This is a genomic window from Streptomyces sp. NPDC006385 (assembly GCF_040612485.1).
Classification (GTDB): domain Bacteria; phylum Actinomycetota; class Actinomycetes; order Streptomycetales; family Streptomycetaceae; genus Streptomyces.
This window is the reverse complement of the sequence record NZ_JBEXQG010000008.1, coordinates 1-113146: the sequence shown is the minus strand read 5'-3', so window position 1 is coordinate 113146 and position 113146 is coordinate 1. Positions and strand designations below refer to the sequence as shown.

Annotated in this window: 104 protein-coding genes, 1 tRNA gene and 1 pseudogene (1 of these 106 cut by a window edge); 44 read left to right on the top strand and 62 right to left on the bottom strand. The window is 71.1% G+C overall.

What is annotated here, in order from left to right:
* Positions 1-891 carry the 5' portion of an ROK family protein gene (locus ABZ078_RS08765; protein WP_356573048.1) on the bottom strand. Its footprint begins 312 nt before the window's first position, so only the first 891 of its 1203 coding nucleotides appear in the window; its start codon is at positions 889-891; the stop codon falls past the left edge of the window.
* Positions 892-1011: 120 nt separating this feature from the next.
* Here ABZ078_RS08765 and ABZ078_RS08760 point away from each other — a divergent pair, with 120 nt between their 5' ends.
* The 3 genes from ABZ078_RS08760 to ABZ078_RS08750 all read left to right on the top strand — a co-directional run bounded on the left by ABZ078_RS08760 (position 1012) and on the right by ABZ078_RS08750 (position 6348).
* Positions 1012-2487 carry a hypothetical protein gene (locus tag ABZ078_RS08760; protein ID WP_356573046.1) on the top strand — a complete coding sequence of 492 codons (1476 nt, stop codon included), beginning with the start codon at positions 1012-1014 and terminating at the stop codon, positions 2485-2487.
* On the top strand, positions 2484-4421 hold the full coding sequence (locus ABZ078_RS08755) for a glycogen debranching N-terminal domain-containing protein (protein WP_356573044.1): 1938 nt from the start codon (positions 2484-2486) through the stop codon (positions 4419-4421). The genes ABZ078_RS08760 and ABZ078_RS08755 overlap by 4 nt, the downstream gene beginning before the upstream one ends.
* 364 nt (positions 4422-4785) lie before the next feature.
* A complete protein-coding gene (locus tag ABZ078_RS08750) occupies positions 4786-6348 on the top strand; it encodes a CDP-alcohol phosphatidyltransferase (RefSeq protein ID WP_356573232.1) in 1563 nt (520 codons plus the stop codon).
* A 39-nt stretch (positions 6349-6387) separates the two neighbouring features.
* Here ABZ078_RS08750 and dusB read toward each other — a convergent pair whose 3' ends face one another.
* Positions 6388-7530, bottom strand: coding sequence for a tRNA dihydrouridine synthase DusB (gene dusB, locus ABZ078_RS08745; RefSeq protein WP_356573042.1), 1143 nt, complete (start codon positions 7528-7530; stop codon positions 6388-6390).
* A 79-nt stretch (positions 7531-7609) separates the two neighbouring features.
* Between dusB and ABZ078_RS08740 the strand changes: the two genes are divergently transcribed.
* The 3 genes from ABZ078_RS08740 to ABZ078_RS08730 all read left to right on the top strand — a co-directional run bounded on the left by ABZ078_RS08740 (position 7610) and on the right by ABZ078_RS08730 (position 9892).
* On the top strand, positions 7610-9055 hold the full coding sequence (locus tag ABZ078_RS08740; RefSeq protein ID WP_356573040.1) for an MFS transporter: 1446 nt from the start codon (positions 7610-7612) through the stop codon (positions 9053-9055).
* 157 nt (positions 9056-9212) lie between these two features.
* On the top strand, positions 9213-9431 hold the full coding sequence (locus ABZ078_RS08735) for a hypothetical protein (protein ID WP_356573038.1): 219 nt from the start codon (positions 9213-9215) through the stop codon (positions 9429-9431).
* Between the two features lie 32 nt (positions 9432-9463).
* On the top strand, positions 9464-9892 hold the full coding sequence (locus tag ABZ078_RS08730) for a hypothetical protein (protein ID WP_356573036.1): 429 nt from the start codon (positions 9464-9466) through the stop codon (positions 9890-9892).
* 9 nt (positions 9893-9901) lie between these two features.
* On the opposite strand, the gene ABZ078_RS08725 is transcribed toward ABZ078_RS08730, so the two are convergent.
* From ABZ078_RS08725 to ABZ078_RS08715, 3 genes are all read right to left on the bottom strand, one after another.
* Positions 9902-10501 carry a TetR family transcriptional regulator gene (locus ABZ078_RS08725; protein WP_356573034.1) on the bottom strand — a complete coding sequence of 200 codons (600 nt, stop codon included), beginning with the start codon at positions 10499-10501 and terminating at the stop codon, positions 9902-9904.
* Between the two features lie 41 nt (positions 10502-10542).
* Complete coding sequence (locus ABZ078_RS08720) at positions 10543-11550, bottom strand: aldo/keto reductase (protein WP_356573032.1); 1008 nt, start codon at positions 11548-11550, stop codon at positions 10543-10545.
* Between the two features lie 82 nt (positions 11551-11632).
* Complete coding sequence (locus ABZ078_RS08715) at positions 11633-12247, bottom strand: LysE family translocator (RefSeq protein WP_356573030.1); 615 nt, start codon at positions 12245-12247, stop codon at positions 11633-11635.
* 190 nt (positions 12248-12437) lie between these two features.
* Here ABZ078_RS08715 and ABZ078_RS08710 point away from each other — a divergent pair, with 190 nt between their 5' ends.
* Entirely contained in the window at positions 12438-13550 is a 1113-nt protein-coding gene (locus tag ABZ078_RS08710; protein WP_356573028.1) for an endonuclease/exonuclease/phosphatase family protein, read from the top strand.
* A gap of 69 nt (positions 13551-13619) precedes the next feature.
* On the opposite strand, the gene ABZ078_RS08705 is transcribed toward ABZ078_RS08710, so the two are convergent.
* Positions 13620-15002, bottom strand: coding sequence for a glycine--tRNA ligase (locus tag ABZ078_RS08705; protein WP_356573026.1), 1383 nt, complete (start codon positions 15000-15002; stop codon positions 13620-13622).
* Between the two features lie 162 nt (positions 15003-15164).
* On the opposite strand from ABZ078_RS08705, the gene ABZ078_RS08700 reads away from it, so the two are divergent.
* From ABZ078_RS08700 to ABZ078_RS08685, 4 genes are all read left to right on the top strand, one after another.
* Positions 15165-16124, top strand: coding sequence for a zinc ABC transporter substrate-binding protein (locus tag ABZ078_RS08700; protein ID WP_356573025.1), 960 nt, complete (start codon positions 15165-15167; stop codon positions 16122-16124).
* A gap of 20 nt (positions 16125-16144) precedes the next feature.
* Positions 16145-16912 (top strand): metal ABC transporter ATP-binding protein, encoded by a 768-nt coding sequence (locus ABZ078_RS08695; RefSeq protein ID WP_356573023.1) that lies wholly within the window; start codon positions 16145-16147, stop codon positions 16910-16912.
* Entirely contained in the window at positions 16912-17814 is a 903-nt protein-coding gene (locus tag ABZ078_RS08690; RefSeq protein WP_356573021.1) for a metal ABC transporter permease, read from the top strand. The genes ABZ078_RS08695 and ABZ078_RS08690 overlap by 1 nt, the downstream gene beginning before the upstream one ends.
* 61 nt (positions 17815-17875) lie before the next feature.
* Complete coding sequence (locus ABZ078_RS08685; protein WP_356573019.1) at positions 17876-18295, top strand: transcriptional repressor; 420 nt, start codon at positions 17876-17878, stop codon at positions 18293-18295.
* 39 nt (positions 18296-18334) lie between these two features.
* On the opposite strand, the gene ABZ078_RS08680 is transcribed toward ABZ078_RS08685, so the two are convergent.
* From ABZ078_RS08680 to ABZ078_RS08655, 6 genes are all read right to left on the bottom strand, one after another.
* Positions 18335-18697: a hypothetical protein gene (locus ABZ078_RS08680; RefSeq protein WP_356573017.1), complete on the bottom strand. Its 363-nt coding sequence runs from the start codon at positions 18695-18697 to the stop codon at positions 18335-18337.
* The gene (locus tag ABZ078_RS08675; protein WP_356573015.1) at positions 18694-19230 is read right to left on the bottom strand and encodes a YcxB family protein; all 537 of its coding nucleotides are present in this window, start codon (positions 19228-19230) and stop codon (positions 18694-18696) included. Before ABZ078_RS08675 ends, ABZ078_RS08680 begins: the two co-directional genes overlap by 4 nt.
* Positions 19231-19254: 24 nt before the next feature.
* Positions 19255-20091, bottom strand: coding sequence for an isoprenyl transferase (locus ABZ078_RS08670; RefSeq protein WP_356573013.1), 837 nt, complete (start codon positions 20089-20091; stop codon positions 19255-19257).
* Positions 20092-20107: 16 nt separating this feature from the next.
* Entirely contained in the window at positions 20108-20854 is a 747-nt protein-coding gene (gene recO, locus ABZ078_RS08665; RefSeq protein ID WP_356573011.1) for a DNA repair protein RecO, read from the bottom strand.
* Between the two features lie 115 nt (positions 20855-20969).
* Positions 20970-21185, bottom strand: coding sequence for a hypothetical protein (locus tag ABZ078_RS08660; protein WP_356573009.1), 216 nt, complete (start codon positions 21183-21185; stop codon positions 20970-20972).
* Positions 21182-21388: a hypothetical protein gene (locus tag ABZ078_RS08655; protein WP_356573007.1), complete on the bottom strand. Its 207-nt coding sequence runs from the start codon at positions 21386-21388 to the stop codon at positions 21182-21184. The genes ABZ078_RS08660 and ABZ078_RS08655 overlap by 4 nt, the downstream gene beginning before the upstream one ends.
* Positions 21389-21513: 125 nt before the next feature.
* Here ABZ078_RS08655 and ABZ078_RS08650 point away from each other — a divergent pair, with 125 nt between their 5' ends.
* Both ABZ078_RS08650 and ABZ078_RS08645 read left to right on the top strand, forming a co-directional pair.
* On the top strand, positions 21514-22347 hold the full coding sequence (locus tag ABZ078_RS08650) for a helix-turn-helix transcriptional regulator (RefSeq protein WP_356573005.1): 834 nt from the start codon (positions 21514-21516) through the stop codon (positions 22345-22347).
* Positions 22329-22610, top strand: coding sequence for a DUF397 domain-containing protein (locus tag ABZ078_RS08645; protein WP_356573003.1), 282 nt, complete (start codon positions 22329-22331; stop codon positions 22608-22610). Before ABZ078_RS08650 ends, ABZ078_RS08645 begins: the two co-directional genes overlap by 19 nt.
* Here ABZ078_RS08645 and ABZ078_RS08640 read toward each other — a convergent pair.
* From ABZ078_RS08640 to ABZ078_RS08615, 6 genes are all read right to left on the bottom strand, one after another.
* A complete protein-coding gene (locus ABZ078_RS08640) occupies positions 22591-23454 on the bottom strand; it encodes a DUF6879 family protein (protein ID WP_356573001.1) in 864 nt (287 codons plus the stop codon). The two genes, ABZ078_RS08645 and ABZ078_RS08640, sit on opposite strands and share 20 nt — an antisense overlap.
* Positions 23455-23561: 107 nt before the next feature.
* On the bottom strand, positions 23562-24533 hold the full coding sequence (locus ABZ078_RS08635; RefSeq protein ID WP_356572999.1) for an SCO2521 family protein: 972 nt from the start codon (positions 24531-24533) through the stop codon (positions 23562-23564).
* 1 nt (position 24534) lies between these two features.
* Positions 24535-25515, bottom strand: a complete 981-nt coding sequence (locus ABZ078_RS08630) for an SCO2522 family protein (RefSeq protein ID WP_356572997.1) — start codon at positions 25513-25515, stop codon at positions 24535-24537.
* Positions 25512-26429 carry an SCO2523 family variant P-loop protein gene (locus tag ABZ078_RS08625; RefSeq protein WP_356572995.1) on the bottom strand — a complete coding sequence of 306 codons (918 nt, stop codon included), beginning with the start codon at positions 26427-26429 and terminating at the stop codon, positions 25512-25514. Before ABZ078_RS08625 ends, ABZ078_RS08630 begins: the two co-directional genes overlap by 4 nt.
* A gap of 3 nt (positions 26430-26432) precedes the next feature.
* Positions 26433-28283 carry an SCO2524 family protein gene (locus tag ABZ078_RS08620; protein WP_356572993.1) on the bottom strand — a complete coding sequence of 617 codons (1851 nt, stop codon included), beginning with the start codon at positions 28281-28283 and terminating at the stop codon, positions 26433-26435.
* A 113-nt stretch (positions 28284-28396) separates the two neighbouring features.
* Complete coding sequence (locus ABZ078_RS08615; RefSeq protein WP_356572991.1) at positions 28397-29194, bottom strand: SCO2525 family SAM-dependent methyltransferase; 798 nt, start codon at positions 29192-29194, stop codon at positions 28397-28399.
* A 181-nt stretch (positions 29195-29375) separates the two neighbouring features.
* Between ABZ078_RS08615 and ABZ078_RS08610 the strand changes: the two genes are divergently transcribed.
* Complete coding sequence (locus ABZ078_RS08610; RefSeq protein WP_356572989.1) at positions 29376-29909, top strand: GNAT family N-acetyltransferase; 534 nt, start codon at positions 29376-29378, stop codon at positions 29907-29909.
* 80 nt (positions 29910-29989) lie between these two features.
* Positions 29990-31471 carry an alpha/beta hydrolase gene (locus tag ABZ078_RS08605; protein ID WP_356572987.1) on the top strand — a complete coding sequence of 494 codons (1482 nt, stop codon included), beginning with the start codon at positions 29990-29992 and terminating at the stop codon, positions 31469-31471.
* Between the two features lie 86 nt (positions 31472-31557).
* On the opposite strand, the gene ABZ078_RS08600 is transcribed toward ABZ078_RS08605, so the two are convergent.
* A complete protein-coding gene (locus tag ABZ078_RS08600; protein ID WP_356572985.1) occupies positions 31558-32718 on the bottom strand; it encodes an abortive phage infection protein in 1161 nt (386 codons plus the stop codon).
* A gap of 153 nt (positions 32719-32871) precedes the next feature.
* On the opposite strand from ABZ078_RS08600, the gene bla reads away from it, so the two are divergent.
* A complete protein-coding gene (bla, locus tag ABZ078_RS08595; protein WP_356573231.1) occupies positions 32872-33756 on the top strand; it encodes a class A beta-lactamase in 885 nt (294 codons plus the stop codon).
* Here the strand turns inward: bla and ABZ078_RS08590 are convergent.
* The 5 genes from ABZ078_RS08590 to ABZ078_RS08570 form a co-directional block, all read right to left on the bottom strand.
* Positions 33749-34186: a protein-tyrosine phosphatase family protein gene (locus ABZ078_RS08590; protein ID WP_356572983.1), complete on the bottom strand. Its 438-nt coding sequence runs from the start codon at positions 34184-34186 to the stop codon at positions 33749-33751. The two genes, bla and ABZ078_RS08590, sit on opposite strands and share 8 nt — an antisense overlap.
* A gap of 73 nt (positions 34187-34259) precedes the next feature.
* Complete coding sequence (locus ABZ078_RS08585) at positions 34260-34637, bottom strand: helix-turn-helix transcriptional regulator (RefSeq protein ID WP_356573230.1); 378 nt, start codon at positions 34635-34637, stop codon at positions 34260-34262.
* Between the two features lie 179 nt (positions 34638-34816).
* Positions 34817-37210: an excinuclease ABC subunit UvrA gene (locus tag ABZ078_RS08580; RefSeq protein WP_356572981.1), complete on the bottom strand. Its 2394-nt coding sequence runs from the start codon at positions 37208-37210 to the stop codon at positions 34817-34819.
* Positions 37211-37360: 150 nt separating this feature from the next.
* A complete protein-coding gene (locus ABZ078_RS08575) occupies positions 37361-37771 on the bottom strand; it encodes a VOC family protein (protein ID WP_356572979.1) in 411 nt (136 codons plus the stop codon).
* Positions 37772-37781: 10 nt separating this feature from the next.
* Positions 37782-38573, bottom strand: a complete 792-nt coding sequence (locus ABZ078_RS08570; protein ID WP_356572977.1) for a FadR/GntR family transcriptional regulator — start codon at positions 38571-38573, stop codon at positions 37782-37784.
* 246 nt (positions 38574-38819) lie between these two features.
* Between ABZ078_RS08570 and ABZ078_RS08565 the strand changes: the two genes are divergently transcribed.
* Genes ABZ078_RS08565 through ABZ078_RS08545 form a run of 5 tightly spaced genes read left to right on the top strand, consistent with a single transcriptional unit; the run spans position 38820 to position 45366 of the window.
* Entirely contained in the window at positions 38820-40448 is a 1629-nt protein-coding gene (locus ABZ078_RS08565) for an ABC transporter substrate-binding protein (protein ID WP_356572975.1), read from the top strand.
* A gap of 19 nt (positions 40449-40467) precedes the next feature.
* A complete protein-coding gene (locus tag ABZ078_RS08560) occupies positions 40468-41427 on the top strand; it encodes an ABC transporter permease (protein ID WP_356572973.1) in 960 nt (319 codons plus the stop codon).
* Entirely contained in the window at positions 41424-43415 is a 1992-nt protein-coding gene (locus ABZ078_RS08555; protein ID WP_356572971.1) for a dipeptide/oligopeptide/nickel ABC transporter permease/ATP-binding protein, read from the top strand. Before ABZ078_RS08560 ends, ABZ078_RS08555 begins: the two co-directional genes overlap by 4 nt.
* Complete coding sequence (locus ABZ078_RS08550) at positions 43412-44431, top strand: ABC transporter ATP-binding protein (RefSeq protein WP_356572969.1); 1020 nt, start codon at positions 43412-43414, stop codon at positions 44429-44431. Before ABZ078_RS08555 ends, ABZ078_RS08550 begins: the two co-directional genes overlap by 4 nt.
* Positions 44431-45366 (top strand): dihydrodipicolinate synthase family protein, encoded by a 936-nt coding sequence (locus ABZ078_RS08545; RefSeq protein ID WP_356572967.1) that lies wholly within the window; start codon positions 44431-44433, stop codon positions 45364-45366. Before ABZ078_RS08550 ends, ABZ078_RS08545 begins: the two co-directional genes overlap by 1 nt.
* 45 nt (positions 45367-45411) lie before the next feature.
* Here the strand turns inward: ABZ078_RS08545 and ABZ078_RS08540 are convergent, their stop codons facing one another.
* The 3 genes from ABZ078_RS08540 to ABZ078_RS08530 all read right to left on the bottom strand — a co-directional run bounded on the left by ABZ078_RS08540 (position 45412) and on the right by ABZ078_RS08530 (position 49450).
* Entirely contained in the window at positions 45412-46071 is a 660-nt protein-coding gene (locus ABZ078_RS08540; protein ID WP_356572965.1) for a response regulator transcription factor, read from the bottom strand.
* Positions 46068-47306, bottom strand: coding sequence for a histidine kinase (locus tag ABZ078_RS08535; protein ID WP_356572963.1), 1239 nt, complete (start codon positions 47304-47306; stop codon positions 46068-46070). The genes ABZ078_RS08540 and ABZ078_RS08535 overlap by 4 nt, the downstream gene beginning before the upstream one ends.
* 68 nt (positions 47307-47374) lie before the next feature.
* The gene (locus ABZ078_RS08530; RefSeq protein WP_356572961.1) at positions 47375-49450 is read right to left on the bottom strand and encodes an MMPL family transporter; all 2076 of its coding nucleotides are present in this window, start codon (positions 49448-49450) and stop codon (positions 47375-47377) included.
* A 316-nt stretch (positions 49451-49766) separates the two neighbouring features.
* On the opposite strand from ABZ078_RS08530, the gene ABZ078_RS08525 reads away from it, so the two are divergent.
* Positions 49767-50096, top strand: a complete 330-nt coding sequence (locus ABZ078_RS08525) for a hypothetical protein (RefSeq protein ID WP_356572959.1) — start codon at positions 49767-49769, stop codon at positions 50094-50096.
* A 16-nt stretch (positions 50097-50112) separates the two neighbouring features.
* Here ABZ078_RS08525 and ABZ078_RS08520 read toward each other — a convergent pair whose 3' ends face one another.
* Positions 50113-50811 (bottom strand): TerB family tellurite resistance protein, encoded by a 699-nt coding sequence (locus ABZ078_RS08520; RefSeq protein ID WP_356572957.1) that lies wholly within the window; start codon positions 50809-50811, stop codon positions 50113-50115.
* 184 nt (positions 50812-50995) lie between these two features.
* Positions 50996-52717, bottom strand: coding sequence for a 2-isopropylmalate synthase (gene leuA / locus ABZ078_RS08515; RefSeq protein ID WP_356572955.1), 1722 nt, complete (start codon positions 52715-52717; stop codon positions 50996-50998).
* 332 nt (positions 52718-53049) lie between these two features.
* Here leuA and ABZ078_RS08510 point away from each other — a divergent pair, with 332 nt between their 5' ends.
* From ABZ078_RS08510 to ABZ078_RS08495, 4 genes are all read left to right on the top strand, one after another.
* Positions 53050-54120: a M4 family metallopeptidase gene (locus tag ABZ078_RS08510; protein ID WP_356572953.1), complete on the top strand. Its 1071-nt coding sequence runs from the start codon at positions 53050-53052 to the stop codon at positions 54118-54120.
* Between the two features lie 20 nt (positions 54121-54140).
* Positions 54141-54407, top strand: a complete 267-nt coding sequence (locus ABZ078_RS08505; RefSeq protein ID WP_356572951.1) for a protealysin inhibitor emfourin — start codon at positions 54141-54143, stop codon at positions 54405-54407.
* 46 nt (positions 54408-54453) lie between these two features.
* Complete coding sequence (locus tag ABZ078_RS08500) at positions 54454-55779, top strand: GH1 family beta-glucosidase (RefSeq protein ID WP_356572949.1); 1326 nt, start codon at positions 54454-54456, stop codon at positions 55777-55779.
* Positions 55780-56143: 364 nt separating this feature from the next.
* Complete coding sequence (locus ABZ078_RS08495) at positions 56144-56620, top strand: hypothetical protein (RefSeq protein WP_356572948.1); 477 nt, start codon at positions 56144-56146, stop codon at positions 56618-56620.
* Positions 56621-56673: 53 nt separating this feature from the next.
* On the opposite strand, the gene ABZ078_RS08490 is transcribed toward ABZ078_RS08495, so the two are convergent.
* Complete coding sequence (locus ABZ078_RS08490; protein ID WP_356572947.1) at positions 56674-57012, bottom strand: P-II family nitrogen regulator; 339 nt, start codon at positions 57010-57012, stop codon at positions 56674-56676.
* Positions 57009-58328 (bottom strand): ammonium transporter, encoded by a 1320-nt coding sequence (locus ABZ078_RS08485; protein WP_356573228.1) that lies wholly within the window; start codon positions 58326-58328, stop codon positions 57009-57011. The genes ABZ078_RS08490 and ABZ078_RS08485 overlap by 4 nt, the downstream gene beginning before the upstream one ends.
* Before the next feature lie 174 nt (positions 58329-58502).
* On the opposite strand from ABZ078_RS08485, the gene era reads away from it, so the two are divergent.
* From era to ABZ078_RS08460, 5 genes are all read left to right on the top strand, one after another.
* Positions 58503-59462 (top strand): GTPase Era, encoded by a 960-nt coding sequence (gene era / locus ABZ078_RS08480; RefSeq protein WP_356572946.1) that lies wholly within the window; start codon positions 58503-58505, stop codon positions 59460-59462.
* Between the two features lie 143 nt (positions 59463-59605).
* Positions 59606-60673, top strand: coding sequence for a PhoH family protein (locus ABZ078_RS08475; protein ID WP_356572942.1), 1068 nt, complete (start codon positions 59606-59608; stop codon positions 60671-60673).
* 15 nt (positions 60674-60688) lie between these two features.
* Entirely contained in the window at positions 60689-61186 is a 498-nt protein-coding gene (gene ybeY / locus ABZ078_RS08470) for an rRNA maturation RNase YbeY (protein ID WP_356572940.1), read from the top strand.
* Positions 61183-62493 carry a hemolysin family protein gene (locus ABZ078_RS08465; protein ID WP_356572938.1) on the top strand — a complete coding sequence of 437 codons (1311 nt, stop codon included), beginning with the start codon at positions 61183-61185 and terminating at the stop codon, positions 62491-62493. The genes ybeY and ABZ078_RS08465 overlap by 4 nt, the downstream gene beginning before the upstream one ends.
* Positions 62490-62849, top strand: coding sequence for an MmcQ/YjbR family DNA-binding protein (locus ABZ078_RS08460; protein WP_356572936.1), 360 nt, complete (start codon positions 62490-62492; stop codon positions 62847-62849). Before ABZ078_RS08465 ends, ABZ078_RS08460 begins: the two co-directional genes overlap by 4 nt.
* 112 nt (positions 62850-62961) lie before the next feature.
* On the opposite strand, the gene ABZ078_RS08455 is transcribed toward ABZ078_RS08460, so the two are convergent.
* Positions 62962-64413, bottom strand: coding sequence for an MFS transporter (locus ABZ078_RS08455; protein WP_356572934.1), 1452 nt, complete (start codon positions 64411-64413; stop codon positions 62962-62964).
* A gap of 148 nt (positions 64414-64561) precedes the next feature.
* Here ABZ078_RS08455 and ABZ078_RS08450 point away from each other — a divergent pair, with 148 nt between their 5' ends.
* Together ABZ078_RS08450 and ABZ078_RS08445 are read left to right on the top strand one after the other, a co-directional pair.
* Positions 64562-65383 carry a helix-turn-helix transcriptional regulator gene (locus ABZ078_RS08450; RefSeq protein ID WP_356573226.1) on the top strand — a complete coding sequence of 274 codons (822 nt, stop codon included), beginning with the start codon at positions 64562-64564 and terminating at the stop codon, positions 65381-65383.
* Positions 65384-65412: 29 nt separating this feature from the next.
* Positions 65413-65766 carry a cytidine deaminase gene (locus tag ABZ078_RS08445; protein WP_356572932.1) on the top strand — a complete coding sequence of 118 codons (354 nt, stop codon included), beginning with the start codon at positions 65413-65415 and terminating at the stop codon, positions 65764-65766.
* Positions 65767-65820: 54 nt separating this feature from the next.
* Here the strand turns inward: ABZ078_RS08445 and ABZ078_RS08440 are convergent, their stop codons facing one another.
* Positions 65821-66204, bottom strand: a complete 384-nt coding sequence (locus ABZ078_RS08440) for a nuclear transport factor 2 family protein (protein ID WP_356572930.1) — start codon at positions 66202-66204, stop codon at positions 65821-65823.
* 112 nt (positions 66205-66316) lie between these two features.
* On the opposite strand from ABZ078_RS08440, the gene ABZ078_RS08435 reads away from it, so the two are divergent.
* On the top strand, positions 66317-67117 hold the full coding sequence (locus tag ABZ078_RS08435) for a VOC family protein (protein WP_356572928.1): 801 nt from the start codon (positions 66317-66319) through the stop codon (positions 67115-67117).
* A 61-nt stretch (positions 67118-67178) separates the two neighbouring features.
* On the opposite strand, the gene ABZ078_RS08430 is transcribed toward ABZ078_RS08435, so the two are convergent.
* The 3 genes from ABZ078_RS08430 to ABZ078_RS08420 form a co-directional block, all read right to left on the bottom strand.
* The gene (locus ABZ078_RS08430; protein WP_356573224.1) at positions 67179-68237 is read right to left on the bottom strand and encodes a PfkB family carbohydrate kinase; all 1059 of its coding nucleotides are present in this window, start codon (positions 68235-68237) and stop codon (positions 67179-67181) included.
* 208 nt (positions 68238-68445) lie between these two features.
* Complete coding sequence (locus tag ABZ078_RS08425; protein WP_356572926.1) at positions 68446-69735, bottom strand: glucarate dehydratase family protein; 1290 nt, start codon at positions 69733-69735, stop codon at positions 68446-68448.
* The gene (locus ABZ078_RS08420) at positions 69732-70670 is read right to left on the bottom strand and encodes a 5-dehydro-4-deoxyglucarate dehydratase (protein WP_356572924.1); all 939 of its coding nucleotides are present in this window, start codon (positions 70668-70670) and stop codon (positions 69732-69734) included. The genes ABZ078_RS08425 and ABZ078_RS08420 overlap by 4 nt, the downstream gene beginning before the upstream one ends.
* Before the next feature lie 103 nt (positions 70671-70773).
* Between ABZ078_RS08420 and ABZ078_RS08415 the strand changes: the two genes are divergently transcribed.
* Together ABZ078_RS08415 and ABZ078_RS08410 are read left to right on the top strand one after the other, a co-directional pair.
* Positions 70774-71559, top strand: a complete 786-nt coding sequence (locus ABZ078_RS08415) for an IclR family transcriptional regulator (RefSeq protein ID WP_356572922.1) — start codon at positions 70774-70776, stop codon at positions 71557-71559.
* Between the two features lie 175 nt (positions 71560-71734).
* Complete coding sequence (locus ABZ078_RS08410) at positions 71735-72988, top strand: MFS transporter (RefSeq protein WP_356572920.1); 1254 nt, start codon at positions 71735-71737, stop codon at positions 72986-72988.
* A gap of 28 nt (positions 72989-73016) precedes the next feature.
* Here ABZ078_RS08410 and ABZ078_RS08405 read toward each other — a convergent pair whose 3' ends face one another.
* From ABZ078_RS08405 to ABZ078_RS08385, 5 genes are all read right to left on the bottom strand, one after another.
* Positions 73017-74009, bottom strand: a complete 993-nt coding sequence (locus ABZ078_RS08405) for an adenosine deaminase (RefSeq protein WP_356572918.1) — start codon at positions 74007-74009, stop codon at positions 73017-73019.
* A 20-nt stretch (positions 74010-74029) separates the two neighbouring features.
* On the bottom strand, positions 74030-74935 hold the full coding sequence (locus ABZ078_RS08400) for a ribonuclease Z (protein WP_356572916.1): 906 nt from the start codon (positions 74933-74935) through the stop codon (positions 74030-74032).
* 12 nt (positions 74936-74947) lie between these two features.
* Positions 74948-75301 carry an HIT domain-containing protein gene (locus ABZ078_RS08395; RefSeq protein ID WP_356572914.1) on the bottom strand — a complete coding sequence of 118 codons (354 nt, stop codon included), beginning with the start codon at positions 75299-75301 and terminating at the stop codon, positions 74948-74950.
* Between the two features lie 96 nt (positions 75302-75397).
* Complete coding sequence (locus ABZ078_RS08390; protein WP_356572912.1) at positions 75398-78622, bottom strand: PDZ domain-containing protein; 3225 nt, start codon at positions 78620-78622, stop codon at positions 75398-75400.
* A gap of 74 nt (positions 78623-78696) precedes the next feature.
* A complete protein-coding gene (locus ABZ078_RS08385; RefSeq protein WP_356573222.1) occupies positions 78697-79197 on the bottom strand; it encodes a hypothetical protein in 501 nt (166 codons plus the stop codon).
* Positions 79198-79410: 213 nt separating this feature from the next.
* On the opposite strand from ABZ078_RS08385, the gene ABZ078_RS08380 reads away from it, so the two are divergent.
* Entirely contained in the window at positions 79411-79803 is a 393-nt protein-coding gene (locus ABZ078_RS08380; RefSeq protein WP_356572910.1) for a hypothetical protein, read from the top strand.
* Here the strand turns inward: ABZ078_RS08380 and ABZ078_RS08375 are convergent.
* The 5 genes from ABZ078_RS08375 to hrcA all read right to left on the bottom strand — a co-directional run bounded on the left by ABZ078_RS08375 (position 79745) and on the right by hrcA (position 84355).
* Complete coding sequence (locus ABZ078_RS08375; protein ID WP_356572908.1) at positions 79745-80137, bottom strand: VOC family protein; 393 nt, start codon at positions 80135-80137, stop codon at positions 79745-79747. The genes ABZ078_RS08380 and ABZ078_RS08375 overlap by 59 nt on opposite strands.
* Before the next feature lie 20 nt (positions 80138-80157).
* Complete coding sequence (locus tag ABZ078_RS08370) at positions 80158-80907, bottom strand: 16S rRNA (uracil(1498)-N(3))-methyltransferase (RefSeq protein WP_356572906.1); 750 nt, start codon at positions 80905-80907, stop codon at positions 80158-80160.
* On the bottom strand, positions 80904-81989 hold the full coding sequence (locus tag ABZ078_RS08365) for a nitronate monooxygenase (protein ID WP_356572904.1): 1086 nt from the start codon (positions 81987-81989) through the stop codon (positions 80904-80906). Before ABZ078_RS08365 ends, ABZ078_RS08370 begins: the two co-directional genes overlap by 4 nt.
* Positions 81990-82201: 212 nt before the next feature.
* Positions 82202-83338: a molecular chaperone DnaJ gene (gene dnaJ / locus ABZ078_RS08360; RefSeq protein WP_356572902.1), complete on the bottom strand. Its 1137-nt coding sequence runs from the start codon at positions 83336-83338 to the stop codon at positions 82202-82204.
* Positions 83339-84355 (bottom strand): heat-inducible transcriptional repressor HrcA, encoded by a 1017-nt coding sequence (gene hrcA / locus ABZ078_RS08355; protein WP_356572900.1) that lies wholly within the window; start codon positions 84353-84355, stop codon positions 83339-83341.
* Between the two features lie 165 nt (positions 84356-84520).
* Between hrcA and ABZ078_RS08350 the strand changes: the two genes are divergently transcribed.
* Positions 84521-85264, top strand: coding sequence for an MBL fold metallo-hydrolase (locus tag ABZ078_RS08350; RefSeq protein WP_356572898.1), 744 nt, complete (start codon positions 84521-84523; stop codon positions 85262-85264).
* 42 nt (positions 85265-85306) lie between these two features.
* The gene (locus ABZ078_RS08345; protein WP_356572896.1) at positions 85307-86122 is read left to right on the top strand and encodes a DUF3097 domain-containing protein; all 816 of its coding nucleotides are present in this window, start codon (positions 85307-85309) and stop codon (positions 86120-86122) included.
* Here ABZ078_RS08345 and ABZ078_RS08340 read toward each other — a convergent pair.
* From ABZ078_RS08340 to ABZ078_RS08330, 3 genes are all read right to left on the bottom strand, one after another.
* Positions 86100-86690, bottom strand: coding sequence for a Uma2 family endonuclease (locus ABZ078_RS08340; protein WP_356572894.1), 591 nt, complete (start codon positions 86688-86690; stop codon positions 86100-86102). The two genes, ABZ078_RS08345 and ABZ078_RS08340, sit on opposite strands and share 23 nt — an antisense overlap.
* A 104-nt stretch (positions 86691-86794) precedes the next feature.
* Positions 86795-88027, bottom strand: a complete 1233-nt coding sequence (gene hemW, locus ABZ078_RS08335; RefSeq protein ID WP_356572892.1) for a radical SAM family heme chaperone HemW — start codon at positions 88025-88027, stop codon at positions 86795-86797.
* A 43-nt stretch (positions 88028-88070) separates the two neighbouring features.
* Positions 88071-90242, bottom strand: a complete 2172-nt coding sequence (locus ABZ078_RS08330; RefSeq protein ID WP_356572890.1) for an ATP-binding SpoIIE family protein phosphatase — start codon at positions 90240-90242, stop codon at positions 88071-88073.
* Positions 90243-90344: 102 nt separating this feature from the next.
* Here ABZ078_RS08330 and ABZ078_RS08325 point away from each other — a divergent pair.
* Both ABZ078_RS08325 and ABZ078_RS08320 read left to right on the top strand, forming a co-directional pair.
* Positions 90345-90797: pseudogene (locus tag ABZ078_RS08325) on the top strand (hybrid sensor histidine kinase/response regulator); the annotation flags it as partial.
* Positions 90798-91190: 393 nt separating this feature from the next.
* Entirely contained in the window at positions 91191-91757 is a 567-nt protein-coding gene (locus ABZ078_RS08320) for a response regulator (protein WP_356572888.1), read from the top strand.
* Between the two features lie 99 nt (positions 91758-91856).
* Here the strand turns inward: ABZ078_RS08320 and ABZ078_RS08315 are convergent, their stop codons facing one another.
* Complete coding sequence (locus tag ABZ078_RS08315; protein WP_356572886.1) at positions 91857-93731, bottom strand: AMP-dependent synthetase/ligase; 1875 nt, start codon at positions 93729-93731, stop codon at positions 91857-91859.
* Between the two features lie 229 nt (positions 93732-93960).
* Positions 93961-95829 (bottom strand): translation elongation factor 4, encoded by a 1869-nt coding sequence (lepA, locus tag ABZ078_RS08310; protein WP_356572884.1) that lies wholly within the window; start codon positions 95827-95829, stop codon positions 93961-93963.
* 240 nt (positions 95830-96069) lie between these two features.
* Between lepA and rpsT the strand changes: the two genes are divergently transcribed.
* On the top strand, positions 96070-96336 hold the full coding sequence (gene rpsT / locus ABZ078_RS08305) for a 30S ribosomal protein S20 (protein ID WP_356572882.1): 267 nt from the start codon (positions 96070-96072) through the stop codon (positions 96334-96336).
* A 194-nt stretch (positions 96337-96530) separates the two neighbouring features.
* Here the strand turns inward: rpsT and ABZ078_RS08300 are convergent, their stop codons facing one another.
* From ABZ078_RS08300 to leuS, 9 genes are all read right to left on the bottom strand, one after another.
* On the bottom strand, positions 96531-96926 hold the full coding sequence (locus ABZ078_RS08300) for a nuclear transport factor 2 family protein (RefSeq protein WP_356572880.1): 396 nt from the start codon (positions 96924-96926) through the stop codon (positions 96531-96533).
* Positions 96927-97032: 106 nt separating this feature from the next.
* Positions 97033-98022, bottom strand: coding sequence for a DNA polymerase III subunit delta (holA, locus tag ABZ078_RS08295; RefSeq protein WP_356572878.1), 990 nt, complete (start codon positions 98020-98022; stop codon positions 97033-97035).
* Between the two features lie 196 nt (positions 98023-98218).
* Entirely contained in the window at positions 98219-98464 is a 246-nt protein-coding gene (locus tag ABZ078_RS08290; protein ID WP_356572877.1) for a hypothetical protein, read from the bottom strand.
* 154 nt (positions 98465-98618) lie between these two features.
* Positions 98619-99437, bottom strand: a complete 819-nt coding sequence (locus ABZ078_RS08285) for an arylamine N-acetyltransferase (RefSeq protein ID WP_356572875.1) — start codon at positions 99435-99437, stop codon at positions 98619-98621.
* A gap of 4 nt (positions 99438-99441) precedes the next feature.
* Positions 99442-102111, bottom strand: a complete 2670-nt coding sequence (locus ABZ078_RS08280) for a ComEC/Rec2 family competence protein (protein WP_356572873.1) — start codon at positions 102109-102111, stop codon at positions 99442-99444.
* A complete protein-coding gene (locus ABZ078_RS08275; protein ID WP_356572871.1) occupies positions 102108-103028 on the bottom strand; it encodes a ComEA family DNA-binding protein in 921 nt (306 codons plus the stop codon). The genes ABZ078_RS08280 and ABZ078_RS08275 overlap by 4 nt, the downstream gene beginning before the upstream one ends.
* 598 nt (positions 103029-103626) lie before the next feature.
* Positions 103627-104472, bottom strand: a complete 846-nt coding sequence (locus ABZ078_RS08270; protein WP_356572869.1) for a DegV family protein — start codon at positions 104470-104472, stop codon at positions 103627-103629.
* 93 nt (positions 104473-104565) lie between these two features.
* Positions 104566-105345 carry a hypothetical protein gene (locus tag ABZ078_RS08265; protein ID WP_356572867.1) on the bottom strand — a complete coding sequence of 260 codons (780 nt, stop codon included), beginning with the start codon at positions 105343-105345 and terminating at the stop codon, positions 104566-104568.
* Between the two features lie 229 nt (positions 105346-105574).
* Positions 105575-108469 (bottom strand): leucine--tRNA ligase, encoded by a 2895-nt coding sequence (gene leuS, locus ABZ078_RS08260; protein WP_356572866.1) that lies wholly within the window; start codon positions 108467-108469, stop codon positions 105575-105577.
* Between the two features lie 599 nt (positions 108470-109068).
* Between leuS and ABZ078_RS08255 the strand changes: the two genes are divergently transcribed.
* Together ABZ078_RS08255 and ABZ078_RS08250 are read left to right on the top strand one after the other, a co-directional pair.
* The gene (locus tag ABZ078_RS08255) at positions 109069-110301 is read left to right on the top strand and encodes a ferric reductase-like transmembrane domain-containing protein (protein ID WP_356573220.1); all 1233 of its coding nucleotides are present in this window, start codon (positions 109069-109071) and stop codon (positions 110299-110301) included.
* Positions 110298-111914, top strand: coding sequence for an NADH-ubiquinone oxidoreductase-F iron-sulfur binding region domain-containing protein (locus tag ABZ078_RS08250; protein ID WP_356572864.1), 1617 nt, complete (start codon positions 110298-110300; stop codon positions 111912-111914). Before ABZ078_RS08255 ends, ABZ078_RS08250 begins: the two co-directional genes overlap by 4 nt.
* Before the next feature lie 140 nt (positions 111915-112054).
* Here the strand turns inward: ABZ078_RS08250 and ABZ078_RS08245 are convergent.
* A tRNA-Ala gene (locus ABZ078_RS08245) sits at positions 112055-112127 on the bottom strand.
* A 190-nt stretch (positions 112128-112317) separates the two neighbouring features.
* On the bottom strand, positions 112318-112551 hold the full coding sequence (locus ABZ078_RS08240; RefSeq protein WP_356572862.1) for a hypothetical protein: 234 nt from the start codon (positions 112549-112551) through the stop codon (positions 112318-112320).
* Positions 112552-113146 lie beyond the last annotated feature (595 nt).

The following is a 113146-nucleotide window of genomic DNA, read 5'->3' as shown; positions in this document are numbered from 1 at the left end:
CGCCAGCAGGTCCCGCACATCCGAGCCCGAGGCCGCCGGCACCCCGCTCCCGGCCAGCCGCCCGGCCACGGCGCGGCCACTGGCGACGGCGGCCAGACAGCCGTACGAACCGCACCGGCACCGTGCCTCGGCGCCCGCCGGCACCCGGATGTGGCCGATGTCGCCGGCGCCGCCGTCGATGCCCCGGTAGATCGAGCCGTCGACCACGACCCCGGCGCCGATGCCGGTCGAGACCTTGACGAGGACGAACGCCGAGCAGTCGGGGAAACCCGTGCGCTGTTCGCCGTACGCCATGAGGTTGGCGTCGTTGTCGACCAGGACCGGGACCGGCGCGGTGCCGGTGGCCTCGGTGAAGGCCCGGGCGAGGCGGCCCCTTATGTCGTAGCCGTCCCAGCCGGGCATGATCGGCGGCTGGACCACCCGGCCGGTCCCGGTGTCGACCGGGCCGGGGACCGCGAGGCCGATGCCGCAGACCTCCCGCGCGCCGCGGCCCGCCTTCTCCAGCAGCTCGGCGAACCAGCGGCCCAGTTCGCCCAGCACCGCGTCCGGCCCGTCCTCCACGATCAGCGTGCCGGAGTGCTCGGCGAGGATCTCGCCGGTCAGCGACAGGACGGCGGCGCGCGCGTGCCGGGTCTCCAGGTCGGCGGCCAGGACGACGGCGTGGGCGTCGTCGAACTCCAGGGTGATGGAGGGACGGCCGCCCAGCGGGGAGTCCACGGGACCGACGGCGCCCTCGCGCAGCCAACCCGCGCGGAAGAGGCGGTCGAGGCGCTGGCCGACGGTGGCACGGGACAGGCCGGTCGCCTGCTGGAGGGCGCCGCGTGTGACGGCCCGTCCGCTCCGCACCAGTTCGAGCAGCTCCCCGGCGCTCGCCGGACCCCGTGCGCTCATGCACACCCCCTTGTGTTCCTCAACCCTGCATTACATATTGGGTTTTGCGTGTTAAATAGACGTAACCCTACGGTAGCCATGACCGAACCGGTCGGCCGGACGTCTTTCGGGGAGCCCCGAGTGGATCGCAGTGCCCAACTCACCGTTCCTGCCACGACGCGTGACATCGCATACGATCCGCCACCGCCTGCCGCCGCCTCGCTGCGCGTCAGGGCGGCCCGGGTGCTGGAGGCCAACTGGACCGGCACCTCGACGGTGCCCTCGCGCGGGCTGTATCCGCACCAGTGGTCGTGGGACTCGGCGTTCATCGCGATCGGGCTGAGGCACCTGTCGCCGTTACGGGCGCAGACGGAGCTGGAGACGCTGCTGGGCGCCCAGTGGGGTGACGGGCGGATCCCGCACATCGTCTTCAACCCCTCCGTACCGCTGGACGCCTACTTCCCGAGCCCCGACTTCTGGCGCTCCTCCACCGCGGGGCGCTCGGCGGGTGCCCCGCGCACCGTACAGACCTCCGGCATCGTGCAGCCACCGGTGCACGCGCTGGCGGCCTGGCTGGTGCACCGCGCCGACCCTGGGCTCTCCCGGGCGCGCGGCTTCCTCTCCCGGGTGCATCCCCGCCTGGCCGCCTGGCACCGCTATCTGCTGCACCGCCGGGACCTGGGCGGGAGCGGCCTCGCGTCCGTCGTGCACCCCTGGGAGCAGGGGATGGACAACAGCCCCTGCTGGGACGCGCCCCTGCGCAGGGTCCCGCCCGCCCCGGCCCGCTCCTTCCGCCGCGCCGACCTCGACCACGGCGCCCCCGAGGACCGGCCGACGGATCTGGACTACGGGCGGTATGTGCGGCTGGCGGCGGACTACCGGGACGGCGGCTATGCCGACGGCGCCGGAGACTTCGCGGTCGAGGACCCGGCGTTCAACGCCCTGCTCATCGCCTCCGAGCACGCGCTGGCCCGGATCGCGCGGGAACTGGGGGCGACGGGCACGGCCCGGCACGCGCGCGCCGAGCGGCTGACGGCGGCGCTGATCGAGCGGCTGTGGGACCCGGCGCGGGGGATGTTCCTCTGCCGTGACGTCAGAGCCGACGGGCCGGCCGGGGAGCCGATCCCGGAACGCAGCGTCTGCGGCCTCGTCCCCCTCCTGCTCCCCACGCTGCCGCGCGACATCACCGCCGCCCTGGTGCGGACGGCGCACGGCCCCCACTTCGGCCTCGGCGAGTCGACCCGCCTCGCCCCGTCGTACGACCTCCTCGGCGAGGCCTTCGACCCGCACCGCTACTGGCGGGGCCCGGCGTGGTTCAACACGAGCTGGCTGCTGGAGCGCGGACTGCGCACGCACGGCGAGCGGGAGCGGGCCGACGCCCTGCGCCGGGCGGTGCTGGAGCTCGCCGACGCCTCCGACTTCGCCGAGTACGTCGACCCGTACACCGGCGGGGCCTGCGGTGCCACCGGCTTCGGCTGGACCGCCGCGCTCGCGCTCGACCTGCTGCACGACGAGCACGACGAGCACGACGAGCCCGTGCGGGACACGGGCGGCGTTCCGGAATTCGCTGTCGAGGATCTCGCGGTCAAGGAGTACAAGGGAGGTAACCGGGGATGACGGACCGGCATCATCTGCTCGTGTTCGCAGGGACGTTCGCCGCCGTGGGCGACGGCGGGGACATCAGCGGCGTACGGGGCTCCGGCTCCCCGGATGGGCTGTTCGTCCGCGACGCCCGGCACCTGAGCCGCTGGCAGCTCACCGTGGACGGGGCGGTGCCCGAGACCCTCTCCCCCGTCGCCGACGGGGACACCGCGCGCTGCGTCCTCGTCCCGCGCGGCGGCCGCAACGAACCGCCCGCGTACACGCTGTTCCGCGAACAGGCGGTGGGGGACGGCTCGTTCATCGAGTCCCTGCGCGTGACCAGCAACCGTCCGGTGCCGACGACGGTCCGCCTCGCGATCACCGCCGACGCCGACTTCACCGACCAGTTCGAGCTGCGCTCCGACCACCGCACCTACGCCAAGGCCGGCGCCGTCCGCTCCCGCCAAGTCCTGGACCACGGCGTGGAGTTCACCTACCGGCGCGGCGAATGGCGCTCGATCACGACCGTGACGGCCGACCCCGGCCCGGACGGCGTCGAGGAGACGGGCACCGGCGCCCGCCGTCTGGTATGGACCCTGGACCTCGAACCGCACGGCACGGCCGCACTCACCCTCCGGGTGATGGCCCGCCCGCACGGCGACCACCGCCCCCTGCGCGTACCCCGCTCCCCGGCCGCCCTGAACGAGCGACTGCGCGCGCTGGAGGGCGAGTCCGTGGAGGGCGTCGCCTTCCCCACCGGCTGGCCGGAGCTGGCCGCGGCGTGCGCCCGCGGCCTCGCCGACCTGGCCTCGCTCCAGGTCCGCGCGAGCGGCCCCGACGGCGAGGAGCTGCGCGTCCCGGCCGGCGGCGCCCCCTGGTTCCTGACCCTGCTGGGCCGCGACGCCCTGCTGACGTCCCTGTTCGCCCTCCCCTACCGCCCTCGGCTGGCCGCCGCCACCCTCCCGGCGCTCGCCGCGACGCAGGCGACTCGGACCGGCACGGACGCCGTCGCCCAGCCCGGCAAGATCGTGCACGAGGTACGGCACGGCGAGCTGGCGCACTTCGGGCAGGTGCCGTACGGCCGCTACTACGGCTCGGTCGACGCCACGCCCCTCTTCCTGGTCCTGCTGGGCGCGTTCGTCGAGCAGACCGGTGACACGGCCACGGCACGCCGCCTGGAGCCGCACGCCCGCGCCGCGATCGGCTGGATGCTGGACCACGGCGGCCTGACCTCCCGCGGCTACCTGGTCTACCGCGCCGACCAGGGCGGCCTGGCCAACCAGAACTGGAAGGACTCCCCCGGCGCCATCTGCTCGGCCGACGGCACCCGCCCCGCCGGGCCGGTGATGGCGGCGGGCGCCCAGGGCTACGCGTACGACGCCCTGCGCCGCACGGCGTGGCTCGCCCGCACGGTGTGGCGGGACGAGACCTACGCGGCCCTCCTGGAGCAGGCGGCCGGCGACCTGCGGGACCGTTTCCAGCGGGACTTCTGGATGGAGGCGCACTCCTTCCCCGCGCTGGCGCTGGACGGCGCGGGCAACCAGGTGGACGCCCTGGCCTCGGACGCCGGGCATCTGCTCTGGTCCGGGCTGCTGGACAAGGAGTACGGCGAGCTGGTGGGCCGCCGCCTCCTCGAAGGCGACTTCTTCTCCGGCTGGGGCGTGCGCACCCTGGCCTCCGGCCAGCCGGCGTACCACCCCCTCTCCTACCACCGGGGTTCGGTCTGGCCGCACGACAACGCGCTGATCGCCCTGGGCCTGGCCCGCTACGGCCTGCACGACGAGGCCCGCACGGTCGCGCACGCCCTGGTCGACGCGGCGACCGCGACCGGCCACCGTCTGCCGGAGGTCCTGGCGGGCTACGGCCGCGACACCCACGCGGAACCGGTGCCCTACCCGCACGCCTGCGTCCGCGAATCCCGCTCGGCGGCGGCCCCGTTGGCGCTGCTGACGGCGGTGGGCGGGGCGTAGGAAAGGCACGGCGAGGCTGTTGGCCAGGTGTTTGCCCAGCGTTTGCCGAGCGCTGGGGCGGGCGGGCTGAACACGGCCCGGGGCCCGACCGTACGGGATGACGGCGGGCCTCCAGCCTCCCCAGCGTGGCCCGCCGCACCACTCCACCAGGGGCCTCGCACGGAAGGACCTTCGGGTGCCGGTCTTCACGCGCCTACGTCAACTGCCGGGTAAGAACGACGACTTGACCGACGAGGCGCCTGTCAGCGAGGACGTCGCGGCACCCCCCACCGACGAGCCCGCGGCCGCCGACGGCACAGGCAGGCGCTACCTCCGCTGGACCGTCACCGTCCTCGCCGCCGCCCTCATCCACGTCTGCCTGCAGATGCCGAACACCCTCGACAACCTCAGGCCCCGCGAGTTCGTACGCCTCCCCGCGGAGGCCATCGTCGGAGCCGCCGTACTCCTCAGCCTCCCCCGCCGCCCCCGCCTGGTCCTCGCCGCCGCCTCCGGTGCCGCCCTCGGCGCGCTGACCGTCCTGAACGTCCTCGACATCGGCTACAACGAATACCTCGGCCGGGGCTTCAACGTCGTCCTGGACTGGGAACTCCTCGACGACGCCCAGTCGTACCTGAAGGACTCCCTCGGCGGCACGACCACGACCTTCCTCACGATCGGCGTCATCCTCCTCGTCGTCCTCCTGCTGGCCGCCGTCGCCCTGTCCGCCGTCCGCGTCGCCGAGGTCCTCGCCCGCCACAAGGCGAACGCGTCGAAGGGCGCCCTGATCGCCGGCACCGTCTGGATCACCTGCACGGCCTTCGGTCTCCAGGTCGCCGGCGTCCCGGTCGCCGCGGAGCACACCGCCGCCGTCCTCAAGATCCAGGCACGCCGGGCGACGGACACCCTCCGCGACGAGGCGGCGTTCGAGAGGGACACGAGGGCCGACACCTTCGGCAACACACCCCCCGACCAGCTGCTGCCGGATCTGCGCGGCAAGGACGTCCTGTTCACCTTCATCGAGAGCTACGGCCGCATCGCGCTGGAGGACCCGCTGATCGCCCCCGGCGTGACCAGCACACTCGACACGGGCACCAAGGCCCTCGCCGAGGCCGGCTTCCACGCCAGGAGCGGCTGGCTGACCTCGGCGACGTTCGGCGGCAACAGCTGGCTGGGCCACTCCACCACCCTGTCCGGCCTGTGGATCGACAACCAGCAGCGCTACCGCACCGTCATGGCCAGCGACCACCTCAGTCTCACCAAGGCTTTCCAGAAGACCGGCGACTGGGACACGGTCGGCGTCATGCCCGGCGTGCAGAAGGGCTGGCCGGAACAGCGGTACTTCGGCCTCGACAAGGTCTACGACGCCTACCGACTCGGCTACCGGGGGCCGAAGTTCAGCTGGTCGACCATGCCCGACCAGTACGCCCTCGAAGCCTTCCAGCGCCAGGTCCACGGCAAGAAGCGCGACAAGCCCCTGATGGCGGAGATCATCCTGACCTCCAGCCACCAGCCCTGGGCACCGCTCCCCAAGATGGTCGACTGGCAGGACCTCGGCGACGGCTCGGTCTTCGAGCCCATCCAGAAGTCCGGCACGAGACCCTCGGACATCATCTCCGACTCCACCCGCTCCAAGCAGGAGTACGGCAAGTCGATCGAGTACTCCGTCACCAGCCTCACCCAGTGGCTGGAGCGCTACGGCACCGACGACACCGTCCTCGTCTTCCTCGGCGACCACCAGCCCATGTCCCGGGTCAGCGGCAGCAACGCCGGCCGTGACGTCCCGGTCTCGATCGTCGCCAAGGACCCCGAGGTGCTGGACAGGATCGCCGACTGGAACTGGAGCGAGGGCCTCAAGCCCGCCCCCAAGGCTCCCGTCTGGAAGATGAGTTCCTTCCGGGACCGCTTCCTGACGGCGTACGGCTCGACACCGCACGCGAAGAAGGACTGACAAGGACTGACCGAGAAGGACCGACCGTCGTCAGGGCACTCAGCCCCCGGACGTGTCCAGCTCCGCGTCCTCGCTCACGCCCGCGCAGTCGTAGGGGTCCTTCAGCCAGCCGTCCGGCAGTACCACCCGGTTGTTGCCGGACGTACGGCCGCGGGGGCCGTCGGCGCCGGACGGCCACGGCTGGTCGAGGTCCAACTCGTCCAGGCCGGAGCGCAGTTCCGCCAGCGACGACGTGATCGCCAGCCGCTTGCGCATCTCCGAGCCGACCGCGAAGCCCTTCAGATACCAGGCGACGTGCTTGCGGAAGTCGATGACACCGCGCGCCTCGTCGCCGATCCACTCGCCGAGGAGGGCGGCGTGCCGGACCATGACGCCGGCGACCTCGCGCAGGGTGGGCCGCGCGATGGCGTGGTCCCGCCCCTCGAAGGCGGCGACCAGGTCCGCGAACAGCCACGGCCGCCCCAGGCAGCCACGCCCGACCACGACCCCGTCGCACCCGGTCTCCCGCACCATCCGCACGGCGTCCTCGGCCGACCAGATGTCGCCGTTGCCGAGCACGGGGATCTCCGGCACATGCTCCTTGAGCCGCGCGATGGCGTCCCAGTCGGCGGTGCCGCCGTAGTGCTGGGCGGCCGTACGGCCGTGCAGCGCGATGGCGGTCACGCCCTCCTCGACGGCGATCCGGCCGGCGTCGAGGTAGGTGATGTGGTCGTCGTCGATGCCCTTGCGCATCTTCATCGTGACCGGCAGGTCGCCCGCCCCGCTGACCGCCTCCCGCAGGATCGCCCGCAGCAGGTTCCGCTTGAACGGCAGCGCGGAGCCGCCGCCCTTCCGGGTCACCTTGGGCACGGGGCAGCCGAAGTTCAGGTCGATGTGATCGGCCAGCCCCTCCTCCGCGATCATGCGGACGGCTTTGCCGACGGTGGCCGGGTCGACGCCGTACAGCTGGATCGAGCGCGGCTTCTCGGTCGCGTCGAAGTGGATCAGCTGCATGGTCTTCTCGTTGCGTTCGACCAGCGCCCGGGTGGTGATCATCTCGCTGACGAACAGCCCCTTGCCGCCGCTGAACTCCCTGCACAGGGTGCGGAAGGGCGCGTTGGTGATCCCGGCCATGGGGGCCAGGACGACGGGCGGCTGGACGGTGTGCGGGCCGATCTGCAGGGGCGAGGCGGTCGTGGGCATTTCCCCATTGTCGCGCACGGCGACGGAGGGGCAAGTCATTAGTTAGACGCACTATCGAAACGGGCGTACCCTGGGCCGCATGCCCGAGCTCGCCCCTCGCCGACGCCTGCTGGTCCTCGCGATCTGCTGTATGAGTCTGCTGATCGTGAGCCTCGACAACACCGTGCTCAACGTCGCCCTGCCCGCCCTCCAGCGCGACCTCGGCGCGAGCACGTCCGGCCTGCAGTGGACGATCGACGCCTACACCCTCGTCCTCGCCTGCCTGCTGATGCTGGCCGGCTCCACGGCGGACCGCATCGGCCGCAAGCGCGTCTTCATGGCGGGCCTGGTCGTCTTCACGATCGGCTCGACGCTGTGCTCCCTCGCGCCGAACCTCGACGCGCTGGTCGTCTTCCGGATGGTGCAGGCGGTGGGCGGCTCGATGCTGAACCCGGTCGCGATGTCGATCATCACCAACACCTTCACGGACCCGCGCGAACGGGCTCGGGCGATCGGCGCGTGGGGCGCGGTGGTCGGCATCTCCATGGCCGCGGGGCCGCTGGTCGGGGGCCTGCTGGTGGAGTCGGTCGGCTGGCGGGCGATCTTCTGGGTCAACCTGCCGGTGGGACTGGCGGCCCTCCTCCTCACTCTCCGCCACGTCCCCGAGTCCCGCGCCGCGAGGCCGCGCCGCCCCGACCCGATCGGGCAGGTGCTGGTCATCGCGCTGTTCGGCTCGCTGACGTACGCGATCATCGAGGCGCCGACCGCACCGGCCGGCGAGATCCTCCTCTTCGGCGGCATCGCCCTGGCCGCGCTGATCGCCCTCCTCGCCCACGAACCCCGCCGCGCCGAGCCCCTCATCGATCTGCGGTTCTTCCGTTCGGCACCGTTCAGCGGGGCCACGGTGATCGCGATCAGCGCGTTCGCGGCGCTCGGCGGGTTCCTGTTCCTGTCGACGCTGTACCTGCAGAACGTGCGCGGGCTGGACGCGCTGCACGCGGGTGTGTGGATGCTGCCGATGGCCGCGTTGTGCTTCGTCTGCGCGCCGGTCGCGGGACGCGTGGTCGGCAGCCGTGGGCCCCGGCTCCCGCTGCTGATCGCGGGGGTGGCGATGACGACGTGCGGGGTGCTGTTCGCCGCGTTCGAGGCGGAGACGGCGAACGTCACGCTGGTCCTCGGGTACGTGCTGTTCGGGCTCGGCTTCGGCTTCGTCAACGCGCCCATCACCAACACCGCGGTGTCCGGGATGCCGCGCGCACAGGCCGGGGTCGCGGCGGCCGTCGCCTCCACGAGCCGCCAGCTGGGGCAGACACTGGGGGTGGCGGTCGTGGGAGCGGTGCTGGCCTCCGGGGTGGGCGCGGTGTCGTACCGCACCGCGTTCGTCGACGCGGCACGGCCGGCGTGGTGGATCGTGGCCGGCTGCGGGCTGGTGGTGCTGGTCGTGGGGCTGGTGACCAGTGGACCGTGGGCACGGAAGACCGCCGAACGGACGGCGGAGCGACTGGAGTCGGCCGAGGTGCGCGGGGCGTCGACGGTCAGGGCGTAGTACGGTCGGCCGGCCGACATGTGAGGGTGTGGCCACAGGTTGGTCAACTCGACGGGGCGGAGTCCCTGTTGATGTTGGTCTTGCCGCACACTCCTTGCTGCGCGGGCCGCTCAGGGCCGTGCACGCGCACTCGATGTCCTCGGACGCTGGAGGCGGCATGCTGGAGACCAACACGAGCAAGGTGAGCCGCTGGGACCACCACGGACGGGAGCATGTCGTACGGGTGGAACGCAAGGGCGCGCAGCGCACGATCAGCTGTGACACCTGCGGCTGGCGCAAGGGCGCGCAGTTCCTGCCGTGGCTGAAGGCGGAGGAGCATCTGGCGGAGGAACACCAGGCGACCGTGGACCCGGCGGCGACGCGGTCGGACGGATGACACGGCCGTACGACGAAGGAGCTCGACACCCTGTGCCGACAGAGCACGCCGTGACCGGCAAGGTCTGGGACTCGCCCTGGTACCGGGTGCGCACGGACCGCTTCGAGGCGTCCTTCCTGATCGGGGAGGACGAGGAACCGGACACGGTGTGCGACGTCGACGTCTTCGTCCGGCTCGCGGACGGATCGCGGTGGTGCGCGACCGTGTTCACCGTCGCGGCGGTCCAGCGGCTGATGGAGCTCTGGTCCCACACCGGTGAGGCGATGGGCGGCCGTTACTTCTGGTGCTCCGACGAACTGATCGTCCGCGATCCCGGGGTCGACAGCATGACCGAGGTGATCGCCGGCCTGATCGACTGCGGGGATTTCTCCCACATCTTCCAGCGCCTGGAGGACGAGGAAGACGACGACGAGGAACCGGACGGCGAGGAACCGGACGGCGAGGAACCGGACGGCGACTGACCCCGCGGCTCAGGCCCGTGCCCGCAGCCCCCGGATCAGCAGGTCCACGACCGCCTCGAACTCGGCCTCCACGCCCGGCTGTTCCCACTCCCGGGCGTGGTGCGGGTCGTGGAAGCGGCCCGTGGCCAGGAAGAGGGCGGTGGCCGTGGTGGCCGGGTCCGCGACGGCGAAGGCGCCCGCGTCGGCGCCCGCGCGCAGGATCTCGGTGAGCTGGCCGGTGAGTTCGGCGATGTGCTCGCCGACGACCGTCTCGGCGGTCTCGGTGGTCAGCACCGAGTACGTGGCGAAAAGCTCGGGGTCGTCGAACGCCTTGCGCCGCTTGGCGGCGAACAGCGCCGCGAGCCACTCTCGCACCCGGCGCTCCGGGTCCAGGCCGGGCTCCGCGACGATGGCCGCCAGGACCCCCGTCGTCCGGTCCAGCCACCGCTTCGTCACCGCTTCCCGCAGCGCCGCCTTCGTGCGGAAGTGCCGGTAGACGCTGCCATGGCTGACGCCGAGCGCGCGGGCCACGTCGACCACGGTGGCCTTGGCCGGGCCGTGGCGGCGCAGCACCTCCTCGGTGGCTTCGAGGATGCGCTCGGCGGTCAGGGTCTGGGGCGTCGGTGACATGCCCTAGACCGTACCTGGCGCGGGACCCGGCACCTCGGTCACTACTTGCTTCCCAGGTGGGCCATCTGCGCGGCCGGGTAGCGCTCGCCCGCCGCCGCGTCGGCCGGCACCGCCTCCTCGATCGCCGCCAGGTCGGCCGCGCCCAGCGTGACGTCGAGCGCGCCCAGCGACTCGGTGAGCCGGGACCGGGTGCGGGCGCCGACGAGCGGCACGATGTCCTCGCCGCGGGAGAGCACCCAGGCGATGGCGATCTGGGCGACGGTGACGCCCTTGCGCTCGGCGATCTTCCGCAGGGCCTCGACCAGGTTCAGGTTGTGCCGGAGGTTCTCGCCCTGGAAGCGGGGCGAGTGGGCGCGGAAGTCGTTCGCGGCGAGCTGCCGGTCGCGGGTGAAGTGGCCGGAGATCAGTCCGCGGGACAGGACGCCGTACGCGGTGAGGGAGATGCCCAGCTCACGGGTGGTCGGCAGGACCGACTCCTCGACGCCGCGGGAGATCAGCGAGTACTCGATCTGCACATCGGCGACGGGCGCGGTGGCGGCGGCCCGGCGGATGGTCTCGGCGCCGACCTCGCTGAGACCGACGTGCTTGACGTACCCCTTCTGGATCAGCTCGGCGATCGCGCCGACCGTCTCCTCGATCGGTACGTCCGGGTCGAGCCGTGCGATCCGGTAGACGTCGATGTGGTCGACGCCGAGGCGCTGGAGGGAGTAGGCGGCGAAGTTCTTCACGGCGGCCGGGCGGCCGTCGTATCCGGCCCAGTCGCCGTCCGGCGAGCGCAGCGCGCCGAACTTCACGCTGACCAGGGCCCGTTCGCGCAGGTCGGCGGGCGCGGTGCGCAGGGCCTCGCCGATCAGCGTCTCGTTGTGGCCCATGCCGTAGAAGTCGCCGGTGTCGAGCAGGGTCACGCCCGCTTCCAGGGCGGCGTGAACGGTCGCGATCGACTCGGCCCGGTCGGCGTCGCCGTACAGCGCGGACATGCCCATGCAGCCGAGGCCGAGGGCGGAGACGTGGGGGCCGGTGGTTCCGAGGGCGCGGGTTCGCATCGTCATGGCATCCACCCTGACATAACAGCTAACAGATTTCAATATCTGTCAGTCGATACTTGTCACCCGCCACGACGTCTCCTGAGGCTCAGCGCGAGGTGAAGGCCAGCTTCGCCCCCAGCGCCAGGAACGACCCCGCGAAGCTCCGGCGCAGCCAGGTCATCACCCCCGGCCGGGAGATGACGTGGCTGCGGACCGACGCCGCGAGGACGCCGTAAGCGGCGAAGACCACGAACGTGGCCAGCATGAACACCGCACTGAGCAGCAGCATGAGCGGCAGGGCGTTCGCCTCGTCCGGGCTCACGAACTGGGGCAGGAACGCGAAGAAGAAGATCGTCAGTTTCGGGTTGAGGAGGTTGATCAGCACGCCCCGGACGATGACCCGCCGGGCAGGGACGGGCCCGGCCTCCTCGGCGGTGACGGTGATCGCCTCACGGTCCCTGAGCGTCGCCCACGCCATGTACAGCAGGTAGGCGACACCGGCGTACTTCAGGACCTGGAAGGCGGTCGCGCTCGCGTGCAGCAGCGCGGCCACTCCGGTGATGGTGGCCAGCATGTGCGGCACGATCCCGAGCGTGCCGGCGAAGGCCGCGAGGACGCCCGCGCGGCGACCGCGGGACAGCGCGGCGGCCAGGGTGTAGACGACGCCGGTGCCGGGGGTGGCGACCACGACGAGGGTGGTGAGGAGGAAGGCGAGGCTCATGGGGCACACCCTGGCGTCGGCGTGGCACGCGGGAACAGGGCCAATCGCCTACCGCGGAAGAGGACCACCGGCCCGGCACCGCGTTCGACAGGGCTCACACACGCTCGGAGAATGGGAATGTCGGCGTGCAGTCACATGAGCGGCGCCTGCCGTCGGCCGTGCGGTGCTCTCGCGCCGCCGAGGAGGCCCCATGAGCATCCGTATCGCCACCTTCAACATGGAGAACCTCTTCCGCCGCCCCACGGCCTTCCGCCTGCCCAATCCGGCCAAGCGCGCGGAACTCCTCACGGACTTCGCCGAGTTGGTCACCCGTCTCGACCGACCGGTGTACACGGACGACGACAAGACGGTGATCGCCCGCATCATCAAGAAGCACCGGGCGTACGACTTCAACCCGCAGAAGCCGCCACCGATCATCATCAACGAGTCCCGCAGGAGCGACGAGACCAAGCTGTTCGAGAAGTCCGGGTCGGGCGACGACGTCCGGATCGTGGTCAGCGCCAACGGCCGTGCCTCGTGGGCGGGCTGGGCCGAACTCGGACAGGACGACCTCGACATGAGCGTGGTGCGCAACACCGGGCGGGTGGTCTCCGAGGTCGACGCCGATGTCCTGCTCGCCGTGGAGGTCGAGGACCGGCTCACCCTGGAGCGCTTCAACACGCAGGTCCTGGCCGGGGCACTCGGCAGACGGCCGTACCCGTTCAACCTGTTGATCGACGGCAACGACGGCCGAGGCATCGACATCGGGATCCTCAGCCGCCACCCGATCACGTCCGTCCGGTCCCATGTGTTCGACACCAACCCGGAGCGCCCCGACAAACGCCTCTTCAGCCGTGACTGTCCCGAATTCGAGATACAGGTCAACGGCACGCCGCTGGTGGTGCTCGGCAATCACCTCAAGAGCCAGTTCCAGGACAACCCCCGGCTGCGGCTGGCCCAGTCGAAGCGGGTCGCGGAGATCTACCGGGCCGCGCTGGAACGCACCCCGCACGTCGTCGTCGCCGGAGACCTCAACGACGACCCCGACAGCGAACCGATCGCCGTGCTGCGGGACACCGGTCTGCGCGACGTGATGAACCACCCGGCCTATCGCGGACTGCCCGGCACGTACGGGACATGCGCGAGCGAGCGGGAAAAGCTCGACTACCTCCTGCTCCCGCCCCCGCTGTGGCAGGAGGTGCAGCACGTCGGCCTGGAGACCCGCGGCATCTTCGCGGAGGGCATCAAGTCCTTCGACACCGTGAGGTCACCGATCGAGGCCGCCTCCGACCACGCGGCCCTCTACGTCGACCTGGACCTCTGAAAACGCACGTTCCCCGCGCCCCTCAGGGGCACGGGGAACCGCACGGGGTACTGCGCGACCAGCCTTCGGCTAGGCGCCGATCAGCCGGCTCGCCAGGTACCCCTCGATCTGGTCCAGCGACACGCGCTCCTGCTTCATCGAGTCCCGCTCGCGCACGGTCACCGCGTTGTCGTCCAGCGTGTCGAAGTCGACCGTCACGCAGTACGGCGTACCGATCTCGTCCTGGCGACGGTAACGGCGCCCGATCGCGCCCGCGTCGTCGAACTCGATGTTCCAGTTCTGGCGCAGCGCCTGGGCGAGGCCCTTGGCCTTCGGGGAGAGCTCGGGGTTGCGGGACAGCGGGAGCACCGCCACCTTCACCGGAGCCAGGCGGTGGTCCAGGCGCAGAACGGTCCGCTTCTCCATCTTGCCCTTGGCGTTCGGCGCCTCGTCCTCGACGTAGGCGTCGAGCAGGAACGCCAGCATCGCGCGGCCGACACCGGCCGCCGGCTCGATGACGTACGGCGTCCAGCGCTCGCCGGCCTCCTGGTCGAAGTAGGAGAGGTCCTGGCCCGAAGCCTTGGAGTGGGCACCCAGGTCGTAGTCGGTGCGGTTGGCGACACCCTCCAGCTCGCCCCACTCGTTGCCGCCGAACTGGAAGCGGTACTCGATGTCCGCCGTCCGCTTCGAGTAGTGGGAGAGCTTCTCCTTGGGGTGCTCGTACCAGCGCATGTTCTCCTCACGGAGACCCAGGCCGGTGTACCAGTTCCAGCGCTGCTCCATCCAGTACTCCTGCCACTTCTCGTCCTCGCCCGGCTTGACGAAGAACTCCATCTCCATCTGCTCGAACTCGCGGGTGCGGAAGATGAAGTTGCCGGGCGTGATCTCGTTGCGGAAGGACTTGCCCATCTGCGCGATGCCGAACGGCGGCTTGCGGCGCGAAGTGGTCTGCACCTGGGCGAAGTTGGTGAAGATGCCCTGGGCGGTCTCCGGGCGCAGGTAGGCGATCGAGCCGGAGTCCTGGGTCGGGCCGAGGTGGGTGGAGAGCAGACCCGAGAACTGCTTGGGCTCGGTGAACTGGCCCTTGTTGCCGCAGTTCGGGCAGTTCACGTCCGCGAGGCCGTTCTCCGGGAGGTGGCCCTTCTTGGCCTCGTAGGCCTCCTCCAGGTGGTCCGCGCGGAACCGCTTGTGGCAGGAGGTGCACTCGGTGAGCGGGTCCGTGAAGGTGGCGACGTGACCGGAGGCGACCCAGACCTCCGGGGCCAGGATCACGGACGAGTCGATGCCGACCACGTCCTCGCGCGACGTCACCATGTAACGCCACCACTGACGCTTCAGGTTCTCCTTGAGCTCGACACCCAGCGGTCCGTAGTCCCAGGCGGCGCGCTGGCCGCCGTAGATCTCACTGCACGGGAATACGAAGCCACGGCGCTTGCTCAGGCTGACGATGGTGTCGATCTTGTCGGCGGCCACGGTGCTCTCTTCATTACGACGACGGGCGACGAAGCGAGGCGCTTCACAGCGAATGCTTCAGGGTACCGGCGGGGGCTCCCCCTCAACCAAATCGGTAGCGCTCTGTGGACCGCCGCTCACGCTTGTTGACAATGGTTTCCATATTTGCTGAAAATGAGTGTCATGAACGTACGACGACACCACATATCCGGGGTTGCCATCGCGGCCGTGACCGCCCTCGGTCTCGGCACCCTGTCCGCCTGCTCCTCGGACAGCGCGGCGGCGGGCAACACGGAGAAGTTCGACGTGGTCGCGTCGTTCTACCCGATGGCCTTCCTCGCCGAGCAGATCGGCGGCGACCATGTGAAGGTCTCCAGTCTGACCGAACCCGGCCAGGAGCCGCACGACCTGGAGATCAGCACCCAGCAGCGGGCGGCTCTGGAGGACGCCGACGCCGCCCTCTTCCTCAGGGGACTCCAGCCCGCCGTCGACGAGGCCGTCGAGCAGTCCGGCGTCAAGGCCAAGATCGACGCCGCCACGCTGACCGAGCTGGAGGACCACGGCAAGGTCGAGGACAGCCACGGGCACGAGGGCGAGGAGGCGCACTCCGAGGAGGAGCACGCCCGCGACCCGCACGTCTGGCTGGACCCGGTGAAGTACGCCGAGGTCGCCAAGGGTGTCGGCGCGGCCTTCGAGAAGGCCGACCCGGACCACGCGGCCGACTACAAGAAGAACACCGAAGCCCTGGTCAAGAAGCTCGACGACCTCAACACCCGGTTCGCGGACGGCCTGAAGAACACCAAGTCCAAGGTCTTCTTCACCAACCACGCCGCCTTCACCTACCTCGCCGAGCGCTACGGCCTGACCCAGGAGGCCATCTCCGGCCTCGACCCGGAGAGCGAGCCCAGCCCGGCCCGGATCAAGGAACTCCAGCAGGAGGCCAAGGCCGACGGCGTCACCACCGTGTTCTACGAGACACTGGTGTCCGACAAGACCGCGAAGACCCTCGCCGACGACGCGGGCCTGAAGACGGACGTCCTCGACCCGCTGGAGGGCATCACCGACAAGTCCAAGGGCGACGACTACTTCGAGGTCATGGAGGCCAACCTCACGGCCCTGAAGACGGCTCTGGGAGCCAAGTGATCCACCCCACGGAGGACGGCATGACCGAGCCCGTCATATCCCTGCGCGGCATTCGCGCCGAGCTGGGCTCGCGCCCCGTCCTGCGCGGCATCGACCTCACCGTGCGCCGCGGTGAGGTCGTCGCGCTGCTCGGCGCCAACGGCTCGGGCAAGTCGACCGCCGTGCGCAGCGTCATCGGCCAGGTGCCGGTCAGCGCCGGCGAGATCGAGCTGTTCGGCACCGACCGGCGCCGGTTCCGCGACTGGCATCGCGTGGGCTACGTCCCGCAGCGCACGACGGCCGCGGGCGGGGTGCCCGCCACGGTGGGCGAGGTCGTCTCCTCGGGCCGCCTGTCGCGCACCCGCTTCGGCGTCTTCCGCAAGGCCGACCACGAGGCCGTACGGCGGGCCCTGGACCTCGTCGGCATGGCGGACCGGGTGAAGGACTCGGTCGGCGCCCTCTCCGGCGGCCAGCACCAGCGCGTGCTCATCGCCCGCGCGTTGGCCCCCGAGCCCGAACTGCTGATCATGGACGAGCCGATGGCGGGCGTGGACCTGGCCAGCCAGGAGGTGCTCGCGCGCACGCTCAGGGAGCAGGTCTCCCAGGGCGCGACAGTCCTGCTCGTCCTGCACGAACTGGGCCCGCTGGAGCCCCTGATCGACCGGGCGGTCGTCCTGCGCGACGGCTGCGTGGCCCACGACGGCCCGCCCCCGAAGGCGGTCGGCCAGCACGCGCTGCCCGGTCACGACCACGTACACCCGCACGCGGCTCACGACGCCGAACCGATCCGGACGGGACTGCTGAGCTGATGGACTTCCTGACCTACGACTTCATGCAGCGGGCACTGCTCGCCGCCGTCCTGGTCGGCATCACCGCGCCCGCGGTCGGCATCTACCTCGTCCAGCGCCGCCAGGCGTTGATGGGCGACGGAATCGGCCATGTCGCGATGACGGGCGTCGGCCTCGGCTTCCTGCTGACCTGGTCGCCGGTGTGGATGGCGACGCTGGTCTCCGTCCTCGGCGCGGTCCTGATGGAGCTGATCCGCTGGTACGGCAAGACCCGCGGCGACATCGCCCTCGCGATGCTGTTCTACGGCGGCATGGCCGGCGGCGTGATGTTCATCAACCTCGCGCCGAGCGGCTCCAACGCGAATCTGACCTCGTACCTGTTCGGCTCGCTGTCGACGGTGAGCGAGTCGGACGTGACGGCGATCTGTCTGCTCGCCGCGTTCGTGGTCCTGGTCACCCTCGGCCTGCGCCGCCAGCTGTTCGCGGTCAGCCAGGACGAGGAGTTCGCGCGGGTCACCGGTCTTCCGGTGCGCGCCCTGAACCTGCTGACGGCGATCACCGCGGCGGTGACGGTGACGGTCGCGATGCGGGTGGTCGGTCTGCTGCTGGTGAGCGCGCTGATGGTGGTGCCGGTGGCGGCGGCCCAGCAGCTGACCCGGAGCTTCGCGGCGACGTTCGCGATCGCCGTGGCGATCGGGGTCACGGTGACGATCGGCGGCACGGTCACCTCGTACTACCAGGACGTTCCGCCCGGCGCGACCATCGTGCTGCTGACCATCGGCGCGTTCGTCGCGCTGACGGCGCTGGCGGCGCCGCTGGCCCGCCGCAGGGCCCGTGCCCTGGCCGCCGCGCACTCCGTCGGCGACCCGGCCGAGTGCGCGATTCCGGCCAGCCGGGGGACCGAGGGGAAGGTCGGCGTCTGACCGCCGGCGGTCCGGGCTGGCACAATGGCCCGGCAAGGCGCAGACGTGAGGAGGCAAACCGGTGACGACCGCTGGACCGCCCGTGAAGGGCCGCGCGACTCGGCAGCGGGCCGCCGTGGCGGCGGCGCTCGACGAGGTCGACGAGTTCCGCAGCGCGCAGGATCTCCACGACATGCTCAAGCACAAGGGCGACTCGGTCGGGCTCACCACGGTCTACCGCACCCTGCAGTCCCTCGCCGAGGCCGGCGAGGTCGACGTGCTGCGCACCTCCGACGGCGAGTCGGTCTACCGCCGCTGCTCGACCGGCGAACACCACCACCATCTCGTCTGCCGCGTCTGCGGCAAGGCGGTCGAGGTCGAGGGCCCCGCGGTGGAGAAGTGGGCGGACGCGATCGCGGCCGAGCACGGGTACGTCAACGTGGCGCACACGGTGGAGATCTTCGGCACGTGCGCGGAGTGCGCGGCGGCCTCCGGCGGTTGAGCCCACGGGCGACGGGCGACGGGCAGCAGCATTCAGGGTTCAGGGCAGCATGTCGCCCCGGTTCACGCAGTGGTAGGAGCCGTCGGCGTTGCGGCCCACGCTGTCGTAGGACCAGCAGTGCAGCATCGGCGCCAGTGTCCACATCCGCAGTGCCATGAGGGCGACGAGGACGGCGGCCACCACCCACGCCGTGTACGACCGTCGTCCGGCGAGCGCCAGCCCGCCGCCGGTGACCAGCACCGCGAACAGCAGCATGCCGACGACGACGGGCGCGAGGTTCTCCCGCAGCCCGGAGAACGACTCCATTTCGACGGTGCCGGCGAAGGCGAAGCAGACGACGAGCGCCGCGAAGGCGAAGACGGCGGCCGCCGCACCGCCACGGACGACGCGGGCAGCGGTCATACGCGGGTCAGATGCCGGTCGAGTATCGCGCGGAGGCTGTCGGCGTCGCCGGAGTCCCGCACACCCCGCTTGGGCAGGACAGTGATGCCGACGGCCTTGCTGTCGCCGCTGAGCAGGACGAACACGTCCGGGGTCTCCGCGAAGCGCGGCATCGCGGCCCAACTGATCGTCATCGTGGTGCTGTCGGTGACGACGCTCACCCCGGTGTCGGACACCACTGTGCGGCATGTGCCCTGCTGTTCGGCGAGACGGTGCACCTGGCGGGCCTGGAACCAGGGTATGGCCGCCACCAGCACCGCCGCGAGGAGCGACCACAGGGTGAGTCCGAGCGACCCGTTGCCAGTGGCGATCATGAGCGCCACCTGCAACGCGCCGAGAACGGCCAGGGCGCCGGGCAGCCAGCGCTGCATCCGCCCCGACCGGCTGGCGCGCAGCCGCGCCCGCAGTGCCTGCGTCAGGTCCCGCACGGTCGGCTCGTACTCGAGCTCGACCACGCCGTCCTGTACGGCGTCCCGCCCCATGTCCATGACCATGAGGCGGAATCGTACCGGCCCCGCTCAGCCCTCCTGACGCCCCTCCATCGCCAGCAGTTCCTCGTTCGGGATCGCCCCGCCGAACCGCCGGTCACGCGAGGCGAACTCGACACACGCCCGCCACAGATCGCGCCGGTCGAAGTCCGGCCACAGCACGTCCTGGAAGACCATCTCGGCGTAAGCGCTCTGCCAGAGAAGGTAGTTGGAGGTGCGCTGCTCACCGCTCGGGCGCAGGAAGAGATCCACGTCCGGCATGTCCGGGTAGTACAGGTACTTCGCGAAGGTCTTCTCGTTCACCTTCGACGGGTCCAGCCGCCCGGCCTTCACGTCCTCCGCGATGGCCTGCGCCGCGTCCGCGATCTCGGCCCGCCCGCCGTAGTTCATGCAGAAGTACAGGGTCAGCCGGTCGTTGCCCTTGGTCTGCTCCTGGGCGATCTGGAGCTCCTTGGCGACGGACTTCCACAGCTTGGGCATCCGGCCGACCCACCGCACCCGTACCCCCAGCTCGTCGAGCTGGTCGCGGGTCTTGCGGATGAAGTCACGGTTGAAGTTCATCAGGAAGCGCACCTCGTCCGGCGACCGCTTCCAGTTCTCGGTGGAGAAGGCGTACAGGGAGATCGCCCCGACGCCCATCTCGATCGCGCCCTGGAGGACGTCCAGCACCCGCTCGGCACCGACCTTGTGCCCCTCGGTGCGCGGCAGCCCGCGCTCCTTCGCCCAGCGGCCGTTCCCGTCCATGACGATCGCCACATGGTTGGGGATCAGCTCGCCGGGGAGCTTCGGCGGGCGGGCACCGGACGGGTGCGGCTCCGGCGTCCTGTACTCGCGGCGCCGGCGCCCCAGGAACCCACTCACACCCATGTGCTTTTCGTCTCCCTTACTTTTCCACGTACCGAAGCGAACGCAGCCCACGTTCCAGATGCCAGTGCAGGTAGGCGGAGACCAGTCCGCTGCCCTCCCGGACATACCGCGCCTCGCAGGCGTCCGCCGTCTCCCAGTCTCCCGTAAGCAGCGCGGCGAGCAGTTCCAGGGCCTGCGGCGACGGTACGACGCTACCGGGCACCCGGCAGTCGACGCATACGGAGCCCCCGGAGGCGACCGAGAAGAAGCGGTTCGGTCCCGTCATCCCGCACTTCGCGCAGTCGCTGAAGCTCGGGGCGTATCCGTTGACGGCGAGGGAGCGCAGCAGGAAGGCGTCGAGCACGAGGTGCGGGGCGTGCTCACCGCGCGCGAGGGTCCGCAGGGCCCCGACGAGCAGCAGGTACTGCTGGACGGCCGGCTCGCCCTCGTGGTCGGTGAACCGCTCGGCGGTCTCCAGCATGGCCGTCCCGGCGGTGTAGCGGGCGTAGTCGGTGACGATGCCGCCACCGTACGGCGCGATGGTCTCACTCTGCGTGCACAGCGGCAGCCCGCGCCCCACCAGCTCGCTCCCCCGCGCGAAGAACTGCACGTCGACATGGGAGAAGGGTTCGAGCCGCGCCCCGAACTTGGACTTGGTCCGCCGCACGCCGCGGGCCACGGCCCGCACCCGCCCGTGACCGCGCGTGAGCAACGTGATGATCCGGTCCGCCTCACCCAGCTTCTGGGTGCGCAGCACGATGCCGTCGTCGCGGAACAGACTCATGGGGTCATTCTCTCGTACGCCCGGAGCCAGTGGGTGCGGTCGGGGTGGCTGTTCGTCGAGCCGGCCGACCAGCCGCTCGCGCGAGGTGGTCTCCCACTGGTCGGCCGTCCCCGCGTCAAGGAACTTCGCCCCGGCTGCGTGCGTTCGCGTACGCGGTCGCCGCGCGGAGCCGCTCGGCGGGCGTGGCGTTGCGTACGGCCGACGGGTCGGCGTCCCACTCCTTGCCGCCCCCGTACGGTCTCAGCTGCACGTACGGGCCCTCGTGCCCCATCACGACGCCGATCCGACCCGAACGAGTGTCGACGACGTACGACCCGATCGGTGGCTTCATCGCAGCACCGCCGCGAGGCGCTGCGCCGTCGCGACGGAACAGCGGCCCAATTCGACGAGCGGGCAAGGGGCCTCACGCGCAAGACTCGCCGGGTCGATCCGGAGTGTCGGGAGCGTAATTCCTGCCTTCTCCAGCGCCGCCCGCAATTCCTTCACTGCTTCCTCCGCTTCTTCGGCGCACTGCGCCGAGTGTCGTGCCGACACGTCACTCCCCTCCCTTTTGGGTTTCACTCTTTTCATCTCCATCCTGACCTGCGACGCCTACACTCGGCAGGAGTGTGTGCCCCGAATGGGCGCTACAAGTGCAGGGCAGTACAAGGGGGTTGGCCATGGCCAATGGTTCACGGCAGGCGGCCTGGGAGTTCTTCGGAGCCGAGCTGAAACGGCGGAGGGAGGACGCCGGGATCACTCAGGTGGAGTTGGGATCCCGGGTATTTGTCTCCGGCGGATACATCGGGCAGTTCGAACAGGCGATTCGGAAACCTCAGCTTGATGTGGCCCAGCGGATTGATGAGGCCCTACAAACCGACGGTATTTTCGAGCGGCTTTGGCGAAAGCTCATCAAGGAGCAGCCGTACACGGAGTACTTCGCGCATGTGGTGGAGCTGGAGCGGCTCGCGACGGAGATCTGTGAGTACGGGCCGCTGGTGATCCCGGGACTTCTCCAGACGCCGGAGTACGCCCGCGGGGTCTTCCTGGCGGGCAATCCCCTCGCCGCCGACGAGTACATCGAGGAGCTGGTCAAGGGGCGCATGGACCGGACGCAGATCCTCAAGGACGCTACACGGCCTGTGTATTGGGCGGTCCTGCATGAGGCGGCCCTGCGCATCCCGGTCGGCGCCCCGGCGGTCATGGCACGTCAGCTGGACCACATCACCGCACTGATGCGGGAGCGCAAGGTGCTGGTGCAGGTACTGCCGTTCGCGGCTGGGGCACACCCGGAGATGGGCAAGATGATGAAGCTCATGAAGTTCGAGGACGCCCCGCCAACCGTCTATACAGAAGGCGTGCTTTCGGGGAATCTGCTGGACGACCCAGCTGTGGTGAAGCGGATCCAGGCGTCTTACGATCTCCTCAGGGCCACCGCACTGTCGCGGGAAGCATCCCTGACCCTGATCGAGTCAGCAGCGGAGGACTACAGACGATGCGCGAGTACGACCTGAGCAACGCCCGCTGGCGCAAGAGCAGCTACAGCGGCGGCAGCGGCGGCGAGGACTGCATCGAGATCGCGTACGACTTCCCCGGCGCCGCCCGCTGGCGCAAGAGCAGCTACAGCGGCGGCAGCGGCGGCGAGGCCTGCGTCGAGGTCGCCGACGGCATCCCCGGCGCAGTCCCCGTCCGGGACACCAAACTCGCCTCGGACAGTCCCGTACTCCTCATCCCCGCTCACGCCTGGCAGGGCTTCGTCACGTCTCTGAAGTCGTGACCGTCGGAAGCACCGCTTCCAGCTCCCTCGCTTCCGACCACAGCTCGTTGAACTGGTTCACGCGGTCCTCGACGTGCTCCTGCTCGCCCCGCAGCCAGGTGCCGTCCGGGTTGGACTGGAGGTCCGGCGCGGTCTCGTAGCACAGCTCCCCGTCGAAGATGATGAAGTCGTTCACCTTGCGCGACCGCACCGCGATCCGTACGTCGATGCCGTGCCGGCGGTGCTCCTCGCACAGTTCTCTGAGGTCCTCGTTGACCTCGTGCGGCTCCTTCACGATGAACAGCCGCCGGATCTCCACACCCCGCCGCTTGATCGCCTTCTCCTGCGCGACGAGGTAGCGCTCCGCGGGCCCGCTGAACCAGAAGTCCCGGTCGACGGAGGTGCTGGTGGCGTCGAGGGTCATCTTGGCGCAGTCGGTGAGGTTGATCAGCCACTCGTGGTTCTCACCGGGACGGTCCTCGCTGCCCTTGGCCAGGCCCTCCATCAGCTTGGCGAGGTCGGCCAGCTCCTTCTCCGCGAAGGCCTGCACGATGTCGCCGCCCTGCTCACGGACCTTGGTGTAGCCGAGGACCAGCCGGCTCACCTCGTCGGAGCGCAGCACGGAACCGTCGACCTGGCTGAACAGCTCCGTCGCGGCGAGGATCTCGTTGAAGCGCCGGTCGACCTTCTCGAATCGCTCCCCGAAGTCGATCAGGAACTGCACGATCAACGCCGCGCTGCCGATGACGATGGACGCCACCCACTGCCAGATGTTCCCGTCGTCCTGGTCCAGGATGCTGGTCAGCAGGAAGGCCCCGCCCGCCGCCCCGGCGGTGATCACGATCCGCCAGAACATCTTGGGCATGCGCTGCCGCTGGGGCGGTGCCCCGTGCCCGTTGTTCCCTGCTCCTAACGATGACGCTCCGTTCATGTCTCTTCCCCCGTCGGGTTCTCTGGTTCGGGTACCGCCCCTCAGCGTGTGCTCAGTGCCTGGTGCGGCGTCGCTACGGCCTGGAGGGCCAGCCGGTCTCTGATGCGCCGGCTCAGGTTCTCCCACTGGCGGGAGAACCCCGGTTTCTCTTCCAGCACGTCCCACAGGTGACCCAGCGCGGGATCGACGTGAGCCCGCGGCATCCACAGATGCAGGAGGTGGACCACCACCGGGTGGAGCGCCTCGACGACCGAGGGCCCGTCCGCGGCGCCGAGACGGCTGTTGTCCAGCATGTGCTGAACGGTCGTCAAAAGCCAGTCGTGCAGGGCGAGATCCTCGCACAGACCGGCCGCGGCGGCAGCCGGAACGTCGGACGGGAGCCGTAGCTCCGTCGTCCGCAAGCCGCCCTCGGCGACCGTGAAGTTCACCAGGGAGGCCCGCTCCCGCTCGGGCTCCCGTCGCGCGACCCACCGCAGGCGCGTGGGACGCGACTTGAAGGGCACCCTGCGGTCGAGGAAGGCGTGGCGGCGGAGTTGGGCCATGAGGGCCTCGGCGATCATTCCGAGGTCGAGCTCGCCCTTGTCCGCGCCTCGCAACACGCCCTCCGCGGCGGCCTGTTGGGGCAGCTTGCCGAACGGTTCGACCAGGCCCGGACGTACGAGGTACTGGCCCCAGGGGCGGCGCGTGTCGGGTCCGGCGGCCGGGGCGCTGAAGTACGCGGTCGACTGCAACAGGCGGCCCTCGGTCAGCGCCGCGCGGGCGGCCACCGTACCGACGGCCCGGACCTTGCTGCCGTTGGAGGTGGGCAGCCGGCAGTCCACCCCGGTCAGCACCTCGGGGGACAGGGCGTACATGGTGGGCCGTTCGGAGACCCGGACGTGTTCGTCGGCGCGCAGCCGGAGCAGTTGGGCGGCGGCCCGGCGGTCCAGCGCCTGGAAGGACGGCAGCAGACAGGTGCGCACCTCGCCGCAGGCGAGGACCGGACGCGCGGGCTGTCCCGGGGCCGCCGTCATCTCAGGACTCCTCGCTCTCGGACGGGTCGCCGGGCTCCTCGTAGAAGACGTAGGTGGCGCGCTGCGCGACCGCCGCCGGAACCGGCATCCCCTCGTCGCGGGAGCGCTGGGCGACCTGTCGCAGGGCTCCGGCGTCGACGTCTATCTGGTCGAGGATGAGCCGTACGGCGTCCTCGACGGCGAGGAAGCGGTTCGGCATGAGGGTGCAGGTACGGTAGGCGCTGAAGGGCGCCTTCGTGTCGGTGAGCTTGATCAGCGGCGGCAGCCGGTCCCAGTCGTGCGGGAAGTCCTCGCCGGCCCACTCCCGCGGCACCAGCACGGGCTCACCGAGGTGCCGTAACAGCCCCAGCCGGGCCAGTTGCCATACGGCGGCCAGGAACGGGCAGGACCACAGGCGGCGGCCGTCCTTCTCGGACCACAGCTCGACGTCCATGAACACCGAGTGGTTGCGGGCGGCGGTCTCCTGGGGCGGCTCCCAGCCCTTGACCGCGCCCAGGGCGCTGCGGGACGTCGTGGGGGTGCGCTGGCCGTTGGCGAGCCAGCCGGTCTGGCTGACGGGCGGACGGGAGCCGTAGCTGCCCGGCGGCGGCGACTCGACGAGGCGGTGCATGACCGATTCCGCGAGTTCGACGCGGTCGGCGACCGCGCAGCCGGACTCGCGGGCGAGGTAGTCGATGGCGAGGCCCGCCTTCTCGGCCTCCTTGAGCACCATCGGGATCAGTTCGGCCGGGGTGGAGAAGCGCGTGAAGTAGTCGTCGATGAGGAAGCAGGTGCTGATGCGCGGCCGCTTGCTGCGGCGGGCGACGGAGGCGCGGACGGCGTCCACCCAGAGCCGCACCTCCGCGAAGTGCTCGCCCAGCCGCTTGGGGCCCGCCTCGAAGTCCTCCATGTAGAGGTGGCCCAGCTCCAGGGAGAGGTGGGACAGCGGCACGGACTGGGTGCGGGGCTCGGCGGTGGTCTCCTGGAACACGGCTTCGCTCACGCCTGCTCCCAGTACTTGTCGTCGGTCAGCCGTCCGGCGAGTCGGCTCAGCGCCTGCCAGGTCTCCTGGTTGGCGATCTGGCTGTCGAGCACGTCCTCGTCGGTGATGAGCTGCTCCCGCCACTGGAGGACCGGTTCGAGGGGGACGGAGCCGAGGACCTGGCTGTAGCCGATGCCGTGGGTGGAGGCGAGTTGCTTGAGGTCGCCGTCGGTCTTGCGCATCCACGCCGACTGGGTGGGCGAGACCTGGGACCACAGGGGCGATTCGGGGTCGGGTACGGCGGCCCGGACGAAGCGGATGGCGGCGCGCAGCGCGTCCTCGTCGTGGCCGCGGTCGACGCCGCCCGCGACGATGCCGCGCTTGCCGAAGACCAGGCTCGCGGCGGCCGCCACATGCTGGCGGGTCCAGCGGTGGAAGACCAGCCAGCGGGCGGTGACCTCGCTCATCTCGGGCTGTGCGGTGGCCTCCAGGACCATGTCGACGGCGTAGGAGCGGCCGGCGCTGAGGTCGACGACGACCAGGTCGAACTCGTAGTAGAGCGTCATCAGCAGGTCGACGCACCGGCGCAGGTTGTCGTCGCTGGTGGCGAACTCGCCGCCGCTGACGTCGCCGGGCATCAGCACCAGGCGGCCGCAGCCGGGCGGCGGGAAGCGCAGCACCTGGTGCTCGGTCTCGGCCCAGACGTCGATCCTGGCCGGTTCGCTGACCTCCCCTATGAGGTAGGCGTGCAGACCGTGGTCCTCGGTGGCCTGGCGGGCGTCGCCCACGTCGAAGACGGCCGCCGCGGTGGGCGAGCCGAAGTCGAAGTCGAGGTAGCACACGTCGTCCCCGGCGAGCGCCCGGTGGTAGGCCAGGTTGGCGCTGGTGACGGAGCGGCCCGTGCCTCCTTTGTCGGAGGCGGCGAAGATCAGCACGGTTCACACTCCCCGGTCCGCGGCTTCGCGGGCCCGGGCGAGCGCGTCGAGCTGTCCCAGCACGTCGAGGGCCAACGCGTAGGCCGTGCCCGGCTGTTCGTCCACGAGGCTGCGGGCGCGGCGCAACTTGACCTCGATGTTCCTGAGTTGCATCCCGTGCCGGCCGTCGTCCTTGGGCGCGGGTTCCATCTGTTCGTTGCCCAGGAGGTGGGCGGACTCACTGAGCAACGCCCTGGCGAGCTCGGTGAGTTCGAGGCTGCGGATCGGTGGCTGCCGGTACATCTCGTGGGCCTGCACCATGACCTCGGTGACGCGCTCGGTGATGCTCCACGACACCGGTACGCGCCGCTTGAGGATCTCCGCCTGGGGATAGGCGGCGTGGATGTTGTCCCACAGGCCGACGCCTTCGCCCTCGCGGATGCGGCGCTGCCACATGTGGTCGAAGACGTCCTCGGCGAGTCTGAGCAGCCGGTCGTGCGAGGCGAGGCTGCGCGACAGGGTGCACAGCTGGACGGTCCGCTTCAGCAGCTGCGCCGAGAAGTCGGTCATGGCCCAGGTCATGGGTGGGCCGAGCCGCTCGCTGCCCTGGAGCGGCAGGGCGACGCCGACGTTGTGCAGCGCCTGGACCATGGGGTCGTCGCGGGTCATGCGGCTGGTGATGCGGCCGCGTTCGGCGAGGCGCTCCATGATGCCGACGGTGCGGGTCAGGTCGTCGTCGGTGGCCCGGCGCCGCATCAGGTCGTGCACGAGGATGGCGGCGACGGAGAGGGAGAAGTACTCCGACTCCAGCTTCTGTCCCGTCGTACGCCAGGGAATGTCCTCCAGCGGCCAGCGGTCGTCGTCGAAGCGGGCGATGCGCGACCAGTACTGCTGGGTCAGCTCCCAGCGCAGCCGGAGCGCCTCGGCGAGCTTCTGCTGCTCGGCGTTGAGCAGGCCGAGGGTGAGGGTGCGGTCGGAGAACAGGTCCTGGATACCGTCGAGGGCGACCACGGTGAAGTACAGGTACGGCACCGGGTTGGCGACGCCCGCGGGCTGCGGCCCGATGGGTTCGCTGGTCTCGATCTCGGGGGCGTCCTTCACCATGGTCCAGGCCCAGCCGCACTCGAACAGCTGGTTCTCGTCCTTGAGCCCTTCCTCGATGTCGATGCCGAGGGACACGCTCTCGACGATCGCCGCGCGCAGGGGGCGGAAACGGTTCTGGAACTTGTTCAGCACCTGTCGCTGCGACATGCGTCCCTGGCCCAGGAGTTCGCACAGGGTGCGACCTTGGGAGGCGTCGATGTCGAAGACGTTGACGGTGAAGGAGCGCAGCAGGCTCACCATGGCGGCGGTGAGCCGGTTGCTGGTGGCCTGGCGCAGTTCGTCGATGGTCTCGCGGATGTCGCCGCGCCTGGTCCTGGTCTCGTAGACCTTGAGGAAGCCGAGCGTGGCCAGGCACAGGGTGATCGACATGGAGAACGAGTCGACCACGCCGAGTTGGCGCTGTTCCTCGGTGAGTTCCTTGGTCTTGTCCGCGGACCCGAAGTAGTAACCCCCGGCGAAGGACGGTCTCTTGTCCTCACCGGTGTGCGTCCGCATGAACTCGGCCGTGGCCGTGACGAGGTTGGCCGGAACCTCCAGCCGCCCGCCGGCCCTCTTCAGGACCTGCTGGACGTCGTCCTGTGTCGTGTCCGGGTCGTCCAGGCGGAACGCCGGGATCTCGGTGGCGGGGTACAGCAGGCAGAGCAGCCGCTCCGCGTCGGCGACACTGCTCTCTTTGCCCCAGTCTCCCCACTCCCACTCTCCCCCGTCGAAAGAGTGGCGGGCGACTGCCTGCCAGATGTCCAGCAGATGCTGGCGTGGCTTGATCTGCATCCCATGCCCCTCACACAGGCCGCACTGCCGTCACTTGCGGAATAGCCCTGTTCTGTTATGAAGACTCACCGGCCCGTCGGGACCGGTCAGTCAAGACCGTCGAGCGAGACCGGTCAATGGAACGGAATGACCGCGTCCGATTTCCTTCGCCAGCCGTAGGCGACGATCATTCCCGAATATCCGTCGCGCACCTCGGCCTTGGATTCCAGGCGCTGAACCTTGAAGTCGGCGGCGAATTCCTCAAGGCTCGCGCGCACCTCGGATTCTCCCACGTCACAGGCCGGGAAGAAATGCTCGCCCGCGTGATATCCCTTCGAATGTTCCATGAAGGCGGCGGCGAACGGGGCGCCGGGGGCCAGCGCGCGCATGAAACGCTCGACGCCGAGCGTGAACTCGCGGGGGGAGCCGGTCATCGACTCGGCGACGAAGAACATCGTCCCCACGGACCACCGCCCCTCGTGCCGCTGGAGCGCGAAGATGTCGCCCTGCTCGACCCTGACGACCTTGCGGAAGCGCTCACGCGGGTCCATGTCCAGGGAGCCGTATGCCTTCTTGCGGCACAGGGCGGCCCAGAACTTGTCCCAGTTCTCCTCATAGGAGTCGACCTGGCTCTCGAGGTACTCCACATTCGAGGAGGAACGCTCGAAGAGGGTGATCTCGTCGCACCACGGCAGCATGGCCAGTGCGGGATACAGGTTCACGCCCGCGCCCACGTCGATCCCGGAAACCGGCCCGACGCCCTGCTTCCGGAAATGATCGCCGAAATGATCCCGGATGATGTGCAGGATCTCCGCGTCCTCTGCCTGTAAGTCGCGGTAGTTGTGATCAAGGTAGGCGATCGAGTCGAATGCCGCGTCCCATGGCACATCGGCATTCCTCACCTGGACGCCCCCCGACGATCTCTGGGTCATTCCACCAACGGTACCAAAAGGAGGCGCATCGGGAGCGCGTTGGGGCATAGGCATCATGCGGTCTTGAACAGCCGGAACCGCGCTGCTCAAGATGGGCGGACCGCTACTGAGCACCGGAAACGGCGAGCAACAGGCACTCACCCGCACGAGTGACTCCATTCCATCACACAGGGGGCGGATGATGGCGCTACCGGAGGAACGTTTCCCTTTCCCGGGCAACCACACCGACCAGGCGTTCTTCGCCGACCGCGCCGACCGGCCCCTGACCATGCGAGGGGTCACCGAAGCCGACCTGAACGAGCTCCTGCGGGTGGACAGGGAGGTGTTCCCGGACGATCCCTACCCCTACTTCGTCCTGCGCCAGCACGTCGACGTCCACGGCGACCGCATCCTCGTCCTGGACGACGGGGAGTGCCTGCACGGCTATGTCCTCTTCGTCACGACGTCGGACGGCTATGTGTGCTGGGTCCTGAGCCTGGCCGTCAGCGCCGACCAGCGGGGCAGAGGGCTCGGCAAGCGGCTCATGCACGAGGTGCTGCGGCAGGTGCGCCGGGAGCGGGTCCATGAGGTGCGCCTGACCGTGGAGCCGACGAACGCGGCGGCGATCATGCTGTACCGGTCCCTGGGGTTCTCCACCGAGGGCGGGGTGCGCCGGGACTACCTGGGGCCCGGAGAGGACCGGCTCATCATGACGCTGAGGCTGGGACTGGGGTGAACCCCACCGGGTAAACCCCCGAGGCGATACGGGAGTTACCAGGATGTGACGCCTCGTCAAGACCAGTCAGGCTGCTGTGCATGAAGCAGATCACGAAGAGTGCCGCCCTGATCGGCGCCGCCTGCGGAGTCGTCTTCGGGGTCGTCACCCCGCTCACGGCGTCCGCCGACGGCACGCCCGCGCCGCTGAAGTGGAGCACGTGCGAGGGTGAGGGGCTCGATCCACGGCAGGAGTGCGCCACCGTCTCCGTGCCGATGGACTACGGCGACCCCGACGGCGAGAGGATCGACCTCGCCGTCTCCCGCATCCGCAGCGAGAAGCCGTCGGCACGCCGGGGCGCGCTGCTGCTCATCGCGGGCGGGCCCGGCGGAACGAGCCTCGACCACCCCTCGGCCAAGGGGCGGAAGCTGCCGCGGGAAGTGCGGGACGCCTACGACCTGATCGGGTTCGCCCCACGCGGCAACACACCCTCCGCGCCGGTGAGTTGCGACCTCGACAAGGCCGACCTCGCCCTCACCAAGTTCCGCCCGTGGCCGGCCCCCGACGGTTCCGTCACCGAGAACATGGCCTACGCCCGGCATGTGTCGGATGCCTGCGCACGCAACGGCGGAGAGCTGATGCGGCACATCAGCACGAAGAACAACGCCCGTGACATCGACCGCATCCGGGCCGCGCTCGGCGAGCGCAAGCTGTCGGCGTGGGGCGACTCGTACGGCACCTACATCGGCGCCGCGTACCTGGAGCTGTTCCCGCACCGCACCGACCGCGTCGTGCTGGACAGCAACGACCACGCCGACCCGGTACGGGCGGAGCGCGCCTGGCTCCAGGCGTTCGAGGTGGGGGCCGAGGACAACTTCCCCGTGTTCGCCAAGTGGGCGGCCACGCCCGGCAATCCGTACCGGCTCGCCGACACGGCCGCCGAGGTGCGCCCGCGCTTCCTCCGCCTCGCCGCCCGCCTGGACCGCGAGCCGATCCCCTGGCCCGGCGCCCACCCGGCGCGGCTGAACGGCAACGTACTGCGCCAGACCATGCTGGACAGCTTCTACGACCCCGACGACTACCCGGTCCTGGCCACACTGATGCTGGCCGCGGAAAAGGGCACGGTGCCGCCCGCGCCGCCGGCCCCGCCGGAGGCGATGCTGCAGAACGGCGCCGCGGTCGGCGCCGCCACCATCTGCAACGACGGTGCCTGGCCCCGGTCGGCCGCCGTGTACCGCAAGGGCGTCGCCGAGAGCCGGGCGAAGTATCCGCTGACCGCGGGGATGCCGAGGAACGCGATGGTGTGCGCGGCGTGGCCGTGGCAGCCGAAGGAGGAGCCGGTGCGGGTCACCGACCGCGGCCCGTCCAACGTCCTGCTCGTGCAGAACGAGCGTGACGTGGCCACCCCGCTGAGCGGCGCCCTGAAGCTGCGCGAGGACCTCGGCGGGCGGGCCGTCATGGTCACCGTGAACTCCACCGGCCACGGCGCCTACCTCGAGAACGGAAACGCCTGCGGCGACGCCACCGTCTCCCGCTTCCTGGCGACCGGGAAGCGTCCGGGCCAGGACACGTACTGCGCCTAGGTCAGCGTTCGGCGAGCGGGGCCGGAGCCTCCTGGACCGTCCAGCCGTTGGCGTCGGGGCCCTGGAAGAAGAATACGCGCGCCTCCTCAGCCATGGTCTCCCCGCGGGCCGGACGCCGCCCGTCGGCCGTACCGGCGGGCCAGCGCGTGGAAGGCCTCCTTCGGCTCCCAGTGCCAGTCCGAGGCCGGGTCGTCGGGGCGGTCCTTGATCGCCTTGGTGATGCCGTAGCTCGCCAGGTCGAGGTCGTAGCGCGGGTTGTCGGGGCGGTGCGGGGCGTCCGCGGTGAGGAACTCGAAGACCATCGCCGCGTACAGGCCCATCGACTCGAAGACGTCCAGCAGATCGACCAGGTAGGCGGCCTGTGTGCGCTCACTGCGCACCAGGTCGCCTTTGATCTCGTGAGGCTCCTTGGTGTAGTCGACGATGTCCCAGCCCATGCCGCCGGCCTCGGGGGCGCCGACGTACGCGCACGTGCCGAACTCGGTGATGGCCAGGGGCTTGCCCCAGCGCAGGTAGCGACGCAACTCGCGTACATAGTCCGCGTGTCGGCGATGGTACGAGTAGTAGTCGATGCCGACGACGTCGAAGAGGTTCCAGTCGACCGGTTCGAACTCCTCGTCCTGGGCGGCGGCGTAGCTGAGGCGGCCGTGGAAGACGGAGCGGCCGACCGCCGCCGCCTTCGCGGTGAAGCGGGCCAGGCGGCGCCGCATCTTCTCCATGTCGACCGTGCCCTTCTGGAGGTTGCCGACTCGGTCCAGGACCGTCTCCCCCGGCACGATCCCCGGCACGAACAGCCAGAACTCGCAGCCCACGCTGAAGTCCACGCTCGCGCCGTGCCGGCGCAGCCGCTCCGCGAACCGCCCGCACTCGGCGATGCCGTCCAGGATCTCCCGCTCGGGCACGTCCCCGAGGGTCGGCTGGAGCCAGACGTGCAGGCCGCGTTCGGCGGCCTCGGCGGCGGTGGCGGTGAGGCGGTCGACTCCGTCGCCGGTGACGTCGACGGTGTCGGCGTGCAACTCGTCGCGGATGACCCGGACGTCCTCGCGCATCCGGGCGGCGCTCCACGCGGTCCCGGGCGTCTCGCCCGCCCCGACGGTGTAGACGACGCCCCTGTGCTTCAGCCCCCTGCGCTCCGGCTCTCGCCCGGTCGCCGCGGCCTGCCCGGCGGGCACCACCGCCGCCGCCAGCCCGACGGCCGCGGCACCCGCCAGAAACCCTGCCCTGCTGATCCCCTTGGTGTTCTCCATACGGCCACTGTGGCGAGCGGGCGCCCGTCGCGCCGTCCGCCGATGGTCTACGGCGGCGCAACCAAGGAGTGACAGGCGGCGTCGCTCACTGAAGAGATCGTTGCCGCCCCACGAGCGAAGGAGAGCAAGATCTCAGTGTCTGCCCAGTCCCCGATGACCCGCCGCGCCCTTCTCACGGCCGGCACCGCCGCCACCGCGGCCACCCTGCTCGCGAGCACCCCCGCCCACGCCACCCCCGGCGGCAACGACGGCGACGTCACCGTCCGCCTCCGCGCGCTGGAGCGGCAACACGGCGCTCGCCTGGGCGTGTTCGCGCACAACCTCGCCACCAAGCGCACCGTCCACCACCGCGCCGACGAGCGGTTCCCGGTCTGCTCCCTCTTCAAGACCCTCGCCGCCGCGGCCGTTCTGCGCGACCTGGACCGGGACGGCGAGGTGCTCGGCAAGCGGATCCACTACACGCAGGCCGACCTGGTGGACGGCTCCGACAAGACCAGGGAGAACCTGGCGACCGGCATGACCGTCGCCGAACTCGCCGACGTGGCCATCCGGTTCAGCGACAACACGGCCGGCAACCTCCTCCTGCGCGAGCTCGGCGGCCCCACCGCCATCACCCGCTTCGCCCGCTCCCTGGGCGACCCGGTGACCCGCCTCGACCGCTGGGAGACAGAACTCAACTCGGCGGAGCCGTGGCGCGTCACGGACACCACCAGCCCGCGCGCGATCGGCCGGACGTACGCCCGGCTGGTCCTCGGCAACGCCCTGAACCGCCCCGACCGCGACCTGCTCACCCACTGGCTGCTGAACAACACCACCAGCGCCAACCGCTTCCGCGCCGGCCTGCCCAGGACATGGACGATCGCGGACAAGACGGGCGGCGGCTCCTACGGCGCGAACAACAACGCGGGGATCGCCTGGACCGAGAACGGCACCCCGCTCGTCCTGGCGGTCCAGACGACGCGGCCCGAGCAGGACGCGGCGTGGGACAACGAGCTGATCGCCAAGACGGCCGAGCTGCTGGCGAAGACGCTCACCTGAAGCGCCGCACGTACCCGCGCTGCCACGGCGTCTCCACGGCGTGCCGGTCGTAGCCGCGCCGTACGAAGGCCACGGCCTCCTCGGCCGGTACGCCGTCCAGCACCGCCAGACACGCCAGCGCCGTACCCGTACGGCCGCGGCCGCCGCCGCACGCGATCTCGACGCGTTCGGTGGCGGCCCGCTCCCATGCCTCGGTGAGGGCGGTGCGGGCCGCCGCGCGGTCGGCCGGGAGACGGAAGTCGGGCCAGCGCAGCCAGTGGGACTCCCAGGGGACCTCCGGCGGCCGCCTGCCCAGCAGGTAGAGGGCGTAGGCGGGGGTCGGTGCCGCCGGATCCAGGGGGTGGCGCAGGCCCCGGCCGCGCAGCAGGCGCCCGGACGGCAGCCTGAGGACGCCGGCGTCGCTCTCGTTCCACGGATTCTCGCTCTGCACGGCCCCATTCGAACCGAGTCGGGCGGGGCGGGCAACCGAATCCGTGACATCGGTGGTCCGGGGGACGCTGCCGTCAGGCCGGCCGCGGTGGGCTCGGCCGGTTCCTGAGCGGCCGGGTCACCTGCTTCTCCAGGCACGACGGGATCCCCGCCGTCGCGTCCGCCTCCTCCGCCCGACGCCGGTAGGCGCTCGGCGACATGCCGACCAGCTCCGTGAAGCGCGTGCTGAAGGTGCCCAGCGACGAGCAGCCGACCTCGAAGCACACCTCGGTGACGCTGAGGTCGCCGCGGCGCAGCAGTGCCATGGCGCGCTCGATGCGCCGCGTCATCAGGTAGCCGTAGGGCGACTCGCCGTAGGCGGCCCGGAACTCGCGGCTGAGGTGCCCGGCCGACATGTGCACGCCGCGCGCGAGCGCCTCCACGTCCAGCGGCTGTGCGTACTCCCGGTCCATCCGGTCACGGACGCGGCGCAGCGCGGCGAGGGTCCGCAGGCGCTGCTCCGGGGACGTCGCGTGGTTACGGCTCACACCCCCATCCTCCCGAGCCGCCTCCCACCTCGTCCACTCCCGTGTCCGACGGGAGCGGGAGGACAGGAGGGCCCGTACAGGGGACGACGTGAAGCACATCGGGGTCAGCCGCCGACGTAGGCCGCGAGGTGCTCACCGGTGAGGGTGGAGCGCTGGGCGACCAGGTCGGCGGGGGTGCCCTCGAAGACGATCCGGCCGCCGTCGTGGCCGGCGCCGGGGCCGAGGTCGATGATCCAGTCGGCGTGCGCCATGACCGCCTGGTGGTGCTCGATCACGATGACGGACTTGCCGGAGTCGACGAGCCGGTCGAGCAGGCCGAGCAACTGCTCGACGTCGGCGAGGTGGAGGCCGGTGGTGGGCTCGTCGAGGACGTAGACGCCGCCCTGGTCCCCCATGTGCGTGGCCAGCTTCAGCCGCTGCCGCTCGCCGCCGGAGAGCGTGGTGAGCGGCTGGCCGAGGGTGAGGTAGCCGAGTCCGACGTCCGCCATCCGCTCGACGATCTTGTGCGCGGCCGGGATCCGCGCCTCGCCCGCGCGGAAGAACTCCTCGGCCTCGGTCACCGACATCGCGAGCACCTCACTGATGTCACGGCCGCCGAGGTGGTACTCCAGCACCGACGCCTGGAACCGCTTGCCCTCGCAGTCCTCGCAGGGGGTGTCGACGCCGGCCATCATGCCGAGGTCGACGTAGACGACGCCGGCGCCGTTGCAGGTGGGGCAGGCGCCCTCGGAGTTGGCGCTGAACAGCGCGGGCTTGACGCCGTTGACCTTGGCGAACGCCTTGCGGATCGGGTCGAGCAGTCCGGTGTACGTCGCCGGGTTGCTGCGGCGCGAGCCGCGGATCGGCGTCTGGTCCACCGACACCACGCCCTCCGGGGCCGGGATGGAGCCGTGGATGAGCGAGCTCTTTCCGGAGCCGGCGACACCGGTGACGACGCAGAGCACGCCGAGCGGGATGTCGACGTCGACGTGTCGGAGGTTGTTGGTCGTCGCGCCGCGGATCTGGAGCGTGCCGGTGGCCTTGCGCACCGTCTCCCTGAGCTTGGCGCGGTCGTCGAGGTGGCGGCCGGTGACGGTGTCGCTCGCCCGCAGCCCCTCGACGGTGCCCTCGAAGCAGACGGTGCCTCCGGCCGTGCCGGCGCCGGGGCCGAGGTCCACGACGTGGTCGGCGATGGCGATCGTCTCCGGCTTGTGCTCCACCACGAGCACCGTGTTGCCCTTGTCCCGCAGGCGCAGCAGCAGGTCGTTCATCCGCTGGATGTCGTGCGGGTGCAGGCCGATGGTGGGCTCGTCGAAGACGTACGTGACGTCGGTGAGCGAGGAGCCGAGGTGGCGGATCATCTTGACGCGCTGGGCCTCGCCGCCGGACAGGGTGCCCGCGGGCCGGTCCAGCGAGAGGTAGCCGAGGCCGATCTCCGTGAACGAGTCCAGGGTGTGCTGGAGCGCGGTGAGCAGCGGCGCCACCGAGGGCTCCTTGAGGCCGCGGACCCATTCGGCAAGGTCGCGGATCTCCATCGCGCAGGCGTCGGCGATGGAGATCTTGCCGATCTTCGAGGACCGGGCGCCCTCGCTGAGCCGGGTGCCGTCGCACTCGGGGCAGGTGGTGAAGGTGACCGCGCGCTCCACGAACGCCCGGATGTGGGGCTGCATCGCTTCCTTGTCCTTGGACAGGAACGACTTCTGGATCTTGGGGATCAGGCCCTCGTAGGTGAGGTTGACGCCGTTGACCTTGACCTTGGTCGGCTCCCGGTAGAGGAAGTCGTGCATCTCCTTCTTGGTGAACCGGCGGATCGGCTTGTTCGGGTCGAGGAAGCCCGACTCGGCGTAGAGGCCGACGGTCCAGACGTTGTCCGACTTCCAGCCGGGGATGGTGAACGCGCCCTCGGCGATCGACTTGGAGTCGTCGTAGAGCTGGGTGAGGTCGATGTCGGAGACCTTGCCGCGGCCCTCGCAGCGGGTGCACATCCCGCCGGTCCGCTCGAACGTCGCCTTCTCGGCCTTGGTCCTGTCGCCGCGCTGCACGGTGATCGCGCCGCTCGCCTTTACGGAGGCGGTGTTGAAGGAGTAGGCGCTGGGCGGGCCTATGTGCGGTTCGCCGAGTCTGCTGAAGAGGATGCGCAGCATCGCGTTGGCGTCGGTGGCGGTGCCGACCGTGGAGCGGGGGTCGCCGCCCATGCGCTGCTGGTCGACGGTGATCGCGGTGGTCAGGCCGTCGAGGACGTCGACCTCGGGGCGGGCCAGGTTCGGCATGAAGCCCTGGAGGAAGGCGCTGTAGGTCTCGTTGATCAGCCGCTGCGACTCGGCGGCGATCGTGTCGAACACCAGCGAGCTCTTGCCCGAGCCGGAGACACCGGTGAACACCGTCAGCCGGCGCTTGGGGATCTCGATGCTGACGTCCTTGAGGTTGTTCTCGCGTGCGCCGTGCACGCGGATCAGCTCATGGCTGTCGGCGACGTGCGGTGCGGACGAGCGCGTGTCCGTCCTCGTGGCCCTGCTCATCGTGTGCTCTCTCCCTGTGCGGCTCGGGGTGGGTGCCGGTCGGTTCCGGTGGGGCTGCGGTGGGGCGTGGTGGGGCTGCGGTGGGGCGCGGTGGGGCGTGGTGGGGCTGCGGTGGGGCGCGGTGGGGCCGCGGTGGCCGGACGGCTCAGCTCAGCTCCGCTGCTGGATGCGGATCAGGTTGCCCGCGGGATCGCGGAAGGCGCAGTCGCGGATGCCGTACGGCTGGTCGATCGGCTCCTGGACCACCTCGGCGCCGCCGGCCTGCACCTTCTCGAAGGTGTCGTCGACGTTCGGGGTGGCCAGCAGGATCCAGCCGTAGGTGCCCTTGGCCATCATCTCGGCGATCGTGCGGCGCTCGTCCTCGGTGATCCCGGGGTCGGTGGCCGGCGGCGCCAGGAGGATGGACGTGTCCGGCCGGCCGGGGGGGCCGACCGTGATCCAGCGCATCTTGCCCTGCCCGACATCGGTACGGACCTCGAAGCCGAGGGCGTCGCGATAGAAGGCCAGGGACGCGTCCGGGTCGTCGTGCGGAAGAAAGCTGGCGTGAATCGAGATGTCCATGCCCGTCACGCTAGCCGTGGCCGGGGGGCCGCGCTTCTCGATTCCTGATCGGTCCGGCCACCTGTTCCGCGTCGGCCGACCCCGCGCGAGCCCGTCCCGCCCGCTCCTCGATCTCCCGGAAGTGCACGGCCATCGCCCGCTGTGCCCCCGCCACGTCCCGGGCGCGCAGGGCCGTGACGATGGCGCGGTGGCGGCGGGCGGTGAGTTCGGGTGCGGGGTCGTCCGGCCGGCCGCGGGCGCCGCAGACGCGCCGGAAGACCGTCCAGAAGGCGGCCAGGAGCTGCGGGACGAGGTCGTTGCCGAGCGAGGCGTAGAGCAACTCGTGGAACTCACGGTCCAGTTCGGGGAAGGCCCGCCCGGCCCGGCCCGCCGCCTCCATCCTCGCCACCACCCCTTCCAGCCGGTCCAGCTCCGCCTCGGTGACCGTCGCCGCCACCCTCCGGATCAGCCCCTCCTCCAGGACCTCCCGCACCTGGAGGATCTCGGCGAGGGCACCCGTGTCGTGGTCGCTCCGGGCGAGCGTGCGAAAGGTCAGCCCGTCGACGAGCGGAGTGAGCGAGGCCTGGCCGACGTACGTGCCGTAGCCGTGCCTGATCTCCACGATGTCCAGGGCCTGGAGCGCCTTGAGCGCCTCGCGGACGCTGTTGCGGCTGACGCGGAGGTCCTCCATGAGCTCGGCCTCGGTGGGCAGGAGGGCACCGGCCTGGAGCCCGCGGTCGATGATCAGCTCCATGACCTGGCGCTGGATCCGGCTGTTCCTGGACTCCTCGGACGTACGGGTGTTCCTGGGCTGCCCGGGCATGCGGCGCATGGTACGCGCAGCGGACGTCCCACATCCCACGTCCGCCGGACGCGGTGCTGACAAGGGGTCAACTCAGGCCATTTCACAGTGCCATTGGTCCGACCTGTGGCAGATGCGCCATTCGTGTGAGATCCCTTGACCGCCCCCCACACCCCACCTATGGTCGCGCTGACCGTCAGGACGTAGGACGTCGTATCTCCTCACCCACCTCATCGCCGGAGCACACCACCCACCGCTGGAGGACCCGTGCGCGACGTGACCCACGACGTGCCGGCGCTGCACCGCCGGTCGTTCCTGAAGCACACCGGCGCGCTGGGCGCGGCCGCCGCCGTCTCCGCGTCGCTGTCGGCCTGTTCGTCGGGGCCCGAGTCCACGAACGAGACCGGCGGGGGCGGCGGCCAGGACCGGACGCTCACCGCGGTCATCGGCTACGGCAACGACGGAAGCTGGGACCCCACCCAGACGGCGTCCGCCTTCTGCATGGCCGCCAACAACCACATCTACGAGGGGCTCCTCGACACCGACCCGATCTCCCGCGAGCCCTACGCGGCGCTCGCCACCCAGGTGCCGGCGGACCCGAACAGCACGTCGTGGAAGTTCACGCTACGGGCGGGCGCGAAGTTCCACGACGGCAAGCCGGTCACGGCCGACGACGTGGTCTTCGTCTTCGACCGGATCCTCGACCCGAAGACGCAGACCCTCGCCAAGGGCTTCTTCGCGAGCTGGCTGAAGGAGGTGCGCAAGATCGACGCGCGGAACGTCGAGCTGGTGCTCAAGTTCCCCTTCCCGGACGGGATCTCGCGGCTCACCCTGGCCAAGATCATGCCGAAGCACGTCTTCTCCCGGCCGGGCGCCTGGGAGGAGGCGATCAAGGGCAAGGCGATCGGCTCGGGGCCGTACCGGCAGACCGCGCACCACCCGAAGTCCAACACCACCTTCGAGGCGTTCGCCGACTACAACGGCCCGCGCAAGCCCGCCTTCAAGAAGATGAACTGGCTGACCATCGTGGACGCCGCGCCCCGCGTGGCGAGGATCTCGGGCGCCAGCGCCGGCGCGCAGATCGCGGACAACATCCCGTACGCCAACATCGGGCAGCTGGAGAGCGGCGGGCTGACGGTCGCGGGCGGGGCCGGGATGAACAACCTCTTCCTGATGTTCAACACCCGGCACAAGCCCTTCGACGACGTACGCGTCCGCCAGGCGCTGCACTACGCCATCGACACCGAGAAGATGGTCGAGGTGGCGCTGAAGGGGCACGGGAAGCCGTCGAGCTCCTTCCTGAACGAGTCCAACCCCAGCTACCGGCGTGCCAAGACCGTCTACGACCACGACCCCGACAAGGCGAAGGCGCTGCTGAAGGAGGCCGGGGTCAGCGGGCTGGAGATCGAGATCCTGGCCGTGAACGTGAGCTGGATCGTGGACTGCCTGCCGACCGTCAAGGCGTCCTGGGACGCGATCGGCGTGCGGACGACCCTCTCCCCGCAGGAGACCACGGCCGTCTTCACGAAGATGGACCAGAAGCAGGACTACCAGGTCGTCGCCGCCGCCTCGAACCCCAACCAGTTCGGCCTCGACGCCGACCTGATCATGCACTACAACTACGGCCCCGAGAACCTGTGGATGCAGTACACGCGGTGGGCCGACAACGCCGCGGCCAAGGCGCTGTTCAGGGACATGGAGCGGGCCACCCGGGAGCCGGACCCCGAGAAGAAGAAGACGATGGTCCAGGACTACATCGACGTCGTCGCCGAGCAGGCCGTGCTCTACCCGGTCGTCCACAACGAGCTGATGACGGCCTGGGATCCGAAGCAGCTCACCGGGATAAGGGCACAGCCGTACCCCGGCATCAACCTCCTCCAGGCCAAGTGGGCGTGACCACCAGGGGAGTCTCTCCGTGATCGCCGTCGCCAGGATCCTGGCCCGTCGCGTCCTCCTGCTCGTGCCGCTGATGCTCGGCATCGTGCTGTTCGTGTTCCTGGTGATGCGGTTCTCGGACGTCGACCCGGCGTCCGCGTTCTTCCAGGGCGCGAACCCCACCGCCCAGCAACTGCACGACTTCCGCGAGGAGAACGGCCTGCTGGATCCCCTCCCCGTCCGCTACGTCGCCTTCATCGGCGACCTGCTCCACGGCGACATGGGCACCAGCGCCCTGACCCGGGCGCCGGTCGTCGACCAGGTCACCACCGCGCTGCCGCTGACCCTCCAGCTCACCTTCCTGGGCCTCGGCATCGCGGTCGTGCTGTCCCTGGTCGGCGGCGTGACGGCCGCCATCTACCGGGACCGCCTGCCCGACCAGGTCATCCGGGTCGTCTCCCTCACGGGCGTCGCGGCACCCGGCTTCTGGCTGGCGCTGCTGATGATCCAGTACCTGGCCGTCGACCTCGGCTGGTTCCCGACCGGCGGCTACATCAACCCGGCGGACTCCTTCACCGGCTGGCTGAAGACCATGACCCTGCCCGCCTGCGCGCTGTCGCTGCCGGTGGCGGCGCAGCTCACGCGGATCGTGCGGACGGCGGTGGTGGAGGAGCTGGACAAGGACTACGTCCGCACGGCGATCGGCAGCGGGCTGCCGCCACGGGTCGTCGTCGGCCGGAACGTCCTCAGGAACGCGCTGATCAACCCGCTGACCGTCCTCGGCCTGCGCGTCGGCTATCTCCTCGGCGGCGCGGTCGTCATCGAGACGATCTTCTCGCTGCCCGGGATGGGGAAGCTGATGATCGACGCCGTGAAGAACGGCGACCCGGCGGTCGTCCAGGGCGTGGTCCTGACGACGGCCGCCGGCTTCGTCGTCGTCAACCTCGTCATCGACATCCTGTATCTGCTGGTCAACCCGCGCCTGCGGGAGGCGACGTGACGTTCAACCGCAAGCGCCTGGCCGCGGCGCTGTCCCGGCCCGGCATCCGGCCGCGCGGCTGGCGCAGGCTGCCGCTGCTGTCGAAGGTCGCCGTCTGCTTCCTGGCGGTCGTGGTCCTGATGGCACTGCTCGCCCCCGTGCTGGCGCCGCACGACCCGCTCGACCAGCAGCCACCGGTCGACGGCACGGGGCATCCGTCCGCGGCGCACTGGATGGGCCAGGACAGCCTCGGCCGGGACATCCTCAGCCGGCTGATGTACGGCGCCCGCTGGTCGCTGGCGATCGGGCTCGGTGCGACCGGGCTGGCCCTCGTCGTGGGCGCCCTGCTCGGCGCCATCGCGGCCACGTCCCGCAAGGCCGTCGACGAGACGCTGATGCGCTGCCTGGACGTGGTGATGGCGTTCCCCGGCATCGCGCTGGCCGCCGTGCTGGTCGCCGTCTTCGGCGGCGGCATCACGGTCCTGATCTGCGCGATCGCCTTCCTCTTCACACCCCCGGTGGCGAGGGTGGTGCGGGCCAACGTCCTCGACCAGTACGGCGAGGACTATGTGACGGCGGAACGGGTCATCGGCGCCCGCACCCCGCACATCGTCCTCAGGCACGTGGCGATCAACTGCGCCGCCCCGGTGCTGGTGTTCTGCACGGTCCAGGTGGCGGAGGCGATCGTCTTCGAGGCTTCGCTGTCCTTCATCGGCGCGGGCGTACGGCCACCGGACCCGTCCTGGGGCAGTGTCATCGCGGACGGCAAGAACATGGTGCTCACCGGCGGCTGGTGGGCGACCGTCTTCCCCGGGCTGCTGATGCTGGTGACCGTCCTGTCGCTGAACATCCTCTCCGAGGGCGTGTCGGACGCGTGGGCGGCACCGTCGGCGCGTGAGGTCGACGTACGGGACGGCGACGACCGGCTGGAGGCGCCCGAGCCGGGCAGCGGCGAAGTGCTCCAGTTGCCGGGGCTCACGGAGGCGGCGGCGCGGCTGCGAGCGCGGGCGCGGCCGTTGCCCGACCCGGGCGGTCAGCCGGTGCTCGCGGTGGAGAACCTGGCGATCGGGTTCGAGGGCCGGCACGGCGGCGTGGACATCGTCGACGGCATCAGCTTCGAGGTGCGGCCCGGTGAGGTGCTGGGCCTGGTCGGGGAGTCGGGCTGCGGGAAGTCGCTCACCGCCCTCGCGGTGATGGGGCTGGAGCCGAAGGGCGCCCGGGTGCGCGGTCATGTCCGGTTCGACCAGCGGCAGTTGGTGGGCGAGCCGATGCGCGTACGGCGCAAGCTGCTGGGCCACGAGATGGCGATGGTCTACCAGGACGCCCTGTCGTCCCTGAACCCGGCGATGACGATCCGCTCCCAGCTCAAGCAGGTCGTACGCCGCGGAGGCCGCCGTACGCCCCACGAACTGCTGTCGATGGTCGGCCTCGACCCCGAACGCACCCTGCGCAGCTACCCGCACGAGCTCTCCGGCGGCCAGCGCCAGCGCGTCCTGATCGCCATGGCCCTGTCCCGCGACCCGAAGCTGATCGTCGCCGACGAGCCGACGACCGCGCTGGACGTCACCGTGCAGGCGCAGATCATAGAGCTGCTGCTGAGGCTGCGGGAGGAGCTGGGGTTCGCCCTGATCCTGGTCTCGCACGACCTCGCGCTGGTCGCCGACGTCACCGACCGGGTGGTGGTGATGTACGGCGGCCAGATCGTGGAGACGGGCGTGACCGCGGACCTGGTGGAGGCACCGGCACACCACTACACGCGGGGGCTGCTCGGCAGCGTGCTCTCTCTTGAGTCGGCCCAGGAGCGGATGACGCAGATCAAGGGCGTGGTCCCCTCCCCCGCCGACTTCCCGGCGGGCTGCCGTTTCGCGGACCGCTGCCCGCTGGCGAGCGAGGTGTGCCGGACGACGGCACCGGACCTGGTGGGCACGCCGACGCATACGGCGGCCTGCCATCACCCGGCGGTCCTGCCGGCGCCGAAGGATCGCTCCGGAAGCGAGGTCGTCCAGTGAACGCGCTGGTGGAGCTGTCGGACGCGCACGTGGTGCACAGGGCGCGCAGCGGCGGGCTGTTCACCCGGGACAAGGTGTACGCCCTGACCGGCGCCGATCTCACGATCGCGCCCGGCGAGACGGTGGGCGTGGTCGGCGAGTCGGGCTGCGGCAAGTCGACGCTGGCGAAGGTGCTGGTGGGGGTGCAGCGGCTGACGTCGGGGACGGTGGCCTTCCGGGGACGTGACCTGTGGGCCATGACGCCGGCCGAGCGCAGGACGGCGGTGGGCGCCGGCACCGGGATGATCTTCCAGGACCCGTCGACGGCGCTGAACCGGCGACTGACGGTCCGGCAGGTACTGCGGGACCCGCTGGACGTGCACGACCGGGGCACCAGGCCCCAACGTGAGGAACGGGTACGGGAGTTGATGTCCCTGGTAGGGCTGCCCCGCGCCCTCGCCGACGCCCTGCCCGGCCAGTTGTCGGGCGGCCAGCGCCAACGCGTCGCGATCGCACGGGCGTTGGCGCTGGATCCGGACCTGGTGGTGGCGGACGAGCCGACGAGCGCGCTGGACGTGTCGGTCCGCGCCCAGATCCTGAACCTGCTGCTGGACCTGAAGGAGCGGCTGGGCCTGGCACTCGTCTTCGTCTCGCACGACATCCAGACGGTGCGCAGGATGAGCGACCGCGTGATCACCATGTACCTCGGCCGGATCGTCGAGGAGGCCCCGGCGGACCGGGTCACCGACGGCTCCCGGCACCCGTACACCCGCGCCCTCTTCTCCGCGACGCCCGGCCTGCTCGACCCCATCGACCCGATCCCGCTGGCCGGCCCGGTCCCGTCGGCGACCCGGCCGCCGAGCGGGTGCCCGTTCCGGACGCGGTGCTGGAAGGCGGACGGGGTGTGTGCGGAGGTGATGCCGGGGTTCTCGGCCGCGTCGAGCCCGGAGCATCGTTACCGGTGTCACCATCCGGTGGAGGAGGGCGAGGCCACCCGCGACCTCGTACGACAGAGCAACCTTGCCAAGGAGCCTTGATGACGATCCCCACCCCGCTCACCGGTGTCGTCCCGCCCGTCTGCACGCCCCTGACACCGGACCGCGAGGTGGACGTCCCGTCGCTGCTCAGGCTGGTCGACCATCTGGTGGACGGCGGGGTGCACGCTCTGTTCGTGCTGGGCTCGTCATCGGAGGCGGCCTTTCTGACGGACCGGCAGCGCCGGGTGGTGGTAGAGGCGGTGTCGGGGCATGTGGGCGGTCGGCTCCCCGTACTGGCGGGCGTGATCGACATGACGACGCCGAGGGTCCTGGAGCACGTACGCGAGGTCACGGGGGCGGGCGCGGACGCGGTGGTGGCGACGGCTCCCTTCTACGCCCGGACCCACCCCGCCGAGATCGCCCGCCACTACCGCCTGGTCGCGGCGGCGTCGGCGGTCCCGGTCATCGCCTACGACATCCCGTCCGCCGTGCACACCAAGCTCCCCGCCGACGTGATCCTCGAACTCGCCGCCGACGGTGTCCTGGCCGGCCTGAAGGACTCCAGCGGTGACCTGGCCGGTTTCCGCGAGGTCGTCACCGGTGCGCGCGCCCGGCCCGACGTCCGGGGCTTCAGCGTGCTGACCGGCTCGGAACTCTTCGTCGACGCCGCCCTCGCGGTGGGGGCCGACGGGGCGGTGCCGGGGCTCGCCAACGTCGATCCGGCGGGGTACGTCCGTCTCGACCGGCTGTGCCGTGCCGGGGACTGGGAACGGGCGCGGGTCGAACAGGAGCGACTGTGCGCCTTGTTCGGCATGGTCCGCGTCGGGGACGCCGGGCGGATGGGGGGAAGCTCGTCGGCGCTGGGCGCGTTCAAGGCGGCGCTGTTCCTGCGGGGGGTCATCGACTGTCCGGTGACGGCGGAGCCGCAGGTGCCGTTGTCGCCGGCGGAGGTGGAGAGGGTGGGGAAGTTCCTGGCCGGTGCCGGGTTGCTGTGAGCGGGCTTCGCCCTCGCCGCCCCGAACGACCCGTTGACCTGTCCGTCACAGGGTCCCCGGTGTCACCATCCCCGACTCGTACGCCACGATGACCAACTGAGCCCGGTCCCGCGCCCCCAGCTTGCCCATGATCCGGCTGACGTGGGTCTTGGCGGTGAGCGGGCTCAGGCCCAGCGCGTCGGCGATCTCCGTGTTGTTGAGCCCGCGCGCGACCAGCGTCAGCACCTCGCGTTCACGCTCGGACAGACAGTTGGGCCCGCCCGTCGTGGGCGCGGACGGGCTGCGCAGGAACCGTTCGATCAGCCGTGCCGTCGGCCCCGGTGACAGCAGCGCCTCCCCGGCCGCCACCGTGCGGATGGCGTCGAGGAGTTCGGCCGGGCGCGTGTCCTTCACGAGGAATCCGGAGGCGCCAGCGCGCAGCGCGTCCACGATGTTCTCGTCGGTGTCGTAGGTGGTGAGGACCAGCACCCGCACCCCGGCCAGGTCCTCGTCGGCCGCGATCAGGCGGGTCGCCTCGATGCCGTCGAGGTCGGGCATGCGGATGTCCATCACGACGAGGTCGGCGCGGGCGCTCAGGGCGAGTTCCGCGGCCTCCCGGCCGGTGCCCGCCTGGCCGACGACCTCCATGTCCGGGGCGGAGTCGACCAGCATGGCGAACGCCTCCCGCACGAGCGTCTGGTCGTCCGCGAGCAGGACGCGGATCATCGGGCTCCTTCCCGGTCCGTTCCGGTGGGCAGTACGGCCCTCACCTCGAAACCCCCCTCGTCGCGCGGTCCGGCGTCGAGTGTGCCACCCACGCTGCGCGCCCGCTCCCGCATGCCGGCCAGACCGTAGCCGGGGCTCCGGGTGCCGGGGCCCGGCGGGCGGGTGCCGTCGTCGGTGACCGAGACGCGCAGGGCGCCCTGCTCCTCGTACAGCTCGACGCGCACGGCGGGTTCGGGCCCCGCGTGCCGTACGACGTTCGTCAGCGCCTCCTGCACGATCCGGTAGGCGGCCGCGCCCACGGCGGGCGGCGCCTGCCGCACCCGTACCGCCGTCTCCACCCGGGCGCCGGACAGCCGCGCCGCCGCCACCAGGTCCGGCACGCCGTCGAGCCCGGGCAGCGGGCCGCGTGCCTCGCCGGCGGCGCCCTGGTCGCGCAGCACCTCCAGCGTCGTACGGAGTTCACCGCGGGCCGTGCGGCAGGTCTCGGCGATGTCGTCCAGGGCCTTCGCGACCGTCTCGCGGTCCAGGCGCTCGGGGTCCGCGGTCAGCACATGGGCGGCCACCGACGTCTGCACGCCGATGAGGGTGATGCTGTGGGCCAGCAGGTCGTGCAGGTCGCGGGCGATGCGCAGGCGCTCCTCGGCGACCCGGCGGCGGGCCTCCTCCTCGCGGGTGCGTTCGGCCCGCTCGGCGCGTTCGACGATGGCGGCGACGAACTGGCGGTAGTAGCGGACGTCGATGCCGCAGAAGAGGAACGCGACGACCCAGCCGGAGATCCGCAGGACCTCCATGGTCCCGTCGGGGTTGGTGAGGGCGTTGAGAAGCAGCGTCACGCCGAGGACGGCGGCGCCGACGATCAGGGTGCGGCGCACCGTGCCGGTGGCCGCGACCGTGTACAGCACCACCATGGTCGCGAGGATGGGCGCGGCGTGGTTGTTCTCCCACGCGTGGTACGGCGTGATGCAGACCATCACCACGAGCAGGACGAGCACCGGACGGCGGCGCCGCCACACGAGAGGCGCATGCGCGGCGAGCAGCAGGGTCCAGCCGAGCGCGTCGGGCCGCGTCCCCTTGTCGCCGACCAGGGCCATGACCGCGGCGAGGGCGGCGCACGCCACGGCCAGCAGCGCGTCGTTGCGCGTGCGGTGCGGGGCGGTCAGGGGGTCGCGGTTGATCGCCGCCATGATCCGCTCGCCCATGCGGGGCCGGCCCGCCGCTCTCGTCGTCTGCCGCATCGGCTCATCCTCCGCCACGCGGGCACCCCTCCGGGAGGGGAGGGGTGCCCTGACGGCGCGTGGTCGGCTCACACCGGCTCCGGCTGGCGTTCCGGCCGTACCGGCGGCTTCGGCGCCCGGGACAGCCCGCCCGGCCACCACATCGTGCGGCCGAGCGCCACGCTCGCGCTGGTGACCAGGTAGGTGCGGACGAGGAAGGTGTCCAGCAGCACGCCCACCGCGATGACGAAGCCCAACTCGACGAGCGCGACCATCGGCATGCTGGTGAGCACCGCGAAGGTGGCGGCGAGGACGAGCCCGGCCGACGCGATGACCCCGCCCGTCGTGCGCAGCGCGGTGAGCGCGGCCGACGCCGGTTCGGCGCCGTTCAGGCACTCCTCGCGCATCCGGTGCATCAGGAAGATGCCGTAGTCGACGCCCAGCGCGACGAGGAACACGAAGGACAGCAGGCCCAGCCCGGGGTCGGTGCCCTCGAAGCCGAAGACCGGCCCGAAGACGAGTCCGCCGATGCCGAGCGCCGCGCCCCACACGGCGACCACGGCGGCCACCAGGATGAGCGGGGCGACGAGCGAGCGCAGCAGGGCGACGAGGATCAGCAGCACGGACAGCAGCACGATCGGTACGACGACGAGGCGGTCCCGGGCGTTGGTGTCCTTCAGGTCGATCTGCTCCGCGCTCGGGCCGCCGACGTAGGAGCCGTCGAGCTTCTCCCGCAGGGCCTCGATGGTGGCGGTCTCCCCGGCGGACTGGGGTGGGGCGGTGGCGAGGACGGAGATCTCGGTCCAGCCGTTTCCGGTACGGCCCTCCTGCGCGCTGTCGACGCCCCGGGTGCCGTCGATCGAGGCGAGCGTGTCGTCGGCTCGGCCTTCCGGTGTGATGACGGTGAGGGGCTGGGTGCCGCGCTCGGGGTAGGCCATGGCGAGCGTCTCCATGGCGGCGACGGCGTCGGGCTTGCTGGTGAAGGAGTCGTCCTGCTTGAGGGTGCGGGGCAGGTTCAGCGCGCCGAGCGCGAGCACGCCGAGCAGGACGGCGCCGCCCGCGAGGACGGTGCGGGGTCGGCGTCCGGCGGAGCCGCCCATGGCGGTGAACAGGGACTTACGGGCCTTGGGCGTGCTGCCGTAGCGCGGTACGAGCGGCCAGAACACGCGCCGGCCGAGCAGGACGAGGATCGCGGGCAGCAAGGTCAGCATCGCGGCCAGCGCGCACAGCACACCCACCGTGCCCAGCGGGCCCATGCCCCGGCTGGAGTTGAGGTCGGCGGCGAGCAGGCACAGCAGTCCGGCGGCCACGGTGCCGGAGGAGGCGAGCACGGCGGGGCCGCAGCCCTTGAGCGCGGTGACCATGGCGTCGTACGGCCGCTCGATGCGCCGTAGTTCCTCGCGGTAGCGGGAGATGAGCAGCAGCGCGTAGTCCGTCCCCGCGCCGAAGACGAGGATCGTCATGATGCCGGAGCTCTGGCCGGACACGGATGTCCCGAACCACTGGTGGAGACCGTAGGCGACGCCCATCGACAGGTAGTCGGCCATGCCCACGACGGCGAGCGGCACCAGCCACAGGAACGGGCTGCGGTAGATGAGGATCAGCAGCAGCGCGACGACCCCGGCGGTGGTGTAGAGCAGCGGTCCGTCGAGCGAGTTGTAGACCTCGGTGGCGTCGGTGGCGAGCGCCGCCTCACCGCCGACCTCGACGCCGAGTCCGTCCTCGCCCTTGGCCATGTCCCTTACGGAGTTGACCAGTTCGTCGCGGGCCTTCTCGTCCTGGCCCGGCTCGGTGCTGGCGAGCGGGTACATCAGGGTGGTGCCGTCCTCGGACGGGATGCCTCGCGGTTCACCGGTGAGCCGGTGTGCGCCGGCGATCCGGTCGATCTGGTCGGCGGCGGTGGCCTTGTCGGCTGCGGTCAGCCCGCCGTCGCGGTGGTAGACGACGACCATCTCGGTGGCCTCGCCCCCGGGCAACCGGTCCTGGATCCTGGCGACCTGGGTGGAGTCGGCGCTCGCCGGCAGGTAGTCGATGGCACGGTCGCGCTGGACGTCCGCCAGCTTCGAGGCGAACGGCGAGGCGATCGCGAGCACGGCGATCCACAGCCCGAGCACGAGCCAGGGCACGGCACGCCTTCGCCGTGTGCTTGTCCTTGCGGCCCCCATGTGACGGGTCTCCCTCCGGTCGGGTGTCTGGTTCGTCTCCAGACTCCCCGCGCGGGGGCGGCGGATCGTCGGGCGGGAGGCCGAGTTGGGGGCTACTGCCGGGGGCGGCGGAACGGGGCGATTACTCCCCGGGGAGTACTGCGGGGCGGCGCGGGGCCTGAGGATCCGTACTCCGGCCCCGGACCCGCTTCCCGGGAATGCTCGCCGCTGTACCTGCCGCGCGCCGCCGTCAGCGCCGGTCTGCGGCTGGTCGTCGACCTGGCCGCACCGATGGTCGCGGCATACCGCTGACCGTCCGGGTTCCGCCTCTACGACGGTGTCCGGGCCGCGGCGGCCAGCAGCCGGGTCACGTCCTCGGCGCGGATGGCGAGGACCGCTCTGGCGGCCCGGACTGCCCGGCCTCGACGTCATCGGGATCGTCGCGGCCGTCCTGCCGGGCATCGACGTCAGCGGCACCCGCAAGCCGTTCGATCCGGGCGCGGACGACTCCGACGTCACTCCCGCCCTCGACCGGCTCCCCGTGGGCATCGCCGGCGGCCTCGTCGTGCTGTCCGCCACGCCGCTGTACCTGCCGCGCGCCGCCGTCAGCGCCGGTCTGCGGCTGGTCGTCGACCTGGCCGCACCGATGGTCGCGGCATACCGCTGACCGTCCGGGTTCGCCTCTACGACGGTGTCCGGGCCGCGGCGGCCAGCAGCCGGGTCACGTCCTCGGCGCGGATGGCGAGGGCGGCGCCGACCGTCGCCAGGACGTCACGCTCGGCGGGTGTGTACGGCCCGTCGGCCAGGGCGATCCGGGCGCCCTGGAGCAGGATGGACTCACGGCCGGCCGGGGCGAGATGGGGGGCCAGCGGGTCGAGGGCCTCATGGAGCTCTATGGCCAGCCCGGCCCCGCAGGGCTCGGAGAAGACCCGCCCTGTGTCCGCCGCCAGTGCCTCGACGAGGGCGTTGAGCTGTTCCTCCGTGCAGTCGTCGAACCCGGCCGCGCGCACGGTGGCCGCCGCGGTCTCCAGGGACGGACGGGCGCAGGTGCCGCCCGCCGCCAGGACCGCGAGGGCGACGGTGTGGACGGCGTCGCGGAGCATCGCGGAGAAGCGGGTGGTGGTCGGATGGTCGAGGACGTCGGTGCCGAAGTGGCGTCGGCAGGCCGCGCACTCCACGACGGGTGCGGTCTCGCCGCGCGGCAGCAGGGGCACGCCGAGGACGGTGAAGCGGCGGTGCCCGGTCAGCCGCTGGTAGTTGCGGTCGCCCCCGCATCCGGGGCAGAAGAACTCGCCGTCGCCGATGGGCGACCACGCGGTGCGGGTGCCCAGGATGCGCGCAGCCCTGGCGGCACGGCCGTCTCGTCCCCGTCCTGGCAGCACGTCGCACCTCCGTAACCACGCGGCCACATCGCCGCGCTTGCGTGATGTTAGCCACATCACGGACGCGGAGTCAGCACCCCGGACGAGACCTTTCCGTGACCTGCACAGGTCAATGGCCGAATCACGACGGAGCCCCGCCCGCCGAACGAACGGCGAACGGGGCTCAAACCACCGGTCGGACTGGTTACCGAGCCGCCCGGTTGACCGCCGACACAACCGCCTTCAGTGAGGCACGCGTCGTGTTCGCGTCGATGCCGATGCCCCACAGGACCTTGCCGTCGATCGCGCACTCGATGTACGAGGCGGCCTGCGCGGACGCGCCCTCGGCCAGCGTGTGCTCCTGGTAGTCCAGCAGGCGTACGTCGATGCCGATGGACTGCAGGGCGTCGAAGAAGGCCGAGATCGGACCGTTGCCCGAGCCGGTCAGGACGGTGTCCTCGCCGTCGACCGTGGCCTCCACCTTCAGCGTGTCCACGCCGTCGGTGTCGGTGGTCGACTGGTTGTTCTTGACCTGGATCCGACCCCAGGGGTTGTCCGGGTTCGGCAGGTACTCGTCCTGGAAGACCGCCCAGATGTCGCCGCCGGTGACCTCGCCGCCCTCGGCGTCCGTCTTCGCCTGGATGAGCTTGGAGAACTCGATCTGCATCCGGCGCGGCAGGTCCAGCTTGTGGTCGTTCTTCAGGACGTAGGCGATACCGCCCTTGCCGGACTGCGAGTTGACGCGGATGACGGCCTCGTAGGAGCGGCCGACGTCCTTCGGGTCGATCGGCAGGTACGGCACGGCCCACTCGATGTCGTCCACGGTGACGCCCTTGGCGGCCGCGTCGGCCTCCATCGCGTCGAAGCCCTTCTTGATGGCGTCCTGGTGGGAGCCGGAGAAGGACGTGTAGACCAGGTCGCCCACGTACGGGTGGCGCGGGTGGACCTCCATCTGGTTGCAGTACTCCCACGTACGACGGATCTCGTCGATGTCGGAGAAGTCGATCTGCGGGTCGACGCCCTGGGAGAACAGGTTCATGCCCAGGGTGACCAGGTCGACGTTGCCGGTGCGCTCGCCCTGCCCGAACAGACAGCCCTCGACGCGGTCGGCGCCGGCCATCAGCGCCAGCTCGGCGGCGGCGACGGCCGTACCGCGGTCGTTGTGCGGGTGGACGGAGACGCAGACGTACTCGCGGCGGGAGAGGTTGCGGCTCATCCACTCGAAGCGGTCCGCGTGCGTGGACGGCGTCGAACGCTCCACCGTGGCGGGCAGGTTGAGGATGATCTCGCGGTCCGGACCGGGCTGCCAGACGTCCATGACCGCCTCGCAGACCTCCAGCGCGAAGTCCAGCTCGGTGTCGGTGAAGATCTCGGGCGAGTACTGGTAGCCGAATTCCGTCTCCGGGCCCAGCAGCTTCTCCGCGTACTCCATCACCAGGCGGGTGCCGTCGACGGCGATCTGCTTGATGTCGTCCTTGGAGCCGCGGAAGACCACCCGGCGGAAGACCGGCGCGGTGGCGTTGTACAGGTGGACGGTCGCGCGCTTGGCGCCCTTGAGGGACTCCACCGTGCGCTCGATCAGGTCCTCGCGGGCCTGGGTCAGTACGGAGATGGTGACGTCGTCGGGGATCGCGCCCGGCTCCTCGATGATGGAGCGCACGAAGTCGAAGTCCGTCTGTCCCGACGCCGGGAAGCCGACCTCGATCTCCTTGTAGCCCATCTTGACCAGCTGGTCGAACATCCGGCGCTTGCGCTCGGGCGACATCGGGTCGATCAGGGCCTGGTTGCCGTCGCGCAGGTCCGTGGAGAGCCAGCGGGGGGCGACGGTGATCCGGTTGTCCGGCCAGGTGCGGTCGGGGATGTCGACCTGCTCGTAGCGGCCGTACTTGTGGATCGGCATGGGGCTGGGCTGCTGGCGGTTCGCCATGATGCTTCGGGCTCCTCAGGGTGTCCGGAAGGACGGCCGACGACGCAACGCCAAGCTCCGCGGGGAGGGAGTCGACCTGGACTACAGGCCCTCGCCGCGGCAGCTAAGAAGAAGCAGCCCGAAACGCATGATGCGAAGCATGCTAGCCGAGCCGCTCCCTGTGCGGGGCGTCGTATCAGTATGCGGGACCCGGAGGACGAACAGGACAAAAAGTGCGCCATGCCACTTCGCCCTATCACTTCGTCACGTAGCGTGCCGCTCCTGTCCGCATATTTCACCAATCATGGTTGCTACTAGTGACAGACCCATGACTCAGTGCAATGGTGCCGGGCATGACGACCAACGGGGGCTTCGAGCCCGTCTTCTGCACCGTCGTGCCGCCGCACGTCCTCGACACACTGGCCCGCAACGACGACCCCGCACTCTCCGGCCCGGCTCGCCGGACCCTGATGCGCGACAGCGAGCTGCGCGGCAGGCGCCGCGTCACGACCGAGTTCGCCCTCGCGGCCGCCCCGACGGCGAAGGCACCGTCGGACCAGCCGCTGCGCACGATCTACGACGCCGAGCACAAGACCGCACTGCCCGGCACCAAGGTCCGCGGTGAGGGCTCCGCACCCGGCCAGGACGCCACGGTCAACCGCGCCTACTCCGGCCTCGGCGCCACCTTCGACCTGTTCCTCAAGGCGTACCGGCGGCACTCCATCGACGGCGACGGCCTGCCCCTGGACGCCACCGTCCACTACGACGAGAACTACAACAACGCCTTCTGGAACGGCGAGCAGATGGTGTTCGGCGACGGTGACGGGGAGATCTTCCTCGACTTCACCATCCCGATCGACGTCATCGGCCACGAGCTCTCCCACGGCGTCACCCAGTACACGGCCAACCTCACCTACTACGGCCAGCCGGGCGCCCTGAACGAGTCCATGTCGGACGTCTTCGGCGCGCTCATCAAGCAGTACACGCTCGGCCAGACCGCCGCCGAGGCCGACTGGCTCATCGGTGCCGGGCTGCTCGCCCCCAGCGTGTCGGGCAAGGCCCTGCGCTCCATGAAGGAACCGGGCAGCGCGTACGACGACGACGTCCTCGGCAAGGACCCGCAGCCCGCGACCATGGCCGACTACGTCCGCACCGGCCGCGACAACGGCGGCGTCCACATCAACTCCGGCATCCCCAACCACGCCTTCTACCTGGCCGCCACCGCGCTCGGCGGCCACGCCTGGGAGAAGGCGGGGCAGATCTGGTACGACGTCCTGACCGGCGGCGAGCTGTCGGACCGGGCCATGTTCACCGACTTCGCCAAGCTGACCGTCAAGGCCGCGCGGGAGCGCTTCGGCGACGGCGGCGACGAGTTGCGGGCCGTGTCGAAGGCGTGGGAGCAGGTCGGGGTGCGGATCTCGTGAGTCCGTACTAGAAGGGACCCATGCGTATTCAGGTACGGCGCACGGGCGGATTCGCGGGCATCGAGCGGCACGCCGAGGTGGACACCTCCGGGCGGCCCGACGCCCAGGAGTGGCACGCCCTGGCCGAGCGCGCGATCGCGGCCGGCCGGGGCACGCCCCCCGTCGGGGTCCCGGACGGCTTCAGCTACCAGATCACCGTGGACGGCCGGACGGTCTACTGCGCCGACCCCCGGCTCACCGACGAGCAACGCAAGCTGATCTCCAGGGTGCTGAAGGAAGGCGCGTAACGGTCAGTTCCCGCCGGGGCGTTGACTTCCGTTACCGCCGGTACGGATGATCCGGCGCATGGCGACTGACCCGATACCCCAGTTCCCGGCCGGCTTCCTGTGGGGCGTCTCGACCTCGGCCCACCAGATCGAGGGCGCGGCCGACGAGCGCGACAGGTCCGTGTGGGACGCCTTCACGGCCGAGCCGGGAAGGGTGAAGGACGGCTCCACGGCCGAGGTGGCCTGCGACCACTACCACCGCTACCCGGAGGACGTGGCGCTCCTTGCCGACCTGGGCGTGGGCGCGTACCGCTTCTCGATCTCGTGGCCCCGGGTGAACGCGCCGAAGGGCCTCGACTTCTACGACCGCCTGGTGGACGAGCTGTGCGCGGCGGGCGTACGGCCGGTGCCGACGCTGTTCCACTGGGACCTGCCGGTCGCGCTGGACTGGCTCGACCGGGACACGGCCGCGCGCTTCGCCGAGTACGTGACCGTGGTCGCCGAGCGCCTGGGCGACCGCGTGCGGAAGTGGATCACGGTCAACGAGCCCGCCGAGCACACCCTGCTGGGCCACGCCCTCGGCACCCATGCGCCGGGCAGGAAGCTGCTGTTCGACGCGCTGCCCGTCGCCCACCACCAGCTCCTGGCCCACGGTCTCGCCGTACGGGCCCTGCGCGCGGCCGGCGCCACGGACATCGGGATCGCCAACTCGCACGGGCCGACCTGGCCGGCGTCGGGGGAACAGGCGGACCTGGAGGCGGCGGACTTCTACGACCTGCTGCTCAACCGGCTGTTCGCCGACCCACTGCTGCTGGGCCGGTACCCGGACGGCATCGGCGAGCTGATGCCGGGAGACGTCCAGGCGGACCTGAAGGTCATCGCGGAGCCGCTCGACTTCTACGGCGTCAACTACTACGCGCCGACCCGCGTGGGCGCCCCGCAGGGCACCGAGATCGAGTTCGGCGGGGTGAGCATGCCCGCCGAACTGCCCTTCTCGGTACGGCAGATCGACGGTGTGCCGACGACGGACTTCGGCTGGCCGGTGGTCCCCGAGGCCCTGACGGAGCTGCTCACCGGGTTCCGGGAACGGTACGGCGACCGGCTCCCGCCGATCGTCATCACCGAGAACGGCTGCTCGTACGAGGGCATCGACGACCAGGAGCGGATCGCCTACCTGGACGGCCACATCCGCGCCCTGCACCGGGCGGTCGAGGCGGGCGTGGACGTACGCGGGTACTTCGTCTGGTCGCTGCTCGACAACTTCGAGTGGGCCGAGGGATATGCGCGCCGGTTCGGCCTGGTGCACGTGAACTTCGAGGATTCCGCGGCGCTCACCAGGACCCCGAAGGCGTCCTACGGCTGGCTACGGGACGTGCTCCGGGCCCAGGGATGACGGCCGACGCCCTGGCCGATCCCACGCGGCGGGTCGGCCGGGGCCGGCCGACGGCGCCGGCGCTGGCCGACGTGGCGATCGGTGGTGTCGCTGCGCCGCCAGTCGACGAAGCGCTTCCGGCATCCGCTGGTCGGGCTGCGGCTGGTGGAACTGCAGGGCATGTCGCCCAGCTACCCGTAGGTACTCGTGGGTAGTTGAGGCCGGAAATCACCTTGCCGACCCTCGCCCCACGCGCATCAATGGAAACGACGGTTCCGAACGGACCGTCAGATTCAGCTCTCCCCCGCAGTGTGTCCGCATCCACCTGCCGAGCAATTCCCCAACCCCACTCGGAATTCCCCCACCTCGAAAGGGAGCGGATCCCATGAGACGAACGCGCATCGGAGCTGGTGCGACGCTGGTGGCCGGGGCCCTCGCGGTCACCGGACTGGCCTTCGCGCCCGCCGCCCTCGCCGTCGCCCCCGGCACCGCCACGATCACCGCCGACTGCGGCAGCTTCGGCGGCGGTGAGGCCACCCTCACCGCGACGCAGAACGGCACCGCCGCCACCATCACCGTGAACTCCTCCGCCATCACCGCGCCGATCGCGCTCGGGGAGGACTCGATCTCCTCGACGCTCACCCTGGTGAAGGCGAGCGGCGGCACCACCACCTTCACCGGCACGGAGAACCCGGCGATGGCCGCCGGCGACCCCGTCCAGGTCGGCCCGCTCAGCGGCACCGTCGCCTCCGGGGACAGCCTGGAGGCATTCGGCGGCTCGCTGAAGATGACCGTCTTCGGCATCACCATCACGTGCACGGCGGCCGGGCCGCAGTCGCCGGGCCCGTTCGTGTTCGACTGACGCGCGGACCGCGCCGACGGATGACCAGCGGGTGCGGTCCCGGCGCCCGGCGCTTACAGCGCGTCGGGACCGCGCTCGCCCGTGCGGACCCGTACGACCGTCTCGACGGGCAGCGCCCAGACCTTGCCGTCGCCGATCTTGCCGGTCTGGGCGGCCTTCACGATCGCGTCGATGACGTCGTCCGCCGCCGCGTCCTCGACGACGACCTCGATGCGGACCTTCGGCACCAGGTCGACCTGGTACTCGGCGCCGCGGTACACCTCGGTGTGGCCGCGCTGCCGGCCGTAGCCGCTCGCCTCGGTCACGGTCAGACCGTGCACGCCGAGTTCCTGGAGGGCGGTCTTGACCTCGTCGAGCCGGTACGGCTTGACGATCGCGGTGATGAGCTTCATGCCTGCTTCTTGACCTTCTGCGCGGCGGGGACGGACGAGGACACGGACGAGGTGACCGGGGCGCCGTGCCCCAGGACCCCGTGATCGTAGGCGCTCTCGGCGTGCACCGTAAGGTCCAGGCCGGTGTGCTCCTGCTCCTCGCTCGCCCGGAAGCCCATGGCCTTGTCGATGACCTTGCCGATCCCGTAGGTGACGAGGAAGGCGTACGCCGCCACGGCCACCACGGCCACCGCCTGCTTGCCGAGCTGCGCGAGTCCGCCGCCGTGCAGGAGTCCCTCGGGCCCGCCCGTCATCGTGGCCGTCGCGAAGACGCCGATCAGCAGGGTGCCGATGACACCGCCGACGAGGTGGACGCCGACGACGTCCAGGGAGTCGTCGTAGTTCAGCTTGAACTTCCAGCCGACCGCGTAGGAGCAGACGACGCCGGCGACCAGGCCGATGACGAGCGCGCCGAGCAGGGACACCGAGCCGCAGGACGGCGTGATGGCGACCAGGCCGGCGACCGCGCCGGACGCGGCGCCCAGGGTGGTGGGGTGGCCGTCGCGCTTCTGCTCGACGAGGAGCCAGCCGAGCAGGCCCGTGCAGCCGGCGGCGAGGGTGTTCAGGAAGACGGCCGCGGCCAGGCCGTTGGCGCCGAGGGCCGAGCCGGCGTTGAACCCGAACCAGCCGAACCACAGCAGACCGGCGCCGAGCACCACCATCGGCAGGTTGTGCGGCCGCATCGCGTCCTTCTTGAAGCCGAGCCGCGGGCCGAGGACCAGGCAGAGGGCGAGGCCGGAGGCGCCGGAGGTGATCTCGACGGGGAGGCCGCCGGCGAAGTCCAGAGCGCCGAGACGCTCCAGGATCCAGCCGCCCGGGCCCCAGGTCCAGTGGGCGACCGGAACGTATACGAGCAGCGCCCACACGGGCACGAAGACCATCCAGGCCCCGAACTTCGCCCGGTCCGCGACCGCACCGCTGACCAGGGCGGCGGTGATGATCGCGAAGGTGAGCTGGAAGGTGGCGAACAGGAGGGTGGGGACGGTGCCCTGGACGCTGTCCGGACCAAGGCCGGACATGCCGGCGAGACCGAGCCCGCCGATGAGACCGCCGAACGCGTCGTCCCCGAAGGCGAGGGAGTAACCGCACGCCAGCCACACGATCGTGACCAGGGCGATGGACACGAAGCTCATCATCAGCATGTTGAGGACGCTCTTGGTGCGGACCATGCCGCCGTAGAAGAGGGCCAGGCCCGGGGTCATCAGCAGGACGAGGGCGGTGGCGGCGAGCAGCCAGGCGGTGTCGCCGGTGTCGACGCCTGCGGCGGCGAGGGTCACTGTCGTCACGGTCGTCTCCAACGGTGCGGGGGCTCGTCAGAGGGTCACCGCAGTGCGTTTCCGGTTGCGTACGGGTGTGTTTCCGTGACGTTTCGTTGCGCGGGGGTTTCCGGAAGCTCACCGCGCGGGCGGCGCTCGGTCGGGTGTGCGGCACGGCTCTGTGGATCAGGGAGAATGGGCGCCATGAGCGTTCGCAGTCAGTCATCCGAGCCGTCCGAGGCCCCCCACCGCGCGGGCTTCGCCTGCTTCGTGGGCCGCCCCAACGCGGGCAAGTCCACGCTTACGAACGCTCTGGTCGGCCAGAAGGTGGCGATCACCGCGAACCAGCCGCAGACGACGCGGCACACGGTGCGGGGCATCGTGCACCGGCCCGACGCCCAGCTGATCCTGGTCGACACCCCCGGTCTGCACAAGCCGCGCACGCTCCTGGGCGAGCGCCTGAACGACGTCGTACGCACCACATGGGCCGAGGTCGACGTGATCGGCTTCTGCCTGCCCGCGAACGAGAAGCTCGGGCCCGGTGACCGCTTCATCGCGAAGGAACTGGCGTCGATCAAGAAGACGCCGAAGATCGCGATCGTCACGAAGACCGACCTGGTGGACGGCAAGACCCTGGCCGAGCAGCTCATCGCGATCGACCAGCTCGGCAAGGAGCTGGACTTCGAGTGGGCGGAGATCGTGCCCGTCTCGGCGGTCGGCGACAAGCAGGTGGACCTGCTGGCCGACCTGATCGTCCCGCTCCTCCCGGAGGGTCCCGCCCTCTACCCCGAGGGCGACCTCACCGACGAGCCCGAGCAGGTCATGATCGCCGAGCTCATCCGCGAGGCCGCCCTGGAGGGCGTCCGCGACGAGCTCCCGCACTCCATCGCCGTCGTGGTCGAGGAGATGCTCCCCCGCGAGGACCGCCCCGCCGACAAGCCCCTCCTCGACATCCACGCCTTCGTCTACATCGAGCGCCCCAGCCAGAAGGGCATCGTCATCGGCCCCAAGGGCAAGCGCCTGAAGGAGGTCGGCATCAAGTCCCGCAAGCAGATCGAGGCGCTGCTGGGGACGCCGGTCTTCCTCGACCTGCACGTGAAGGTGGCGAAGGACTGGCAGCGCGATCCTCGGCAGCTGCGGAAACTGGGCTTCTGAGGATCTCCTCGCTCTGCGAGAACCTCCCGGGGAAAAGCCCTACGGCGTTGTCAGTCCCCCGGCGTACCCTGGAATTCGCCAGGCCGCCCCTGTGGCGGACGAGTCGTTTCGAGGAGGACGAGCAAGGCCTACAGAGCCGGCCCATGACTCAGACACCCACAGCTCACACACCCGCGCAGGGGCAGGCGAGAGCACAGTTCACCGTCCCCGCCCAGCACCCCATGGTGACCGTGCTGGGGTCCGGCGACTCCCTGCTGCGCGTGATCGAGAGGGCCTTCCCGGCGGCCGACATCCACGTCCGGGGAAACGAGATCAGCGCGATCGGCGACGCCGCTGAAGTCGCCCTCATCCAGCGCCTGTTCGACGAGATGATGCTGGTGCTCCGCACCGGACAGCCGATGACGGAGGACGCAGTGGAACGCTCGATCGCCATGCTCAGAGCGAGTGAGACCGGGGAGGGACCGGAGGAGACCCCGGCCGAGGTCCTCACCCAGAACATCCTCTCCTCCCGCGGCCGCACGATCCGCCCCAAGACGCTCAACCAGAAGCGGTACGTCGACGCGATCGACAAGCACACCATCGTCTTCGGTATCGGCCCCGCCGGTACCGGCAAGACCTACCTGGCCATGGCCAAGGCGGTGCAGGCCCTGCAGTCCAAGCAGGTCAACCGCATCATCCTGACCCGGCCGGCGGTCGAGGCGGGCGAGCGGCTCGGATTCCTGCCGGGCACGCTGTACGAGAAGATCGACCCGTACCTGCGGCCGCTGTACGACGCGCTGCACGACATGCTCGACCCGGACTCCATCCCGAGGCTCATGGCCGCCGGGACCATCGAGGTCGCGCCGCTGGCGTACATGCGTGGCAGGACCCTGAACGACGCCTTCATCATTCTCGACGAGGCCCAGAACACCAGCCCCGAGCAGATGAAGATGTTCCTCACCCGCCTCGGCTTCGACTCGAAGATCGTCATCACCGGTGACGTGACCCAGGTCGACCTCCCGGACGGCACCAAGTCCGGTCTGCGGCAGGTGCAGGACATCCTGGACGGCGTCGAGGACGTCCACTTCTCCCGGCTGTCCTCGCACGATGTCGTCCGGCACAAGCTGGTGGGCCGTATCGTCGACGCGTACGAGGTGTACGACAGCAAGCACGGCACCCAGAACGGCTCGCACAAGGGCCGCGGCGGCAAGGCCGGGCACAAGGGGAAGTAGAGAACACGCACGACCATGTCGATCGACGTCAACAACGAGTCCGGAACCGAGGTCGACGAGCAGGCGATCCTCGACATCGCCCGCTACGCGCTCGCGCGGATGCGCATCCACCCGCTCTCCGAGCTCTCGGTGATCGTCGTGGACGCCGACGCCATGGAGCAGTTGCACATCCAGTGGATGGACCTGCCGGGCCCGACGGATGTCATGTCCTTCCCGATGGACGAGCTGCGGCCCCCGTCCAAGGACGACGACGAGCCTCCGCAGGGGCTCCTCGGTGACATCGTCCTGTGCCCGGAGGTCGCCGCGAAGCAGGGCGCGGAGGCGCCCACGCAGCACTCCATGGACGAGGAGCTCCAACTGCTCACCGTCCATGGCGTGCTGCACCTGCTGGGGTACGACCACGAGGAGCCCGACGAGAAGGCCGAGATGTTCGGCCTCCAGGCCGCCATCGTGGACGGCTGGCGCACGGAGAAGGGGATGACAGGTCCCTCCCCGGCGCCGACCGTGTCATGAGCCTCCCCCTCGTCGCCGGCGCGATCGCCCTGGTGGTCGTCGCGTGGCTCGCCGCCTGTGCGGAGGCGGGCCTGGCACGGGTCTCCAGCTTCCGCGCCGAGGAGGCCGTACGCGGTGGCCGGCGCGGCAGCGAGAAGCTCGCGCTCGTCGCCGCCGATCCGACGCGCTATCTGAACGTGGCGCTGCTGGTGCGCGTGGCGTGCGAGATGGCGGCGGCCGCGCTCGTCACGTACGCCTGCCTGCGGGAGTTCGCCAGCACGACCGAGGCGCTGCTGGTCGCCATAGCGGTCATGGTCCTGGTGTCGTATGTCGCCGTGGGCGTCTCGCCGCGCACCATCGGCCGCCAGCATCCGCTGAACACGGCGACGGCGGCGGCGTACGTGTTGCTGCCGCTCGCGCGGATCATGGGCCCGATCCCCTATCTGCTGATCCTCATCGGCAACGCCCTCACGCCCGGCAAGGGCTTCCGCCGTGGCCCCTTCGCCTCCGAGGCGGAGCTGCGGGCGCTGGTCGACCTCGCCGAGAAGGAGTCGTTGATCGAGGACGACGAGCGCCGCATGGTGCACTCGGTCTTCGAGCTGGGCGACACGCTGGTGCGCGAGGTCATGGTCCCGCGCACCGACCTGGTGGTGATCGAGCGCTACAAGACGATCCGCCAGGCCCTCACCCTCGCCCTGCGGTCCGGTTTCTCCCGGATCCCGGTCGTCGGGGAGAGCGAGGACGACGTGGTCGGGATCGTGTATCTGAAGGACCTGGCCCGCAAGACGCACATCAGCCGGGACGCGGAGAGCGAGCTGGTGTCGACGGCGATGCGGCCCGCGTTCTTCGTGCCCGACACCAAGAACGCCGGTGACCTGCTGCGCGAGATGCAGAAGGAGCGCAATCACGTCGCCGTCGTCATCGACGAGTACGGCGGCACCGCCGGGATCGTCACGATCGAGGACATCCTCGAGGAGATCGTCGGCGAGATCACCGACGAGTACGACCGTGAGCTGCCGCCGGTGGAGGCGCTGGGCGAGGACCGCTACCGGGTCACGGCCCGCCTGGACATCACCGACCTGGGCGAGCTGTACGGCCTGGACGAGTACGACGACGAGGACGTGGAGACGGTCGGCGGTCTGCTGGCGAAGGCCCTCGGCCGGGTGCCGATCGCCGGGGCGTCGTCGGTGGTCGACCTGCCGGACGGCCGCGAGCTGCGGCTGACGGCGGAGGCGGCGGCCGGCCGCCGGAACAAGATCGTGACGGTGCTGGTCGAGCCGGTGGCTCCGGTGCCGGCACCGGAGGATCAGGAGGCGAAGGCGGAGTGAGCCCCGAGGAGTTGCGCGCGTTCTGCCTGTCGTTCAACGCGGCGGTCGAGGACTTCCCCTTCAGCCCGGAGATCTCCGTCTTCAAGGTCCAGGGCAAGATCTTCGCCCTGAGCTGGACGGACGCCCGCCCCCTGAAGGTCAACCTCAAATGCGACCCGGAGGACGCGATCCGGCTGCGCGGCGAATATCCCGGCCTGATCAGTCCCGGCTACCACATGAGCAAGCGGCACTGGAACACGGTGACGGTCGACGGCGGGCTCCCGGACCGCCTCGTGCGGGAGCTCATCGAGGACTCGTACGACCTGGTCGTGGCCGGTCTGCCGAGAGCCGACCGGCTTCGCCTCGACCGCGCCTGAGCCGTCCCACAGCCGTGTGACGTCCGCGCGCCGCACGGGTGGGGGCGGCCCTCGCGACCGACCGGTGTGCTGACCGTCGGTCGCGGGGGACGCCCCCTCGGGCCCACCCCCGTCAGGCCCGCGTCTTCCTTGCGCCGCGGGACGCCGTGCCGAGTCCCAGCGCGACCAGTGCGGCCGTGGCCAGGACGATCGCCGCGTTCAGGGCCATCACCGTGCGGGTGCCGGACAGCAGGTCGCCGGAGGTCGTCGCGAGGACGCCCAGCAGCGGGATGCCGATCGTGATGCCGACCTGCTGGGTCGAGGTCACCAGGCCGGTGGCCAGGCCCTGTTCCTCGTCGGGGACGCCGGAGGTGACCGTCAGGCCGTAGGAGATGATCGCGCCCAGGTGGAACATGCTCGCCAGCGAGACGGCGGCCGTGGCCAGCCAGACCGACCAGGTGTGCGCGTTCAGCAGGACCAGGGCGGCCACGAAGGCGCCCTGACCCGTGAGCGAGACGACCAGGGTGCGGCGCGCGCCGAGACGGCTGACGCACCGCGGGGTGAGCGAGCCGGCGATCACCGACACCACGCCCTGGACGCCGAAGACCAGGCCCGTCTCCCAGGCCGACAGGCGCAGGGTCTCCTGGAGGTACAGGGTGAGGACGAAGACCACCGTCGACATCATCGAGAAGGTGACCAGGCCGCCCAGGTTGCCCCACGCCACCGTGCGGCGGCGCAGCATGGGCAGGGAGACCAGGGGTGCCTCGGTGCGGGACTCGACGACCGCGAAGGCCGTGAGGAGCGCGAGGCCCGCGATCAGGGTCGCGATGACGTCGGTGCGGCCGAAGCCGTGGTCGGCGGCCGTCGTCAGGGCGTAGATCAGGGACAGCAGACCGCCGGTGACGGTGATCGCGCCGGGCACGTCGAGGTGCGGGCGCTGCGGGGTGCGGGACTCGGGCAGCAGGCCGGGCGCGAGCGGCAGCACGACCAGCGCGAAGATCGCGAGCAGGGCCATGGTGGAGCGCCAGCCGAGGGCGTCGGTCAGGACGCCGCCCGCGACGACGCCGATGGTGAAGCCGAGGGACATCAGTGTCCCGGAGATGCCGAGGGCGCGGTTGCGGGCGGGGCCCTCCGCGAAGGTGGTCGTCAGCAAGGACATGCCCGTCGGCACGATGACCGCCGCGCCGAGGCCCTGGAGGGCGCGTCCGGCGAGGAAGGACGCCGGGTCCCAGGCGAAGGTCGCGAGCACGGAGGCCGCGGCGAACAGGGCGAGGCCGGTGAGGAACAGCTTGCGGCGGCCGTAGAGGTCGCCGACGCGGCCGAAGAGGAGCAGGAAGCCGCCGGACGGCAGCGCGAACGCCGTGACCGCCCATTGCAGCGCCGACGGGCTCATGCCGAGGTCGGCGCCGAGGACGGGCAGGGCGACGTTCAGGACGGAGAAGTCCAGCGCGACCATGAACTGGGCCGCGCACAGGACGAACAGGACGAGTTTGTCGCGCGTCGACAACCGGGGGGTGTCGGGCGGTGGGGTCGTGGTGGGACCGGAAGCGGTGGTCGCGGGGGAACTGGTGGTGTCGATCGCCATGCCCAAGAGACTGCGGGCGCCGGAATAGCCGTGGGAAGCGGGAAGTTGTGCTGGTGGTGGCACCACCAGCCAACAGGACGAGGGGGATCCGTACGTGTCCCAGGGCACGCTGAAGAGTCAACGCCGGTATGAGCTGCGCGAGTTCCTGATGAGCAGGCGGGCCCGGGTGACACCGGCCGAGGCGGGCCTGCCGGACGGCGGAGCGCGGCGCCGTACGCCGGGACTGCGGCGCGAGGAGGTCGCCGTGCTCGCCGGGGTGGGCGCGTCCTGGTACCAGTGGCTGGAGCAGGGGCGGGACATCTCGGTGTCGCCGCAGGTGCTGGACTCGGTGGCCCGGGTGCTGCGGCTGAGCAACGCCGAGCGGCGGCATCTGTATCTGCTGGCCGGGCTGAACCCGCCCGCGCCCGAAGTGGCGCCCGAGAAGCGGGACATGTGCGAGGGGCTGCGGCGGCTGATCGACGCGTGGATGCCGTATCCGGCGCACATCATGGACCGGTACTACAACGGCGTGCTGTACAACGACGCGGCGGCGACGGTGCTCGGCATACGGCCGGGCAAGCGGTGGAACTGCCTGATCGACTTCTTCACGGATCCGATGTACCGGTCGCGGTCGAGGAGCTGGGAGCAGAACGCCCGTACGGTCGTGGCGCAGTTCCGCGCGGTGTGCTCGGCCTCGCCGGACGACGAGGGGTTCCAGGCCGTGCTGGCCGAGGCGCGGGCGTCCAGTCCGGAGTTCACCGAGCTGTGGGAGCGGCGGGACATCGAGGACGCCGGGCAGATCCGCAAGGAGCTGGACCATCCGCTGGTCGGGCTGTTGTGCCTGGAGTCGAGCGTGATGCAGATGCCGGTGCGGCCCGATCTGTCGATCGTCCTGCACACGCCGCTGGACGAGGCGAACACGGCGGCCAAGCTGCAGTGGCTGGCGTCGCCGGAGGGGCGGCGCGGGGCGATGTACCCCGTGGCCGGTTAGGCGGGGCGGCGCTCCGTATGCTCAAGGTCATGACCGACAACAGCGCGCTGGACCCCGAGGACCGCAAGATCGTCACCCTGGCCCGTTCCGCCCGGGCCCGCAACGGCGTGCCCGAGGGCGCGGCCGTACGGGACGAGACCGGCCGTACGTATGTCGCCGGGACCGTCGCCCTGGACTCCCTGAAGCTGAGCGCGCTGCGGACGGCGGTGGCGATGGCGGTGGCATCCGGGGCTACGTCGCTGGAGGCGGCGGTGGTGGTGACGGAGGCCGAGGGCGCCTCGGACGAGGACCGGGCGGCGGTACGGGACCTCGGCGGACCGCAGACTCCGGTGCTCGTGGCGGGGCCCGACGGGACGGTGCGTACGACGGTGACGGCGGGCTGAGGCCCGGGGCGGGCCGCCGCCAGGGCGCTCAGGTACGGCGCTCAGGTCCGGCGCTCAGGTCCGGGCCGCCGCGGTGATGTGGCTGAGGACGCACAGCCAGCGGTCGTCCCGCCGTACGAAGACATCGGTCGTCCACTCGTCGGCGTCGAAGCGCTCGCCCCGGTAGTGGGCCGTGTTCGTCACCCGCGCCGTCACCACCGCGGCGTCGCCGTGCACCCGGATCCTGGGCTCGCCGACGAGCTGGAACGCCGAGTGGGTCAGGTCGCCGGACTCGACGAACGCGAGGAACCGCTCCCTGGTGGAGATGCCCGACTCGGAGACGATGACCCAGTCGTCGGCCATGAACTCGGCGATCCGGGCAGCGTCGTTGGAGACCATCGCCGCCGCCCAGTCGTGTGCGGTGGCGGCGAGTCCGGCCGTGCCTGCATCGTCGCTCATGGCCGGATGGTAACCAGAGCGGGCCGCCCCGGCGCCCGGGGAACGTCCGACGGGCGAGTGTCAGTGCCGGGTGTCACGCTGAGGTCATACCGGTCTGCGAAAGGGCATCGTCATGATCACCACTGACCTCACCCCCGGCGCCCCCTGCTGGCTCGACCTCGGCACCCCCGACGTCCCGGCCGCCGCGTCCTTCTACGGCTCGGTGCTCGGCTGGGAGTACGAGTCCATGGGCGCGGCGGATGACTTCGAGGGCGGGATGTTCAAGAAGGACGGCAAGACCGTCGCCGGGCTCGGCAAGCTCACCGAGGAGGGCGCGCGCTCGGCGTGGATGATCTACTACATGGTCACCGACGCCGACGCCACGACCCAGGCCGTGGAGCGCGCGGGCGGCACGGTGCGGGTGGCGCCGATGGACCTCGACGACTGGGGCCGGATGGCCCAGTACAGCGATCCGCTGGGCGGCCAGTTCGCCGTCTGGCAGCCGGGGAAGAACTCGGGCTTCGAGCTGGCGGACGAGGTGGGCTCGCTGTCGTGGACCGAGCTGTACACGAGCGATGCCGCGGGCGCGAAGGAGTTCTACGGCGGTCTGTTCGGCTGGCAGTTCAGTGACATGCCGCTGCCGGGCGGCGGCGGCACGTACACGCTGATCACGCCCGCCGGGCAGCCCGAGGAGCGCATGCAGGGCGGCCTGATGGAGCTGCCGAAGGAGAACCTCGCGCTGGCGGACGGGCGACCGTACTGGCACCCGGTCTTCAACGTCACCGACTGCGACGCCGCGGTCGGTGAGGTCACCGGGAACGGCGGCAGCGTGCAGATGGGTCCGGAGGACGCGGAGGGCGTCGGCCGGCTGGCCGTGTGCCTCGACCCGTCGAACGCGGACTTCGTGGTGCTCACCCCGGCCACTCCGAGCTGAGCCGGCGAGGCGGTGTCGCCGCGGTCATCACGTCGGCCGAGTCATCACGCCGGCCGAGTCGTCACGCCGACCGTCTGAACCCGATCGTCGGCACCGCCCGCCGCAGCGGCCACGGCCTCGCCGACTCCGCCTCCTCCGGCACCACGTCCGCCAGGAACGCGTACCGGCGCAGGGCCTCGGGGTCCTGCCGGTCCAGGGACTGCACCTTGCGCCACCAGGCGCCGATCTCGGCCCAGCAGGGTGCCGAGAGGGAGCCGCCGAACTCCTGGACGGAGAGGGCCGCCGTGAGGCCGGCGAAGGCGAGGCGGTCGGCCAGCGGCCAGTCCGCGAGCGTCCCGGCGACGAAGCCGGCCACGAACACGTCCCCGGCGCCGGTCGGGTCCAGGGCCTCCACGGCGATCGCGGGAACCACGGCCGTCTCCCCGGTCCGGCCGTCCACCGCGTACGCCCCCTCCGCGCCCAGGGTGACCACCGCGACCGGGACATGGGCGGTCAGGGCGTGGGCCGCGTCGCGGGGGCAGTCGGCGCCCGTGTACCGCATCGCCTCCTGCGCGTTCGGCAGGAAGGCCTCGCAGTGCTCCAGGTCGGCCAGCCCCGCCAGGTCCCACGCTCCGGTGTCGTCCCAGCCGACGTCGGCGAAGATGCGGGTGCCCTTGCTCGCGGCCTGCGCGATCCAGGGGGCCCGCTTGCCCGGCACCAGGGAGGCCACGGCGGCACGCGCGCGGGGCGGGCAGTCGGGCGCCGGCTCCTCCGGGGGCGGCTCATGGCCGTGGGAGACCATCGTGCGCTCCCCCTCGTACGCCATGGAGACCGTGACCGGCGAGTGCCAGCCGGGCACCGTGCGCGACGGTGTGAGGTCGATGCCCTCGCCGTGCTCCAGCGCGTCCCAGCAGTACTCGCCGTAGTGGTCGTCTCCGAAGGCCGCCGCGAGCGATGTCCTGAGGCCGAGGCGGGCCAGGGCCGTCGCCATGTTCGCCACGCCGCCGGGGCTCGACCCCATGCCGCGCGCCCAGGACTCGGTGCCGCGCACCGGGGCCGAGTCGAGGCCGGTGAAGATGATGTCGAGGAAGACCGTGCCCGTGAGATACACGTCCCAGGGCGGGTCGGCGGGCGTACGCAGTCCGGCGAGGGGGTCGACCTGGGCCCGGCGGTAGGGCCCCGCTGTCCTGGACGACGGGCCCTGGGGCGAGGGTCCCCTTCCGGTGGGCGCGGTGGGCGTGGTCACGGTGCGCTCCCTGACGTGGTGCTGATCTGGCCAGTGTGCACCACGCCACCGACAACGCCACCGCGATCGTGCGGAAGCACCCGGTCCGGGCGGTCGGCGGGTCCTACCAGCGAGGTACCGACGGCGGGACCCAGCCGGGGTCGGCGACGCGCATCGCGGCCGCGTCGTCGCGGTCCCGGAGCGAGCCGTCGTCATCCAGCCACCGCCGGTGCAGCGCCGCCAGCCGGTCCCGGTCCAGCTCGACGCCGAGGCCGGGCGCGTCCGGCACGGCGACCTTGCCGCCGTCGAAGGCGAGGCGCTCGGTGAGGACGTCCTCGGACTGCCAGGGGTAGTGGGAGTCGCAGGCGTGGTGGAGGTCCGGGACGGTCGACGCCACGTGGGTCATCGCGGCGAGCGAGATGCCCAGATGGGTGTTGGAGTGCATGGACACCCCGACGCCGAAGGTGCGGCAGACCGCCGCCAGCCGCTGGGTGTTGCGCAGCCCGCCCCAGTAGTGGTGATCGGAGAGGACGACCTGGACGGCGTCCTTGGTGAACGCCTCCTTGATCTCCGCGAACGTCGTCACGCACATGTTGGTCGCCAGCGGCACGTCGGTCCGCGCGGCGACCTCGGCCATGGCGGCCGTACCGAGGGTCGGGTCCTCCAGGTACTCCAGGACGTTCCCGAGCTCCCGCGCGACCTTCAGCGAGGTCTCCACGGACCAGGCTCCGTTGGGGTCCAGCCGCAGGGGGTGCCCGGGGAAGGCGTCCGCGAGCGCCCGTACGGCGGCGATCTCCTCGTGCGGCGGGAAGACACCGCCCTTGAGCTTGAAGGAGGTGAACCCGTACCGCTCCGTGAACCTCCGCGCCTGCTCGACGACCCCGGCCGGGTCGACGGCGGCGCCCCAGTCGTCCTTCTCGGCGCGGACGCCCGCCGGATGGCCGGCCCACTTGTAGAACAGGTACGCGCTGTACTCGACCGAGTCCCGCACCTTTCCGCCGAGCAGCGTGTGCACGGGCAGTCCGAGCGCCTTGCCGAGGGCGTCGAGGCAGGCGACCTCGAAGCCGGAGACGACGGACAGCCGCAGCTTGTCGGCGGTCTGGACGCCGCGCAGCCCGCCGACGTCGACCTGCCCGGACACCCGGGACCGGTCGACGGCCACCTCGTCGGCGACCACGAACAGGCCGTTGACATCACCGACTTGACGCCCGACCAGCCGCTCGGCGAACGGCCGGGCGAGTTCCAGGTACTTGGTGTCGCCGTAGGTCTCGCCGACCCCGGTGATCCCGTCGGCCGTCTCGACCTCCACGATCAGGCGGGGTGTGTAGGGCTGGTGGACACCCTGGGTGTTCAGCAGCGGCGGGTCGGCGACCAGGATCGGCGTCAGGCGGACATCCGTGATCGTGAGGTTCACAGGGCGGCTCCCACGAGGTCGAGGCCGCCGGCGAGCAGGGCCCGCAGCTCGGCCAGGTCGGCGGCCGACGGGTCGGTGAGCGGGGCGCGTACGGGGCCGACCGGGCGGCCGCGCAGCCGGGCCGCCGCCTTCACCAGGGACACGGCGTATCCGGGTACCCGGTCGCGCAGTTCGACGAGCGGGACGTAGAAGTCGCGCAGCAGCTTGTCGACGGTGCCGTGGTCGTCGCTTTGGAGGGCGGTGAAGAAGGCGTTCGCGATCTCGGGGGCGAAGGCGTGGACGGCGGAGGAGTAGGCGGGGACGCCGACGGTGGCGTAGGGGCGGGCCTGGATCTCGGCGGTGGCGGCGCCGTTGAAGAAGAGGAAGTCCTCGGGGGCGGCGAGAGTGAGGCGCTGGAGGCGGTCGAGGTCGCTGTGACCGTCCTTGAGGCCGATGACGTTCGGGATGCGGGCGATGCGCCGCAACGAGTCGGCGGTGTAGGCGACTTGGCCGCGCTGGTAGGCGATGAGAGGAAGGCGGGTGCGGGCCGCGAGGTGCTCCAGCTGGGCGACCAGGCCGTCCTGCGGGGCGGCGACGAGGTAGTGCGGCAGGACGAGGAGGGCGTCGGCGCCGGACTCCTCGGCGAGGCGCGCGAACCGGGCGGCCTGCGCCCAGCCGTAGCCGGCCCCGGCGACGACGGGGGCGCGCCCGCCGGACTCCTCGACGGCGATCGAGACGACGCGCCGGTACTCGTCCTCGTCCAGCGAGAAGAACTCGCCGGTGCCGCAGGCGGGGAAGAGGGCGCCGGGGGCGGTGGCGAGCTGGGCGGCGACATGGGTGCGAAAGCCGTCCGGGTCCAGTGAGCCGTCCTCGTGGAAGCTCGTGAGCGGGAAGGACAGCACTCCTCGTGCCATGCCGTCCCGCAACCGCCGGGCCGTGTCCGTATCGAGGCTCACCCGCGCTATCTCCCCATGTAGATATCATCCATGTATGAAAATGGAGGTTAGATACGCGAACCGTGACCGTCAATGCCCCGGTCGTTCCGATTACGATCGGCCCATGTCGGAGACAGGCGGCGTCCGCGAGGTGAAGTCCGCGGCGCGCACGGTCGAGTTGCTGGAGCTGCTCGCCGCGCGCGGCGACCGCCCGGCACGCCTCCAGGAGCTGGCCGACGAGCTCCAGGTCCCGCGCAGCTCCATGTACGCGCTGCTCCAGACCCTGATCTCACGGGGCTGGGTCCGCACGGACGTCACCGGCTCGCTCTACGGCATCGGCATCCACGCCCTGCTCACCGGCACCACCTACCTCGACTCCGACCCGCGGGTGCGCGTGGTGCGCCCGTATCTCGACGAGGCGTCCGAGGCGCTGGGCGAGACGATCCACATGGGGCGTCTCGACGGCCGCGACGTGGCCTACCTGGCCACGCGCGAGTCGCACGAGTACCTCAGGACGATCAGCCGGGTCGGCCGGCGTCTCCCGGCGCACGCCGGAGCCCTGGGCAAGGCGCTGCTCGCCGAGCGTCCGGACGACGACCTCCCCGAAGGCCCCTACCGAGCCCTCACCCCCAACTCCCACACCACCCGGGACTCCCTGGCGGCGGACCTCGCCGCGGTGCGGGCGCGCGGCTACTCGGTCGACCGCGAGGAGGGCGTCCTCGGCATCGTGGGCTTCGGCTTCGCCCTGCGCTACGACGTCCCGGCCCAGGACGCGATCAGCTGCTCGGTGCCGGTGGCCCGGCTGTCGGCGAGGCACGAGGAGCGGATCGTCGCGGTGATGCGGGAGATCAGGGCGAAGATCGAGGCGACGGTTCCCGGCGGGGGCGGCTCGGTGCACTGGCGCAAGTGAGGGCGCCTTCTACCCGCCTTTCACCACCCCAAACGGAACGTGCCTCAGATCACACCGCTCGAACTTCTTCACGGCTCCCCCCGCTTGATACAAATTCTCCGCGCGTTCCTGTCCGTCGACGGCTTGCGCCCCTCCCCCTCCTGAGCCGCTTCTCTCGCATGCCCTGGGAACGCCCGTGTTCGCCCCCCGCACCACCCCCTGGCCCCTCGTCGCCCTTTTCACGGCCGGGTACCTCGCCCCGTATCTGCTGCCGACGATCGTCGGCAGGCTCGACTCCGGGCTTGCGCTGTCCCCCACCCAGGCGGGCGCCGTCGGCAGCGCGCTGCTGCTGAGTTCGGCGTCGGCCGGGTTCCTGCTGGCGGCGCGGGTCGAGCGGATCGGCGCGCGGCGGCTGGCCCGGACCGGGCTCATCCTGGCCGTTCTCGGCTACGGCGCCGCGGCGTGCGCGCACCCCGTACCGGCCGTCGTCCTGGGCGTGCTCGTCGGCGGCCTCGGATCCGGTACGGCCACCGCGGTCGCCGCCACCCGTATCGCCGCCCAGCCTGACCCCCACCGGGCCACCACGCTCGGCCTGCTCTGCGTCTCCGCCCTCGCGGGCGCCGTCTATCTGACGGTCCCCCACCTCGGCCCCGGGCATGGCCTGCCGCTCGCGGCGATCGCCCTCACCGCGCTCGCCGTCTGGCCGTCGACGGCCCGGCTCCCCGCCGGTGCCGCCTCGCGACCGGGCTGGGACAGCTCCCGCCTCCCCCGGCGCCGCCCCGGCCTGACCCTCGCCGCCTGCATGCTGTGCTGGTCCCTCGCCCAGAACTCCCTGTGGGGCGTCAGCGGCCGGATCGGCCTGACGCAGGCGCAGTTGACGGAGGCCACGGTCGGCGCGGTGTTCGCCGTGGCGCTCGGCGCCGGGCTGCTCGGCGTCACCGGGGCGGGCGCGCTCGGCCCGCGTCTCGGTCGCGCACTGCCCATCGGCGCGGGCACGGTCCTCATCGCGGCCTGCATCGCGCTCAGCGCCTCCGCCACCGACCTGGCGACCTTCGCGACCGGCGAGATCGCCTGGAACACGCTCTACCCGATCGTCCTGTCGTACGTCATCGGCCTGGCCGCCTCCCTCGACGCGCGCGGTCGCTGGGCGGTGCTCGTCGGCTCGGCGTCGTCGCTGGGCACTGCGGCGGGCCCGCTGACCGGGAGCCTGCTGTCGGCGCAGGCCGGGTTCCCCGTCATGGGCGCGGTCCTGGCCGTCGGGCTGCTGGTCGTCGCCGTGCCGATGACGGCGGTGGCGCTGGGCCGCGGGCAGGAGGCGAGCGTCGTGGGGGTCGCGCAGAGCGTGGAAAGCGGGGAGACCGTCGAGGTCGTCGTGGAGGTCGTCGAGATCCCCCTGGACACCGCCGACGCCACCCCGGCCGCCCCCGAACGCCTCACCCCCGCCACATGAACGGCCACACGAACGGCCACACGAACGGCTACGTGAACTCGTAGGTCTCCACCTCGGCCAGATACCGGGCTCGCAACTCCTCGTCGTCCTCCAGGAAGGAGGCGAGGAACGAGTTGCGGGCCAGCTCGCGCAGCCGCTCGTCGGTCAGGCCGAGGGTGCGGCGTACGGCGTCGAAGTTGTCGCCGGCGTACCCGCCGAAGTAGGCCGGGTCGTCGGAGTTGACCGTGCACATCAGCCCGGCGGCGAGCATCGCGGGCAGCGGGTGGTCGGCGAGGGTGTCGACGGTGCGCAGCCGCACGTTCGAGAGCGGACACAGCGTCAGCGGTACCCGCTCCCGCACGAGCCGCTCGACCAGCACCGGGTCCTCCACGCACCGCAGCCCGTGGTCGACGCGCTCGACGCCGAGGACGTCGAGGGCCTCGGTGATGTAGGCGGGCGGCCCCTCCTCGCCGGCGTGCGCGACGCGCCGCAGCCCGAGCGCGGCGGCGGCCTCGTAGACCTCGCGGAACTTCACGGGCGGGTGGCCGACCTCGGCCGAGTCCAGGCCGACGCCGGTGATCCGGTCGAGGTACGGCTCGGCGGCCCGCAGCGTCTCCATGGCCGACTCGGCGGAGTCGTCGCGCAGGAAGCACATGATGAGCCGGGTCGAGACACCGTGCTCCGTCTCACTGCTGCCCAGCGCCCGCCACAGCCCCTCGACGACCGTGCCCAGCTCCAGACCCCGCTTGGTGTGCGCCTGCGGGTCGAAGAAGATCTCCGCGTGCCGCACGCCCTGGGCGGCGGCGCGGGCGAGGTAGGCGTTCGCGAGGTCCGCGAAGTCCCGCTCGGTGCGCAGGACGGCCATGAGCTCGTAGTACAGGTTCAGGAAGGACTGCAGGTCCTCGAACCGGTAGGCCTCGCGGAGCTGGTCGGTGTCGGCGTAGGGCAGCTCGACGCGGTTGCGGGCGGCCAGCTCGAAGGCGAGTTCGGGTTCGAGGGTGCCTTCGATATGGAGGTGCAGTTCAGCTTTCGGCAGGGACATCAAAGCATCGTACGGCGGTGTCACCGACGTTTCGGTAGCGGCACCCGCAGCAGGTCGTGCGCGACGGTCAGCTCCCCGTCGAAACCGGCGTCCCGCGCCTGCCGCTCGAACTCGTCCGGCTCGGTGTAGCGCTGGCTGAAGTGGGTGAGCACGAGATGCCGTACGCCGCACTCGTGCGCCACGCGCGCGGCCTGACCGGCGGTCAGATGCCCGTGCTCGGCGGCGAGTCCGGCGTCCTCGTCCAGGAAGGTGGACTCGATGACGAGCATGTCGCAGCCCTCGGCGAGGGAGTACACCCCGTCACACAGCCGGGTGTCCATGACGAACGCGAACCGCTGCCCGCGCCGGATCTCGCTCACGTCCTGGAGCAGGACCCCGTCGAGCGCCCCCTCGCGTTGGATCCGCCCGACGTCCGGTCCCTTGATGCCGTGCGCGGCGAGCCGTTCGGGCAGCATGCGGCGCCCGTCGGGCTCGACTAGGCGGTAGCCGTACGACTCGACGGGATGGGACAGCCGAGCGGCCTGAAGCGTGTAGCCACCGGTGTCGGCGAGCACGCCGTCGGCGTCGACCGGTGCCTGGATGAGGGCGACGGTCTCGCGGTAGGCGGTGGCGTAACGCAGCCGGTCGAAGAACCGCTGCCCGGAACGCGGATAGTGGGCGGTGACGGGGTGCGGGACCTTGTCGAGGTTGATCCGCTGGATGACCCCGGCGAGTCCGAGTGAGTGGTCGCCGTGGAAGTGGGTGACGCAGATGCGGTTCAGGTCGTGCGCGGCGACCCCGGCGCGCAGCATCTGCCGCTGGGTGCCCTCGCCGGGGTCGAAGAGGATCCCCTCCCCGTCCCACCGCAGCAGATACCCGTTGTGGTTCCGGTGCCGGGTCGGGACCTGGCTCGCGGTCCCGAGGACCACCAATTCACGTACGGACACGGCGGCTTCGGCTTATCCGGGGGGCCACTCGAGGCCACGGCCGCCGAGGACGTGGGCGTGGGTGTGCCAGACGGTCTGGCCGGCTCCGGCACCGGTGTTGAAGACGATGCGGTAGCTCTCCAGTTTGTCCTCGTCGGCGACGGCCCGGGCCTCGCGCAGGACGTCCGCGGCGAGGGCCGGTTCGGCGGCGGCGAGGGCGGCGGCGTCCGGGTAGTGCGCCTTGGGAATGACCAGGACGTGGGTGGGCGCCTGGGGGTTGATGTCCCGGAACGCGACGGTCGTCTCCGTCTCCCGCACGATCGTCGCCGGAACATGCCCCTCGACGATCTTGCAGAACAGACAGTCGTCCTGCGGCTCCCCTGCCATGGTCCCTCCGGGGGTTGGGCGGCGTGGTGTACGGGGGGCATCGTATCGTCGTCGGGCGCGGGTGCATCGTGGCTGGTCGCGCACATCCTCGCGCCCCTAGGTGGGCATACTCGGCGGCGTTTTGGCCGGCCGTTCCTCCAGCGCGGTCAGCGCCACCCGGATCGCCTCGTCCAGTTGCGCGTCCCGCCCCGCCGCCCAGTCCTGTGGCCGCTGCACCACCTCCACGTCCGGATCGACCCCGTGGTTCTCCACGTCCCAGCCGTACCCCTCCAGCCAGATGGCGTACTTCGGCTGGGTGATCAGCGTGCCGTCGACCAGGCGGTAGCGGCTGTCGATGCCGATGACGCCGCCCCACGTCCGCGTGCCCACCACCGGCCCCAGCCCGAGCGCCCTGATCGCCGCGTTGACGATGTCCCCGTCGGACCCGGAGAACTCGTTCGCCACCGCCACCACAGGCCCCCGCGGAGCGTCCATCGGATAGCTGAACGGCCGCATCCCGCGCGGGAGTTCCCAGCCCACGATCCGCCGCGCCAGCTTCTCCACGACCAGCTGCGAGGTGTGCCCGCCGCCGTTCTCCCGCACGTCCACCACGAGCCCTTCCCGTGCCACCTCGACCCGCAGGTCACGGTGGATCTGGGCCCAGCCGGGCGCCTGCATGTCCGGCACGTGCAGATAGCCGAGCCGGCCGCCGGACTTCTCGTGGACGTACGCCCGCCGGTCCGCCACCCACGCGTGGTACCTGAGCGGCTGCTCGTCGGTGATCGGCACGACGACCGCGTGCCGTACGTCCCCGCCGCCCGCCGGTGAGATCGTCAGCTCCACCGCCTTGCCCGCCGTGCCGACGAGCAGCGGTCCGGGCCCGGTCACCGGGTCCACCGGCACCCCGTTCACCGCCACGATCGCGTCCCCGGCCCGCACGGCGACCCCGGGCGCGGCCAGCGGCGCCCGCGCGTCCGGGTCGGAGGTCTCCGACGGCAGGATCCGGTCGATCCGCCAGCTGCCGTCCTCGTGACGGGAGAGGTCGGCGCCGAGCAGCCCCTGCCGGGGCCCGCCGCCGTACCCGCCGCGCGGCGCGACGTACGCGTGCGAGGTGCCCAGCTCGCCCTGCACCTCCCACAGCAGGTCCATCAGGTCGTCGTGGGTCGCCACCCGGTCGAGGAGCGGGCGGTAGCGGTCCAGCACGCCCGTCCAGTCGACGCCGTTCATGTCGGGCCGCCAGAAGTGGTCCCGCATGATGCGGCCGGTCTCCTCGAACATCTGCCGCCACTCCGTCGACGGGTCGACCGTCTGCCGTACGCGCGTCAGGTCCACGGTGATGTTCGAGTCGCTGTCGTCGTCGCCGGAGGCCCGCCGGTCGCTGGGGACGACCTTGAGCCGGCCGTCGGTCCACAGCAGCACCCGTTTGCCGTCGCCGCTGACCTCGAAGTGGTCGGCGTCGTCGGCGAGATGCTCGACGCGCCGCTGGACGAGGTCGTAGCGCTCCAACTCGGTCTTGGGCTCGGGGTCGTCGGGCGTGGCCCGGGCGGCGCCGAGCGCGCCGCGCACCGGGTGCCGCAGCCACAGGACGCCGTCCTTGGCGGCCCGCAGATTGGTGTAGCGGGCGGCCTCGACCGGGAACGGCACGATCCGGTCGGCGAGCCCTTCGAGATCGATGCGGGTGACCGGGGCACCCTCGCTGTCGGGCGTCTCGTCCTTGTCGGGCGCGTCGAACGGGCGGCCGTGCCGCTGCGGGCCGAAGGGGGACGGCGTGGTCGCGGCCAGCGTGATCAGGTGCGGGCGGGAGCCGACCACGAAGGCGAGGTCGAAGACGTGCTCGTCGTAGACCGGGTCGAAGGCCCGCGTCGACAGGAACACCAGGTGCTTGCCGTCCAGCGTGAACGCGGGCGCGTAGTCCTGGAAGCGCAGCGGGGTCGCCTCGGACACCGACAGGTCGGTGGTGTTGGCGAGCTTGAGCTGGCACAGCGGCCGCGGCCCGGGGTGCGACCAGGCGAGCCAGGCCGAGTCGGGTGAGAAGACCAGCCCGGAGACGTCGCCGTCCGCGCTGCGGTCGACCTCGCGGACCTCGCCGGTCTCCCGCTCGACGAGCAGCACCCGCCCGTCGTGCGCGGCGACCGCCGCCCGGCTCCCGTCGGGTGCCATGGCGAGCTCCAGCACCCGCCCGAGCTGCCCGGCGGCCAGCCTGCGCGGCGTGGCACCCGGGGCGAGCCCGGTGGCCGGTGCGAACTCCAGCGCGTCGTCGCCCTCCGCGTCCGTCACCCACACCACCCAGTCCTCGCCCTCCGACCGGAAGGTGCGCGGCCGGCGGGCCCGTACCCCCGGCTCGGCGGCGAGCGCACGGGCGGGGCCGGACCGGTGGGTGACCCAGTGCACGGCACCACGGACGGCGACCGCGCTGCCGCGCGCGGTGTGGTCCGGGGCGGCCGACCCGAACCAGTGGGCGGCGTTCACCGGGTACGGCTGCCGGTCGGTGCGCTGCCCCCCGAGCCGGATGTCGAGCCTGCGCGGCTCGGCCCCGTCGAGGTCGTCGAGGAGCCACAGTTCACCGGCGGACGCGTAGACGACGCGGGTGCCGTCACTGGCCGCGTGCCGGGCGTAGAAGCCGTCGACAAGGGTGTGCCGGCGCAGATCGGACCCGTCGGCGAGGGACGAGTACACCGCCCCCACCCCTTCGTGGTCGGAGAGGAACGCGACCCGCTCCCCCACCCACATCGGGTACTCGAGGTTCCCGTCCAGCTCCTCGTGCAGCCGTACGAAGTCCCCGGCGCCCTCCCCGCCGGGAACGCCCCGGTCGATCCACAGCTTGCCCGCCGTACCGCCCCGGTAGCGCTTCCATCGCGCCGCCTCCAGCCCCATGGGCGCGGAGGCGAGCACCAGGTGCGGCCCGTGGACGACGTCGGCGACGGGCCCGTACGGCAGGACGGTCGCGGGTCCGCCGTCGAGCGGGACGGTGTGCGCCCAGGTGCGGCGGCTGCCCGCCTGGCCGTGGCTGCTGATCGCGAGGACCCGGCCGTCGGGGGTCCAGCCACGCACCCGGGTCTGCCCGTTGCCCCAGTGGGTGAGGCGCTTGGAGGGCCCGCCGTCGACCGGCGCGATGTGCACCTCGGGGGCGCCGTCGCGGGTCGAGGTCCAGGCGACGGTCGTACCGTCGGGCGAGATGCGCGGCAGCGTCACCGGCATGTTGTCGGCGCTGACCCGCCAGGCACGGCCGCCGTCGAGCGGGGCGAGCCATACGTCGTCCTCCGCGGTGAAGGCGACCAGATCGCCGTGCAGGTGCGGATACCGGAGATACGAAGACGATGCAGACGTCGCGGACTGATTCACCCGATCACCATAAGCAGGGGCGGCGTCCGGGGACAGCCCTTTGGATCACTTGCCCAACTCCCGTCCCGCAGCGGTCACTTGCCCTCCGGCCAGCAGTTGGGGTGCTGCTTGCAGTAGACGGTCTTGGTGACGGTGACCGTGACGGTGGGCCCCGGCTGCTGCCCGCCGTTGCCACCCGGGGCGACGGGCGAGGGCGTGGCGTCGCAGTCGCCCAGCCCGTTGACGTGGAACCACTGCTTGCCGTCGATCTTGGCGACGAGGTCCCCGCGCACACAGGAGCCGCTGACGGCCCGGGTGATCCGGCCGGTGACGGTGATGTCCTTGCCGTCCTTGGTCTCGCCCTCGCAGTCGACCTTGACCACGGTGTTCGCGCTCGCCGTGGCCGAAGCGGACCTGCCGTCGCCGTCGTACGAACCCGTGCAGTTGAGCCACCGCACGTCGGCCTTCTGCCGCTCCAGTTCCTCGGTCACGGTCTGGTCGGTCGTGAACGCCACGGTCGCGCTGCTCAGCCCGCCCGGATCACAGGCCACCACCCCGCCGACGGCGACCACGGCGAGACTTGCCACGCCCGCCACCCGTGCCACGCGCGTGCCACGGTCCGTGCGACCGGCGCGACCCCAAATCCTCCTCAACGCCCCCATGGAGGGCAGCCTGCCACTGTCCCGGCCGACGCGGTAGAGCGCATACGGCCACTCCCCGCTCTCGCACGTCACGATCGAGTGGATGCTCGTCGACGTGGCCGACCAGCCAGACCGACCAGGCGGTGCCCAACCGCCTAGCGTGTCCGTATGGGCAACGACCGCAGGCTGAGGAGACTCGTCGTGGACGAGCGGACCGCGTACCTGTGGAGCGTCCGGCACAAGCACGGGGACGGTGACGTGTGCCGCGAGGTCCTCAGCCTGACCCTGGACGGCGTGCGCACGCGGATCGTCTTCCGGGCGGGCGAGGGCCGGGGCGTCTCCGACGGCTACGCGTACGTCGGATGCGTGGCGACCGGCCCCGGGCGGCTGCTCAACCTGCGTGAACCCGGTGTCGTACGGGGGCTCGTCGACGAGGCGACGGCCCGCGGGCTTCTGCCGGGGCAGGCCGAGTTGGACGGCTGGGAGCTGTTCGACGCCGTCCTCAGCCGCGCAGCAGCAGCCACTCCTGAAGCTCCACCAGGTTGCCCTCCGGGTCCTTGAGGTGGGCGACGCGCATACGGTCGGTCATGGGGGCGGGGCCGTGGAGGAGGGTCGCGCCGCGGGAGGTGATCTGCTCGCACGTGGCGGCCAGGTCGTCCACCCGCAGCACCACCAGCGAGCGATGACCGCTCGCCTCGTCGCCGAGCTCGCCCAGGACCTCGGCCATCATCGCCCGGTCCTGGAGGGCGATGCCCGCCGAACCGGTGGCCGGGCTGAACTTCTCGTACGGCCCGTTCGTCGCGCCCGACTGCGGCTTGAGGCCGAGGACGTCGGCGTAGAAGCGGTAGCAGGCGGCGAAGTCACTGACCAGCAGCCGTACTTGAGCGAATTCCACGGCGGACGTCCCTTCGGCTGTCAGGACCAGCGGCCGGTACGGCCGAGGAGCAGGGCCGTCGCCGCGGTTCCGGCGGTGGAGGTGCGCAGCACGGTACGGCCCAGGCGGTACGCCTTCGCGCCCGCCTCCTCGAAGAGGGCCAGCTCCTCGGGGGCCACGCCGCCTTCGGGTCCGACGACGAGGACGATCTCGCCCTCGGCGGGCAGTTCGGCCGTCGCGAGCGGTTCACTGCCGTAGTCGCGTTCCTCGTGCAGTACGGCGGCGAAGTCGGCCTCGGCGAGGAGCGCCGCGACCTGCTTGGTCGTCGCCGCGTCCGCGACCTCGGGAAAGCGCACGCGGCGGGACTGCTTGCCGGCCTCGCGGGCGGTGGCCCGCCACTTGCCGAGGGCCTTCGCCCCCCGTTCGCCCTTCCACTGCGTGATGCACCGGGCGGCCGCCCAGGGCACGATCGCGTCCACGCCGGTCTCGGTCATGGTCTCGACGGCGAGCTCACCGCGGTCCCCCTTGGGCAGGGCCTGGACGACGGTGATGCGGGGCGTCTGCGGCGGCTCCTCGGCCACGGCACCCATCCGCACGACCAGCCGGTCCTTGCCCTCGGTGTCGACCACCTCGCACTCGGCCCAGCGGCCGTCGCCGTCGGTCAGGACGACGCTCTCCCCCGGCCGCAGCCGCTTGACGGAGACGGCATGCCGTCCCTCGGGCCCGTCGAGGACGTACCGCTGTGCGCCCCCGGCCGGGAGGTGCTCGACCACGAACACGGGCGCGGTCATCGGGGCGTACCGCCCTTCGGGAACGCCGGCAACGCTGTCGCCGCCGCGTCCAGTTCGGCGGCCAGCACCTCCACCAGCTGCCCCGCGGGCAGTTCACGCGCCATCCGGTGCCCCTGCCCCGCCCACAGCGCCATGCCCTGCGCGTCACCGGACGCGGCGGCCTTCTTGCGCAGGGGCGAGGTGAGGTGGTGGACCTCGGGGTAGGCGGCGGGGGCGTACGGCCCGTGCTCGCGCAGGAAGCGGTTGACCAGGCCGCGGGCGGGGCGCCCGGAGAAGGCGCGCGTCAACTCGGTCCGTACGAACAGGGGGTTGGTCAGCGCCTGCTTGTGCAGGGCGTTGGCGCCGGACTCGGGGGTGGCGAGGAAGGCGGTGCCGAGCTGGGCGGCGCCGGCGCCGGCCGCGAGCGCCGCGGCGATCTGGCTGCCCCGCATGATGCCGCCGGCGGCGACGATGGGCAGGCTCACGGTCTCACGGACCTGCGCGACGAGCGACAGCAACCCGATGCCGGTGCCGTCGGTCTCGGGGTTGTCGCGATGCGTGCCCTGGTGTCCGCCGGCCTCCACGCCCTGCGCGATCACGGCGTCGGCACCGGCGCGCTGCACGGCGAGGGCCTCGTCCGGCGTGGTCGCGGTGACGAGGGTGACGGTCCCGACGCGGCGCAGCGACTCCAGTACCTCGCTGCTGGGCACGCCGAAGTGGAAGGAGACGACCGGCACCGGGTTGTCGAGCAGCACGGCGAGCTTGGCGTCGTAGCCGTCGTCCCGTCCGCTGTCCCGGTCCCCCAGCTCGGTCTCGTACCAGGCGGCCTCGCCGGCCAGCTGGTGGGCGTAGACGTCCACGGCCGCGGGGTCGGCGTAGTCGGGCTGCGGCATGAAGAGGTTGACCCCGAAGGGCCGTGTGGTCAGCCCGCGCAGCTGCTTGATCTCCTGGTACATCCCGTCGGCGGTCTTGTACCCGGCGGCGAGAAACCCCAGCCCACCGGCCTCGGACACGGCCTGGGCGAGATGCGGCACGGAGACGCCGCCCGCCATGGGGGCCTGCACGATCGGGAGAGGGAAGAGATCGGTCAGCGCGGAGGACATGACGGCATGTTGTCACGTCCCTCTGACAAGTCCGAATCGACCCTTCCCCTTGGCGCGGGCCGGTGTTTCCCCGGCCCGCGACACCCTGGGGTCAGCGCCCGTTGAACGCATCCTTCAACCGCGAGAACAGCCCCTGCTGCCCAGGCTGACTGTGCCTACCCGGGGGCCGACCCCCGGACCCCCAGCAGCCCCCACAGCCCCCGCTGCCCACATCAGCGCCCGTTGAACGCGTCCTTCAACCGCGAGAACAGCCCCTGCTGCCCGGGCTGGAACTGCCCCTGTGGCCGTTCCTCGCCTCGCAGCTTGGCCAGCTCCCGCAGCAGGCGCTCCTGCTCGGGGTCGAGCTTGGTGGGTGTCTGTACCTCGACGTGCACGATGAGGTCGCCGCGCCCGCCGCCGCGCAGATGCGTCACCCCGCGCCCGTGCAGCGGAATCGACTGACCGGACTGGGTGCCGGGTCGGATGTCGACCTCCTCCAGCCCGTCCAGCGTCTCCAGCGGCACCTTCGTGCCGAGGGCCGCCGCGGTCATCGGGAGCGTCACCGTGCAGTGCAGGTCGTCGCCGCGCCGCTGGAACATCGGGTGCGGCAGCTCGTGGATCTCGACGTACAGGTCACCGGCGGGACCGCCACCGGGTCCGACCTCGCCCTCACCGGCGAGCTGGATCCGCGTGCCGTTGTCGACACCGGCCGGGATCTTGACGGTCAGGGTCCGGCGGGACCGCACGCGTCCGTCGCCCGCGCACTCCGGGCAGGGCGTCGGCACGACCGTCCCGAAGCCCTGGCACTGCGGACAGGGCCGCGAGGTCATGACCTGGCCGAGGAACGACCGGGTGACCTGGGACACCTCGCCCCGTCCACGGCACATGTCACATGTCTGGGCGGAGGTCCCCGGCGCCGCGCCCTCGCCGTTGCAGGTGTTGCAGACGACGGCCGTGTCGACCTGGATGTCCTTCGTCGTGCCGAAGGCCGCCTCGTCGAGCTCGACCTCCAGCCGGATCATCGCGTCCTGGCCGCGCCGGGTGCGCGAGCGCGGACCGCGCTGGGACGCCGTACCGAAGAACGCGTCCATGATGTCCGAGAAGTTCCCGAAGCCGCCCGCGCCGAAGCCGCCCGCTCCCGCGCCGCCCGCCTGGGACAGCGGGTCGCCGCCGAGGTCGTAGACCTGCTTCTTCTGCGGGTCCGACAGCACCTCGTAAGCGGCGTTGATCTCCTTGAACCGCTCCTGGGTCTTCGGGTCAGGGTTGACGTCCGGGTGCAGCTCGCGGGCGAGCCGCCGGAAGGCCTTCTTGATCTCTTCCTGCGACGCGTCGCGACGCACGCCGAGAACGGCGTAGTAGTCCGTGGCCACTTACGACTCCGCCAGGATCTGTCCGACGTACCGTGCCACTGCGCGTACCGCTCCCATCGTTCCCGGGTAATCCATGCGGGTCGGTCCGACCACGCCGAGCTTGGCGACTGCCTCGCCGCCCGAACCGTAGCCGACCGACACCACGGACGTGGAGTTGAGTCCCTCATGGGCGTTCTCGTGACCGATGCGCACGGTCATGCCCGAATCCTTCGCCTCGCCCAGCAACTTGAGGAGCACGACCTGCTCCTCCAGCGCTTCGAGCACCGGCCGGATGGTGAGGGGAAAGTCATGTCCGAAGCGGGTGAGATTGGCGGTGCCGCCGATCATCAGCCGCTCCTCGTTCTCCTCGACGAGTGTCTCCAGAAGGGTGGAGAGCACGGTCGAGACGGTGCCGCGGTCCTCCATGTCGAAGCCCTCGGGGAGGTCCTCGACGAGCTGCGGCACATCGGTGAAGCGCCGCCCCGCGACCCGGCTGTTGAGCCGCGCGCGCAGGTCCGCGAGCGAGGCCTCGCCGAAGGGCGCCGGGCAGTCGACCATCCGCTGCTCGACCCTCCCGGTGTCCGTGATCAGCACGAGCATCACCCGCGCGGGCGCGAGCGAGAGCAGCTCGACGTGCCGCACGGTCGACCGGGTCAGCGAGGGGTACTGCACGACGGCGACCTGCCGGGTGAGCTGCGCGAGCAGCCGTACGGTGCGGGCCACGACGTCGTCGAGGTCCACGGCGCCCTCCAGGAAGTTCTGGATGGCGCGTCGCTCCGGCGGGGTCATCGGCTTGACGCCGGCGAGCTTGTCGACGAACAGCCGGTAGCCCTTGTCGGTGGGGATCCGCCCGGCGCTGGTGTGCGGCTGGGCGATGTAGCCCTCGTCCTCCAGGGCCGCCATGTCGTTGCGGACGGTCGCCGGGGAGACGCCGAGGTTGTGCCGCTCGGTGAGCGCCTTGGAGCCGACCGGCTCCTCCGTCCCGACGTAGTCCTGGACGATGGCGCGCAGCACCTGAAGCCTGCGTTCACTCAGCATCGCGCGCACACCTCCAGAACTCGTTCCCCTCGGCGTCCCGCCTGGCACTCTGCGCGTGCGAGTGCCAGCCGTCCCCGGCCCAGTGTACGGCCGTGGGGTACGCCCCGGGCAAGGCCGGTCCGGCACCACCGTGCTCGATGGTGGTGTCCCCGCTAGCGTCGCCGTATGACGGTGACTTGGGAAGGGCTGGGGTGGGAGCGGCTGGCGGCCGGGGTGGGCCGGTGCCGGCTTCCGGTGTGGGACTGCACGGCCGGGCTGGTCGTGGGGCGGGACACCGCGCTGGTGATCGACGCGGGGTCAAGCCTCGGGGAGGGCGCGCGGTTGCGTACGCAGGCGCAGTGGCTCGCGGGTCATCGTGTGACTCATCTCGCGCTGACGCATCCCCACTTCGACCATGTCTTCGGGGCGGCGGCGTTCGCGGGGGCGGAGATGTTCGGCGCCGTGGGCATGGACACGGTCTTCGAGCAGCGGCACGCGCGCGAGGAGCTGCGCGGGGACGCGGTACGCAACGGCCTGGACGCGGAGTCGGCGGAGGAGGCCGTGGACGCCCTGGTCCGCCCCCGCCACCAGGTGAGCGGTGAGTGGACCCTCGACCTCGACGGCGGCCGCCAGGTCCTCCTGGCGAACGTGGGCCCGGCGCACACGGCCCACGATCTGGTGGTGCTCGTGCCGGGCCGGTCCCCCGGCGATCGGGAGGTGGTCTTCTGCGGTGATCTGGTGGAGGAGTCCGGCGAACCTCAGGCGGGCCCCGACGCCGTACCGTCCCACTGGCCGGCGGCCCTGGACCGGCTCCTGGAGCTGGGCGGCGAGGACGCGCTGTACGTACCCGGTCACGGAGCGGTGGTGGACGCGGACTTCGTACGGCGCCAGCGCGACGCCCTCGCGGCCCGCTTCGGCGTGTCGCGGTGATCCGCCCCGCATGAGGGCCGGACTTCTCCTATCGTCACTCGAATGCGCCAGTACTCACCGGACCTGACCCCACCCTGGAAGAAACCCAAGTCCGTCCCCGAGGTCCCGGCGGACCCGGGTCTGGTGGTGGAGGAGCCCGGAACGGGCTTCTGCGGCGCGGTGATCCGCTGTGAGGCGGGCACGGTGACGCTGGAGGACCGCTTCGGCAAGCACCGGGTGTTCCCACTGGAGCCGCGGGGGTTCCTGCTGGAGGGCAAGGTGGTGACCCTCGTCCGGCCGTCGGGCGCGGCTCCGGTACGTCCCACCCGTACGGCATCCGGTTCGGTCGCCGTCCCCGGCGCACGCGCGCGTGTCGCCCGCGCCGGCCGTATCTACGTCGAGGGCCGGCACGACGCCGAGCTGGTCGAGAAGGTCTGGGGCGACGACCTGCGCATCGAGGGCGTGGTGGTGGAGTACCTGGAGGGCGTCGACGACCTGCCGTCGATCGTGGCCGATTTCGCGCCGGGTCCGGATGCGCGGCTGGGGGTGCTGGTCGACCACCTGGTGCCGGGCACGAAGGAGTGGCGTATCGCGGAGGCGGTGACCAGCGAGCACGCCCTGGTGGTGGGCCACCCGTACATCGACATCTGGGAGGCGGTGAAGCCGTCGTCGCTGGGGATCGAGGCGTGGCCGCGGGTGCCGCGCGGGGAGGACTGGAAGACGGGGGTGTGCCGGGCGTTGGGGTGGCCGTCGGAGAACACCGGGGCGGTGTGGCAGACGATTCTGGGGCGGGTGGGGTCTTACAAGGACCTGGAGCCGGAGCTGTTGGGGCGGGTGGAGGAGTTGATCGACTTCGTCACGGGTAGCGGTGGGGCCTGACGTTGGGGAACGTTCCGAACTCGCTGGTGTCCAGTTCGAGTCCCAGAGCCTCCAACGGGACTGGATCGCCGAATTTGATGATCTCCTGGCTGAGGTAGTCGGCGTCCTCACCCTGGCCTGCGGACTTCGTCAGCAGGACGCAATGCCCCATGATCGGGTCGACGATGAGATAGGCGGGAATCTTCCCGGCCGCGTAGATCGACCGCTTGATCACGTAGTCCTGATGGACGCTGGACTTGGAGACGACCTCCACGACCATCGTGACCAGCTTGGAGGGCAGCAGACGGCCCGAGTCGGGTAGGGCGTCTCGCGCCACGACCACCAGGTCCGGTACCGGCTCGCTTGCCTCGTCCAGGATGTCCACGTCCTGGGTCTGAAGGCGAAACCAGCGCTGTCGCGGGATCTGGTCCTGTACATCGGCAACGATCATGTTGTGCACGATGTCAGGGCTGGCCATCATCACGATTACCCCCCGGAGGAGCTCCACCTTGACGCCCTCGGGAGGCTCAAGCTCCTCGAAGATCTTCACCATGCCGGTGGTCATCGGTCGGTCGTCCACAGCGGTCATCTCCGCAGTCCTCCGGTTTCCGCCACCGTGCGCTTACGGCGGCAGCCTACGAACCAGGTTAGGGACCGAACCGACGTTCCGCACCGCTTCACCCACCCGAGTGATCAGTCCACGAGGTCCCGCACCACCGCATCCGCCAGCAACCGCCCCCGCAAGGTCAGCACCGCACGCCCCTCCTGGTACGGCCCCTCCTCAAGCAGCCCCTCCCCCAATGCCCGCCGAGAGGCCGCAAGCCCTTCCTCCCGCAGCAACTCCAACGGCACCCCTTCCCGCAGCCGCAGCTCCAGCAGGATCCGCTCGACCCTCCTGTCCTCCTCCGACAGGAGTTCGCGCCCAGCCCCGGGCGACCTCCCCGCCGCCAGCGCCGCCGCGTACGCCCCTGGATGCTTGACGTTCCACCAGCGCACCCCGCCCACGTGCGAGTGCGCTCCCGGACCCGCGCCCCACCAGTCGGCACCCCGCCAGTACAGCTCGTTGTGCAGGCACCGGGCGGCTTCGGAGGTCGCCCAGTTCGAGACCTCGTACCACTCGAAGCCCGCCTCCGACAGCGCCGACTCCGCGATCAGGTACCGGTCCGCGTGGACGTCGTCGTCCGTCATCGGGACTTCGCCCCGCCGGATACGACGGGCCAGCTGCGTACCCTCCTCCACGATCAAGGCGTACGCGCTGATGTGGTCCGGCCCCGCACCCAGCGCCGCCTCCAGCGACGCCCGCCAGTCGTCGTCCGACTCCCCCGGCGTGCCGTAGATCAGGTCGAGGTTGACGTGCTCGAAGCCCGCCCCTCGCGCCTCCGCGACGCACGCCTCCGGGCGCCCCGGCGTGTGCGTCCGGTCCAGCACGCGCAGCACGTGCCGCTTCGCGCTCTGCATGCCGAAGGAGATCCGGTTGAAGCCGCCCTCGCGGAGGGTGGCCAGGTAGGCCGGGTCCACCGACTCCGGGTTCGCCTCCGTCGTGATCTCCGCGTCCGGTGCCAGCCCGAACTCGTCGCGGATCGCCCCCAGCATCCGTACGAGATCGTCGGCGGCCAGCAGGGTCGGCGTACCGCCGCCGACGAAGACCGTGCGGACCTCGCGCGGGTCGTCGCCGAGGACCTTGCGGGCCAGGCGGACCTCGTCGATCAGGGTGTCCGCGTAGTTGTCGCGGGAGGCCAGGACGCCGCCCGTGCCGCGCAGCTCGGTCGCCGTGTAGGTGTTGAAGTCGCAGTAGCCGCAGCGGGTCGCGCAGTACGGGACGTGCAGGTAGAAGCCGAGGGGGCGGTCGGCGGACCCGGCGAGCGCGGGCGCGGGGAGCGCGCCGTCGTCGGGGACGGGCTCGCCGTCGGGGAGTGCGGAGGGCATGGGTTCCATTGTCCAGCACCGGGACGCGTTCCCGTTCGGCCGGCTACTCGGCCTGGAGCACGAGCAGCGCCAGATCGTCCTCGGGCGGACGGCCGCCGAACTCGTGCACCAGCCGGCGGATCCGTTCCGCGATCAGCTCGGCGTTCAGCCCCGCGCACCCCGCGAGCGCGGTGGCGAGGCCGTCGCCGTCGTCGAACTGGCGGGAGCCGCTGCGCCGCTCGGTCACCCCGTCCGTCACGCACAGCAGCGTCTCGCCGGAGCGCAGCTCGAAGGTCTCGCTGGTGTACGTGGCGTCCTCGACGACCCCGAGGAGGGTCTGGGGGTGCGCGGCGGTGTGGACCTCGCCGCCCGCGCCCAGCACCAGCGGCAGCGGGTGTCCGGCGGAGGCGAGGGTGCAGCGGATGCCGCCGTCGAAGGGCGTCAGTTCGCCGTACAGAAGGGACAGGAAGCGGGTCTGGGGGCCGTCTCCGGGGGCGACCGGGCCGACCAGGGCGCGGGCGGCGGCGTCGGCGGCTTCCGTGGCGTCGTCGAGGAGGAGCTGGTTGAGGCGGTCGAGCACGTCGGCGACCCGGTAGCCCTCGCGGGCGAGGAGCCGCAGCCACGGGCGCGCGATGCCGATCACCACGGCCGCCTCGGGGCCCTTGCCCTGGACATCGCCGATGGCGAAGCACCAGCGGCCGTCGCCGGCCGGGAAGAGGTCGTAGAAGTCGCCGCTCGGACCGCCCTTGTCGCACGGCTCGTACACCAGGGCGCTGGCCACGCCGGGGATCTTCGCGACGGCGCCGGGCAGCAGTCCGCGTTGCAGGACCTGGCTGATGGTGACCTGCCGGGCGTACTGGCGGGCGGCGCCGATGGCGAGGGCCACCCGGCGGCTGAGGTCCTCGACGAGCCCGGTGATCTCGTCGGGGAAGCACGCGAGGCCGGCCCGGCCGATGACCAGGGTGCCCAGCGGGCGGCCGCCGGCGATCAGCCGGTACGCGAGCGCCGTGCCGCTCGTCCCGCGCTCGCCGAGCGCCTCACCTGGCCAGGGGTAGGGGACGGGTCCGGCGCGGTCGCTGCCGGCCGGGTGCGGTGGCTCCTTCTCCAGGGCGCGGCGGAGGTCCTCGATGTGGTTCTCGGAGCTGTGCCAGACGCGGGCGAGCCGGGGTCCCGCCCCGGCGATGCCGTCCGCCGGCCGGCCTGCCGGGGTCTCGGTCTCGCCGGCTCGGGGGTAGCCCCAGCGACCGGCGACCTCGTCCTCCAGCCACACCGCGCACCAGTCCGCCAGCCGGGGCACGATCAGCTGGCCGGCGAGGGCGGCGACGAGGTTCTCGTCGAGCTGCCCGGCGAGCAGGTCGGATGCCTCGGCGAGGAAGGACAGGGCGCCCCGGTTGAGCCAGTCCCGTTCCCGCTCGGCGCGAGGGGGGTGGTGGGGGTGGTGGGCGTGGTGGCCGTGGTGGCCGTGGTGGGGGTGCTGGCCGTGGTGATGGTGGCCGTGCTGGTCGTATGGGTGGTGCTGGTCGTGTCCGTCGTGTCCCTGGTCATACGGCTCCCCCTGATCGAGGGACCCGGGCGGTGAAGGGGCGGTCGGCGTCGGGGGCGGCTCGGGCGCGAGGATCTCGGCGACGCGCAACCCGCGCTCCAGCGCGCGCTCCTCGGCGCACGCCTCGATGTCGTCCTTGCCCGCCACGGGATCCTCGGCCGGCAGCCGCGCCCACACGGTCTTGGCGCCGGTGCGATAGGTGACGCCCCAGGACTCGGCGAGCCGGGACACCAGCCGCAGACCACGCCCGTACTCCGGTGTGTCGTACGGCGCCTCGACCTCCCCGTTGCGCGGGGCGCGCGACGGGTGGTGGTCCAGGACCTCGACGAGGAGGGCGCCGGTGTCCTCCTCCAGCCGGCAGGTGAGCTCCACCTCGGTACCGGCGTGCACGACGGCGTTGGTGACGAGCTCGCTCACGGCCACGACGGCGTCGTCGACGAGGCGGTCGCTGAGGCGTTCGGTGCCGGGGAGGCCGGAGGTGGCCCACTCGGTGAGGGCTGCGCGTACGAGGGAGCGGGCGGACCCCGGGGAGAGAGGGCTGCCGGGAAGGCTGGTACGGGTCTCGGGCTGCGGGTCGGTGCCGCGGTCCGCGCGGGGGTGCGCGCCCTCCTGCGCGCGCGGGCGCGAGCCCTCGCACGCAGGCGCGTCAGAGGCGCGGGTGACGGTCTCCCGTTGCACCGGAATGGCCCCCATGGACAGCTCCCCGAACAGTTCGGACGAATACGCCTCGGTCGACGCCGACAGAGTGACAGACTGGCCGCGCCCATAAGCACCGAGTTACCGAAGTGGGCCGTCATGAGTGAGAACCGTGCTACGCGTGTGCTCGAAGACAGTCAGAAAGTCGGTCAAATTCGAGCATCGGACCTACGCCCCCTACTCGCCGCGATGACCGCGGCCCGCGACGGCGACTTCCGCCGCCTCCCCGATACGGGTGAGGGAGTGGTGGCCGAATTGACGGCGGTCCTCAACCAGATCATGGACCGCAGCACCCACTTCAACCGTGAAGTGCAGCGGGTGAAGCGGGAGTTGGTGCGGCACGGCAGGCTCGACGAGCGGCTCTCGGCGAGCCCGGGGCCGGGTGACTGGACGACCCGGGTCAACGACGTCGACCAGGTGCTCGACGCCCTGGTGGCCCCGGCGGCCAACGCGACGCGCGTGCTCGACGCGGTGGCCGGCGGCGACCTCACCCAGCGCGTCGACCAGCTCTCCCTGTTCACCGGCGAGGTCACGCGGGTCGCCCGCGAGGTTCGCGGCGCCAACGGCTACGTACCGAAGCCGGTGGACGTGGACCGACTGCTGACCGTCGCCTGCGACCTCCTGGACCCGGAGGGCGCGGAGCCGGCCCGCGACGCGCGGGCACACGCTGGTCGTGCCGCGCCCGCACACGGCGCAGAGGGACGCGCCGGTGCCGAGGAAGCGAGCACGCGCAGGCCAGAGGGGCTGAGCACGGCCGCCGCCTCGACACCGGCCGAGACGCCCCGGAAGCGGAACGCAGAAGAAGAAGGCGCCACGGAGCCGGAAGGGCGTACCGCGGAGCCGGAAGGGCGCGCCGCGGGGTCCGAAGAACCCGCCGTACCGGGACCGGGCGCTTCCGGGGAGGAAGCGGTCCCGTCGACGATCACCGAGTGAGGCCACTTCACCATGAGCGCTGAGGCAACGTCCGACGAGCGTGCCGGCATCCTCCTGGTCGACGACATGGAGGACAACCTGATCGCGCTGGAGGCCGTGCTGGGGCCCCTCAACGAGCCGCTGGTGCGCGCGCGTTCCGGCGAGGAGGCGATGAAGGCCCTGCTGCGGCAACGCTTCGCCCTGGTCCTGCTCGACGTCCGCATGCCGGGCATGGACGGATTCGAGACCGCCGCGAACATCAAACGGCTCGACCAGACCAAGGACGTCCCCATCATCTTCCTGACGGGCGCGGAGGACGACCCCGGCTACACGTTCCGCGGCTATGCGACCGGCGCCGCCGACTACGTGACCAAGCCGTTCGACCCGTGGGTGCTGCGCGCGAAGGTGACGGTCTTCCTGGACCTGTACCGCAAGAACAGGCAACTGGAGCGCCTGCTGAGCCGCGAGCACGTCCACAGCCGAGAGCTGAGCACCCAGTTGGCCGCCCTGGAGGATCAGCTCTCCGACGACACGCCCCCGGACCTGACGGCCCTGCGCGCACAGGTCCACGAGATACGCCGGCTCATAGGAAAAGGGTGAGCGTCCCGGCCTCGGACGCGCGGGGAACCACGCGACCAGCCACGACGAACCGCAGCCGCCCCGCAGTCCCCGCAGTCCTCGCAGTCCCCGCAGCCACCCCTACGCTTCGCGCGTCCCCGCGTACATCTCCTCGATCAGATCCTTGTACTCCCGCTCCACAACCGGCCGCTTCAACTTCAGGCTCGGCGTGATCTCCCCGTGCTCCACATCGAGATCCCGCGGCAGCAGCCGGAACTTCTTGATGGTCTGCCACTTCTGAAGCCCCTCGTTGAGCTTCTTGACGTACCCGTCGACCATCTCGACCGTCTGCGGCGCGGCCACGACCTCCGCGTACGACTTCCCGGAGAGCCCGTGCTCCTCGGCCCACCCCAGAATCGCGACCTCGTCCAGCGCGATGAGCGCCGTGCAGAAGTTCCGGTCGGCCCCGTGCACCAGGATGTTGGACACGTACGGGCACACCGCCTTGAACTGCCCCTCGACCTCGGCGGGCGCGATGTACTTGCCGCCCGACGTCTTGATGAGGTCCTTCTTGCGGTCGGTGATGCGCAGGTACCCGTCCGGGGACAGCTCGCCGATGTCACCAGTGTGGAACCAGCCGTCGGTCTCCAGCACCTCCGCGGTCTTGTCCGGCAGCCCGTGGTAGCCCTCCATGATGCCGGGGCCCCGTAGCAGGATCTCCCCGTCCTCGGCGATACGGACCTCCGTGCCGGGCAGCGGCTTGCCGACCGTGCCGGTGCGGTAGGCCTCGCCGGGGTTCACGAAGGACGCGGCCGAGGACTCCGTGAGGCCGTAGCCCTCCAGGATGTGGATGCCGGCGCCGGCGAAGAAGTAGCCGATCTCCGGGGCGAGGGCGGCGCTGCCCGACACACAGGCGCGCAGGTTGCCGCCGAAGGCCTCGCGGATCTTGGCGTACACGAGCGCGTCGGCCACCTTGTGCTTGGCGGCCAGGCCGAACGGCGCGGAGTGGGTGCCCGTGCGCCGGAAGTTGTCCTGGGTGACCTTGGCGTACTCGCGGGCGACCTCGGCGGCCCACTGGAAGATCTTGTACTTGGCGCCGCCGCCGGCTCGGGCCTTGGCGGCGACCCCGTTGTAGACCTTCTCGAAGATGCGCGGGACGGCCGCCATGTACGTCGGCTGCACGACCGGCAGATTCTCGATGATCTTGTCGACGCGGCCGTCGACGGCGGTGACGTGCCCGACCTCGATCTGCCCGGAGGTGAGCACCTTGCCGAAGACGTGCGCGAGCGGCAGCCACAGGTACTGCACGTCCTCGCCGCTGATCAGCCCGGTCGCGGCGATCGCCTTCGCCATGTACGACCAGTTGTCGTGCGGCAGCCGCACGCCCTTGGGGCGGCCGGTGGTGCCGGAGGTGTAGATGAGGGTGGCGAGCTGGTCCTTGGTGATCGCGCCGACCCGCTCCCTGATCAGCTCGGCGTCCTTCTCCAGCCGGGCCGCGCCGCGCTTCTCCAGCTCGTCGAGGGTGAGGATCCAGTCGGCGGTCTCGACGCCGGCCGGGTCGATGACGACGACATGCGTGAGGTGCGGCAGCTCGGCACGCTTCTCCTGCGCCTTGGCCAGCTGGGAGGCGTCCTCGGCGATGAGCAGCCGGCTCTCGGAGTCGGAGAGGATGAACGCCGATTCCTCGGCGTTGGTCTGCGGATAGACGGTGGTCGTCGCCGCGCCGGCGCACATGATGCCCAGGTCGGCGAGGATCCACTCGATCCGGGTCGAGGAGGCGAGGGCCACCCGCTGCTCGGGCTGGATGCCCAGCTCGATGAGGCCGGCCGCGATGGCGAAAACCCGTTCGGCGGCCTGTGCCCAGCTCAGCGACTTCCAGTCGTCCGGGCCCTGACCCGAGGCCGGCGGTACGGGATACCTATATGCCTCGGCGTCCGGTGTGGCCGCCACGCGCTCCAGGAAGAGGGCCGCCACGGTCGGCGGACGGTTCTCGATCAGTGTCTGTGTGTCGCTCACGACATCCTCCGGGGGCCCGCGACTGTGCGGCTGGTTCCACTCGCGTTGTTTAACTCGCGAGTAACTATCGAGCAGGGATCAGAGTAGAGGTCGGCAGGCCGCGACGTAAGGGCCCGCGGCCTGTCACTTCCTCCAGAAGGCACCCCGTACACACGCAGGGGCCCACCGCACTTTCGTACGGCGGGCCCCTGTTGCGGCGTTTTGCCGGGCCACTCGGTGTTACCCGTGGTTACTTCTTGCCTTTGCCCGACCCCGCGCTGTCATCACTGCTCAGTACGGCGATGAAGGCCTCCTGGGGAACCTCCACGGAACCCACCATCTTCATCCGCTTCTTGCCTTCCTTCTGCTTCTCCAACAGCTTGCGCTTGCGGGAGATGTCACCGCCGTAGCACTTGGCGAGGACGTCCTTGCGGATGGCGCGGATGGTCTCTCGGGCGATGACCCGGGAGCCGATGGCGGCCTGGACCGGCACCTCGAACGCCTGCCGCGGGATCAGTTCCTTGAGCTTGGCGACGAGCCGTACGCCGTACGCGTACGCCTGGTCCTTGTGGGTGATCGCCGAGAAGGCGTCCACCTTGTCACCGTGCAGCAGGATGTCGACCTTGACCAGGCTGGAGGTCTGCTCGCCGGTGGGCTCGTAGTCGAGCGAGGCGTACCCACGGGTCTTGGACTTCAGCTGGTCGAAGAAGTCGAAGACGATCTCGGCCAGCGGCAGCGTGTAGCGGATCTCGACCCGGTCCTCGGACAGGTAGTCCATGCCGAGCAGGGTGCCGCGCCGGGTCTGGCACAGCTCCATGATCGAGCCGATGAACTCGGTCGGCGCGAGGATCGTGGCGCGTACGACGGGCTCGTACACCTCGTTGATCTTGCCCTCGGGGAACTCGCTCGGGTTGGTGACGGTGTGCTCGCTGCCGTCCTCCATCACGACCCGGTAGACCACGTTGGGCGCGGTGGCGATCAGGTCGAGGCCGAACTCGCGCTCCAGCCGCTCACGGATCACGTCGAGGTGCAGCAGGCCGAGGAAGCCGACGCGGAAGCCGAAGCCGAGCGCGGCGGAGGTCTCCGGCTCGTAGACCAGCGCGGCGTCGTTGAGCTGGAGCTTGTCCAGGGCCTCGCGCAGCTCGGGGTAGTCGGAGCCGTCCAGCGGATACAGGCCGGAGAAGACCATCGGCTTCGGGTCCTTGTAGCCGCCGAGCGGCTCCGTGGCGCCCTTGTGCTGGCTGGTGACGGTGTCACCGACCTTGGACTGGCGCACGTCCTTCACGCCGGTGATGAGGTACCCCACCTCACCGACGCCGAGGCCGTCGGCGCCCAGCATCTCGGGCGAGTTCGTCCCGATCTCCAGCAGCTCGTGCGTGGCGCCCGTCGACATCATCCTGATGCGCTCGCGCTTGTTGAGCTGGCCGTCGATGACACGGACGTACGTCACGACACCGCGGTAGGAGTCGTAGACGGAGTCGAAGATCATCGCGCGGGCCGGGGCGTCCTTCACGCCGACCGGCGCCGGGACCTCCCGGACGACCTTGTCGAGCAGCGCGTCGACGCCGACGCCCGTCTTGGCGGAGACCCGGAGCACGTCGCTCGGGTCGCAGCCGACCAGGTTGGCGAGCTCCTCGGCGAACTTCTCGGGCTGCGCGGCCGGCAGGTCGATCTTGTTCAGTACGGGGATGATCGTGAGGTCGTTCTCCATCGCCAGGTAGAGGTTGGCGAGGGTCTGGGCCTCGATGCCCTGGGCGGCGTCGACGAGGAGGATGGTCCCCTCGCAGGCGGCGAGCGACCGCGAGACCTCGTAGGTGAAGTCGACGTGCCCCGGGGTGTCGATCATGTTGAGGATGTGCGTGTTGCCGGGGTCGTGGGTGGGAGCCCACGGCAGCCGCACCGCCTGGGACTTGATCGTGATGCCGCGCTCGCGCTCGATGTCCATCCGGTCGAGGTACTGAGCACGCATCTGCCGCTGCTCGACCACACCGGTCAACTGGAGCATCCGGTCGGCGAGCGTGGACTTGCCGTGGTCGATGTGCGCGATGATGCAGAAATTGCGGATCAGAGCCGGGTCGGTACGGCTCGGCTCGGGCACATGGTTAGGGGTCGCGGGCACGCAGGGTCCTGTCTCTTGAGGCGCCTTATGCCTCGGGTCGGATCGATACGTAGGTTCCATGGTCCCATGGGCGGCGACCGGGAACCGTTTTGGGCCGTCGGCCGGCCCACTGGTAGCCTGGGTGGCTGTGTCTCATGCCCTCTCAGCACGAGGCACATCATCAAGAAATCACCTGGTACGGGACCCGGTCTCCTCATGGAGTCCCCCTGGCCCCGTGCCTGAACCTGAAAAGGCTCATTCGTGGCGAACATCAAGTCCCAGATCAAGCGGATCAAGACCAACGAGAAGGCTCGGCTGCGCAACAAGGCCGTCAAGTCCTCCCTGAAGACCGCGATCCGCAAGGCCCGTGAGGCCGCTGCCGCGGGTGACGTGGAGAAGGCCACCGAGTACCAGCGCGCTGCGGCGCGTGCGCTCGACAAGGCCGTCTCGAAGGGCGTCATCCACAAGAACCAGGCCGCCAACAAGAAGTCGGCGCTTGCTTCGAAGGTCGCTGCCCTCAAGGGCTGACACTTGATTCGACAGCCGGGGGGAATCGAGCGGGCCCTCTCTCATCCGCTCCCGTCCGGCACCCCGAGCCTGTACGCGGCCTGCGTTCGCCACGCGGGTACGGGCTCAGCAGCTTGAACCGAAGGCCCCGCCTTCCGCCCTTCCCCAGGGCGGTGGGCGGGGCCTTCGGCGTGCGCGGGGACTGTCACCACCCGTCACGACCAGAATTCGTTGTTCCTGTCGATGTCCTCGACGCACTCGTCGATGTCACTGATCCTGTCCCCGACGACCCGGAAGACGAGCGCCCCCTCGTCGTCGATGCTCTTGCCCTGTCGCTGCGCCGAGAAGCGGGCCATGCCGACCGCGTGCCCGCGGCCGTCGACGGCGACGCCGCGCAGCTGGACCTGCATGTTCCCGCCCGTCTCCTCGAACATCCGGCGGTACATGTCGATACACGCGTCCTGCCCCTTGTAGTCACCCGACAGCGGGTGACTGCCCGGTACGTGGTGCGTGCAGTCCGATGTCATCAGCTCGCGCAGAGCGTCCATGTCACCGCGGGTGAAGGCTTCGAAGCCCTTGCGGACGAGCTGTGCGTGCGGGTGTTCAGCCATGACCATCGCCACCTTTCCGTCGCCTCGGCGATTACGGCTGACACACCGATTCTCCTCCGCACCGACGCCCCGTCGACTCGATCACGGAGTCGACGCGGTCGAAGGGCTACGCCCGCCCCCTAGACCGGGCTGCTCGGGCGATGGCGACGACGGCCTTCTCCAGGGCGTACCCGGGATCGTCCCCGCCGCCCTTCACACCGGCGTCCGCCTCCGCCACCGCCTGCAAGGCGACCGCCACCCCGTCGGGCGTCCACCCCCGCATCTGCTGCCGCACGCGGTCGATCTTCCAGGGCGGCATGCCCAGCTCCCGCGCGAGGTCGGCGGGGCGGCCGCCGCGAGCGGAGGACAGCTTCCCGATGGCCCGCACGCCCTGCGCGAGGGCGCTCGTGATCATGACGGGCGCCACTCCGGTCGCCAGCGACCACCGCAGCGCCTCCAGCGCCTCCGCGGCCCGCCCCTCGACCGCCCGGTCGGCGACGGTGAAGCTCGACGCCTCGGCCCGGCCGGTGTAGTACCGGCCGACGACGGCCTCGTCGATGGTCCCCTCGACATCGGCGACGAGCTGACTCACCGCGGACGCCAGCTCCCGCAGATCGCTCCCGATGGCGTCGACCAGCGCCTGGCATGCCTCGGGCGTCGCGGACCGCCCGGTCGCCCGGAACTCGCTCCGCACGAACGCCAGCCGGTCCGCCGGCTTGGTCATCTTCGGGCAGGCCACCTCCCGCGCGCCCGCCTTGCGCGCGGCGTCGAGCAGCTTCTTGCCCTTGGCCCCGCCGGCATGCAGCAGCACGAGGGTGATCTCCTCGGCCGGCGCCCCCAGATACGCCGTCACGTCCTTGATCGTGTCGGCCGCCAGGTCCTGCGCATCGCGCACGACCACGACCTTGCGCTCCGCGAACAGGGAGGGACTGGTCAACTCGGCCAGCGTGCCGGGCTGCAACTGGTCCGGCGTCAGCTCCCGCACGTCCGTGTCGGCGTCAGCGGCCCTGGCAGCGGCCACCACCTCCCGCACGGCACGGTCGAGCAGCAGCTCCTCCTGACCCACGGCGAGGGTCACGGGGGCGAGGGGATCGTCATTCGCAGTCTTCCTGGCCATCGCGACAAGCATGGCACGGGCCACTGACAACGGGGGCGGGGTCGAGGTCGGGGTCGGGGTCGGCGTGGGCGTCCGGGGCTGCGTCGGCTGTGCCGAGCCCGTACCGGGGGCGGAGCGCCAAGGGTCGAGCATCTGACACCGGGCACCGAGCACCGAGCACCGAGCACCGAGCACCGAGCACCGAGCACCGGTCAGGCTACGGCTCCTCCCGCCACCCGTCCCACTCCCCTGCGAACTCGTCCAACTCCCCCGGATCGAGCCGTCCCTGCTCGTCCCGCAGCACCACCAGCCATTGCGCGTCCTCGGCATCGTCCTCCCCCGCCAGCGCATCCCGCACCAGCCGCGGCTCCTCATCGATTCCGAACCGCTCCCCGAGCGCCTCCACGACCTCCTCCGCCGCGTCACGGTCAGGCAGCACCAGCACATGTCTCACATCGCTCACGGAGCAATTCTCAGGCACCGACGGGAGACCAACCCGTGCCGGGGTCCCGGCCCGAGCAACACCCCTTGCACCTCCGACCAGCGCGTGTGGACCCGAGCAGCACTGGCGGCCCGGCATGGCCCTTCTCCCCGCATCAACCACCCCCGCTGGGCCTTCACACCGTCGGCACCCGGTCCAGCTCGATCCCGAACCGCTCCCGGTACACCCCCAGCACCTCCTCGTCCATGTCCAGCTCCCGCTCCTCACGCGTCCCGTCGGCCGCCGTCACCTTGAACGTGCGTCCACTGAGCGTGATCCGCCCTCCGTCCTCCGTCACCCTGGAGCACACCAGCGACTGCGTGAAGTGCGAGCCCGGCGAGGTGCTGTGCCACCACGCCCCGGCCGCGAAGTCGCCGAGCACCCGCGGCCGCCGCTCCAGCCGGTACTCCGGTCTGCCCGCCATGACGACCTCCAGGTCCGCCGCCTCCGCCACGTCGTGCCCGCCGCGCACCCCGGCCGCGTCCGGCCCGGCCTCGACGATCCGGAACACGCCCGCCGGGTCCTCCTGCTCACCCCGCGCCTCGAAAGCCAGCGGATAGTGGCTGTGCGCCCCGAATCCGACGTCCGCCAGCCACGTGCCCCCGTCCACCGTCCGCACCCTCAGCGCCATGTGGTCGTAGGGGATCCCGAGCCGCCCCTCCTTCCCGTGCACGCGCGCCGCGAGCAGCGTCACATCGAAGCCCAGCGCGGTGAGCAATGCCCCGAACGCCCCGTTCAGTTCGTAACAGAACCCTCCTCTCCTCGCCCCCACCACCTTGTCCAGCAGTCGCTTCTCCTCCAGGACGATCTCCTCGCCGAGGTGGATCGACAGGTTCTCGAAGGGCACGGTCTGCAGATGGCGCAGATGCAGCTCGCGCAGCACGTCCACGGTGGGCCACGCCGGGTGCGCGACCCCCAGGCGACGGAGATAGGCATCGACCTCAACGGAATCCATGACCTCAGTCTCCCGCCACCCGCAGCGCCGCGCCCGTACCCGCCACCGCCAGCGCCCCGTCCTCGTCCGTCCGCAGCACCATCGCGCCCTGCGCCCGCAACGCCGCGACGGTGCTGGGAGCTGGGTGTCCGTACTGGTTGTCCGCACCGCAACTGATCAATGCCAGCCGTGGCGCCGCCCTGCGTATGAGCTCCGGGTCCTGATACGCCGAGCCGTGGTGGGCGACCTTGAGCACGTCCACTCCGGCCACCAGCGCCCCCGCCGGTGATCTCAACAGCGCCCGCTGAGCCGGGGGTTCGAGGTCCCCGAGCAGCAGGAGCCGCAGCCCTGCCGACCGGACGAGCAGGGTGACACTGGCGTCGTTCGGACCCTCCGGCGCCATCGCCGGGTGCGGCGACGGCCACAACACCTGCCAGCTCAACGCTCCGGTACGCCGCTCCTCCCCGGCGGCGGCCCGCGTCACGGGAACGCGCCGGGCGGCCGCCTCCCTGCGTACGAACTCCACCTGGTCCGCGGGCTCCTCGTGCCCCGTCGTCTCGATCGCGCCCACCTCACGCCCACGCAGTACACCCGGCAGTCCCGCGACATGGTCGGCGTGGAAGTGGGTCAGCACGACGAGCGGGATCCGGGTGATGCCCAGCGTGCGCAGACAGCGGTCGACCAACGCCGGATCGGGGCCGGCGTCCACGACGACCCCCGTTCCCTCACCCGCGGCGAGCACCGTCGCGTCACCCTGCCCCACGTCGCACATCGCGAACCGCCACCCGGGCGGCGGCCAGCCCGTCACCACCCTGGTCAGCGGCGGCGGCTGCACGATCACCAGCAGAAGCAGCACCCCGCAGACCCCGCACCACCAGGGGTGGCGCAGCAGTCGCCGGCCGGCGAGCAGGACGACCACCGTGGCGAGGGCGAGCAGCGCCGCCCCGATCCAGGTGCCGGGCCAGTCCACTCCCGCCCCGGGCAGTGCGGCGCCCGTCCGGGCCACGTCCGCGATCCAGCCGGCCGGCCAACTGGCGCACCACGCCAGGGCCTTGGCCACCGGCATCGCGAACGGCGCGGTCGCCAGTGCCGCGAAGCCCAGCACCGTGGCCGGTGCGATCGCGAACTCCGCGAGCAGATTGCACGGCACCGCCACCAGGCTCACCCGGGACGACAGCACTGCCACGACCGGCGCGCACAGCGCCTGCGCGGCAGCCGCGGCAGCCAGCGCCTCGGCGGCCCGTGGCGGGACTCCACGCCGCCGCAGCGCCGCACTCCAGCGGGGTGCGAGCGTGAGCAGGGCGCCCGTCGCCAGGACGGAGAGCAGGAAGCCGTAACTGCGGGCGAGCCACGGGTCGTACAGCACCAGCATCAGGACGGCCGTCGCCAGCGCCGGGATCAGCGATCTGCGGCGTCCGGTCGCCAGGGCGAGCAGCGCGACCGCTCCGCAGGCCGCGGCCCGCAGAACGCTCGGGTCCGGCCGGCACACGACGACGAACGCGAGGGTGAGCGCTCCGCCCAGCAGCGCCGTCGTCCGCAGGGAGATGCCGAGACGGGGCGCGAGACCACGGCGCTCGACCTGCTGGGCCAGGGCGGGCGGGCCGATGAGCAGGGCCAGGATGATCGTGAGGTTGCTGCCGGAGACGGCGAGTGTGTGCGCGAGGTCGGTCTCCTTGAACGCCTCGTCCAGCTCCGGGGAGATCCGCGAGGTGTCGCCCACGACCAGCCCCGGCAACAGCGCCCGCGCGTCCGCCGGCAATCCGTCGGTCGCCGCCCGCAGCCCCGCCCGCAACCGCCCCGCCAGCCGCTGCGCCGCCGACGGCTCCCCCACGACCTGCGGCGCCGCCCGGCCCCGGACCCGCAGCACCGCCGCGATCCGGTCCCCGTCCGCCGACGCGGGCGCGAGCCGCGCGGTCACGCGCAGCCGCGTGGACGGCAGGAGTTGCAGCCAGGGAGCACGCCGGCTGCCGGTGGATCGCGGCGTCCCGTCGCCGCCATCGACGGCCCTGGGTGTCGCATCGGCGCCGTCGAAGCCCCCCGGTCCTCCGTCGACGATCATCAGCACCGGCACCCGCGTCACCGTCGCCGTGCCGTCCGCCGTCTCGACACGTCGGACGTCCGCGTTGACCAGGACGGAGGTCGGTGCCATGTGATCGCCCTTGACCCGAGGTCGGGTCAGGCGGGGATCGGCGGTGACCTCGACCTCGGCGGTCACGGTGGCATACTCCCGGGCCAGCCCCGGCACCGGACCACGCCGCAGGTCGGCCCCGTGCAGTCCGGCGGATACGGCGGCAGCGGCGATGCAGAGCAGCATGGCGGCGACCGCGGTACGCGACGAGGTGAGGCGCATGGGTGCCTGACCATCGCGCCCACCGGCTCCCCCGACCAGGAGCCCGCCGCTTCCCCGGAGCAGGAGCCCGCCACCTCCTCGTAACAGGAGAAGTACGCCTGCCGCGACCAGGCACGCGACCGCCGCAACGGCCACCCACACCTGTGGGGCGTCCAGCATCAGTGCCGCCGTCGCCCAGGCGGCGAGCGCGGGCGGCACGAGTCGGAGGTCCGTCGGTCCTTCCTGGCGGGGGTGGGCGGCGCCGAGTCGTCTGCCGGACGCGGCGTGTACGGCGGCGCGTGCGGGCGCGAGGTCGGGTGAGTCGACGTCGTGCCCCTCGGCCGTGCGGGATTCCGGGGGCTTCATGGCCGTACCCGATTCCGTAGATCGGCGAAGCGGCGGTCGCCGATGCCGTTGACCTCACGCAGCTCGTCCACCGAGCGGAACCCGCCGTGCTGGGTGCGGTAGTCGATGATGTGCTGGGCCAGCACCGGGCCGACGCCGGGGAGGGTGTCGAGCTGCTCGACGGTGGCCGTGTTGAGGGAGACCGGCCCGGCAGGTGCCGCGCCAGGGACCGCCGCACCGCCCGAGCCCGGACCCGGCGCTGCCCCGGGAGGGGCGGCTGGACCGCCGACGATCACTTGCTCGCCGTCCACCAGGAACCGGGCCCGGTTGAGGCCGTCGGTCTTCGTGCCCGGCCGCACGCCACCGGCCGCGCGCAGGGCGTCGGCGACACGTGAACCCGCCGGCAGGCGATGGATTCCCGGCTCGCGCACCTTGCCGCTGACGTCCACCACGATCTCCGCCGCGGCGGTGCCGCCGGCACCCTGCGCCCCCGCCGCCGACGCACCCGCCAGGGGCTCCTCACCCGACTCACCTCCCCCGTACGAGGCCGCCGCCCGCACCACCTCGGGCGCCCGGACGGACTGTGTCCGGCCGGCCCAGAAGTGCTGCACGGCGAACCCGGCGGCGAGGACGAGCACCACGGTGAGCGCGACCAGGCTGCGCCGTTCCAGCCCGCACCTCGCCTGCAACCACACCGGCATCCGCTCCCGCAGAGCCGGCCCGACCCGCGCCCGCCAGTCCCCGACGCCCACGTCACCGGCCCGGCCATGAGCCCCGTCACCGGCAACCGGGGTGACCTCGACACCGGCCCCGCGACCGACGCGGGGAGCAGCCCTGTCACCGGCCCCGCGACCAACCCTGGGATCACTCCCCTGCCCGGCCCCGCCAACCGCGCCGACATCCGGCACGTCCGGACCCGGCCCCGCATCACCGCGCACGCCACCCGAGCGCACCGCCACATCAGAACCCGGGCCACCCGAGGCCCCGCCCCAACCGCGGTGCCGTTCCTCCACATCCCCGGCCGGGCGAGCCCTCGGCGTGTCCCGCCGGTCCGCGTACGGTTCGCCAACACCAGCCCGCTGGGCGCGCTCCTCCCCGGCCCCCGCTCCGGGGCCGTATTCGTCCCCCGGTGGCGGATCCGCTCCCGACTCCCCCCACTCCCCGGCCCGTTCGGCGAAAATCACCTCCGCCCTGCGCCTCAGCTCCTCCGCCGACGCGCGGCGCTGCCGAGCCCGCTGCCGGACATGCATGCGTCGTCGGTGGCGGGCGCGGACGTCGGAGTCAGGGCCGCGACCCGGGCCGCTGGTTGCCGTCGTGGTGTGTGTGCGTGATCGAAGTGCCATGCGACGAGGATCGGACACTCCGCCCCACCCGCGATGATCTTGCTCAATTCCCGGGGATTACCGCCCAGTTGTGGATAACCAAGCCACTCACACGAGTGACTCACCCACCCGAAACTCACCCACCCGAAACGCCCTCCACCGCAGCCAACGCGAGGGCCGCCCCCCCTCCCCGGCCCTCCACCACGGCCCCACATCACCGCGGCGAAACCACAACCCCCAACAACCCAGGCCCCGTATGCGCCCCGATCACCGCCCCCACCTCACTCACATGCAGCTCGGCCAGCCCGGGCACCCGGGCCCGCAACCGGTCCGCGAGCGCCGACGCCCGGTCGGGGGCCGCCAGATGGTGCACCGCGATGTCGACCTGGGCGCTGCCCGCCCGGTCTGCCGCGATCTCCTCGAGGCGGGCGATCGCCTTGGACGCCGTCCGTACCTTCTCCAGCGGGCCGATCCGGCCGCCCTCCAACTGCAACAGCGGCTTCACCGCGAGCGCGGAGCCCAGCAGGGCCTGCGCGGCCCCGATACGGCCCCCGCGGCGCAGATAGTCGAGGGTGTCGACGTAGAAGTAGGCGGCCGTGCCCCCGGCTCGCTTCTCCGCGGCGGTCACGGCGTCGTCCACCGTGCCGCCCGTCTCCGCCGCCTCCGCCGCGGCGAGCGCGCAGAAGCCGAGGGCCATCGCGACCATCCCGGTGTCCACCACCCGCACCGGCACGGGCGCCTCGCGCGCCGCGAGGACGGCCGCGTCGTAGGTGCCGGAGAGCTCGGCGGACAGGTGCAGCGAGACGATGCCGGTGGCACCGGACTCGGCGACCTCGCGGTAGTGCTCCGCGAAGACCTCGGGGCTGGGGCGCGAGGTGGTGACGGGGCGTCGCTTCTGCAATGCCTGGGCGAGGGAACGGGTCGAGATCTCGGTGCCCTCGTCCAGTGCCTTGTCGCCCAGGACCACGGTCAGGGGTACCGCGGTGATGCCGTGACGCTCCATCGTCCGCGGCGGCAGGTAGGCCGTTGAATCGGTGACGATCGCGACATGGCGGGACATGAGCTGGAGGTTACCTGGCGTAGTGCCCGGGCGGCAGCCCGACCCCGCTCTGCATGTGCTGCCTTGACCGGATCAGCGCGTGGGCACGCGGGCTCAAGTCGTGCTCTCGGGGCGGGTCTTCTTCTGCCAGGGGTAGGTCGGGCGGGGCGCCGAGGGGGCGATGGCGGGCCGCGTCGGCTCCTCGGCCCGCTGCGGCTGGGGGGTGTCCGGCCACGTTTGCTCGGTGGTCGAGCCGGCCTCCGCGGTCGGGGCCTGTGGCCACGGCGGCGGCGTCGACGACGGACGTTCCGACGCCGACGGCGGCGTCGACGGTGATTCCGAAGACTCCGTCGTCTGCCAGTGCCGCAGGGCGCCGGACTCCATGTGGATCTGCGAGCTGAGGGTGTCCAGGTCGTCGTCGGCGAAGCGGCGTGCCCGGTCGCGGGCCGCCCACCGCAGGGAGTCCGCCGACTCGACGACGCGCTCGGTACGCTCACGCAGCTCGGGCAGCCGCTCGGCGAGCGTCGCGCGGTCCGGCTCGGACTCCAGGCGCCGCAGCTCGGCGTCCAGTTCGTGCCCGTGCGCGCTGAGGCGTTCGAAGAGGCCGAGGGACTCCTTGAGGGACTCGTCCTCGGCCACGCCCGCGTGCAGCGCGTCCTGGGTGGCCCGCATCGACGTGCGCAGCCTCAGCCGCAGCTGGGCGAGCTCGCCGGCCGGGCCCGGCTGGGCGAACGACTTGGCCCGCAGGGTGTGGTCCTCGACCGTGCGCCGGGCCTGGGTAATGGTCTCGTCCACGCGGCGCTTGGCGGCGCCGACCACCTTCACCGTGGCGTAGGCACCGAGCACCACGAAGAGTACGCAGAGCAGGGCCACGACTGCGATCACTGCCTCCACGAACTCCTCCTCGGGCCGGTCGCGGCACACGCCGCTACACACTCTTCAACGGTAAACGCAAAGGGCAGGCCCGGAGTTCCAGCAGAACCCCGAACCTGCCCGTAGGGGATCACCCCGAGCCGAGATCATCCCGAGCCGACGGCCACGCTCAGGGCAGCCCCGAGCCACCCGCCGCACTCACTCACGGCAGCCCCGAGCCGCCCGCGGCGCACTCGCCGTATGCCCCGTCCTACGCCGGAACGATGTTCACCAGCTTCGGCGCCCGCACGATCACCTTCCTGATCCCGGCCCCGTCCAGCGCCGCCACGACCTTCTCGTCGGACAGCGCGACCTTCTCCAGCTCCTCCTCGGAGATGGCCGGCGAGACCTCCAGGCGGGCCTTGACCTTGCCCTTGATCTGCACGACGCAGGTCACGGTCTCGTCGACGACGTACGCCGGGTCGGCCACCGGGAAGTCCTGGTGCACCACCGAGTCCTCGTGCCCCAGCTTGCGCCACAGCTCCTCGGCGATGTGCGGGGCCAGCGGCGCGATCAGCAGCACCAGCGACTCGGCGACGGAGCGCGGCACCGCGCCGCCCGTCTTGGTCAGGTGGTTGTTCAGCTCGGTGACCTTGGCGATCGCCGTGTTGAACCGCATGCCTTCCAGGTCGCCGCGCACGCCGTCGATCGCCTTGTGCAGGGCACGCAGCGTCTCCTCGTCGGGCTCGGCGTCGACGACCGTGACCTCGCCGGTCGTCTCGTCGACGACGTTGCGCCACAGCCGCTGCAGCAGCCGGAACTGGCCCACCACCGCGCGCGTGTCCCACGGACGGGACACGTCCAGCGGGCCCATCGCCATCTCGTACAGCCGCAGCGTGTCGGCGCCGTACTCCGCGCAGATCTCGTCCGGGGTGACCGCGTTCTTCAGGGACTTGCCCATCTTGCCCAGCAGTCGGGAGACCTTCTCGCCCTGGTAGTAGTACGCGCCGTCGCGCTCCTCCACCTCGGCGGCCGGCACCGCGATGCCACGGCTGTCACGGTAGACGTAGGCCTGGATCATGCCCTGGTTGAACAGCTTGTGGAACGGCTCCGCCGAGGAGACGTGGCCCAGGTCGTACAGGACCTTGGACCAGAAGCGGGCGTACAGCAGGTGCAGCACGGCGTGCTCGGCGCCGCCGACGTACAGGTCGACACCGCCGTGCGGCCGGCCCTCGCGCGGGCCCATCCAGTACTGCTCGATCTCCGGGTCGACCAGCTGCTCGCTGTTGTGCGGGTCCAGGTAGCGCAGTTCGTACCAGCAGGAACCGGCCCAGTTGGGCATGGTGTTGGTCTCACGCCGGTACCGCTTCGGGCCGTCGCCCAGGTCCAGCGTGACGTTGACCCACTCCTCGTTGCGCGACAGCGGCGTCTCGGGCTGCGTGTTCGCGTCGTCCGGGTCGAAGGTCCGCGGGGAGTAGTCCTCGACCTCGGGCAGCTCCAGCGGCAGCATCGACTCGGGCAGCGCGTGGGCGATGCCGTCCTCGTCGTAGACGATCGGGAAGGGCTCGCCCCAGTAGCGCTGGCGGCTGAACAGCCAGTCGCGCAGCCGGAAGTTGACGGTGCCCTCGCCGATGCCCTTGTGCTCCAGCCACTCGGTGATGCGCGCCTTGGCCTCGGCGACGCCCAGACCGTCCAGGGAGATGTCGTCGTTGGACGAGTTGACGATCTTCGCCTCGTACGACGTGAAGGCGTCGTCCCACGTGGAGGTGTCGGTGCCCCGGCCGTCGGTCGGCTCGACGATGCAGGGGATCGGCAGCTCGAAGGCGCGCGCGAACTCGAAGTCGCGCTGGTCGCCCGCCGGGACGGCCATGATCGCGCCGGTGCCGTAGCCCATCAGGACGTAGTCGGCGATGAAGACCGGGACCTTCTCGCCGTTGACCGGGTTGGTCGCGTACGAGCCGATGAAGACGCCGGTCTTGTCCTTGGCCTCGGCCTGGCGCTCGACGTCGGACTTGGCGGCGGCCTGCGCGCGGTAGGCGGCGACGGCCTCGGCGGGAGTCGCATGACCGCCGGTCCACGCCTCGTGGGTGCCCTCGGGCCAGGTGTCCGGCGTGAACTTCTCCACCAGCGGGTGCTCGGGGGCCAGCACCATGTAGCTCGCGCCGAACAGGGTGTCCGGGCGCGTGGTGAAGACCGTGATGCGCTCGCCGTCGATCGGGAAGTCGACGCGGGCGCCCTCGGAGCGGCCGATCCAGTTGCGCTGCTGCAGCTTGATGGCCTCGGGCCAGTCCAGCTCCTCCAGGTCCTCCAGCAGCCGGTCGGCGTAGGCGGTGATGCGCATGTTCCACTGGCGCAGCTTGGCCTTGAAGACCGGGTAGTTGCCGCGCTCGGAGCGGCCGTCGGCGGTGACCTCCTCGTTGGCCAGGACGGTGCCCAGGCCGGGGCACCAGTTGACCGGCGCGTCCGAGGCGTACGCCAGGCGGTACTCGCCCAGGATGTCGGCGCGCTCGGCGGCGGCCAGCTCGCTCCACGCGCGCGTGGAGCGGTCAGCGCTGCCGTCGGCAGCCGGTACGGCGCGCTCCCCGGACTCGAACTCGGCGATCAGCTCGGAGATCGGCCGGGCCTTCTTCGCCTCGTCGTCGTACCAGGAGTTGAAGATCTGCAGGAAGATCCACTGGGTCCACTTGTAGTAGTCCGGGTCGATCGTGGCGAACGACCGGCGCTTGTCGTGGCCCAGGCCCAGCCGGCGCAGCTGGGCCTTCATGTTGACGATGTTGGCCTCGGTGGACACGCGCGGGTGCGTGCCGGTCTGCACGGCGTACTGCTCGGCGGGCAGGCCGAAGGCGTCGAAGCCCAGGGTGTGCAGGACGTTGTGGCCGGTCATGCGCTGGAAGCGCGCGAAGACGTCGGTGGCGATGTAGCCCAGGGGGTGACCGACGTGCAGGCCCGCACCGGAGGGGTACGGGAACATGTCCATGATGAACTTCTTGGGCTTGGCGACCAGCTCCGCGTCGCCCGCCAGGTCGCCCTTGGGGTTCGGCGCCGCGTAGGTGCCGTCGGCGTCCCAGAAGTCCTGCCAGCGTGCCTCGATGTCGGCTGCCATGGCGGCCGTGTAGCGGTGCGGCGCGACCACCTCGGCGGTGGCAGCGGGGTTCGTCTCGCTCATGATCCTCAAAGCTCCATCGATCGTCTCTGCCGGCGGCCGCGTTTCCCAAGAAACGAAAAATCCCCTCGCACAGGAGGGGACGCCGCGCCGATTCCGACCATCCGATTCGCCCGGTGGTCGGGACTGATCAGCGCGGCCCGCTAAGCAGAAGGCGTACGGCACGCATGGCGCCAGGGTACCGCAGCGCCGGAGCGGGTCGCGACGTGCTTTCGGTGGGTGTGGCGCGTGAACAACGGCGCCGCCGATTCCGTACCTGAGAGTTGTGAAGAGATCGAAAAGCTGAACCAAGTTCAACTATTACCTGGCGTAACAGCCACTAAGGGACATCGCGCGCCCCGCCGGGCTCGTGGACAACAACGCAATAACTCAAACGCCGTACCCGTCGGTATGGAGCCACTTAGAGTGCGGCAGCGGGACCGCTTTCCCGAACCGTTCGGAGTTGCCCCCATGAACCCTCGTCCTCACAGCAGCGCACCCCCCGGGCCGGGTCCCTCGGCACGGGCGGCGGCGGCCGCTGACATTCGGTCATCCATACCTCTCCTCGTCATGTCGGGAGGCACGTCGTGACGACGGAACCGTTCGACCCGGATGACGGCACGATGGACGACGCATTCCTGGAGTTCCTCAACTTCGGTGCCGGCGTCCTGTCCCTCGTCTGCCTCACCTGCTCGGTGATCTGGGGACTGGTCGCCCAGGACCGCATGATCCTCAACACCCGGCAGCGGATCACCGCACAGGCCGTTCACCGGGTGACAGCGGTCGCCTCGATCGCGTTCCTCCTAGTGCACGTCATCGCGAAGCTGGCGCTGGAGCACACCAGCTGGATCGCCGCGGTGATCCCCTTCGGTCTTCTCATCACGGGCGGTGATCAGTTCGCCGGCACCGCCTTCCTGATCGGCCTCGGCACCCTGGCCGGCATGCTCATGATCTTCGTCGGCATCACCGGCGCGCTGCGCAACCGCTTCGCCTCCCCGGCGCCGGTCGCGGCGCGCTGGCGAGCGATGCACATGCTGGCCTACCCGGCCTGGTGCGCGGCGCTGATCCACGGACTGTTCGCCGGCCGCCCGGCGGCGACGTTCTTCATGGTGTGCTACCAGCTGTGCGTCGTGGCGGTCGCCGCCGCCCTCGCCCTGCGCGCGGCACCGCGCCCGGTCAAGCGGAAGGTCGCCGACCGGATCGCCCGGCTCATCGGCAACGGCGAGCCCGCGGGCCGCGAGGAGCTGGAGGCGAGCAGGGCCCGGTCCGCGGAGTCCGCGCTGCCAGGCTACGAGGGGAGGGGGAGGCGGTCGAGGCGAGCCGACTCGACGGGCTCCCAGCCCCGGGCGACACCCTCGGCCGACCCCCTGTACCAGGCTCCCCCGCCCCCCGCGCAGGAGCCCGTGTCCGGCTTCGCGGCCGCCTACCGCGCGGTCTCCGGGCCCGCACGCGCGCGGCAGCCCTTCGGGGCCGACCAGACCTCCCGTACGGACCTGCCGCTGGACCTGCAGCCGACGGAGGCGATCCCACGCGTCGACGGCGGCGTCAGCGGCAGCACGGGCAACTGGCCGATCCCCTCCCCGCCCCCCGTCGGCGAGGCGCCCCCCTCGGCCTACGACCCGCTCAACGACACCGGATACAACATCCCGGTCTATGGCAATTCAGGCGGCTCGGGCTATGGCTCGAGTGATGTGTACGACACCGCTGAGACGAACGCGGTCTTCGGCACGTACAACCAGAACGACACGTACAACAACAGCGGTCCCGCCACTGAAACACTGCCCGGTGCCTCCTACGACTTCGACGCACCGGGTTCGGGCGAACCTTGGAACACGCCTTCCGGAGGCTTTAAGTGAACGAGGCCCTGCCCGACGTACCCGAAGTCCGCGTGGTCGGCCTTCCCCAGCTCACGTCGGGCTTCGACCTTGTCGAAAGGCTCGATCTGCCCATGCATCTGAAGGTGCACGGGCCGCTCGAACCGATGGGCGGCGAGCAGTTGGCCAAGCTCGCCGAGAACATCAATCTGAAGGGCCGCGGCGGCGCGGGATTCCCCTTCCACAAGAAGCTGCGCTCGGTCGCCGAGTCCGCGATCAAGCGCGGCGTACGTCCGGTCGTCGTGGTCAACGGCAGCGAGGACGAGCCGGCCTGCCGCAAGGACACGGTGCTGATCAACCGTGCCCCGCATCTCATCCTGGACGGCGCCCTGCTGTGCGCCGAGGCCCTGGGTGCCCGCACGCTCGTGGTGGGGGTCACCCGGGAGTCCACCCAGCGCTCCATGGAGGCCGCCCTCGCCGAACGCGGCCTGAGCAACAGCCGTAGGTCCGCGCTCCGCGCGTTCGTGCAGCGCAACCCGGTGCGCATGGTCACCGGCGCCGCCGCCTCCCTGATCCGCTCCATCGACGGCGGCCCGGCGATCCCGCCCGGCCGCAAGGTCAGCGCCTCGCAGAACGGCGTCGGCGGCGCCCCGACCCTGCTGTCCAACGCCGAGACGTTCGCCCAGCTCGCGATCGCGGCCCGCATCGGCCCGGAGCGCTACGGCAACACCGGCCTGTACGACGAGCCGGGCACCGTCATGCTCACGGTGTCCGGCGCGGTCGCGCGCCCCATGGTCATCGAGGTGCCCACGGGGGTGCCGCTGCGCTACGTCCTCCAGCTCGCCGGCGCCCCGCCCGTCCCGCAGGGCGTGCTGACCGGCGGCTACCACGGCAAGTGGATCGACGCGGCGACGGTCAACGAGGCGATCGTCTCGCGCAACTCCCTGGACGCGGTGGGCGGTTCACTGGGCGCCGGCGCCATTCTGCCGATCACTCAGGAGACCTGCCCGCTGGGCGAGTCGTTGCGGGTGGCGCAGTGGCTGGCCGAGGAGAGCGCGGGGCAGTGCGGCCCCTGCTACCTCGGTCTGCCGGCCGCCGCGCGCGGCCTGGAGGAGATCCTCAACGGCGGTGGCCCCGCAGCCCTGGAGGCGCTCAAGCAGGTCGCGAAGAACGTCAAGCGGCGCGGCGCCTGCTCGCACCCGGACGGCTCCGCGATGTTCCTGGAGTCGACCATCAAGGCGTTCACCGACGACCTCGCGGCGCACGTCCTCGGCAACGGCTGCGGACGGCCCGTGGAGGGCGTCCTGCCCCTCTTCGAGGGCGGCAGGGCCCCGACGGGCATCCCGGGCGGCGAGTCGGAGGAGAACGGCCCCAGCCGCCAGAAGATCTACGTCGACTGGACGTTGTGCCGCGGCCACGGCCTGTGCGCGGACATCCTCCCGGAGGTCTTCCAGCTCGGCGCCGACGGCTTCCCGACCGTCGCCCAGGCGAAGGTGCCCCGCTACGCCGAGGCCAAGGCCCTGCGCGCGGTGCGCCGTTGCCCCGCCCTCGCCCTGCGCATCGAGGAGGACACGCGCGCGCAGGACTCGTCCCGCAGCAACCTGCCCGTCCTCTCCCAGGGCCGCGGCAGGCGCGCACTGGGGCGCGGCAACTGAGCACGCGCGCGTGAAGGGGCCGTCCGGGTTCGGACGGCCCCTTTTCAACGGCCCCTGGGACCACGGGTCTCAGCTGCGAAAGACCCCTCCGGGCAAACGAAAGATCCCGCCGGATCGACTGACCCGGCGGGATCTTGCTGTGGAGCTAAGGAGAATTGAACTCCTGACCTCCTGCATGCCATGCAGGCGCTCTACCAACTGAGCTATAGCCCCGTGCTTTGGTCCGCCCGGTTTCCCCGGCGGCGACGCCAACATTACCGGGCGAGCGGCGCAGCACCAAATCGTTTCCCGGCCGGTGGCGTGCGCGCCTGCCGCGGCCACACGCCACAGGGTCCCGATGGGCATGAACTACGCCAAATCGGCGCCCCATTGGCGGCACGGCCCCCAGGGACGCCGACGGGCGTCAAGCGGTGACGAAGGAATAGAAGCGCTTGAGTGTGCAGTGTTCCTCGAGGAGGCGCCCGTAGATCGGCTCGCCCTCGAGTTCACGGTAGGTCTCGATCGGGTCGCCTTTTATGATCAGCGCCCGCGCGCATTCCTCACACCAGTACTGGTAGTCGGAGTTCACCGGTTCCATGTCACGGACGATCGGCGTTCCGCTGCCGCACCAGTCGCACTTTCGCCTGTGTGCACCCATCGATCAGCTCCAGCTGTGGCCGCAGGCCGTGCACACGTAGGAAATTCCGCCGTTGTCACCGAGGAGCTGGGCGACATGGGCGGAGCCGCAGGAAGGGCAGCTGAGGCGGGTGATCGTATCCCGTGTCAACGCTGCTTCGAAGAGGTGACCGACCTCTTCGAGGATGCTCGCAGGCATCACTACTCCCTCCCGTCGGGCCGCGCCCCCTTCCGGCCGTTTGATTCTGCCACGGCCGGACCAATACGGTCAGCGACGCCTCAGTACCAGTCCGGACACGGCGGCCCTCCACGGCCGTAGGAACCGTGCGAGCACGCACCCCGAAGCGCCTCATGAGAGGTATACGCCTGGCGGGGCCAAGTCACTCAAGCCGAACCGGAACAGTTCGGCGCGGACCGGTGCCGCGCGCGAACCGGAGGTGCGAGCCCGGCCGTTGATCCGGGCACCCGCCGTGGATACCAGAAGATCCCGCCGATCGAAGCGATCGGCGGGATCTTGTTGTCTCGCTGTGGAGCTAAGGAGAATTGAACTCCTGACCTCCTGCATGCCATGCACGCGCGCTAACAACAGAGCTAAAGCCCCGAGGTCCGGCCCCCCC

Coding starts and splice junctions, on each gene's coding strand:
- ABZ078_RS08440 (WP_356572930.1), bottom strand. CDS start 66,204: ATGAGCGACGATGCAGGCACGGCCGGACTCGCCGCCACCGCACACGAC.
- dusB (WP_356573042.1), bottom strand. CDS start 7,530: ATGCCCACGACCGCCTCGCCCCTGCAGATCGGCCCGCACACCGTCCAG.
- ABZ078_RS08700 (WP_356573025.1), top strand. CDS start 15,165: ATGAACGTACGACGACACCACATATCCGGGGTTGCCATCGCGGCCGTG.
- ABZ078_RS08695 (WP_356573023.1), top strand. CDS start 16,145: ATGACCGAGCCCGTCATATCCCTGCGCGGCATTCGCGCCGAGCTGGGC.
- leuS (WP_356572866.1), bottom strand. CDS start 108,469: ATGAGCGAGACGAACCCCGCTGCCACCGCCGAGGTGGTCGCGCCGCAC.
- ABZ078_RS08255 (WP_356573220.1), top strand. CDS start 109,069: ATGGACGACGCATTCCTGGAGTTCCTCAACTTCGGTGCCGGCGTCCTG.
- ybeY (WP_356572940.1), top strand. CDS start 60,689: ATGTCGATCGACGTCAACAACGAGTCCGGAACCGAGGTCGACGAGCAG.
- ABZ078_RS08320 (WP_356572888.1), top strand. CDS start 91,191: ATGAGCGCTGAGGCAACGTCCGACGAGCGTGCCGGCATCCTCCTGGTC.
- leuA (WP_356572955.1), bottom strand. CDS start 52,717: ATGGCGAACCGCCAGCAGCCCAGCCCCATGCCGATCCACAAGTACGGC.
- ABZ078_RS08620 (WP_356572993.1), bottom strand. CDS start 28,283: ATGCAGATCAAGCCACGCCAGCATCTGCTGGACATCTGGCAGGCAGTC.
- ABZ078_RS08615 (WP_356572991.1), bottom strand. CDS start 29,194: ATGACCCAGAGATCGTCGGGGGGCGTCCAGGTGAGGAATGCCGATGTG.
- ABZ078_RS08465 (WP_356572938.1), top strand. CDS start 61,183: ATGAGCCTCCCCCTCGTCGCCGGCGCGATCGCCCTGGTGGTCGTCGCG.
- ABZ078_RS08505 (WP_356572951.1), top strand. CDS start 54,141: ATGCGTATTCAGGTACGGCGCACGGGCGGATTCGCGGGCATCGAGCGG.
- ABZ078_RS08435 (WP_356572928.1), top strand. CDS start 66,317: ATGATCACCACTGACCTCACCCCCGGCGCCCCCTGCTGGCTCGACCTC.
- ABZ078_RS08545 (WP_356572967.1), top strand. CDS start 44,431: ATGACGATCCCCACCCCGCTCACCGGTGTCGTCCCGCCCGTCTGCACG.
- ABZ078_RS08475 (WP_356572942.1), top strand. CDS start 59,606: ATGACTCAGACACCCACAGCTCACACACCCGCGCAGGGGCAGGCGAGA.
- ABZ078_RS08370 (WP_356572906.1), bottom strand. CDS start 80,907: ATGACCGCGCCCGTGTTCGTGGTCGAGCACCTCCCGGCCGGGGGCGCA.
- bla (WP_356573231.1), top strand. CDS start 32,872: ATGACCCGCCGCGCCCTTCTCACGGCCGGCACCGCCGCCACCGCGGCC.
- ABZ078_RS08405 (WP_356572918.1), bottom strand. CDS start 74,009: ATGTCCCTGCCGAAAGCTGAACTGCACCTCCATATCGAAGGCACCCTC.
- hemW (WP_356572892.1), bottom strand. CDS start 88,027: ATGCCCTCCGCACTCCCCGACGGCGAGCCCGTCCCCGACGACGGCGCG.
- ABZ078_RS08640 (WP_356573001.1), bottom strand. CDS start 23,454: ATGCCCAAGATGTTCTGGCGGATCGTGATCACCGCCGGGGCGGCGGGC.
- ABZ078_RS08650 (WP_356573005.1), top strand. CDS start 21,514: ATGGCCAATGGTTCACGGCAGGCGGCCTGGGAGTTCTTCGGAGCCGAG.
- ABZ078_RS08575 (WP_356572979.1), bottom strand. CDS start 37,771: ATGGACATCTCGATTCACGCCAGCTTTCTTCCGCACGACGACCCGGAC.
- ABZ078_RS08345 (WP_356572896.1), top strand. CDS start 85,307: ATGCGCCAGTACTCACCGGACCTGACCCCACCCTGGAAGAAACCCAAG.
- hrcA (WP_356572900.1), bottom strand. CDS start 84,355: ATGCTGAGTGAACGCAGGCTTCAGGTGCTGCGCGCCATCGTCCAGGAC.
- ABZ078_RS08750 (WP_356573232.1), top strand. CDS start 4,786: ATGCCGAACACCCTCGACAACCTCAGGCCCCGCGAGTTCGTACGCCTC.
- ABZ078_RS08570 (WP_356572977.1), bottom strand. CDS start 38,573: ATGCCCGGGCAGCCCAGGAACACCCGTACGTCCGAGGAGTCCAGGAAC.
- era (WP_356572946.1), top strand. CDS start 58,503: ATGGGCGCCATGAGCGTTCGCAGTCAGTCATCCGAGCCGTCCGAGGCC.
- ABZ078_RS08455 (WP_356572934.1), bottom strand. CDS start 64,413: ATGGCGATCGACACCACCAGTTCCCCCGCGACCACCGCTTCCGGTCCC.
- ABZ078_RS08285 (WP_356572875.1), bottom strand. CDS start 99,437: ATGGATTCCGTTGAGGTCGATGCCTATCTCCGTCGCCTGGGGGTCGCG.
- ABZ078_RS08600 (WP_356572985.1), bottom strand. CDS start 32,718: ATGGAGAACACCAAGGGGATCAGCAGGGCAGGGTTTCTGGCGGGTGCC.
- ABZ078_RS08605 (WP_356572987.1), top strand. CDS start 29,990: ATGAAGCAGATCACGAAGAGTGCCGCCCTGATCGGCGCCGCCTGCGGA.
- ABZ078_RS08240 (WP_356572862.1), bottom strand. CDS start 112,551: ATGGGTGCACACAGGCGAAAGTGCGACTGGTGCGGCAGCGGAACGCCG.
- ABZ078_RS08365 (WP_356572904.1), bottom strand. CDS start 81,989: ATGTCCTCCGCGCTGACCGATCTCTTCCCTCTCCCGATCGTGCAGGCC.
- ABZ078_RS08585 (WP_356573230.1), bottom strand. CDS start 34,637: ATGGACCGGGAGTACGCACAGCCGCTGGACGTGGAGGCGCTCGCGCGC.
- ABZ078_RS08675 (WP_356573015.1), bottom strand. CDS start 19,230: ATGGTCATGGACATGGGGCGGGACGCCGTACAGGACGGCGTGGTCGAG.
- ABZ078_RS08740 (WP_356573040.1), top strand. CDS start 7,610: ATGCCCGAGCTCGCCCCTCGCCGACGCCTGCTGGTCCTCGCGATCTGC.
- ABZ078_RS08490 (WP_356572947.1), bottom strand. CDS start 57,012: ATGAAGCTCATCACCGCGATCGTCAAGCCGTACCGGCTCGACGAGGTC.
- ABZ078_RS08300 (WP_356572880.1), bottom strand. CDS start 96,926: ATGGCTGAACACCCGCACGCACAGCTCGTCCGCAAGGGCTTCGAAGCC.
- ABZ078_RS08330 (WP_356572890.1), bottom strand. CDS start 90,242: ATGGGGGCCATTCCGGTGCAACGGGAGACCGTCACCCGCGCCTCTGAC.
- ABZ078_RS08280 (WP_356572873.1), bottom strand. CDS start 102,111: ATGAAGCCCCCGGAATCCCGCACGGCCGAGGGGCACGACGTCGACTCA.
- ABZ078_RS08715 (WP_356573030.1), bottom strand. CDS start 12,247: ATGAGCCTCGCCTTCCTCCTCACCACCCTCGTCGTGGTCGCCACCCCC.
- ABZ078_RS08535 (WP_356572963.1), bottom strand. CDS start 47,306: ATGCGGCAGACGACGAGAGCGGCGGGCCGGCCCCGCATGGGCGAGCGG.
- ABZ078_RS08735 (WP_356573038.1), top strand. CDS start 9,213: ATGCTGGAGACCAACACGAGCAAGGTGAGCCGCTGGGACCACCACGGA.
- ABZ078_RS08645 (WP_356573003.1), top strand. CDS start 22,329: ATGCGCGAGTACGACCTGAGCAACGCCCGCTGGCGCAAGAGCAGCTAC.
- ABZ078_RS08710 (WP_356573028.1), top strand. CDS start 12,438: ATGAGCATCCGTATCGCCACCTTCAACATGGAGAACCTCTTCCGCCGC.
- ABZ078_RS08445 (WP_356572932.1), top strand. CDS start 65,413: ATGACCGACAACAGCGCGCTGGACCCCGAGGACCGCAAGATCGTCACC.
- ABZ078_RS08350 (WP_356572898.1), top strand. CDS start 84,521: ATGACGGTGACTTGGGAAGGGCTGGGGTGGGAGCGGCTGGCGGCCGGG.
- ABZ078_RS08340 (WP_356572894.1), bottom strand. CDS start 86,690: ATGACCGCTGTGGACGACCGACCGATGACCACCGGCATGGTGAAGATC.
- recO (WP_356573011.1), bottom strand. CDS start 20,854: ATGAGTCTGTTCCGCGACGACGGCATCGTGCTGCGCACCCAGAAGCTG.
- ABZ078_RS08495 (WP_356572948.1), top strand. CDS start 56,144: ATGAGACGAACGCGCATCGGAGCTGGTGCGACGCTGGTGGCCGGGGCC.
- ABZ078_RS08380 (WP_356572910.1), top strand. CDS start 79,411: ATGGGCAACGACCGCAGGCTGAGGAGACTCGTCGTGGACGAGCGGACC.
- ABZ078_RS08680 (WP_356573017.1), bottom strand. CDS start 18,697: ATGACCGCTGCCCGCGTCGTCCGTGGCGGTGCGGCGGCCGCCGTCTTC.
- ABZ078_RS08450 (WP_356573226.1), top strand. CDS start 64,562: ATGAGCAGGCGGGCCCGGGTGACACCGGCCGAGGCGGGCCTGCCGGAC.
- ABZ078_RS08530 (WP_356572961.1), bottom strand. CDS start 49,450: ATGGGGGCCGCAAGGACAAGCACACGGCGAAGGCGTGCCGTGCCCTGG.
- ABZ078_RS08725 (WP_356573034.1), bottom strand. CDS start 10,501: ATGTCACCGACGCCCCAGACCCTGACCGCCGAGCGCATCCTCGAAGCC.
- ABZ078_RS08720 (WP_356573032.1), bottom strand. CDS start 11,550: ATGACGATGCGAACCCGCGCCCTCGGAACCACCGGCCCCCACGTCTCC.
- ABZ078_RS08660 (WP_356573009.1), bottom strand. CDS start 21,185: ATGAAGCCACCGATCGGGTCGTACGTCGTCGACACTCGTTCGGGTCGG.
- ABZ078_RS08500 (WP_356572949.1), top strand. CDS start 54,454: ATGATCCGGCGCATGGCGACTGACCCGATACCCCAGTTCCCGGCCGGC.
- ABZ078_RS08415 (WP_356572922.1), top strand. CDS start 70,774: ATGTCGGAGACAGGCGGCGTCCGCGAGGTGAAGTCCGCGGCGCGCACG.
- ABZ078_RS08635 (WP_356572999.1), bottom strand. CDS start 24,533: ATGACGGCGGCCCCGGGACAGCCCGCGCGTCCGGTCCTCGCCTGCGGC.
- ABZ078_RS08690 (WP_356573021.1), top strand. CDS start 16,912: ATGGACTTCCTGACCTACGACTTCATGCAGCGGGCACTGCTCGCCGCC.
- ABZ078_RS08610 (WP_356572989.1), top strand. CDS start 29,376: ATGGCGCTACCGGAGGAACGTTTCCCTTTCCCGGGCAACCACACCGAC.
- ABZ078_RS08510 (WP_356572953.1), top strand. CDS start 53,050: ATGACGACCAACGGGGGCTTCGAGCCCGTCTTCTGCACCGTCGTGCCG.
- ABZ078_RS08540 (WP_356572965.1), bottom strand. CDS start 46,071: ATGATCCGCGTCCTGCTCGCGGACGACCAGACGCTCGTGCGGGAGGCG.
- ABZ078_RS08395 (WP_356572914.1), bottom strand. CDS start 75,301: ATGGCAGGGGAGCCGCAGGACGACTGTCTGTTCTGCAAGATCGTCGAG.
- ABZ078_RS08270 (WP_356572869.1), bottom strand. CDS start 104,472: ATGTCCCGCCATGTCGCGATCGTCACCGATTCAACGGCCTACCTGCCG.
- ABZ078_RS08670 (WP_356573013.1), bottom strand. CDS start 20,091: ATGGGTGTGAGTGGGTTCCTGGGGCGCCGGCGCCGCGAGTACAGGACG.
- holA (WP_356572878.1), bottom strand. CDS start 98,022: ATGGCCAGGAAGACTGCGAATGACGATCCCCTCGCCCCCGTGACCCTC.
- ABZ078_RS08755 (WP_356573044.1), top strand. CDS start 2,484: ATGACGGACCGGCATCATCTGCTCGTGTTCGCAGGGACGTTCGCCGCC.
- ABZ078_RS08580 (WP_356572981.1), bottom strand. CDS start 37,210: ATGAGCAGGGCCACGAGGACGGACACGCGCTCGTCCGCACCGCACGTC.